The organism is Ensifer adhaerens, from assembly GCF_028993555.1.
Lineage (GTDB): Bacteria > Pseudomonadota > Alphaproteobacteria > Rhizobiales > Rhizobiaceae > Ensifer > Ensifer adhaerens_I.
Map to the genome: position 1 here is coordinate 111988 of NZ_CP118610.1, position 112183 is coordinate 224170.

The 112183-nt window shown below is 63.0% G+C and carries 104 protein-coding genes, 2 tRNA genes and 1 riboswitch (1 of these 107 cut by a window edge); of the genes, 61 read left to right on the plus strand and 45 right to left on the minus strand.

Annotated features, from left to right (window positions below; all coding sequences use genetic code 11):
* Nucleotides 1-17 precede the first annotated feature (17 nt).
* Nucleotides 18-440 (plus strand): DoxX family protein, encoded by a 423-nt coding sequence (locus PWG15_RS00525; RefSeq protein ID WP_275022558.1) that lies wholly within the window; start codon nt 18-20, stop codon nt 438-440.
* A 56-nt stretch (nt 441-496) separates the two neighbouring features.
* On the opposite strand, the gene PWG15_RS00530 is transcribed toward PWG15_RS00525, so the two are convergent.
* Nucleotides 497-925 (minus strand): RbsD/FucU family protein, encoded by a 429-nt coding sequence (locus PWG15_RS00530; protein WP_275022559.1) that lies wholly within the window; start codon nt 923-925, stop codon nt 497-499.
* Nucleotides 925-2157 carry an ROK family transcriptional regulator gene (locus PWG15_RS00535; RefSeq protein ID WP_275022560.1) on the minus strand — a complete coding sequence of 411 codons (1233 nt, stop codon included), beginning with the start codon at nt 2155-2157 and terminating at the stop codon, nt 925-927. The genes PWG15_RS00530 and PWG15_RS00535 overlap by 1 nt, the downstream gene beginning before the upstream one ends.
* A gap of 344 nt (nt 2158-2501) precedes the next feature.
* Here PWG15_RS00535 and PWG15_RS00540 point away from each other — a divergent pair, with 344 nt between their 5' ends.
* The 7 genes from PWG15_RS00540 (at nt 2502) to PWG15_RS00570 (ending at nt 9288) form a co-directional block, all read left to right on the plus strand.
* Nucleotides 2502-3527, plus strand: a complete 1026-nt coding sequence (locus PWG15_RS00540; protein ID WP_275022561.1) for a sugar ABC transporter substrate-binding protein — start codon at nt 2502-2504, stop codon at nt 3525-3527.
* Between the two features lie 198 nt (nt 3528-3725).
* Nucleotides 3726-4811, plus strand: coding sequence for an ABC transporter permease (locus PWG15_RS00545; protein ID WP_275022562.1), 1086 nt, complete (start codon nt 3726-3728; stop codon nt 4809-4811).
* On the plus strand, nt 4811-5593 hold the full coding sequence (locus PWG15_RS00550) for an ATP-binding cassette domain-containing protein (RefSeq protein WP_275022563.1): 783 nt from the start codon (nt 4811-4813) through the stop codon (nt 5591-5593). Before PWG15_RS00545 ends, PWG15_RS00550 begins: the two co-directional genes overlap by 1 nt.
* Nucleotides 5590-6210, plus strand: coding sequence for a nucleoside triphosphate hydrolase (locus tag PWG15_RS00555; protein ID WP_275022564.1), 621 nt, complete (start codon nt 5590-5592; stop codon nt 6208-6210). Before PWG15_RS00550 ends, PWG15_RS00555 begins: the two co-directional genes overlap by 4 nt.
* A gap of 203 nt (nt 6211-6413) precedes the next feature.
* Nucleotides 6414-7451, plus strand: a complete 1038-nt coding sequence (pyrC, locus tag PWG15_RS00560) for a dihydroorotase (protein WP_275022565.1) — start codon at nt 6414-6416, stop codon at nt 7449-7451.
* Between the two features lie 127 nt (nt 7452-7578).
* Nucleotides 7579-8271: an orotate phosphoribosyltransferase gene (locus tag PWG15_RS00565; RefSeq protein WP_275022566.1), complete on the plus strand. Its 693-nt coding sequence runs from the start codon at nt 7579-7581 to the stop codon at nt 8269-8271.
* A 90-nt stretch (nt 8272-8361) separates the two neighbouring features.
* A complete protein-coding gene (locus tag PWG15_RS00570; protein ID WP_275022567.1) occupies nt 8362-9288 on the plus strand; it encodes a carbohydrate kinase family protein in 927 nt (308 codons plus the stop codon).
* A gap of 7 nt (nt 9289-9295) precedes the next feature.
* Here PWG15_RS00570 and PWG15_RS00575 read toward each other — a convergent pair whose 3' ends face one another.
* Both PWG15_RS00575 and PWG15_RS00580 read right to left on the minus strand, forming a co-directional pair.
* Entirely contained in the window at nt 9296-9514 is a 219-nt protein-coding gene (locus tag PWG15_RS00575) for a helix-turn-helix domain-containing protein (RefSeq protein ID WP_275022568.1), read from the minus strand.
* A gap of 3 nt (nt 9515-9517) precedes the next feature.
* Entirely contained in the window at nt 9518-10072 is a 555-nt protein-coding gene (locus tag PWG15_RS00580; protein WP_275022569.1) for a DUF2975 domain-containing protein, read from the minus strand.
* An 82-nt stretch (nt 10073-10154) separates the two neighbouring features.
* On the opposite strand from PWG15_RS00580, the gene PWG15_RS00585 reads away from it, so the two are divergent.
* The gene (locus tag PWG15_RS00585) at nt 10155-10748 is read left to right on the plus strand and encodes a hypothetical protein (protein WP_275022570.1); all 594 of its coding nucleotides are present in this window, start codon (nt 10155-10157) and stop codon (nt 10746-10748) included.
* 79 nt (nt 10749-10827) lie between these two features.
* Here the strand turns inward: PWG15_RS00585 and pgi are convergent, their stop codons facing one another.
* Nucleotides 10828-12453, minus strand: coding sequence for a glucose-6-phosphate isomerase (gene pgi / locus PWG15_RS00590; protein ID WP_275022571.1), 1626 nt, complete (start codon nt 12451-12453; stop codon nt 10828-10830).
* A gap of 138 nt (nt 12454-12591) precedes the next feature.
* A complete protein-coding gene (locus PWG15_RS00595; protein ID WP_275022572.1) occupies nt 12592-14292 on the minus strand; it encodes a long-chain fatty acid--CoA ligase in 1701 nt (566 codons plus the stop codon).
* 339 nt (nt 14293-14631) lie between these two features.
* On the opposite strand from PWG15_RS00595, the gene PWG15_RS00600 reads away from it, so the two are divergent.
* From PWG15_RS00600 to PWG15_RS00635, 8 genes are all read left to right on the plus strand, one after another.
* On the plus strand, nt 14632-15855 hold the full coding sequence (locus PWG15_RS00600) for an MFS transporter (protein WP_275022573.1): 1224 nt from the start codon (nt 14632-14634) through the stop codon (nt 15853-15855).
* A gap of 187 nt (nt 15856-16042) precedes the next feature.
* On the plus strand, nt 16043-17203 hold the full coding sequence (locus tag PWG15_RS00605; RefSeq protein ID WP_275022574.1) for an AI-2E family transporter: 1161 nt from the start codon (nt 16043-16045) through the stop codon (nt 17201-17203).
* A 300-nt stretch (nt 17204-17503) separates the two neighbouring features.
* Nucleotides 17504-17623 carry a K(+)-transporting ATPase subunit F gene (gene kdpF / locus PWG15_RS00610; protein WP_275022575.1) on the plus strand — a complete coding sequence of 40 codons (120 nt, stop codon included), beginning with the start codon at nt 17504-17506 and terminating at the stop codon, nt 17621-17623.
* An 81-nt stretch (nt 17624-17704) separates the two neighbouring features.
* Nucleotides 17705-19414 (plus strand): potassium-transporting ATPase subunit KdpA, encoded by a 1710-nt coding sequence (gene kdpA, locus PWG15_RS00615; RefSeq protein ID WP_275022577.1) that lies wholly within the window; start codon nt 17705-17707, stop codon nt 19412-19414.
* Between the two features lie 14 nt (nt 19415-19428).
* On the plus strand, nt 19429-21543 hold the full coding sequence (gene kdpB, locus PWG15_RS00620; RefSeq protein ID WP_275022578.1) for a potassium-transporting ATPase subunit KdpB: 2115 nt from the start codon (nt 19429-19431) through the stop codon (nt 21541-21543).
* Between the two features lie 2 nt (nt 21544-21545).
* On the plus strand, nt 21546-22115 hold the full coding sequence (gene kdpC / locus PWG15_RS00625) for a potassium-transporting ATPase subunit KdpC (RefSeq protein ID WP_275022579.1): 570 nt from the start codon (nt 21546-21548) through the stop codon (nt 22113-22115).
* A gap of 22 nt (nt 22116-22137) precedes the next feature.
* The gene (locus PWG15_RS00630; protein WP_275022580.1) at nt 22138-24834 is read left to right on the plus strand and encodes a DUF4118 domain-containing protein; all 2697 of its coding nucleotides are present in this window, start codon (nt 22138-22140) and stop codon (nt 24832-24834) included.
* Nucleotides 24831-25523: a response regulator gene (locus PWG15_RS00635; protein ID WP_275022581.1), complete on the plus strand. Its 693-nt coding sequence runs from the start codon at nt 24831-24833 to the stop codon at nt 25521-25523. Before PWG15_RS00630 ends, PWG15_RS00635 begins: the two co-directional genes overlap by 4 nt.
* A gap of 20 nt (nt 25524-25543) precedes the next feature.
* Here the strand turns inward: PWG15_RS00635 and PWG15_RS00640 are convergent, their stop codons facing one another.
* Both PWG15_RS00640 and ampC read right to left on the minus strand, forming a co-directional pair.
* A complete protein-coding gene (locus PWG15_RS00640) occupies nt 25544-26818 on the minus strand; it encodes an alpha/beta hydrolase (protein WP_275022582.1) in 1275 nt (424 codons plus the stop codon).
* Nucleotides 26819-27012: 194 nt separating this feature from the next.
* Entirely contained in the window at nt 27013-28185 is a 1173-nt protein-coding gene (gene ampC, locus PWG15_RS00645) for a class C beta-lactamase (protein ID WP_425536724.1), read from the minus strand.
* A 525-nt stretch (nt 28186-28710) separates the two neighbouring features.
* Here ampC and PWG15_RS00650 point away from each other — a divergent pair.
* Together PWG15_RS00650 and PWG15_RS00655 are read left to right on the plus strand one after the other, a co-directional pair.
* Entirely contained in the window at nt 28711-28962 is a 252-nt protein-coding gene (locus PWG15_RS00650; protein ID WP_275022584.1) for a YMGG-like glycine zipper-containing protein, read from the plus strand.
* A 17-nt stretch (nt 28963-28979) separates the two neighbouring features.
* Nucleotides 28980-29333 carry an EF-hand domain-containing protein gene (locus PWG15_RS00655; protein WP_275022585.1) on the plus strand — a complete coding sequence of 118 codons (354 nt, stop codon included), beginning with the start codon at nt 28980-28982 and terminating at the stop codon, nt 29331-29333.
* A gap of 77 nt (nt 29334-29410) precedes the next feature.
* Here PWG15_RS00655 and PWG15_RS00660 read toward each other — a convergent pair whose 3' ends face one another.
* Together PWG15_RS00660 and PWG15_RS00665 are read right to left on the minus strand one after the other, a co-directional pair.
* Nucleotides 29411-30085, minus strand: coding sequence for a type 1 glutamine amidotransferase domain-containing protein (locus PWG15_RS00660; protein ID WP_275022586.1), 675 nt, complete (start codon nt 30083-30085; stop codon nt 29411-29413).
* A 56-nt stretch (nt 30086-30141) separates the two neighbouring features.
* Nucleotides 30142-31098 carry an enoyl-CoA hydratase/isomerase family protein gene (locus PWG15_RS00665; protein WP_275022587.1) on the minus strand — a complete coding sequence of 319 codons (957 nt, stop codon included), beginning with the start codon at nt 31096-31098 and terminating at the stop codon, nt 30142-30144.
* A gap of 140 nt (nt 31099-31238) precedes the next feature.
* Here PWG15_RS00665 and PWG15_RS00670 point away from each other — a divergent pair, with 140 nt between their 5' ends.
* Nucleotides 31239-31982: a VOC family protein gene (locus tag PWG15_RS00670; protein WP_275022588.1), complete on the plus strand. Its 744-nt coding sequence runs from the start codon at nt 31239-31241 to the stop codon at nt 31980-31982.
* A 104-nt stretch (nt 31983-32086) separates the two neighbouring features.
* Here the strand turns inward: PWG15_RS00670 and PWG15_RS00675 are convergent.
* Nucleotides 32087-32162 (minus strand) — tRNA-Thr (locus tag PWG15_RS00675).
* Between the two features lie 76 nt (nt 32163-32238).
* Nucleotides 32239-33249 carry an NAD(P)H-dependent flavin oxidoreductase gene (locus PWG15_RS00680; protein WP_275022589.1) on the minus strand — a complete coding sequence of 337 codons (1011 nt, stop codon included), beginning with the start codon at nt 33247-33249 and terminating at the stop codon, nt 32239-32241.
* Nucleotides 33250-33590: 341 nt separating this feature from the next.
* Here PWG15_RS00680 and PWG15_RS00685 point away from each other — a divergent pair, with 341 nt between their 5' ends.
* A complete protein-coding gene (locus tag PWG15_RS00685) occupies nt 33591-34793 on the plus strand; it encodes a biotin transporter BioY (protein ID WP_275022590.1) in 1203 nt (400 codons plus the stop codon).
* A gap of 108 nt (nt 34794-34901) precedes the next feature.
* Here the strand turns inward: PWG15_RS00685 and ppk2 are convergent, their stop codons facing one another.
* Entirely contained in the window at nt 34902-35798 is an 897-nt protein-coding gene (ppk2, locus tag PWG15_RS00690) for a polyphosphate kinase 2 (protein WP_275024477.1), read from the minus strand.
* Nucleotides 35799-36030: 232 nt separating this feature from the next.
* Between ppk2 and phoR the strand changes: the two genes are divergently transcribed.
* The 7 genes from phoR (at nt 36031) to phoB (ending at nt 43907) form a co-directional block, all read left to right on the plus strand.
* A complete protein-coding gene (phoR, locus tag PWG15_RS00695; RefSeq protein ID WP_275022591.1) occupies nt 36031-37299 on the plus strand; it encodes a phosphate regulon sensor histidine kinase PhoR in 1269 nt (422 codons plus the stop codon).
* A gap of 195 nt (nt 37300-37494) precedes the next feature.
* Complete coding sequence (locus PWG15_RS00700) at nt 37495-38529, plus strand: substrate-binding domain-containing protein (protein ID WP_275022592.1); 1035 nt, start codon at nt 37495-37497, stop codon at nt 38527-38529.
* A gap of 96 nt (nt 38530-38625) precedes the next feature.
* Nucleotides 38626-40110: a phosphate ABC transporter permease subunit PstC gene (gene pstC / locus PWG15_RS00705; protein ID WP_275022593.1), complete on the plus strand. Its 1485-nt coding sequence runs from the start codon at nt 38626-38628 to the stop codon at nt 40108-40110.
* Entirely contained in the window at nt 40107-41429 is a 1323-nt protein-coding gene (gene pstA, locus PWG15_RS00710; RefSeq protein WP_275022594.1) for a phosphate ABC transporter permease PstA, read from the plus strand. The genes pstC and pstA overlap by 4 nt, the downstream gene beginning before the upstream one ends.
* A 13-nt stretch (nt 41430-41442) precedes the next feature.
* Nucleotides 41443-42258: a phosphate ABC transporter ATP-binding protein PstB gene (gene pstB, locus PWG15_RS00715; protein WP_275022595.1), complete on the plus strand. Its 816-nt coding sequence runs from the start codon at nt 41443-41445 to the stop codon at nt 42256-42258.
* Nucleotides 42259-42308: 50 nt separating this feature from the next.
* The gene (gene phoU, locus PWG15_RS00720) at nt 42309-43022 is read left to right on the plus strand and encodes a phosphate signaling complex protein PhoU (RefSeq protein ID WP_275024478.1); all 714 of its coding nucleotides are present in this window, start codon (nt 42309-42311) and stop codon (nt 43020-43022) included.
* Nucleotides 43023-43223: 201 nt separating this feature from the next.
* On the plus strand, nt 43224-43907 hold the full coding sequence (gene phoB / locus PWG15_RS00725) for a phosphate regulon transcriptional regulator PhoB (RefSeq protein WP_057248102.1): 684 nt from the start codon (nt 43224-43226) through the stop codon (nt 43905-43907).
* A 173-nt stretch (nt 43908-44080) separates the two neighbouring features.
* Here the strand turns inward: phoB and PWG15_RS00730 are convergent, their stop codons facing one another.
* The gene (locus tag PWG15_RS00730) at nt 44081-44602 is read right to left on the minus strand and encodes a GcrA family cell cycle regulator (RefSeq protein ID WP_275022596.1); all 522 of its coding nucleotides are present in this window, start codon (nt 44600-44602) and stop codon (nt 44081-44083) included.
* A 421-nt stretch (nt 44603-45023) separates the two neighbouring features.
* Between PWG15_RS00730 and PWG15_RS00735 the strand changes: the two genes are divergently transcribed.
* The 3 genes from PWG15_RS00735 to PWG15_RS00745 all read left to right on the plus strand — a co-directional run bounded on the left by PWG15_RS00735 (nt 45024) and on the right by PWG15_RS00745 (nt 48513).
* Nucleotides 45024-46223 (plus strand): aspartate aminotransferase family protein, encoded by a 1200-nt coding sequence (locus PWG15_RS00735; protein WP_065372310.1) that lies wholly within the window; start codon nt 45024-45026, stop codon nt 46221-46223.
* A gap of 102 nt (nt 46224-46325) precedes the next feature.
* Entirely contained in the window at nt 46326-47243 is a 918-nt protein-coding gene (argF, locus tag PWG15_RS00740) for an ornithine carbamoyltransferase (RefSeq protein ID WP_275022597.1), read from the plus strand.
* Nucleotides 47244-47523: 280 nt separating this feature from the next.
* Nucleotides 47524-48513: an Hsp33 family molecular chaperone gene (locus tag PWG15_RS00745; protein ID WP_275022598.1), complete on the plus strand. Its 990-nt coding sequence runs from the start codon at nt 47524-47526 to the stop codon at nt 48511-48513.
* Nucleotides 48514-48685: 172 nt separating this feature from the next.
* Here the strand turns inward: PWG15_RS00745 and apaG are convergent, their stop codons facing one another.
* Nucleotides 48686-49078, minus strand: a complete 393-nt coding sequence (gene apaG / locus PWG15_RS00750) for a Co2+/Mg2+ efflux facilitator ApaG/CorD (RefSeq protein ID WP_275022599.1) — start codon at nt 49076-49078, stop codon at nt 48686-48688.
* On the opposite strand from apaG, the gene PWG15_RS00755 reads away from it, so the two are divergent.
* A complete protein-coding gene (locus PWG15_RS00755) occupies nt 49077-49319 on the plus strand; it encodes a hypothetical protein (RefSeq protein ID WP_275022600.1) in 243 nt (80 codons plus the stop codon). The two genes, apaG and PWG15_RS00755, sit on opposite strands and share 2 nt — an antisense overlap.
* A gap of 2 nt (nt 49320-49321) precedes the next feature.
* Here the strand turns inward: PWG15_RS00755 and PWG15_RS00760 are convergent, their stop codons facing one another.
* A complete protein-coding gene (locus tag PWG15_RS00760; RefSeq protein ID WP_275022601.1) occupies nt 49322-50506 on the minus strand; it encodes an O-succinylhomoserine sulfhydrylase in 1185 nt (394 codons plus the stop codon).
* A gap of 45 nt (nt 50507-50551) precedes the next feature.
* A riboswitch (SAM riboswitch) is annotated at nt 50552-50630 on the minus strand.
* Between the two features lie 74 nt (nt 50631-50704).
* Between PWG15_RS00760 and PWG15_RS00765 the strand changes: the two genes are divergently transcribed.
* From PWG15_RS00765 to PWG15_RS00775, 3 genes are all read left to right on the plus strand, one after another.
* On the plus strand, nt 50705-51802 hold the full coding sequence (locus PWG15_RS00765) for a 2'-deoxycytidine 5'-triphosphate deaminase (RefSeq protein ID WP_275022602.1): 1098 nt from the start codon (nt 50705-50707) through the stop codon (nt 51800-51802).
* Nucleotides 51803-51884: 82 nt separating this feature from the next.
* Nucleotides 51885-51959: transfer RNA gene (locus tag PWG15_RS00770), tRNA-Gly, on the plus strand.
* Nucleotides 51960-52098: 139 nt separating this feature from the next.
* Complete coding sequence (locus PWG15_RS00775) at nt 52099-52932, plus strand: transporter substrate-binding domain-containing protein (RefSeq protein WP_275022603.1); 834 nt, start codon at nt 52099-52101, stop codon at nt 52930-52932.
* A 61-nt stretch (nt 52933-52993) separates the two neighbouring features.
* Here PWG15_RS00775 and PWG15_RS00780 read toward each other — a convergent pair whose 3' ends face one another.
* The 3 genes from PWG15_RS00780 to PWG15_RS00790 form a co-directional block, all read right to left on the minus strand.
* Entirely contained in the window at nt 52994-53404 is a 411-nt protein-coding gene (locus tag PWG15_RS00780; protein ID WP_275022604.1) for a tellurite resistance TerB family protein, read from the minus strand.
* Between the two features lie 151 nt (nt 53405-53555).
* Nucleotides 53556-54401, minus strand: a complete 846-nt coding sequence (locus PWG15_RS00785) for a thermonuclease family protein (RefSeq protein WP_275022605.1) — start codon at nt 54399-54401, stop codon at nt 53556-53558.
* Between the two features lie 13 nt (nt 54402-54414).
* The gene (locus PWG15_RS00790; protein WP_275022606.1) at nt 54415-55068 is read right to left on the minus strand and encodes a S24 family peptidase; all 654 of its coding nucleotides are present in this window, start codon (nt 55066-55068) and stop codon (nt 54415-54417) included.
* A gap of 184 nt (nt 55069-55252) precedes the next feature.
* Between PWG15_RS00790 and PWG15_RS00795 the strand changes: the two genes are divergently transcribed.
* A complete protein-coding gene (locus PWG15_RS00795) occupies nt 55253-56341 on the plus strand; it encodes a calcium:cation antiporter (RefSeq protein WP_275022607.1) in 1089 nt (362 codons plus the stop codon).
* 18 nt (nt 56342-56359) lie between these two features.
* Here the strand turns inward: PWG15_RS00795 and PWG15_RS00800 are convergent, their stop codons facing one another.
* On the minus strand, nt 56360-56869 hold the full coding sequence (locus PWG15_RS00800) for a winged helix-turn-helix transcriptional regulator (protein ID WP_275022608.1): 510 nt from the start codon (nt 56867-56869) through the stop codon (nt 56360-56362).
* A 135-nt stretch (nt 56870-57004) separates the two neighbouring features.
* On the opposite strand from PWG15_RS00800, the gene PWG15_RS00805 reads away from it, so the two are divergent.
* Nucleotides 57005-57478 carry an SRPBCC family protein gene (locus tag PWG15_RS00805; RefSeq protein ID WP_275022609.1) on the plus strand — a complete coding sequence of 158 codons (474 nt, stop codon included), beginning with the start codon at nt 57005-57007 and terminating at the stop codon, nt 57476-57478.
* A 60-nt stretch (nt 57479-57538) separates the two neighbouring features.
* Here the strand turns inward: PWG15_RS00805 and PWG15_RS00810 are convergent, their stop codons facing one another.
* On the minus strand, nt 57539-58120 hold the full coding sequence (locus PWG15_RS00810) for a LysE family translocator (protein ID WP_275022610.1): 582 nt from the start codon (nt 58118-58120) through the stop codon (nt 57539-57541).
* A gap of 217 nt (nt 58121-58337) precedes the next feature.
* On the opposite strand from PWG15_RS00810, the gene PWG15_RS00815 reads away from it, so the two are divergent.
* Nucleotides 58338-59222, plus strand: coding sequence for a DMT family transporter (locus PWG15_RS00815; RefSeq protein ID WP_275022611.1), 885 nt, complete (start codon nt 58338-58340; stop codon nt 59220-59222).
* 34 nt (nt 59223-59256) lie between these two features.
* On the opposite strand, the gene PWG15_RS00820 is transcribed toward PWG15_RS00815, so the two are convergent.
* Together PWG15_RS00820 and PWG15_RS00825 are read right to left on the minus strand one after the other, a co-directional pair.
* Entirely contained in the window at nt 59257-60090 is an 834-nt protein-coding gene (locus PWG15_RS00820) for a methyltransferase domain-containing protein (protein ID WP_275022612.1), read from the minus strand.
* Nucleotides 60091-60240: 150 nt separating this feature from the next.
* Complete coding sequence (locus tag PWG15_RS00825; protein ID WP_275022613.1) at nt 60241-60873, minus strand: TetR/AcrR family transcriptional regulator; 633 nt, start codon at nt 60871-60873, stop codon at nt 60241-60243.
* 100 nt (nt 60874-60973) lie between these two features.
* On the opposite strand from PWG15_RS00825, the gene PWG15_RS00830 reads away from it, so the two are divergent.
* The gene (locus tag PWG15_RS00830; RefSeq protein ID WP_275022614.1) at nt 60974-61672 is read left to right on the plus strand and encodes a DAPG hydrolase family protein; all 699 of its coding nucleotides are present in this window, start codon (nt 60974-60976) and stop codon (nt 61670-61672) included.
* A 108-nt stretch (nt 61673-61780) separates the two neighbouring features.
* On the opposite strand, the gene PWG15_RS00835 is transcribed toward PWG15_RS00830, so the two are convergent.
* The 4 genes from PWG15_RS00835 to PWG15_RS00850 all read right to left on the minus strand — a co-directional run bounded on the left by PWG15_RS00835 (nt 61781) and on the right by PWG15_RS00850 (nt 67495).
* Nucleotides 61781-63997, minus strand: a complete 2217-nt coding sequence (locus tag PWG15_RS00835) for an FAD-dependent oxidoreductase (RefSeq protein WP_275022615.1) — start codon at nt 63995-63997, stop codon at nt 61781-61783.
* Between the two features lie 11 nt (nt 63998-64008).
* The gene (locus PWG15_RS00840) at nt 64009-64413 is read right to left on the minus strand and encodes a YbaY family lipoprotein (protein WP_275022616.1); all 405 of its coding nucleotides are present in this window, start codon (nt 64411-64413) and stop codon (nt 64009-64011) included.
* Between the two features lie 11 nt (nt 64414-64424).
* Nucleotides 64425-65633 carry an acetyl-CoA C-acetyltransferase gene (locus PWG15_RS00845; RefSeq protein WP_275022617.1) on the minus strand — a complete coding sequence of 403 codons (1209 nt, stop codon included), beginning with the start codon at nt 65631-65633 and terminating at the stop codon, nt 64425-64427.
* Nucleotides 65634-65698: 65 nt separating this feature from the next.
* A complete protein-coding gene (locus tag PWG15_RS00850; protein ID WP_275022618.1) occupies nt 65699-67495 on the minus strand; it encodes an acyl-CoA dehydrogenase C-terminal domain-containing protein in 1797 nt (598 codons plus the stop codon).
* A 529-nt stretch (nt 67496-68024) separates the two neighbouring features.
* Here PWG15_RS00850 and PWG15_RS00855 point away from each other — a divergent pair.
* From PWG15_RS00855 to PWG15_RS00870, 4 genes are all read left to right on the plus strand, one after another.
* Nucleotides 68025-71849: a peptidoglycan-binding protein gene (locus PWG15_RS00855; protein WP_275022619.1), complete on the plus strand. Its 3825-nt coding sequence runs from the start codon at nt 68025-68027 to the stop codon at nt 71847-71849.
* Between the two features lie 339 nt (nt 71850-72188).
* Entirely contained in the window at nt 72189-73115 is a 927-nt protein-coding gene (locus PWG15_RS00860) for a sulfite exporter TauE/SafE family protein (protein ID WP_275022620.1), read from the plus strand.
* Nucleotides 73115-73915 carry a TIGR02186 family protein gene (locus PWG15_RS00865; protein ID WP_275022621.1) on the plus strand — a complete coding sequence of 267 codons (801 nt, stop codon included), beginning with the start codon at nt 73115-73117 and terminating at the stop codon, nt 73913-73915. Before PWG15_RS00860 ends, PWG15_RS00865 begins: the two co-directional genes overlap by 1 nt.
* Nucleotides 73916-74115: 200 nt before the next feature.
* Nucleotides 74116-74352 (plus strand): Lrp/AsnC ligand binding domain-containing protein, encoded by a 237-nt coding sequence (locus tag PWG15_RS00870; protein WP_034797129.1) that lies wholly within the window; start codon nt 74116-74118, stop codon nt 74350-74352.
* A gap of 48 nt (nt 74353-74400) precedes the next feature.
* On the opposite strand, the gene pdeM is transcribed toward PWG15_RS00870, so the two are convergent.
* Together pdeM and PWG15_RS00880 are read right to left on the minus strand one after the other, a co-directional pair.
* A complete protein-coding gene (pdeM, locus tag PWG15_RS00875; protein WP_275022623.1) occupies nt 74401-75126 on the minus strand; it encodes a ligase-associated DNA damage response endonuclease PdeM in 726 nt (241 codons plus the stop codon).
* Nucleotides 75127-75234: 108 nt separating this feature from the next.
* Nucleotides 75235-77778: a ligase-associated DNA damage response DEXH box helicase gene (locus PWG15_RS00880; protein ID WP_275022624.1), complete on the minus strand. Its 2544-nt coding sequence runs from the start codon at nt 77776-77778 to the stop codon at nt 75235-75237.
* A gap of 108 nt (nt 77779-77886) precedes the next feature.
* Between PWG15_RS00880 and PWG15_RS00885 the strand changes: the two genes are divergently transcribed.
* Complete coding sequence (locus tag PWG15_RS00885; protein WP_275022625.1) at nt 77887-78390, plus strand: Rrf2 family transcriptional regulator; 504 nt, start codon at nt 77887-77889, stop codon at nt 78388-78390.
* Nucleotides 78362-78838, plus strand: a complete 477-nt coding sequence (locus PWG15_RS00890; RefSeq protein WP_275022626.1) for a carboxymuconolactone decarboxylase family protein — start codon at nt 78362-78364, stop codon at nt 78836-78838. Before PWG15_RS00885 ends, PWG15_RS00890 begins: the two co-directional genes overlap by 29 nt.
* A gap of 117 nt (nt 78839-78955) precedes the next feature.
* Here PWG15_RS00890 and PWG15_RS00895 read toward each other — a convergent pair whose 3' ends face one another.
* Together PWG15_RS00895 and PWG15_RS00900 are read right to left on the minus strand one after the other, a co-directional pair.
* Nucleotides 78956-79591, minus strand: a complete 636-nt coding sequence (locus tag PWG15_RS00895) for a YitT family protein (RefSeq protein WP_275022627.1) — start codon at nt 79589-79591, stop codon at nt 78956-78958.
* Between the two features lie 105 nt (nt 79592-79696).
* Complete coding sequence (locus tag PWG15_RS00900) at nt 79697-80635, minus strand: class I SAM-dependent methyltransferase (protein ID WP_275022628.1); 939 nt, start codon at nt 80633-80635, stop codon at nt 79697-79699.
* Nucleotides 80636-80797: 162 nt separating this feature from the next.
* Here PWG15_RS00900 and PWG15_RS00905 point away from each other — a divergent pair, with 162 nt between their 5' ends.
* The 3 genes from PWG15_RS00905 to PWG15_RS00915 all read left to right on the plus strand — a co-directional run bounded on the left by PWG15_RS00905 (nt 80798) and on the right by PWG15_RS00915 (nt 83130).
* The gene (locus PWG15_RS00905) at nt 80798-81064 is read left to right on the plus strand and encodes a DUF6460 domain-containing protein (RefSeq protein ID WP_275022629.1); all 267 of its coding nucleotides are present in this window, start codon (nt 80798-80800) and stop codon (nt 81062-81064) included.
* 2 nt (nt 81065-81066) lie between these two features.
* Nucleotides 81067-81570, plus strand: a complete 504-nt coding sequence (locus PWG15_RS00910; protein ID WP_275022630.1) for a CAP domain-containing protein — start codon at nt 81067-81069, stop codon at nt 81568-81570.
* 204 nt (nt 81571-81774) lie between these two features.
* Nucleotides 81775-83130 carry an MATE family efflux transporter gene (locus tag PWG15_RS00915; RefSeq protein WP_275022631.1) on the plus strand — a complete coding sequence of 452 codons (1356 nt, stop codon included), beginning with the start codon at nt 81775-81777 and terminating at the stop codon, nt 83128-83130.
* Here the strand turns inward: PWG15_RS00915 and PWG15_RS00920 are convergent.
* Both PWG15_RS00920 and PWG15_RS00925 read right to left on the minus strand, forming a co-directional pair.
* The gene (locus PWG15_RS00920; RefSeq protein ID WP_275022632.1) at nt 83106-84191 is read right to left on the minus strand and encodes a quinone-dependent dihydroorotate dehydrogenase; all 1086 of its coding nucleotides are present in this window, start codon (nt 84189-84191) and stop codon (nt 83106-83108) included. The two genes, PWG15_RS00915 and PWG15_RS00920, sit on opposite strands and share 25 nt — an antisense overlap.
* Nucleotides 84188-84535 (minus strand): DUF952 domain-containing protein, encoded by a 348-nt coding sequence (locus PWG15_RS00925; protein WP_173515525.1) that lies wholly within the window; start codon nt 84533-84535, stop codon nt 84188-84190. The genes PWG15_RS00920 and PWG15_RS00925 overlap by 4 nt, the downstream gene beginning before the upstream one ends.
* A 169-nt stretch (nt 84536-84704) precedes the next feature.
* On the opposite strand from PWG15_RS00925, the gene PWG15_RS00930 reads away from it, so the two are divergent.
* Together PWG15_RS00930 and PWG15_RS00935 are read left to right on the plus strand one after the other, a co-directional pair.
* Nucleotides 84705-85124 carry a hypothetical protein gene (locus tag PWG15_RS00930; protein WP_275022633.1) on the plus strand — a complete coding sequence of 140 codons (420 nt, stop codon included), beginning with the start codon at nt 84705-84707 and terminating at the stop codon, nt 85122-85124.
* An 81-nt stretch (nt 85125-85205) separates the two neighbouring features.
* Nucleotides 85206-85856, plus strand: a complete 651-nt coding sequence (locus PWG15_RS00935) for a response regulator transcription factor (protein WP_275022634.1) — start codon at nt 85206-85208, stop codon at nt 85854-85856.
* A gap of 66 nt (nt 85857-85922) precedes the next feature.
* On the opposite strand, the gene PWG15_RS00940 is transcribed toward PWG15_RS00935, so the two are convergent.
* Complete coding sequence (locus PWG15_RS00940) at nt 85923-89426, minus strand: PAS domain-containing hybrid sensor histidine kinase/response regulator (RefSeq protein ID WP_275022635.1); 3504 nt, start codon at nt 89424-89426, stop codon at nt 85923-85925.
* 261 nt (nt 89427-89687) lie between these two features.
* On the opposite strand from PWG15_RS00940, the gene mscL reads away from it, so the two are divergent.
* Together mscL and PWG15_RS00950 are read left to right on the plus strand one after the other, a co-directional pair.
* Nucleotides 89688-90116, plus strand: a complete 429-nt coding sequence (mscL, locus tag PWG15_RS00945) for a large conductance mechanosensitive channel protein MscL (protein WP_275022636.1) — start codon at nt 89688-89690, stop codon at nt 90114-90116.
* A 208-nt stretch (nt 90117-90324) separates the two neighbouring features.
* A complete protein-coding gene (locus PWG15_RS00950) occupies nt 90325-91491 on the plus strand; it encodes a pyridoxal phosphate-dependent aminotransferase (RefSeq protein ID WP_275022638.1) in 1167 nt (388 codons plus the stop codon).
* A 27-nt stretch (nt 91492-91518) separates the two neighbouring features.
* Here the strand turns inward: PWG15_RS00950 and PWG15_RS00955 are convergent, their stop codons facing one another.
* From PWG15_RS00955 to PWG15_RS00990, 8 genes are all read right to left on the minus strand, one after another.
* Nucleotides 91519-91827, minus strand: coding sequence for a chorismate mutase family protein (locus PWG15_RS00955; protein WP_275022639.1), 309 nt, complete (start codon nt 91825-91827; stop codon nt 91519-91521).
* Between the two features lie 466 nt (nt 91828-92293).
* Nucleotides 92294-93298 carry a cytochrome d ubiquinol oxidase subunit II gene (cydB, locus tag PWG15_RS00960; RefSeq protein ID WP_275022640.1) on the minus strand — a complete coding sequence of 335 codons (1005 nt, stop codon included), beginning with the start codon at nt 93296-93298 and terminating at the stop codon, nt 92294-92296.
* Nucleotides 93288-94715 carry a cytochrome ubiquinol oxidase subunit I gene (locus PWG15_RS00965; protein ID WP_275022641.1) on the minus strand — a complete coding sequence of 476 codons (1428 nt, stop codon included), beginning with the start codon at nt 94713-94715 and terminating at the stop codon, nt 93288-93290. Before PWG15_RS00965 ends, cydB begins: the two co-directional genes overlap by 11 nt.
* A 268-nt stretch (nt 94716-94983) precedes the next feature.
* Complete coding sequence (locus PWG15_RS00970; RefSeq protein ID WP_275022642.1) at nt 94984-96153, minus strand: M20 aminoacylase family protein; 1170 nt, start codon at nt 96151-96153, stop codon at nt 94984-94986.
* Between the two features lies 1 nt (nt 96154).
* Nucleotides 96155-96979, minus strand: a complete 825-nt coding sequence (locus tag PWG15_RS00975; RefSeq protein ID WP_275022643.1) for an ABC transporter permease — start codon at nt 96977-96979, stop codon at nt 96155-96157.
* Nucleotides 96976-97701, minus strand: coding sequence for an ABC transporter permease (locus tag PWG15_RS00980; protein WP_275022644.1), 726 nt, complete (start codon nt 97699-97701; stop codon nt 96976-96978). The genes PWG15_RS00975 and PWG15_RS00980 overlap by 4 nt, the downstream gene beginning before the upstream one ends.
* Nucleotides 97702-97798: 97 nt before the next feature.
* Nucleotides 97799-98581, minus strand: coding sequence for a transporter substrate-binding domain-containing protein (locus PWG15_RS00985; RefSeq protein ID WP_275022645.1), 783 nt, complete (start codon nt 98579-98581; stop codon nt 97799-97801).
* A gap of 36 nt (nt 98582-98617) precedes the next feature.
* A complete protein-coding gene (locus PWG15_RS00990; RefSeq protein ID WP_275022646.1) occupies nt 98618-99391 on the minus strand; it encodes an ABC transporter ATP-binding protein in 774 nt (257 codons plus the stop codon).
* A 272-nt stretch (nt 99392-99663) separates the two neighbouring features.
* Here PWG15_RS00990 and PWG15_RS00995 point away from each other — a divergent pair, with 272 nt between their 5' ends.
* From PWG15_RS00995 to PWG15_RS01030, 8 genes are all read left to right on the plus strand, one after another.
* On the plus strand, nt 99664-100287 hold the full coding sequence (locus PWG15_RS00995) for a TetR/AcrR family transcriptional regulator (RefSeq protein ID WP_057248148.1): 624 nt from the start codon (nt 99664-99666) through the stop codon (nt 100285-100287).
* Between the two features lie 17 nt (nt 100288-100304).
* A complete protein-coding gene (locus PWG15_RS01000; RefSeq protein WP_275022647.1) occupies nt 100305-101495 on the plus strand; it encodes a pyridoxal phosphate-dependent aminotransferase in 1191 nt (396 codons plus the stop codon).
* Nucleotides 101492-103099, plus strand: a complete 1608-nt coding sequence (locus PWG15_RS01005) for a 5-guanidino-2-oxopentanoate decarboxylase (protein ID WP_275022648.1) — start codon at nt 101492-101494, stop codon at nt 103097-103099. The genes PWG15_RS01000 and PWG15_RS01005 overlap by 4 nt, the downstream gene beginning before the upstream one ends.
* A 184-nt stretch (nt 103100-103283) precedes the next feature.
* Nucleotides 103284-103691 (plus strand): hypothetical protein, encoded by a 408-nt coding sequence (locus tag PWG15_RS01010; protein ID WP_275022649.1) that lies wholly within the window; start codon nt 103284-103286, stop codon nt 103689-103691.
* Between the two features lie 110 nt (nt 103692-103801).
* Nucleotides 103802-106342: a protein translocase subunit SecD gene (gene secD / locus PWG15_RS01015; protein ID WP_275022650.1), complete on the plus strand. Its 2541-nt coding sequence runs from the start codon at nt 103802-103804 to the stop codon at nt 106340-106342.
* A 543-nt stretch (nt 106343-106885) separates the two neighbouring features.
* A complete protein-coding gene (locus PWG15_RS01020; RefSeq protein WP_275022651.1) occupies nt 106886-107098 on the plus strand; it encodes a hypothetical protein in 213 nt (70 codons plus the stop codon).
* A 176-nt stretch (nt 107099-107274) separates the two neighbouring features.
* Nucleotides 107275-107730: an RrF2 family transcriptional regulator gene (locus PWG15_RS01025; RefSeq protein ID WP_113536486.1), complete on the plus strand. Its 456-nt coding sequence runs from the start codon at nt 107275-107277 to the stop codon at nt 107728-107730.
* 145 nt (nt 107731-107875) lie between these two features.
* Nucleotides 107876-108886 (plus strand): KpsF/GutQ family sugar-phosphate isomerase, encoded by a 1011-nt coding sequence (locus PWG15_RS01030; protein WP_275022652.1) that lies wholly within the window; start codon nt 107876-107878, stop codon nt 108884-108886.
* A gap of 58 nt (nt 108887-108944) precedes the next feature.
* Here PWG15_RS01030 and PWG15_RS01035 read toward each other — a convergent pair whose 3' ends face one another.
* Nucleotides 108945-109469, minus strand: coding sequence for an Lrp/AsnC family transcriptional regulator (locus PWG15_RS01035; protein WP_057248156.1), 525 nt, complete (start codon nt 109467-109469; stop codon nt 108945-108947).
* Nucleotides 109470-109517: 48 nt separating this feature from the next.
* On the opposite strand from PWG15_RS01035, the gene PWG15_RS01040 reads away from it, so the two are divergent.
* Complete coding sequence (locus tag PWG15_RS01040; RefSeq protein WP_275022653.1) at nt 109518-110690, plus strand: MFS transporter; 1173 nt, start codon at nt 109518-109520, stop codon at nt 110688-110690.
* Between the two features lie 19 nt (nt 110691-110709).
* Here PWG15_RS01040 and PWG15_RS01045 read toward each other — a convergent pair whose 3' ends face one another.
* Together PWG15_RS01045 and PWG15_RS01050 are read right to left on the minus strand one after the other, a co-directional pair.
* Nucleotides 110710-112020: a capsule polysaccharide biogenesis protein gene (locus PWG15_RS01045; protein ID WP_275022654.1), complete on the minus strand. Its 1311-nt coding sequence runs from the start codon at nt 112018-112020 to the stop codon at nt 110710-110712.
* Between the two features lie 28 nt (nt 112021-112048).
* Nucleotides 112049-112183, minus strand: the 3' end of a protein-coding gene (locus PWG15_RS01050; RefSeq protein ID WP_275022655.1) for an LTA synthase family protein. It continues 1458 nt past the right edge of the window; 135 of the gene's 1593 nt are visible here — the last part of the coding sequence; its start codon lies off the right edge, out of view — the gene reads right to left on this strand; it ends in the stop codon at nt 112049-112051.

Below are 112183 nucleotides of genomic sequence, written 5' to 3' on the forward strand. Positions count from 1 at the left end.
TCTCACAGGAGCCTCGCATGCCTCAGAATGTTGTCGTCCTTATCGGACGCGTCCTCCTTTCCATCATGTTCATCATGTCCGGTTTCAGCAAGCTCATGGATCCGTCGGGCACGGCCCAGATGATCACCGGCGCTGGTTGGCCGGCTCCGACCGCACTCGCCTACCTTGCCGGCCTCTTCGAACTCGTCGCCGGACTTGCCGTTCTCGTCGGCTTCCAGACGAAGATTGCTGCCTACCTGCTTGCGGCGTTCAGCCTCGTGACCGCCTTCGCCTTCCACAGCGGCGCGATCAACATCCCGACCTTCCCGCCGGAAGCCAATGGCCTGCTGACCGTCTTCAACGGCCTGATGATGATGAAGAACATCGCGATCGCCGGTGGTTTCCTCGTGCTCGCTGCTTTCGGTCCTGGCGCGCTGTCGGTTGACAAGCGCGGCGCCTGAGCCCGGTTTCGTACCAATCACAAAAGCCCGCCGTCTATCGGCGGGCTTTTTGCGTTTCAGGGATAGATCACACCCTTGCGCAGGATGACATTGCCGTAAAGCCGGGGCTCGCTGGTCTGGACCACGGTGTGGGCAGCTTTGACCCGCGGATAGAAATCCGCGCCGAGCAGGGGAACGACGCGACGGTCCGGCTCATGACGTCCGCAACAATCGATGATCTCGCGATGCACCGGGTCGAGTGCGTCCTTGTCCTGCTTGACTGTCGCGCGGAAGATTGCTTCGGACACGAAATCGTCGATCGGCAAAACGCTGAGGATGGCGTCGAGCACCGGGATCAACGCATGCCCGTCGAGCCGGATGAGCCGGCGCGCGTGTTCCTGGCCCGGATAGTTGCCGTCGACGAGCGCGATCTCGTCGCCATGCCCCATGGCTCTGAGCGCGTAGAGCAATTCTGGACTGAGGATCGGGTTTAGTCCTTTCAGCATCAGCTGAGCTCCTTGAACAGGACATTGGTATCGAGCAGGTAGCGGGAGAACAGCGGTAGGCTGGCGCCGCCGATGGCGCGGGCGTGGCTGCCGACCATGCCTTCCACCAGTTCCGGAATGGTCACCCCCTGGAGGTCGAGGTCGTAGAGCGCCTTGCGTGTCGCAGCGAGCAGCCGGGCCCGAACCCAGGGCGGAAAGCCGCCGTCGATGACGACGGCCGAGAAGTCGACGATCGAAACGGCCGACACGACGGCCTGCGCAAGGGCCGCGCCGCAGTCGTCGATCCAGATGTCGAGCGGCTCGCCGAAGTCGATCCAGTCGTCGGCCGAGTACCAGAGCGGCCGCGGGTCGATGCCACGGTCGCGCAAAAGGTTCTCGAGAACGAAGACCGAGGCGATCTTGAGCAGCTGGATGGTCTTGCCGTCCTTGCCCGAGACCGGCAGCGGGCCCACGGCGCCGGCGGTGCCAGTGCGTCCGGAGAAGAGTGCGGAATTCAGGACGACGCCGCCACCGATGAACGAGCCGATGTAGAAGTAGACGAAATCGGGGTAGCTGGCGCCGACGCCGAAGGCGAGCTCGGCGCCGCAGGCGCTGGTGCCGTCGTTCTGCAGGAAGACCGGATAGGCGGTGCGGGCCGATATCGCGGCTTGCAGATCGATATCGCGCCACTTGTTCATTTCTTCCCGCGGCGCGCCCACTTCCTCCGCCCAGTTCCAGAGTTCGAAGGGCGTGGCGATGCCGACACCGGCGATCCGCTTGCGCTGGTCCGGCGTCAGTTGCTGTTCATGCTTCGCCATGCCCGAAATGATGAAGTCGACGAGATCGCCAGGCAGCGGATAGGCATGCACATGGTGCAGGTGCAGCCGGATGGTGCCGACGAAATCCATGAGCACGAGATCGGCGCTGCGCCGGCCGATCTTCACGCCGAAGGAAAAGACCGCGTCCGGGTTGAGCCGCATCGGCGTCGATGGTTGTCCGACCTTGCCGCGAACAGGGTCGCCCTTGACCAGCAGGCCGTCGCTTTCGAGCGCCCGCATGATCACCGAAACGGTCTGCGCGGAAAGGCCGGAACGGCGGGCGATATCGGCTTTGGAGAGGCCGCCGTGGCGTCTGACCAGCGACATGACCAGGCGCTCGTTATAGGCGCGCACACGCGTCTGGTTGGCGCCACCGCTTGGATCGATGACTTCTGGTTGCGTCGGTCCCCGATCAGGACCGTCTGTCAATGACATGCCACCGTCTCCTCCCGTTGGCATTAGATTATTTTGAGCAGGATGCGGGCGGAAACCGCATCCACTGTTCCTCATCCCGCTCTGGCGTCCGCTTGGCGCAGGTCTGTTGTTTCCGCTTGTCGCGGCTCTGTCAATTTGACGGGCGCTGCAATCCTGGGGCGGAGCCTCGTCATCCCAAGAATGCCACATCGAAATAATAATTCAATTTGATTTATTTATTGACACCCCGGAAATTTAGTGTTTGTTTTTGTCTCGGAAGCGCCAATTGCAGCGGAGGAGAATGCTGCGAAAGGTGTGGCCTGGGCCGGTCCGCTGGCACGATTTTCAATCCTTGGGAGGATTTCATGAAGAAGACTGTTCTTTCTGCTGCTTTTGGCGCGCTGTCGCTTGGCGTTGTCTTCGCCGCGCCGGCGCAGGCTGCTGATGTTGGCGCCTGCCTCATTACCAAGACCGATACCAATCCCTTCTTCGTCAAGATGAAGGAGGGTGCCACCGCCAAGGCCCAGGAACTCGGCGTGACTCTGAAGGCCTATGCCGGCAAGATCGACGGCGACCATGACAGCCAGGTGGCCGCGGTCGAATCCTGCATTGCCGATGGCGCCAAGGGCATCCTGATCGCCGCTTCCGATACCAAGGCGATTGTCGACCAGGTGAAAAAGGCGCAGGAAGCCGGTCTGCTCGTGATCGCCCTTGATACACCGCTTGATCCGCCGACCGCCGCCGACGCGACCTTTGCTACCGACAACCTGCTCGCCGGCAAGCTGATCGGCCAGTGGGCCGCCGCCACCATGGGTGAGGGCGCCAAGACCGCCAAGATCGGTTTTCTCGATCTCCTTCCGTCGCAGCCGACCGTCGACGTCCTGCGTGACCAGGGCTTCATGATGGGCTTCGGCATTGACACGAAGGACCCGAACAAGATTGGCGACGAGGATGATCCGCGGATCGTCGGTCACGACGTCACCAACGGCAACGAGGAAGGCGGCCGCAAGGCCATGGAAAACCTTCTGCAGAAAGACCCTGAGATCAACGTGATCCACACCATCAACGAGCCGGCCGCCGTTGGCGCCTACCAGGCGCTGAAGGCCGTCGGCAAGGAAAACGACGTGCTGATCGTGTCGGTCGACGGCGGTTGCCCGGGTGTGAAGTCGGTCGCCGAAGGCGTGATCGGCGCGACCTCGCAGCAGTACCCGCTGATGATGGCCGCCCTCGGTATCGAGGCGATCAAGAAGTTCGCCGACACCGGTGAGAAGCCGAAGCCGACCGAAGGCAAGGACTTCTTCGACACCGGCGTTTCGCTCGTCACCGACAAGCCGGCCGCCGGCGTCGAATCGATCGACACCAAGGTCGGCACGGACAAGTGCTGGGGCTGATTGCCCGGCCTTGGCGGTCACGACGACAAAACAACGGAAGGGCGGCCCCGGCCGCCCTTCGCGTAAGCGCCGATGTCTTTGACAAGGCGAAGAAAACCGCGCAGCTTTTAATGAGTGCTATTGCCCGCGTCTTGGTGGGCGGGCTGTGCACGACACCATCGCAACCCCTTGGGAGTGGGGTTCACGGGAGGAAGGTCCATGGGCGAGCCCAACACAGCCGCACAGCCATCCCAGGAATTCGAAAAAGTCCTGGTCAACAGTTCAACGCAGGTCGCGTCGTTCGATACGCATGACAAGACGCCGATCCAGAAGATCCAGCATTTCCTGCATTCGACGCCGGCGGCTGTGCCGTTCATCGTGCTGGTTGCTGCGATCCTGATCTTCGGCATCGCCATCGGGGGCAAGTTCTTCTCGTCCTACACGCTGACCCTCATCCTCCAGCAGATCGCCATCGTCGGTATCCTCGGCGCCGCGCAGACGCTGGTGATCCTGACTGCCGGCATCGATCTTTCGATCGGCGTCATCATGGTGCTTTCGGCGGTCATCATGGGCAATTGCGCCGTCACCTACGGCCTTCCGGCACCGATCGCGATCTTCATCGGCTTCGTCGTCGGCGGCGCGTGCGGCCTCCTTAACGGTTTCCTGGTGTCCAGGGTCAAGCTTCCGCCGTTCATCGTCACGCTGGGCACCTGGTACGTGATCATGTCGACGAACTTCATCTATTCGGCGAACGAAACGATCCGCGAGGCCGACGTCACCGCCGTCACCCAGATGCTGCACGTGTTCGGCGTGAGCTTCAAAGTCGGCTCCGCCGTGCTCACCCTCGGCGTCATCACGATGGTCGCGCTGGTCTTCGGCCTCTGGTATGCGCTCAATCATACCGCCTGGGGACGCCACCTCTATGCCGTCGGCGATGATCCGGAAGCGGCCAAACTCTCCGGTATCCGCACCAGCCGCGTGCTCTTGAGCGCCTACACGCTGGCGGGCCTGATTGCCGCCCTTGCCGCCTGGGTCTCGATCGGCCGCAATGGCTCGATCTCGCCCTCGGCTGCGGTCACCGACTACAACCTCCAGGCCATCACCGCAGCGGTCATCGGCGGCATCTCGCTCTTCGGTGGACGCGGCTCGATCCTTGGAACGCTGATCGGCGCCATGATCGTCGGCGTCGTCTCCATGGGGCTCAACATGATGGGCGCCGATCCGCAATGGAAGGTCTTCCTCACCGGCGTGCTGATCATCACCGCCGTCGCAATCGACCAATGGATCAGAAAGGTAGCAGGCTGATGGCTCAGGAACCCATTCTCACCGCGCGCGGCCTGGTCAAGCGATATGGTCGTGTGACGGCCCTCGATCATGCTGACTTCGATCTCTACCCGGGCGAGATTCTTGCCGTCATCGGCGACAACGGTGCGGGCAAATCCTCGATGATCAAGGCGATTTCCGGCGCCGTCACGCCGGATGAGGGCGAGATCAGGCTCGAGGGCCAGCCGGTTCACTTCCGCTCGCCGATGGACGCACGCTCGGCCGGCATCGAGACCGTCTACCAGAATCTGGCGCTGTCGCCGGCCCTCTCGATCGCCGACAACATGTTCCTCGGCCGCGAGATCCGCAAGCCTGGCATCATGGGCAAGCTCTTCCGCACCCTCGATCGCGCGGCGATGGAACAGAAGGCGCGGGCAAAGCTCTCCGAGCTTGGCCTGATGACCATCCAGAACATCAACCAGGCGGTGGAAACGCTCTCGGGCGGCCAGCGCCAGGGCGTGGCGGTGGCGCGTGCCGCGGCCTTCGGCTCCAAGGTGGTGATCATGGATGAACCGACGGCGGCACTCGGCGTCAAGGAAAGCCGGCGGGTGCTGGAACTGATCCTCGACGTGCGCGCCCGTGGCCTGCCGATCGTGCTGATCTCGCACAACATGCCGCATGTATTCGAGGTGGCCGACCGCATCCACGTTCACCGGCTCGGCAAGCGGCTCTGCGTCATCAATCCGAAGGAGTACACGATGTCGGACGCCGTCGCCTTCATGACCGGGGCGAAGGAGCCGCCGCGCGAGGCGCTCGCGGCATGAACGTCGAGCCGATCGCCAAAGAAATCCTGAAACGGGCGGCGGATGCTGCCCGTTTCGTCGTCGCCATCGCCGGGCCGCCAGGTGCCGGCAAGTCGACGCTGGCGGACGCGCTCGCCGAGACCCTGGTCTCAGGCGGCGAAAAGGCGGCCGTCCTGCCGATGGACGGGTTTCACATGGACAATGCGGTCCTTGAACAAAAGGGCCTCCTTGCCCGCAAGGGCTCGCCGGAAACCTTCGACGTCCGGGCTTTCCTGTCGACGATCTCAGCGGTCCGCGCCAATGACGGCGAAGTGCTGGTTCCGGTCTTTGACCGCTCGCGCGAGATCGCGATCGCATCTGCTAGGATCGTCGCCCCCGAGACCCGCATCGTGCTGGTGGAGGGAAACTACCTGCTGCTCGACGAGGCGCCCTGGAACAGGCTCGAGGGTGCCTTCGATTTCTCGATCTTCATCAATCCCGGTGTCGAAGAGCTGGAGCGGCGGCTTTTGCAACGCTGGTACGATCATGGCTATGACGAGGAGGCGGCCAAGCGCAAAGCCTTTGGCAACGACATCCCGAATGCGCATAGGGTCGTCGACCACCAGCGGCCCGCCGATCGCGTGCTTGCGGATTTCTGAGCGATGGTCGGATTGCGCATTGTCTTCCCGGGCGCATTGGTGTTATCGAGACGCGGTTCCACCACATGAGTAACCGCCCGCCACCGCACCTGCCGGCTGCACAGCCGCGCGCGCGGATCGGGCGCGAGCACCGGGAGCGGGATCAGGAAAAGTGTACGCGGATTTCCGCCTGCATCCCGCCCTGACCTAGGAGAACGCTGACCATGCAAGACCTCGTTATCCGCCGGCCGGATGATTGGCACCTTCACCTGCGCGACGGCGATATGCTGAAAGGCGTTATCGCCGATACCAGCCGCCACTTCGCCCGCGCGATCATCATGCCCAACCTGGTGCCGCCGGTCGTCACCACCGCAGACGCCAGCGCCTATCGCGAGCGTATCCTTGCAGTGATCCCTGCGGGCGATAGCTTCGAGCCGCTGATGACGCTCTACCTCACCGCAGGCACGAACCCTGACGACGTCGAGGCGGGCCATAGAAGCGGCCTCGTCAAGGCGGTGAAGCTCTACCCGGCGGGCGCGACGACGAATTCACACAGTGGCGTGCGCAACATCGACGAGGCGATGCCGGTGCTGGAACGCATGGCGAAGATCGGCCTGCCGCTCTGCGTCCATGGCGAAGTCACGAGCGCGGACGTCGACATCTTCGACCGCGAGGCCGTGTTCATCGAGACCGTGCTCGACCCCTTGCGCAAGCGCCTGCCGGAACTGAAGGTGACGATGGAGCACGTCACCACCAAGGACGGTATCGATTACATCAAGGCGTCGAAGGCAAACCTTGCCGGCTCGATCACCACCCACCACCTGATCATCAACCGCAACGCCATCCTCGTTGGCGGGATCAAGCCGCACTACTACTGCCTGCCGGTTGCCAAGCGCGAAAACCACCGTCTGGCGCTGCGCGCTGCGGCCGTCTCCGGCGACAAGCGCTTCTTCCTCGGCACGGACTCCGCACCGCACGTCGACCCGCTGAAGGAATGCTCCTGTGGCTGCGCCGGCATCTACACCTCGATCAACACCATGAGCTGCCTGGCGTATGTGTTCGAAGAGGAAGGCGCGCTCGACAAGCTCGAAGCCTTCGCCTCGCTGAACGGCCCCGCCTGGTACGGCCTGCCGGTCAATGAGGAGACGATCACGCTCAGGAAGCAGGCGGACGCCGTTTCCTATCCCAAGAAGATCGAGACCGGCGCCGGTCTGGTCACCGTTTTCGATCCGATGTTCCCGCTCCACTGGGCCGTCGTCTGATCGCCACTGCATAATTCCCTGGGCCGGATGGATCCAAGGACAAAATTATGCAGCAGTTCAAAGTGTTACAGCGACCTTCGCGCGTCTGAACAGACGCGCGGCGCTGTAGAAATTGAAGGAGAGTTTGATGTTTTCCAACGCGTTCACCGACAAGGCTGTGATGGCCGAGCTGGTTGCCAAGATGCTCTGGGAGATCAAGGCGGTGCATTTCAGCGCCGACAAGCCCTACAAGCTGTCGTCCGGCATGGCGAGCCCCGTCTATATCGACTGCCGCAAGCTCATCTCTTACCCGCGCATCCGCTCGGCGGTGATGGACTTTGCCGCCGCTTCCATCCTGCGCGAGGCGGGCTTCGAGAAGTTCGACGTCGTCGCCGGTGGCGAGACGGCCGGCATTCCTTTCGCCGCGATGCTCGCCGAGCGTCTCGGCCTGCCGATGATCTACGTTCGCAAGGCGCCGAAGGGCCACGGCCGCAACGCCCAGATCGAAGGCCATATGCCGGAAGGCGCGCGCGTGCTTGTGATCGAGGATCTGACGACGGCCGGTGGGTCGATGTTCAAGTTCATCGACGCCATTCGCGCTGCGGGCGGCATCGTCGACCATGGCATCGCGCTCTTCTACTACGACATCTTCCCGGAAGCGGTCGGCGAGATGAAGGGCAAGGGCGTCGACCTGCACTGGATCGCCACCTGGCGCAACGTCCTTGCGGTCGCCCGCCAGCAGGCGCTCTTCGATGAAAAGACGCTCAGTGAAGTCGAGGCCTTCCTGAATGCGCCGCTTGCCTGGTCGGGTCGCAACGGCGGCGTGATCGCCCTGGCGTAATGTCCAAGGAGGCCCCGGTTCGGCCGGGGTCTCGCAACTTCCCAGATTCAGTTTTTAAATCGATTGAAATTTGACCGAGGAGGACGACCGATGATCGTATGTTGTGGTGAAGCGCTGATCGACATGTTGCCGCGGGACACGACCGCAGGCGAGAGCGCCTTTGCGCCCTATGCCGGTGGCGCGATCTTCAACACGGCGATCGCGCTCGGCCGCCTCGGCATCCAGACCGGCTTCTTCACCGGCCTGTCCGACGACATGTTCGGCGATATCCTGCGCGAGACGCTGAAGGCGGCGAATGTCGATTTCGGCCCCTGCGCGACGCTCTCGCTGCACACCACACTCGCCTTCGTCAAACTGGTCAACGGCCACGCCAGCTACGCCTTCTTCGACGAGAACACCGCCGGGCGGATGATCACGATCGAGCATCTGCCGGCGCTCGGCGATTTCTGCGAAGCGCTGCATTTCGGTGCGATCAGCCTGATCCCGGAGCCCTGCGGCTCGACCTATGAAGCCCTGATGACGCGCGAGCATGAAAAGCGGGTGATCTCCTTTGACCCGAACATCCGGCCGGGTTTCATCAAGGACAGGGACGCCCATCTCGCCCGGATGAACCGCATGGCGGCGATGTCCGATATCATCAAGTTCTCCGACGAGGACCTTGCCTGGTTCGGCATGGACGGCAGCCATGACGAGCTTGCCGCCGAATGGCTGAAGCGCGGACCGAAGCTGGTGCTGATCACCAAGGGCGCCGATGGTGCCGTCGGCTACACGGCGCGCCATAAGGTCGAGGTCGCCGGCGAGCGCGTCACTGTCGTCGACACGGTCGGCGCCGGCGACACCTTCGACGCCGGCGTGCTGGCGTCGCTGAAGCTCGCCGGTCTCCTGACCAAGGCGGATGTTGCCGATCTCGGTGAGACTGCCGTCCGCAACGCGCTCGCGCTCGGTGCCAAGGCGGCGGCCGTCACGGTTTCCAGGGCAGGGGCGAACCCGCCGTGGAAACACGAAGTCGGCCTTTGAGCCTCATCTAACCGTCTTCTGGATCCGGGCGATATTCGAGAATATCGCCCGGCTGGCATTCCAGCACGGCGCAGATTTTCTCCAGCGTGTCGAAGCGCACGCCTTTTACCTTTCCCGATTTCAGCAGCGAGATGTTCTGCTCAGTGATGCCTACCTGCTCGGCGAGATCGCGTGAGCGGACTTTCCGTTTCGCCAGCATGACGTCGAGGTTGACGATAATCGGCATCCCCTAGACGAAGCTCCTGTTCTCCGCGTCGACCCCCGACGCGATAACCATGACATGGCCGAGGCCGACGACGAGGCCCGCCATCAGCAGAACGACGATGGTGCCGCCATTGATGTCGACGACCACCGAGCGTCCGCTGGCGCCGGGATTGTCGTAGGTGACGGCAAGGATGCCGATGCCGTTGCTGATCGTCATGCACAGTGCGCCGGCAAACGCAGTCAGTCCCACACGTCGGAGCAACACGCCATTGCGGCCGGAGAGGATCTCGCCACGCTGGAAGCCATCGAAAAGCTGCCAGGCAAAGGCCAGACCGGCAAGAACGAGCGCGTTGTTGATGGCGGTCAGGAAAACGACCGTGGCGATGGCGCGGTAGGAGAGGGTGATCGTTTCCAGCCGGGGAAAGACGACGTCGCGAATGCTCTGCTCGAAGCCCTGCCGGTCAAAGAAAATCTGCCAATGCCCATAAACGACCGCCGAGCAGAACAACACTCCGCTCAACACGACCATGAGCTTCATGAAGCGGCTGAGCTTGCGCAGCCTCTCGGTGGTGTCGGTCATAAAAAATCCTTTATCGTTTGACTTGTATTTTTATCGTAAGACAATAAGTTTTTCTCGTCAATTGTGATTTTGGTGACGTGTCGTGCCTCTTCGATTTCTCAAAAACCCTTTTCTTTTCCTGCTGTTGAATGCGCTTGCCGCCTGTGCTGCCCTGAACGCAGGCTCGATCGACAAATTGTCGAAGCTCGATCCCTCGAAGACCGATCCGGCGGATCTGCGTGTGGCGCTCATGGTGCCGAAGGAGTTGGTCCTCAAGCGGGGCGACGCCACACTGGGACTTTCCTGGCGCGAAGGTGATGCGCCGGCGGAGAGCCAGAACTACGCGCTCGACATTGAAGCAGGTGGCGTGTCGGCCTCCGCCCTTGGAAGTCACGTCTCCTCGGGTGAGACGCTCTACGTTCTGGCTCTCGCCGAGACGGATGCGGCGCGTTTGCGCATGCTGCAGGCGAAAGTCGCACTGGCGAAAGGAGGGAAACCCAATAGCCGCGGCAGCCTGTCGGTCAATTTCTCGGGCGGCTGCTGGCGTGGCGATTTTCCGGCTGGGCGCAAGGTCACGGTCAATGCCTGGATGCAGATGGCGCCGGACACGGACTATTTCCCGGTGCTGTCAGATCTGGATCTGATGCAGGTGTTGAAGCCGGCGGGGGCGATGGCGCTGCCTGCTTGCCCCCTATGACAAGGCCGGAGGCGTGGTTACGCCTCCGGCCTGATCTTGTAGCGGCGCTGTTCTGGACGCAGCCGCTTGCAACGGCTTCCTAGCGCGCCGCCTTCCGCAGCGCCGCGACGAGGCCCGCCGTCGAAGAATCGTGGCCGGCAGCATTCTCCTTGCCTTCGACCACTGGCAACAGGCCGGTTGCCAGCTCCTTGCCGAGCTCGACGCCCCATTGGTCGAAGGAGTTGATGTTGAAGAGCGCGCCCTCGACGAACACGCGGTGCTCGTAGAGCGCAATCAGGCGGCCGAGCGCGAAGGGATCGAGCTGATCGTAGACGATCGTCAGCGACGGGCGGTTGCCGGTGAAGACGCGGTGCGGGGCGATTTTGTCCGCCTTGGCGTCTGCCATGCCCTTGGCGGTCAGCTGCGCCTTGGCCTCGGCGAGCGTGCGGCCCTTCATCAGCGCTTCGGACTGCGCCAGGCAGTTGGCGATCAAGAGTTCATGCTGGTGGCGCAGGTTCTTTTCGTGGCCGTTGGCCGCGATCATGAACTCGGCCGGAATGATATCCGTGCCCTGGTGGATCAGCTGGTAGAAGGCGTGCTGGCCGTTGGTGCCGGGCTCGCCCCAGACGACCGGGCCGGTCGAGTACTCGACGGGTGTGCTGTCGAGCGTCACCGCCTTGCCGTTCGATTCCATGTCGAGCTGCTGCAGATAGGCAGGGAAGCGCGACAGGCGCTGGTCATAGGGCAGGATCGCGCGCGACGGATAGCCGAGCACATTGCGATGGTAGAAGCCGAGGAGGCCGAGCAGAACGGGAATGTTCTGGCGGATCGGGGCCGTGCGGAAATGCTCGTCGATGGCGTGGCCACCATCGAGGAAGCGGCCGAAATTCTCCTTGCCGACGGCAATCATCAGCGGCAGGCCGATCGCCGACCAGATCGAGTAGCGGCCGCCAACCCAATCCCAGAAGCCGAAGACGCGCGCCGGATCGATGCCGAAGGCGGCGACCTTGTCGAGCGCGGTCGAGACGGCAGCGAAGTGGTGACCAACGGCAGCCTCGCCGAGCTTGCCGGCGATGAAGGCGCGGGCGGTCGCCGCATTGGTCATCGTCTCGATCGTCGTGAAGGTCTTCGAGGCGATGATGAAGAGCGAAGTTTCCGGATCGACGAGCTTCAGCGTGTCGGCGATATGGGCGCCGTCGATGTTGGAGACGAAATGAAGCCGCGGGCCGTCATGGAAGGGCGCAAGCGCCAGCGTCGCCATGACCGGGCCGAGATCGGAGCCGCCGATGCCGATATTGATGACATCGGTGATCTTCTTGCCGGTGGCACCCTTCAGCGCGCCCGAGCGGATGCCGTCGGCAAAGGCGCCCATGGCAGTAAGAACGCCGTTGACGTCGGGCATCACGTCCTTGCCGTCGACGAGCACGGGCTTGTTGCCGCGGTTGCGCAGCGCCGTATGCAGGACGGCGCGCTCTTCGGTGATGTTGATGATGTCGCCGCGGAACATGGCGTCCCGCTTCTCCTCGACCTTGGCGGCCTTGGCGAGTGCTTCGAGCCCATCAATCACCCTGTCGTTGACGGCGCATTTCGAATAGTCGAGCAGTAGGTCGCCGAGCGTGGTGCTGAAGCGCTTGAAGCGCTCGGCATCGCTGGCGAAGGCGGCGCGGATATCGGTTGCGTTGGTCTCAGAGGCGGTTGCTTTGAGTTGGTCGACAAGCGCTTTCATCGCAGGGCTCCTTGGTCGGACAGGGTGTCGGACAATCGCCTGCGTAGCTATTCGCTTTAGGCCGTTCAAATCAAGCCCGCAAAACCGCCGAAGTGGCGGTTTTCAGGATTTTTTAAATCGTTTGAATTTTGGAGTAGTTTACCCGCGCAGGTCCTTGCGCAGGATCTTGCCGACGTTGGTCTTCGGCAGTTCGGTGCGGAATTCGACATAGCGCGGGCGCTTGTAGTTGGTGAGGTTGGCGGCGCAGTGGCGTTTCACGTCGTCCTCCGTCAGCGCCGGATCCTTCTTGACCACGAAGAGTTTCACCGCCTCGCCGGAATGCTCATCCGGAACGCCGATCGCCGCGCATTCGAGAATGCCCGGATGGGTCATCGCCACTTCCTCGATCTCGTTCGGGAAGACGTTGAAGCCCGATACCAGGATCATGTCCTTCTTGCGGTCGACGATCTTGACCAGGCCGTCCGCGTTCATGAAGCCGATGTCGCCCGAGCGGAAGAAGCCGTCGGGCGAGATCGCCTTGGCGGTTTCATCCGGCCGCTGCCAGTAGCCCGACATCACCTGCGGGCCGCGAATGCAGATCTCGCCAACTTCGCCGATCGCCAGCGTGTTGCCCAGATCGTCGCGGATCTCGACGTCGGTGGAGGGGATCGGCATGCCGATCGTGCCAGTGAACTCGGTGGCGTCGAGGATGTTGGCCGTTGCCACCGGCGACGTCTCCGACAGGCCGTAGCCTTCGGCGATCGAGCACCCGGTCATCTGCTTCCAGCGTTCGGCAACCGGGCGCTGGATCGCCATGCCGCCGCCGAAGGTCAGCATCAGCGACGAGAAGTCGAGCTTCTGGAACTCGGCATTGTTCATCAATGCGTTGAACAACGTGTTGAGGCCGGGGAAGATGTTGGTCTTGTACTTGCCGAGTTCCTTGACGAAGCCCGGAATGTCGCGCGGATTGGGGATCAGGATGTTGTTGCCGCCGGTCGCAAGTCCCATCAGCGAATTCACCGTCAGTGCGAAGATGTGATAGAGCGGCAGCGCGCACATGAAGACGAGGTTGTCCGGGCGAGCGCGCGAGCGGAACGCCGTCTGGAACCAGATCTCCATCTGCGCCATGTTCGTCAAAAGGTTCGAATGGGTGAGCGTCGCGCCCTTCGAAACCCCCGTGGTGCCGCCGGTATACTGCAGGAAGGCGACGTCGCTCGGAACAACATTCGGCTTCGTCAATTTGGCTCGTCCGCCCTTGGCCAGCACGTTTCTGAACGAGAGGTGGCCAGGGATCGACCAGGCAGGAACCAGCTTCTTGACGCGACGGACCACCAGATTGACGATGGCCCCCTTGAGGCCCAGCATGTCGCCCATCGTGGCGACGACGACGTGCTTGACGGAGGTCTTGTCTGCCACCTGCTGCACCGTGTGCGCGAAATTCTCGAGAACGAAGATCGCCTTGGCGCCGGAGTCGACGAGCTGGTGCTGCAACTCGCGCGGCGTATAGAGCGGATTGACGTTTACGACGGTAAAGCCGGCTCTCAAGATGCCGTAGACGATGACGGGGTTCTGCAGGATGTTCGGCATCATCACGGCGACACGGTCGCCCTTGGAGAGCCCGATCGACTGCAGCCAGGCACCGATCCTGGCGGATTCGGCGTTGAGGTCGGCAAAGGTCAGCGTCTTGCCCATGCAGGTGAAGGCTGGGCGGGTCGAATAGCGGGCGACGGCGTGATCGAAAAATTCGCCGATCGATCTGTAGGGCAGGGGGCCGATTTCGGCTGCTATGCCGGGTGGATAGGATTTCAGCCAGATCTTGCCTGGGCTGGTACCCGTTTGTTGTGCGCTGACTTCCACCATGACCTCTCTCCCTCTGGTCGCCACAGGCTGGCCTGCTCGCGGCCTGAGAAAACCCCTCCCGATCTCCTCATGCCGATGAAGATGATGCTTTTGAGACACCTCTTCAAGCTGAGATTCGGGATTATATAACTTTGACGTAAACGTCAACTGAGCTTACGGTTAACAGGCGCGGACTGCGCCCTCGAAAAAGTATGACGAGAGCCGCAAAAGCTTTGCCTGCCAAGGTAAAACACTGTATTGCATTGCAGCATATCCCTGTTGGTCCGATCCAACATCCGCCGACATATTCCCCAGTTTATTCTCCGGTCCACTCGGTCCGGACGACGCAGGCCATTGCTCATGTGTGACGAAGCTTACTCCTCCGCCGTCGAGCCGCGCCGTGCCCGTGTGTCCGCTGCCGAAGTGGCGCTCGCCGTCGGCGGCTTTGGCATCGGCACCGGCGAGTTCGCGATCATGGGTCTTTTGCCGCAGGTCGCCGAGGATGTTGCCGTTTCGGTGCCGCGGGCAGGGGCCGTGATCAGCGCCTATGCGCTCGGCGTCGTCGTCGGCGCGCCCTTGATCGCTGTGCTTGCCGCCCGCTTCTCCCGCTTCCGCGTGCTTCTCGCGCTGATGCTGATTTTTGCCGTCGGCAATTTCGCGAGCGCGATCGCGCCGGATTTCTACACGCTGATCGCCGCGCGCTTCTTCGCCGGCCTGCCGCATGGTGCCTATTTTGGCGTCGCGGCCCTGGTGGCCGCCGGTCTCGCTGCGCCGAACCAGCGGGCCCGTGCCGTTGGCCGGGTGATGATGGGCTTGACCATCGCCACCCTCTTCGGCACGCCGCTCGTCGCGTGGTTCGGGCAGGCGCTCGGCTGGCGTTCCGCTTTCGCCATCGTCGGCGGCATCAGTTTTTTGACCGTGGCGCTGACCTTCGTCCATGTGCCGCGCGACAAGGGCAATCCGAAGGCGACGCCGCTTCGTGAGCTGGGCGCGCTTGGCAAGCTGCAGGTCTGGCTGATGCTCGGCATCTGCGCCATCGGCTGCGGCGGCATGTTCGCCGTCTTCAGCTACATTACCCCGGCGCTGACCGAGGTCGCGGGTGTATCGCTTGCCAACGTGCCGATCATGCTGTCGGTCTTCGGCGCCGGCATGATCCTCGGCAATATCGTCGGTGCCCGGCTTGCCGATTGGGCGTTGCTGCCGGCGATCGGCATCGCCATCGTCTTCAACATTTTCGCCTACGTGCTCTTCTACTTCACCATGGGCAATCCGTGGATCGCGATCGTCAACGTGCTCTTCATCGGCGGCGGTTTCGCCGTCGTGCCGGGCGTGCAGACGCGGCTGATGGATGTCGCCGGCGAGGCACAGACGCTGGCGGCGGCGCTCAGCCATTCCGCTTTCAATCTCGCCAACGCGCTTGGCGCCTGGCTCGGCGGTGCCTCGATTGCCGCCGGCTATGGCTGGACCTCCACCGGTCTCGTCGGCGCCGTTCTCGGCGTTGCCGGCTTCGGTATCTTCCTCGCATCCGTCTTTGTCGATCGCGCTCAACCCGCCCGCCTGGCTGCAAAACCTGCGGCGGAATGACCGGCTTTACCGAAAGAAGGCCGGGGGAACTTGCACCTTCCTAAATTTTTCTGTCATGTCCCGCCGTTAGCGTCGCTATGGCCCTGAAACTACCGTAAAGCAGGGGCAAAGGGGCGGCGCGCGGCGTCAGGTAGGCTGGCAAGACCGCGGGTTTGTTGTAAGCTCGTCGGAAGACGGAGGATCATTGGTGCAATTGGGCAATCGCGAACGAGAGAATTTCGCCGTGGAGCCACGGCTCCTCGGGCACACAGCCATTTCGCGCCATGCCCTTGTCGGCCCCATGACCGCTGCCCGCTGGATGCTGGTCTTCGTTCTCTTGGCCGGTGTCTATTTCTTCCATGGTTTCGTGGTCCCGGTTCTGGCCGCCGTTGTCATCGGTTTTGCCAGCTGGCCGATCTATCGCCGGCTGCTTGCCGCCGTGAACGGCAACCGTACCCTTGCCGCGACCATCGCCATCATCAGCGTCATCTCCTTCATCGTCGTGCCGATCTCGATTGCCGCCGTCTATGCGGTCGATGAAGTGCGCGACTGGGTCGTGTGGGCGGTCGAGACCAATGCCAACGGTGCCGTCGTGCCCGCCTGGCTGACCGGCATTCCAATTGCGGGCACGTGGCTCGGCGAACAATGGGTAAAGCATGTCGGCCATCCGGGTGCGCTTGGCGAACTCGTGCAACTCGTCAGCGGCTCCAACATCGGCAACATCTATCGCGGCGTTCTGGTCGTTGGGGCATCGACGTTCCACGCCTTCCTGACGCTGCTTTTCATGCTGATCACGCTGTTCTTCGTCTACCGTGACGGCCAGTCCTTCTCCGGCCAGCTCGACCGCCTTGGCGAACGCATCTTCCCCATGCGCTGGGAGCGGCTGTCGCGGGTCGTGCCGTTGACGATCAGCTCGACGGTGACCGGAATGGGCATTATCGCCATCGGCGAAGGCATCGTGCTTGGCGTCGCCTATTGGCTGGCCGGCGTTCCGTCGCCGGTCACCCTCGGTATCATCACCGGCCTGATGGCCCTTATTCCGGGCGGCGCGCCGCTCTGCTTCACGCTCGTCTCGGTCTATCTCGTTGCCAGCGGCTCGCCGGTCCATGGCATCGCGCTGTTTGCCTGGGGCACGACCGAACTCTTCATTGTCGACAAGACCCTGCGGCCGCGCCTCGTCGGCGGGCCGATCAAGCTCCCCTTCCTGCCCACCTTCTTCGGCCTCGTCGGCGGCGTGAAGACCATGGGCTTCCTCGGCCTCTTCGTCGGCCCGGTGCTGATGGCGCTGCTGGTTGCCATCTGGCGTGAGTGGATGCGCGAAGTCACCGCCCCCACCGAAACGACCGTCAACCACATCATCAAGGGCTGAGCCATAGGTTTGGCCGCGGCCGCCAAAGGGCGGCCGCATCGACCCTGCATCGTTTCTTGAAACAGAGAAGCGGCCAGATTTCTTGTTTAGTTTCAGATCGGGAGCACCTTCGCGAATTTCCCGCGAGGGCCTCAACGGGCGCCTTTATCTTTTCCTTATGCGCCCTCCCAACCATCGCAATCGATAATTGACCCGCTACGGGCTCAAGATCCGGACCTCAACAGTCCGGAGAATTTGCATGTCCGATGTTCTTTTCCTTGCCGCCGGCATCGGCGGCTTTGTCGTGTTTGCGCTGTATGCGTGCGCGCTGAGCCACCTCTAGGAGACGGCGCCATGTTCGAAGCCCTGATCGGTCTCGCCGTCGCCGTCGTCCTTGCGGCCTATCTCGTCGTCACCCTCGTTCGCCCTGAACGCTTCTGACGCTCTAGCCAACCAGAAGAGGTCACAGCGACTCTGGGCCGACGCGGCCCAAAGTCGTTGTGATCCAGCGGAGAAATCCTCATGTCTATCATCGGGTGGCTGCAGATCAGCCTCCTCTTCATCGCCGTCCTGATCGTCATCAAGCCGCTAGGGCTTTACATGGCGCGGGTCTTCTCCGGTGAACGCAACGTCTTTTCGCCCATCCTCGGTCCCGTCGAGAACGGCCTCTACCTCGCAGCCGGCGTCGATCCGAAGAAGGAGCAGGGCTGGCTCGCCTATACGATGTCGATGCTCGCCTTCAGCCTTGCTGGCTTTGCCTCGCTCTATGCGATCCTGAGGCTGCAGGCCTATCTGCCGATGAACCCGCAGGGTTTTGCCGGCATGCCGTCTGACCTCGCCTTCAACACGGCGGTCAGCTTCGTCACCAACACCAACTGGCAGAACTACGGCGGCGAAACGACGCTCAGCCATTTCAGCCAGATGGCCGGGCTGACGGTGCACAACTTCGTATCGGCTGCGACCGGCATTGCCATGGCGCTTGCCGTGACCCGGGCCTTCGCCCGCTCGAACGCGTCGACCGTCGGCAACTTCTGGGTCGATCTCACCCGTTCGACGCTCTATGTGCTCTTGCCGATCGCCGTCGTCATGGCGCTCGCCATGGTCTGGAGCGGTCTGCCGCAGACCTTCCATGCCGACCTCACAGCAACCACGCTCGAGGGCGCCAAGCAGACGATCTCGCTCGGTCCGGTCGCAAGCCAGGAGGCGATCAAGCAGCTCGGCACCAATGGTGGCGGCTTCTTCAACGTCAACGCCGCCCATCCGTTCGAAAACCCGACGGCGTTTTCCAACTACCTCAACATCTTCTCGATGCTGTCGATCTCGGCAGCCCTCGTCTACACCTTCGGCCAGATGGTCGGTAATCGTCGTCAGGGCTGGGCCTTCATCGCCGTCACCGCGATCCTTCTGATTGCGGGCGTCGCGGTCGTCTACTGGGCGGAAGCGCAGGGTAACCCGATCCTGACCGCACTCGGCCTCGATGCTGCCCAGGGCAACATGGAGGGCAAGGAAGTCCGCTTCGGTCAAGCGATGACGGCGCTCTATGCCGCGGTCACGACGGGTCTCTCGGACGGCGGCGTCAACGGCATGCACGGCTCGCTGACAGGCCTTGGCGGACTCGTGCCGATGTTCCTGATGCAGCTCGGCGAAGTTCTGCCCGGCGGCGTCGGCTCCGGTCTTTACGGCATGGTGGTCTTTGCGATCCTCGCCGTCTTCGTCGCCGGCCTCATGGTCGGACGCACGCCGGAATTGCTCGGCAAGAAGATCGAAAGCCGAGAGATGAAATACGCGATGTTTGCGGTCCTCATCCTGCCGGTGACGATCCTCGGCTTTGCCGCCGTCTCCGCCATGCTGCCCTTTGCGGTCGCCAGCGTTGGCACCGCCGGCCCGCACGGCCTGTCGGAAATCCTCTATGCCTTCACCTCGGCTGCCGGCAACAACGGTTCGGCCTTCGGTGGTCTCACCGGCAACACGCCCTGGTACAACACCACGCTGGGTCTCGCCATGCTGCTCGGCCGCTTCGCCTACGCCATTCCGGTCATGGCGATCGCCGGCTCGATTGCGGTCAAGACCCGCGTTCCGGCCTCCAAGGGCACGTTCCCGACCGATACGCCGCTCTTCGTCGGCCTGCTCGTCGGCATCATCCTCATTCTCGGCGGGCTGCAGTTCTTCCCGGCGCTCGCTCTTGGTCCCATCGTCGAGCATTTCTCGATGCTTGCCGGTCAGACCTTCTAAAGGAACTCGACACCATGTCTTCCAAACCAGTCGCTCCCAGTCTTCTGGACCCGGCCATCCTCCTGCCGGCGATCAAGGCGGCCTTCGTCAAGCTCGACCCGCGCCAGCTGGTCCGCAATCCGGTGATCTTCGTCACCGAGGTGGTTGCGGCCGTGGTCACGGTGTTCTTTGTCCGCGACATCGCTACCGACACCGGCAGCCCGCTCTTCTCCGGGCAGATCGCCGCCTGGCTGTGGTTCACGGTGCTCTTTGCCACCTTCGCCGAAGCGGTCGCCGAAGGCCGCGGCAAGGCGCAGGCCGACAGTCTGCGTCGCACCAAATCCGAACTGACGGCACGCAAGCTCGTATCGGCCGAGGGGCGCGAAACCCAGACGATCCCGGCGACCTCGCTGAAGGTCGGCGACGTCGTTCTGGTCGAAGCAGGCGAACTGATCCCCGGTGACGGCGACGTCGTCGAGGGTGTCGCTTCCGTCAACGAAAGCGCCATTACCGGTGAATCGGCTCCTGTCATTCGTGAATCCGGCGGCGACCGCTCGGCCGTCACCGGCGGCACGCAGGTGCTGTCCGACTGGATCAAGGTTCGCATCGGTGTTGCGCCCGGCAATACCTTCGTCGACCGGATGATCGCACTGATCGAGGGCGCGCAGCGCCAGAAGACCCCGAACGAGATTGCACTGTCGATCCTGCTCTCTGGGTTGACGCTGATCTTCCTCGTCGCCGTCGTCACGCTGTGGGGCCTGGCCGGCTATTCCGGCACGGAGCTCTCCGTCACCGTGCTTGCGGCACTGCTCGTGACGCTGATTCCGACGACCATCGGTGGCCTGCTCTCGGCAATCGGCATCGCCGGCATGGACCGCCTGGTCCGCTTCAACGTCATTGCCACCTCCGGCCGTGCCGTCGAGGCTGCCGGCGACGTCGATACGCTGCTGCTCGACAAGACAGGCACGATCACCTTCGGCAACCGCATGGCTGCCGACTTCATGCCGGTGCCCGGTGTCAGCGAGGCGGAACTTGCCGATGCCGCGCTGCTTGCGAGCCTTGCCGACGAGACGCCTGAGGGCCGCTCGATCGCAGCGCTCGCGACTGGTGAGTTCGGCCGCCAGGCACCCGACGTTTCGCTCCCGGAAGTGGGCAAGGGCGAGGTCGTGGCGCTTGCCGTCGGCGGCGCAAGCGCTGCCGGCACGACGCGGATCGATGCGGTCATCCCGTTCGCTGCAGAAACGCGCCTTTCGGGCGTCGACTTCGCTGGCCGCCGACTGCGCAAGGGTGCCGTCGACTCGATCCTGAAGTTTACCGGCATCCGCGACGAGAACGTGCCGAACGAGTTCCGTCGCGCCGTCGACCAGGTGGCGCGCACCGGCGGCACGCCGCTTGCCGTTGCCGACGGTCCGCGCCTGCTCGGCGTCATCCATCTGAAAGACGTGGTGAAGCCGGGCATCAAGGAACGTTTCGCGGCCCTTCGTGCCATGGGCATCCGCACCGTCATGGTCACCGGCGACAACCCGGTGACAGCCGCCGCGATCGCTTCCGAAGCCGGTGTCGATGACTTCCTTGCCGAGGCAACGCCCGAGGACAAGCTCGCCTATATCCGGCGGGAACAACAGGGCGGCCGCCTGATCGCCATGTGCGGCGACGGCACGAACGACGCGCCGGCGCTCGCCCAGGCCGATGTCGGCGTCGCCATGCAGACGGGCACTCAGGCCGCCCGCGAGGCCGCCAACATGGTGGACCTCGATTCCAGCCCGACGAAGCTGATCGAGATCGTCGAGATCGGCAAGCAGCTGTTGATGACCCGCGGCTCGCTGACGACCTTCTCCATCGCCAACGACGTGGCCAAGTACTTCGCCATCATCCCGGCGCTGTTCATCACCACCTATCCGGCGCTTTCAGCACTCAACGTCATGGGCCTTGCCTCGCCGCAATCGGCGATCCTGTCGGCGGTGATCTTCAACGCGCTGATCATCGTCGCCCTGATCCCGCTGGCGCTGAAGGGCGTCAAGTATCGGCCGGTCGGTGCTGCCGCTCTTCTGCGCCGCAACCTGCTCGTCTACGGCCTCGGCGGCATTCTCCTGCCCTTCGCAGGCATCAAGCTCGTCGACCTCGCCGTCAACGCACTCAATCTGGTGTAACCATGCTGAACCAACTTCGCCCCGCCATCGTGATGACATTGCTCCTCACCCTCATCACCGGGCTTGCCTATCCCTTCGCCATCACCGGCATTTCGCAGGTGCTGATGCCGGCACAGGCAAACGGCAGCCTCATCGAGAAAGACGGCACGCTGATCGGCTCCGAGCTGATCGGCCAGAACTTCACCGCCGACAAGTATTTCTGGCCACGCCCATCCGCGACCGGGCCGGAAGCCTACAATGCGGCTGCCTCGAGTGGCTCCAACCTTGGCACCACTTCGGTCAAGCTGAAGGATCGCGTCGCAGCCGACGTCGAGCGCCTGAAGGCCGCTGGCGTCGCGGGGGAAATTCCCGCGGATGCGGCAACGGCGTCCGGCTCCGGCCTCGACCCGCATGTCACGCCGGCCTTTGCCCAGGCACAGGTTGCTCGCGTGGCCAAGGCGCGGGGCTTGAGCGAAGCGGATGTCGCCGCCCTGGTCGACAGGGCGACGGAGGATCGCCTGTTCGGGGTCGTAGGCGAGCCGCGCGTCAATGTGCTAGAACTCAATCTGGCCCTTGATGCGCCCCGAACCTGATACCTCACGCCTGAGACAATGAATGCCCGACAGTGAACGCGACGCCAAAAGTCGCCCGGACCCAGACGCACTGCTGGCCCTTGCCGCGCAGGACCGCCGAGGAAAACTGACCGTTTTCCTCGGCGCGGCCCCCGGCGTCGGCAAGACCTATGCGATGCTGAGCCGCGCCCGTCGTCTGAAGGAAGACGGCGTCGATATCGTCATCGGGCTTGTTGAAACCCACGGTCGCGGCGAGACCGCCGCGCTGGTCGAGGGCCTGGAAATCCTGCCGCGCCGCGATGTGACCCATCGCGGCCGCGTGCTTTCCGAGTTCGACCTGGATGCGGCCCTTGCGCGGCGACCCAAGATCATCGTCGTCGACGAGCTCGCCCACAGCAACCCTGCTGAAAGCCGTCATCCGAAGCGCTATCAGGATATCGAGGAACTGATCGCCGCCGGTATCGATGTCTGGACCGCGCTCAACATTCAACATCTCGAAAGCCTGTCCGACGTCGTCGCGCAGATCGCCGGCGTGCCGGTGCGCGAGCGGGTGCCGGATACGGTACTGAAACGGGCCGACGACGTGCTGCTGGTCGATCTGCCGCCGGCCGAACTGATCGAGCGGCTGAGGGAGGGCAAGGTTTATCTGCCTGACAGCGCCCAGCGCGCTGTCGACCGGTTCTTCCGGTTGGGCAACCTGACGGCGTTGCGCGAGCTGGCGCTCAGGCGCACGGCCGACCGGGTCGACGACCAGATGGTCGACTACCTCAAGCAGAATGCGATCGAGGGCGTTTGGGCGAGCGGCGAGCGCCTCCTCGTCTGCATCGGTTCCGATCCGCTCTCCGAAAAGGTGGTGCGCACCGCAAGCCGGCTCGCCGAAGGCTTGAACGCGCCCTGGATCGTCGTCTTCATCGAACGCGCCGACCGCGAAAGCGGCGACGGCGAGGACGTGCGCCGGCTCGACGAGACCTTTCGTCTCGCCGAACAGTTGGGCGCCGAGACCCGCCGCATCGTCGGCAACGACTTCGTCGAGGAGATCCTGAAGCTGGCCCGTCGCGAACATGCGACGCAGATCGTCATCGGTGCACGCCGTCAGTCCTTTCCGATGCGGCTGTTCCGCCAGTCGCTTCCCGACGCCCTGGCCGAGCGGGTATCCGGCGTCGGCATTCATCTCGTCACGGACCGCGAACAGGTCGCGCCGAAGCGGCGGGCAAGAGCAAAGAGAGCGCTGCCGCCGGGCACCGGCCGCGCCGTCGGCATTGCGGCCGCTTCGGTGGCAGCCGCAACGGCGATCGGCCTGCTGATCGAGCGCTTCATCATCCTGCCCAACATTTCGTTGCTCTATCTGCTCGCTGTGCTGGTGTCGGCAACTTATGCCGGCCATGTCTCGGCAATCGCCGCGGCGCTGTTTGCGGTTCTGGCCTACAACTTCTTCTTCATCGCGCCGGTCGGCACCTTCACCATCGCCGAGCCGCACGAGGTTTTCGCGCTGGTTATCTTCCTGGTTGCCGCAGCCCTTGCCGGCAGCCTGGCGTCGCGGGTGCGCGAGCAGGCAAAGGCGGCGCGACAGCGCGCCGCGGCAACCCAGGCGCTCTACGACTTCTCCCGCAAGCTCTCGGGCACTGCCAAGGTTGACGACGTGCTCTGGGCGGCGGTGACGCAGATGCAGTCGACGCTGAAACGCAGTTCCGCGCTGCTCTTGCCAGAGGACGGCGATCTGCAGCTGAAGGCTGCCTGGCCACCGGACACGGAGCTCGACGTCACCGACGTGATGGCAGCGCGCTGGGCGATGGACAAGCAGGAGCCCGCCGGCAACGGCACGGGCACGCTGCCGAACAGCCCCTTCCATTTCCGGCCGCTGATGAGCCCGCATGGCGTCGTCGGCGTCTGCGGCTACGTCCAGGCGGATAAGCCGCTGGAAATCAACGAGGAACGGGCGCTTTCGGCGATCCTTGACCAGACGGCGATCGCGGTCGACCGGGCGCGCCTGTCGCGCGAAAGTCTCGACCAGGCTGCGAAACTCGAAGGCGAGCGCTTTCGTGCGGCCCTCCTGTCGTCGATCTCCCATGACCTCAGAACGCCGCTTGCGACCATCACCGGCGCCGTCACTAGCCTGCGCCAGCTTGGCGACCGCATGCCGCCGGAAAGCCGCGATGATCTCTTGAAATCGATCGAGGAGGAGGGCGGACGACTGACACGCTTCGTCGCCAACCTGCTCGACATGACCCGTATCGAAGCCGGCACCGTCAACGCCAAGCGCGATTGGGTCGATGTCGTCGATGCGGTGCGGGCCGCCGTCGATCGTGCCCGCAAGTACTTCCCCGAGCGCGAGATCGAAACCAGCATCGCGCCCGATCTGCCCTTGATGCGTGGCGACAGCGTGCTTCTCGGACAGGTGCTCTTCAACCTGCTCGACAACGCCAATAAATATGGCGGCGACGAGCCGATCAGCATCTATGCCCGCGCTGACGGCAACGAGATCGTGCTGTCGGTGACCGATCTCGGCAAGGGCATCCCGCCCAAGGACCTCGAGCAGGTCTTCGAAAAATTCTTCCGCCGCGGCAAGGCGGATGGCCGAACCCCGGGGACGGGGTTGGGCCTTTCGATCGCCAAGGGCTTCGTCGAAGCGATGGGCGGACAGATCAAGGCGGAAAGCCCAGCGCTTCGCCGCCGCGGCACGCGCATTTCCATGCGTTTTCCTGCCGCCAAGCCTGAAATCTCCGAAAAGGACCGTGCATGAGCGTGGAGCGTATCCTCGTTGTCGACGACGAACCCCAGATCCAGCGTTTTCTGAAACCGGCTCTCAGCGCTGCCGGCTACGACGTTCTGGAAGCCATGACCGGCACCGAGGCGCTGAAGGCGGCGGCGACGAGCGCCCCCGATGTCGTGATTCTCGATCTCGGTCTGCCGGATATGGACGGCAAGGAAGTCATCGCGAACCTGCGTGGCTGGTCGCAGGTGCCGATCATCATCCTTTCGGCACGCGACCGGGAAAGCGAAAAGATCGCTGCGCTTGATCTCGGTGCCGACGACTACATCGAAAAGCCCTTCGGTATCGGCGAACTGACCGCCCGCATCCGCGCAGCTCTTCGCCATCGGGTGCAAATGGAAGGCGGCCACACCCAACTCTCTGCCGATGGCGTGTCGATCGATACGATCAAACGCGTGGTGACGAAGGACAGTGAGCCTGTGCGGCTGACGCCGAAGGAATATGACCTGCTGGTCATGCTGGCACACCATGCCGGCCGTGTGGTCACTCACAAGACGCTGCTCACCTCGGTCTGGGGCGTCGCCCACGGCGAGGACCTGCACTATCTCAGGGTCTTCATCGGACAGTTGCGCGGCAAGATCGAGCGCGATCCCGCTGACCCGAAAATCATCCGCACGGAGCCGGGTGTCGGCTACCGCTTCGTCGGCGACGACGGTTGATGGCCGACCGCCGCCGATTGTTACTGGATCTTGACTGGTGTCGGCGTGTCGGTCGCCAGCGTTTCTCCGACGACGACCTTCTTCTTCTTCGGCTGCGGATTTTCGAGGATCGATACGGGCGCGGCGACGGTGACTGCCGCCACATTGCCGACGTTTCTCGCCGTGCCGGCGACAACAGCCGCGATGCCGGTTCCGACCGAGATATCGGAGTCGGTGAGCGTCTGGCCGGTGGCAAGCCGCGTGCCGATGAGCTGGACGATCTGCGGGCTCTCCGCAAACTTCCCGTGGTGCAGGCCGTCCTCGGTCTCGACCTTGGTCAGGTCGATGGCGGTGATGCCGGCCTTTTCCAGCTGTGTGCGGTAGGGCTCAGCCGAAGGATCGATTGCGCCGAGGCGGGAGACGTCGCCGGAAATGAAGCTGGAAAGCGCCAGCGCGCGATCATCCTGCGAAACGAAGATCGTGAACTTCGGCCGTTTCTTGCCCATTTCCACGAACTGCTTGGCAAAGACGTCGAGATCGATATCCGGTGAGGCGAGAATGACGTTCTCGATCTTCGACGGCACGTTGCCGTCGCGAATGCCCATCTGGCGGAGCGACTCCATCGTAAGCCAAGTGCCCATCGAATGAGCGAGGATGGTGATGCTCTTGACCTTCGGCGCGTCGGAGAGCTTCTTCAGGATGTCTTCAAGTGCGGTGCGCGAATAGTTCGTGCTTTCCTTGTCGTAGTTGTAATCGAAGACATTGGCGCGGGATGGCCAGGTGAAGAGAACCGGGGTCGCCTGAACCTCAGAGTCGTGGACAATCTGCGCGAGGCGATAGACGGAATCCTCGTAGCGGTTGTTGAACCCGTGCACGAAGACGAAGGCATTGCCGCCGACGTCGTGCTGCTGGAACCAGGACTTGGCCTCATCGAGTGTCTGGAGCTGGCGGACGCGTGTGACGGCGAACTCCTTGGACGGATCCGGCGGCAGTTTGCGCGGCCATTGCACGGTGCCCGATTTGCGGGCCGTGTCCGGCGGGATAGAGACGGCAACGTCGGTGAGGAAAGTACCGGCGTCGCGTTCGCCGGAAAACAGTGTCGCCGGATCTCCGGAAGGCTCACGCGTGGTGGCGACGAGCATGTCCACGGTCGATGTGCCGGGGGTCGGAGAGGTCACGGCGACGGGCGCCATCACGCCCTTGGCATGACCGCCACAACCAGCAAGCGATGCCAAGGTCGCCAGGACGAAGATCGTCCGCCCTCTTCTTGCACATCCGCGCAGCAGCGAACCTTGAAACCCCACCCGCTCGAACATCGGCATCCCCATATACGCCTGAACCTGGCTGCATCTGATCGCGCTTTCGCGAAACGAAGATGACAACACTCGGCGCTAATATGCAAGCGGGTGGGGATTGAAGTTTCGCCGCTGGGTTGTTGGTGGGCGCAGATTTCCCCATGTTGCGGCTGCCGCAACATGGGGGAGGGTGCCTCCGGCGGATAATTCGCCGCCTATTCCGCCACCGCCTCCAGCGTCTTCAAGATTGCATGCACCGCCTTGATGCGCTCCGGATTCGGGAAGTTCCGATTTGCCAGCATGACGACACCGATCTTCTTTTCCGGCACGAAAGCCACATAGCCGCCAAAGCCGTTGGTGGATCCGGTCTTGTTGAAAAGCGTCGCGCCATCAGGTCGCTTCGGAGGGTTCAGCGCCTTAGCCGGATTGGCTTCCATGGCCATGGTCCGGGAGTTGCCGTCGAGCAGCCGCTCCAGCGAAACCGGGTAGGGATACTGCTCCCAGCCGAGGCCCTGGATCATCTTGCCGGTATCGAAGTAGCCGATATGCGTTCCCTCTATTGCCTTGCGAACGGGGCCGTCGAACTGTTCCGGCCGGATGTTGGCTTCGACAAAGCGGATCATGTCCGCCGCCGCCGACTTCACGCCGTAGGCCTCGGCATCGAACATGCCCGGGCTGACCCGGATCGGCTTGTCGGCCTTGCCGTAGCCCCAGGCGTAGCTGTCCATCGCGCTCGCGGGCACAGCGACATAGCTGTGCTTGAGCTCGAGCTTCGCAAACAACTCGGTCTCGAGGGCCTTGGCGAAGCTGCTGCCCATCGCCAGGCCCGCGACGTGGCCGAAGAGGCCGATGCTTGGGTTGGAGTAGCGACGCTTCTTGCCTGGTTCGGCGTCCGGCTTCCAGTTGCTGAAGTAAGCCAGCATGTCGGCGTCGCTCTTCACCTCGTCCGGGAACTGCAAGGGCAGGCCGCCGGCGGTATAGGTGGCGAGATTGAGAAGGGTCGCCCGGTCGATCGCGCTGCCGCTGAGATCTGGCATGTACTTGCCGGGATGGTCGTCGAAGGACAGCTTGCCGAGCACCTGCGCATAGGATGCGAGCGTGCCGGCAAAGGTCTTGCTGATCGAGCCCAGCTCGAACAGTGTATTTTCGGTGACGGCCGCCTTCGTTTCCCTGGAGGCGACGCCGTAGTTGACGAAGTAGTGGCGGCCGTCAACGGTGACCGCGATCGCCATGCCCGGCACCTTGTATTCGCGCATGATTGGTCCGATTGCCTTGTCCACTGCGGCGGCAATTCGGGCCTGCTCGCCGTTCGCGGCAAAGACGGTCGCGGTGAGCGAAAAGAGGATTGTAGTAGCAAGCCCTAATTTGATTGTCGTCATTCTATCCATTCGGTGTTTTCTTTCTTGCGGGGCGGGGATGCCCATGGCTTGACCCAGATCGGGCCAGCTGCCCGAAACAGCGGCGGATAATTGGATCGCTCCGCTGCATAGGCCCTTCGTCCGGGCGGTGCATACGCGGAGTGAAAGCAAAAGCCTGCGCCGGGGCAAGCCAGACCTAGCCCGCTCGCTGCCCGGTCACAAACGACGATATCTCGCGGGAGACCCAAAAAAATCTAGGGTGAGGGCTTTCCGCGCTGTCAGCGCTCGTCCCTGATTACGGCTGGGGGTTATTGTGACCGGAAAGCTAATACTACGCGGAATATTGTCATCTCCGGCGGCAAAGGTTAGTATTCGCCCCGCAAGTTTGGGGGGCTTGGTCTCCGGACTATGTTTTATTCGTGAGCTTCTTCTGAATAAACAGAAGAGCCTCCCTTATCCTGGGAGCATACTCGGAAGTTTATTTACATCCGACGCCACTCAATGGCGCCTCCGCCCGATCTCTATTCCAAACAGACGGCCATATTGGAGGATAAAATGAGCAAGCAGACTGTAACTATCATTCTTGCCGGCGCCCTAGCCTTGTCCGGGTGCCAATCCGCCTACATGTCGAAGAGCAGCCCGACGGGCAACGAATTCGGCTGCATTGCCGGAACGGTGGGCGGCGCAATCGTCGGCGGCCTGATCGGCTCGACGATCGGCTCTGGCACTGGCCAACTCTGGGCGGTTGGCGGTGGTGCTACACTTGGCGCTGCAGCCGGGAACGCCCTGACGTGCCGCTACTATTGATCGCGGAAGGTTGAGGGATGAAGAAAATCGTTCTTTTGAGCCTGGCCGCGCTCTGCCAGGTTGCCCCGGCAGGCGCGCAACAACCGGCGGCCACCATGAACCAGGGGCAGATGAGTGCGCTCGACAGCAACAAGGACGGCGCGGTCGAACGTTCCGAATACGAGAGCTTCATGACGGCCGCCTTTGCCAACCTGGACAAGAACAAGGACGGAAGTCTCAGTCCCGACGAGACGAAGCAGGCGCTGAACGCTCAGCAGTTTGCAGCCACCGACGCCAACAGCGACGGCAAGGTCACCCAGAAGGAGTTTCTGGACAGGGTGATGGCCGACTTCAAGACGGCGGATCGCAGTGGCGACGGCGCCTTGAAGTGACGGCCGAAACGGCAGGTTGGTCTGGGGTTGAGTGGCGAATGTGGCGGCCGGCTGAAATGCCGGCCGCCAGTTCGTATTCACCGTAGAAGCTTCAGCAATTCCTTGGCCCCGGAGGTCGAGGACGCCGGATTCTGTCCGGTGACGAGGCGGCCATCGACGACCGTGAAATCTGCCCAATCGGCCGCTTTCTCGAAGCGACCGCCGAGACGCTTCAATTCGTCTTCGACGAGGAAGGGGACGACATCCGTCAGTTGCACCGCTGCCTCCTCCGAGTTGGTGAACCCGGTTACGCGCTTTCCCTTGACGATAGGCTCACCCTGATAGGTTACCTTTCTTAGCACTCCCGGCCCATGGCAGACCGCAGCGACCGGCTTGCCGGCATTGTAGAAGCTTTCGATCAGCGCGATCGAGTTCACGTCGTTGACGAGGTCCCACATCGGTCCGTGACCGCCCGGGTAGAACACCGCGTCGAAATCATCGGCCTTGACGTCGGCAAGCCGATGGGTGCTCGCGAGCACCCGTTGCGCGGCGGGATCGTCCTTGAAGCGGGCCATCGCTTCTGTCTGGTTACCCGGATCGTCGCTTTTCGGGTCGATCGGCGGTTGGCCACCCTTGGGCGAGGCCAGGGTAATGTCGACGCCTGCATCCCGGAAAACGTAATAGGGCGCAGCGAATTCCTCGAGCCAGAACCCGGTCGGTTTTCCGGTATTGCCAAGCTGGTCATGCGAGGTCAGAACCATCAGTATCTTCATCTTTCGCTCCCTTTGACACGGCGGCTCCCATGAACCGCCGATTGGCATGGCACCGGCTACTCGCGGTACTTCGCGGTGTACTGGCCGAGTTTCCTTTCGACATCGCCGGGCTGCTGCAGTCCCTGCTCGACCAGTGCCTTGACGCGGGATTGCGCAGCTGGGCGCTGGACCGACGTGATGAACGCATCCCATCCGGGTTGCATCTCCGCCTGCGGTGGCAGGCTGGCTCTGTCGATCAGTTTCTTGGTCTCGACAATGGCATATTGGTCGAACGAGGCGATACGTTTCGCCAGGCCATCGACAAAGGCATCCAGTTCCGCGTCCGGTAGTGCTCTGTTCACGTAGCCGTAGCGTTCGGCCAGTTCTCCGTTGAAATCATCCGCGCCGATCAGGATCTCGATCGCTCGGCCGCGACCGACGAGGCGAGGCAGGTAGCCCATCGGCCCGCCGCCCGGGACGAAGCCGGCACCGACTTCGAACTGCGATAGTACCGCTTTCTCGCGGCTGGCGAAACGCATGTCGGCCGCAAGCGCCAGTTCGCTGCCGATGCCGCTTGCCCGTCCGCGAATGGAAACGATCGTCACGGCCTTCAGGCGGCTGAGGCGTGTCATGAAATCGGGCACGGGATGCATGCCCGTCGGCCCCGGCGGCATGCCGGTCGAATCCTCAAGCGGCTTCAGAAGATCGTAGTGCGCCATGAAATAGCCCGGGACCGAGCTGTCGAAGACGACGACCTTGACGTTCGGATCGGCCTCGACCTGGTCGAGGATCTTGACGAGCTGGCGGACCTCGGTCGGACCGACGATGTTGAGCGGTGGGTTGTTGAAGGTCACGGTCCAATAGGCCGCGCTGTTGTGTGTCAGCCGAATCTTCTCCGATTGGGCGGCCTCGCCGGGCTGAGACTGTGCGGTCTTGTTGCTGGACGGGTCCGCGGACTGGGCGGGTGACTGGATGGTCGAAAAGAATGCTGCCGATGCCGCAAGTAGAACGGCAAGTTTTCTGATGCCTTTCATCGTCCTGTCTCCACTGTGTGAGTGCCTTGGATCGCCGGGCGCTCGGTTTCGATGGAGTTATCTTCACGTATTCCGACTATCGGGTGAATATGCGAAGATCGGCAATCACTGTGCCGAAAATCGGTTGAATGCGATATCGCTTGACCTCAACTCATGTTGAGGTCGTAACAAATTGTCCGATAAGGCCAGTCACCACGTCGGGATCGGATTTCATGCGCATAACTCAACTGACACTCCCTGCCTCGGACGTCTCGAAGAGCGCAGCCTTCTTTCGCGATGTGCTGGAACTGCCGACGGCCGCGGGTTCCGTTCAAGTGGGATGGAGCGAGATTCGGCTGGTCTCTGCCATTGGAGATGCGCCGCACGGCGTGCACATGGCTTTCAATGTGCCCTATGATCGGTTTGACGCCGCAATAGAATGGCTGAAGGAGCGCACGCCTCTCCAGCACGAACCGGATAGTGGACAGTGCTTCGTTCTTGAGGGGCATTGGCAATCAAAGTCCGTCTACTTCGATGGTCCAGACAACTCGGTGCTGGAATTGATCGGCCGCCGCAGGCTGACCGGCCCGTCTGGAAAGCGGCCGTTCAGCGGGGCTGATTTATGCTGCCTCAGCGAGGTCGGACTTCCGGCCGAAGACGTCGGGAGCGTCGTTGCCGAGGCCGCCCGGACGTTCGGGGTCGCAACGCTCGGGCCGGCCTCCCCAGGGTTCGCTGCAATCGGTAGCGATCAAGGGTTGCTTATCGCTGTCGCGCCTAACCGGCCATGGTTCCCGGAAAAGCGCCAATTACCGAGTGCTCGCGGTTTGGAAATCACGGTGGCCGGGGTAAAGACGCCTGCAGCCATGTCGGACCTGGTCAATGGCTGGACGGTCCGCACGGCATAGTATGGTCCTGGTGGGACAGCACGACGCGACCTCACGAACGAGGTTGCGGCGGGGGCTCAGAATCTCGCCAAACCATCAGCGCAATATCGATGTCCGGAGAAGAATGGTGCCGCTTACGTGACTCGAACACGTGACCCCATCATTACGAATGATGTGCTCTACCGACTGAGCTAAAGCGGCCCGGAGGTGGTCCCGCGGAAGACCGCGGAACGAATGTGAGGCGCTGATAAACGCAAAGCGCCAAGATTTCAAGCCATCAGTTTCGAGAACTTGAAAATTCCTTGTTGGTGGCGGCGGCGGGCATGGCCTTCAGACCGAGGCGGGTGCGTGCCGCATCGTATTCGCGCTCGAGCCGATCGACGAGTCGGGCGACGGAGGTTACTTCCTTGACCGCGCCGATGCCCTGGCCGCAGCCCCAGATGTCTTTCCACGCCTTGGCGCCGTCGGCTGCGGCGCCGAAGTCCATCTTCGACGGATCTGCTTCCGGCAGGTTATCCGGATCCATGCCTGCCGCCGAGATCGACGGTTTCAGGTAGTTGCCGTGAATGCCGGTGAAGTAGTTGGAATAGACAATGTCGGCGGCGTTGCTGTCGACGATCATCTTCTTGTAGGCGTCGGTGGCGCGCGCCTCTTCCGTCGCGATGAACGGCGAGCCGATATAGGCCATGTCGGCACCCATCGCCTGGGCCGCCAGGATGGCGCCGCCGGTGGCGATCGCGCCGGAAAGAAGCAGAGGCCCATCGAACCAGGAGCGGATTTCCTGGACGAGCGCAAACGGCGAAAGCGTGCCGGCATGGCCGCCGGCGCCGGCAGCTACGGCGATCAGGCCATCGGCGCCCTTGCGGATCGCCGAGTTGGCGTGGCGGTTATTGATGACGTCATGCAGCACGATGCCGCCATAGGAATGGATTGCGGCGTTGACCTCGGGCACGGCACCGAGCGAGGAAATCACCACCGGGACCTTGTACTTGATGCAGAGCATCAGGTCCTGTTCGAGGCGCGCGTTGGACTTGTGCACGATCTGGTTGACGGCGAAGGGCGCGGCGCGCCGGCCCGGGTTCTTGGCGTCGTGGTCGGCAAGCGTCTCGGTGATCTCGGCAAGCCATTCGTCCAGCTGCGATTGCGGGCGCGCGTTCAATGCCGGAAAGGCGCCGATCACACCGGCCTTGCACTGTGCGATCGTCAGCTGCGGATTGGAGATGATGAACAGGGGCGCGCCGACGACCGGCAGTCTCGTCGTTCCGGAAAGAATTGGCGGAAGCGGCATCGGTTTCTCCATCCCTCGATTTGTGCTTCAAATTTTGACGTTTGCGTAAACGTCAAAACAGATAGCAGCAAGTTTGTCGCTTGCAAAGAGGTGGTTTCCGCGCCGGCGACGCGGGCTTATCTTGCATACCGCCCTCGAAGTTGTCGCGTTTTCCCCGGGCTTGGCCGGTCGACCGGGCCGCCGGACTTGCGGATTCCGAAAGCAGCGGTTACGCAATTGTTAACAAAACCAACGGCGTGCCTCCAGATTTAACCGTTGGGCCCTTGGAGAAAGATCGAGGGGTATCGATCAGGTAGAGCACGCCGGCAGGCCCAAAGCCCTGCCTACACAGAGGACTTGATGTGAGCGGACTTGAGACTGCGATCAGAAATGCGCTTGAGCGCTCCGACCGCGCCAGCGCGGAAACCCGTGCGCGCATCTACCAGTCGGCCCGCCAGGCGCTGGAAGCCGGGCTGCAGAAACAGGGAATTGAGGACGTCAACGTCATCGCCCAGCAGCGCCATCGGCTGGAGGCGGTAATCCATGCGATCGAAACGGAGGAGCGTGCCGCTCTTCGGGCGCGGCAGCCGGCTCCGCCCGTCGCCACACCTCCGGGCGTCAGCGTTGACGACAATGTCCGCGCACGTGGACCGGAGCAGGCGCGTGTCGAGCCGCAATCCCGGCCTCAAGGCCAACCGCAATCGCCCTTGGCGGACCGTCGCGAGCCGGGCTTTGCCGCCGATGCGTCCCGTTCCGCGGCGAGTGATGGGGGGCTGGGCGGCCTTCGTGCCGATCGTGACGGCCCGGTCGTCTCGACGCGTGCGGCCGCGGATACTGCGGCAAAGAGTGCGGAGGCCACCGCCGCCGCGCCCGAGGTTCGCGGAGATACCGATCGAAAGCGTCGCCGCAAACGCGGCCGCTTCCTGTCCTTCACCATGGTCGTCGTCACGCTTGCTGCAGCCGCAGGTGCCGCCGCCTGGTGGGTGCAGACCAATGACCTCCTGAAATCCGCGGCTGAACGCGACACCAACGTCGCCAACCCGCCGGCATCGGTAGCATCGGAGGACTTCGACGGGGCTGCCGGCCTGCAAACGCTCGGCGCCCAGCAGGGCTTCACCGGCGACTGGGTGGAAGTCTTTGCGCCTGCAAACATTGCCGCCGTCGAGGCGGGCTCACGCGCCAAGGCTGAGCCGATCGACGACGACGGCGGCAAGCGCATCCAGCTGACGTCCTCGGTTGCCGAAACGGAAGGCGACATCACCATCGAGATTCCGGCAGCGGTGCTGGCGCAGCTATCCGGTAAAACCTCGACCATGGCGCTGACGGTGCAAGCCCAACCGGGCAAGACCACCGAATTTGCGGTCGAGTGCAATTTCTCTTCGCTCGGCGAGTGTGGCCGTCATCGCTTCACAGTGCATGACGAACGGCTCGACATGCTGTTCAAAGTCACCTTCGATCGCAGCCTGGCGCCGTCCTCTGCCGGCCGGATCGTGATCAACAGCGATATCAGCGGTGAGGGCAAGGGCCTCAACCTCTACGCTATCCGCATCCTTCCGGGCCAATAACTCCCGCCCGAGGCGCCCTGCCCTCAAACCGCTGGCCCAATCGGGGCGACCGCATTGGCCGCCCCCCCCCTGGCAGGACCGTTGCGTTCGCCCGCCGTCGTCTTGGCGCTATTTCAGAAAGCCCGGGCCGGATCCGACGATCTTGTCGTCGATTTCACCGATCGCGGCCTTGTCCTTGCGGTCGTAGTCGAGCGTGGAGAGGATGTGGCGGATGAGATTGAGGCGCGCGCGGCGCTTGTCGTTACCGCGCACCACGGTCCAGGGTGCATGGTCCGTGTGTGTTGCCTTCAGCATTTCGTCGCGCTTTGCGGTGTAGTCGTCCCACTTGTTGAGGGCGGCGATGTCCATCGGCGATAGCTTCCAGATCTTCAGCGGATCGTGGCAGCGATCGTGGAAGCGCTTGAGCTGCATCTCTCTGCCGATGTTGATCCAGAATTTGAAGAACTGGATTCCCTCGTGCACGATCATCTTCTCGAAGCGTGGCGCCTGCTTGAGGAACTGTTTGTGCTCTTCGGGCGTGCAGAAGCCCATGACCGGCTCGACGCCGGCGCGGTTGTACCAGGAGCGGTCGAAGAGCACGAATTCCCCAGCCGTCGGCATGGTCGCGACATAGCGCTGAAAATACCATTGCCCGCGTTCGGTCTCCGTCGGCTTCGTCAGTGCCACGATGCGCGCCCAGCGTGGGTTCAGATTGCCCATGGTCGCCTGGATCGCGCCGCCTTTGCCGGCAGCGTCGCGACCTTCGAACAGCGCGATGATGCGTTTTCCGGTTTTCTGCTGCCAGAGCTGGACCTTGACGAGCTCGATCTGAAGTTTCTCCAGCGTCTCTAAATATTCGTCGTCGTCGAGCTTCTTCTTGTAGGGATAATCATCGGACGAAAACGCCTCGTCGTCGATCCACTTCGGCAACTCGGGATTGTCGATGTCGAAGATGCGGCTCTTGCCGCCGATCTGCAGTTCCACTGCGCGGCTTTCAGCCTTTTCCGTCGCCTCCGCTAACGCCATGTACTCGCCCTTTCGGCTTGGCGCACGGGCCCGAAAACCGGCTTCGATCATCGGCAGGATCATGCGCGTTTTCAAACTTCTGCAGCTTCAAGCAGCGCCGAAAAGTCGCGGTGCTCAAGCCTCGATTTCCTTGGAGGAGGCCACAATTGCATTGCGGATTCAAGCCGGTCGTGAAAATCATGTCATGAAGGATCGCTATTCCTCGATCATTTTGGTTCGGGAGGAAGACAAAGTGATTCATGAGGATGTCGAGGTGGACGGTTCGAAAGCGTTCTGGCGGAACCTGGTGCCGCGACTGAAAGCAGAGCGCTGGCTTCTGGGCCTCACCCTGCTTTTGGCGATCCTTGCGACATTTGCCGGCATCCACTTCCTGATCGTGCTTCTCTTCTGGATCGTGCTGGTCGCGGCCCTGCTCAACCGCAGCGCGCCGGCCTCGGTGATCTTGAGCCCGGCCAAGGCGGTGGCGGTCGACGGCCCGACCAGCGATCCGCTGGTGCCGGCGCTGAACGCGCTCGACATGCCCGTGTTGGTCGTGGCTGCCGACGAGACGGTGGTCTTCCAGAACATCGCCGCGGAGAAGGCCTTCGGCACCATTCCGCCGAACACTTACCTGGCGGCCCGGGTGCGTGCGCCCGGTGTTCTCGACATGATCCGCGAGACGATGGCGACCGGCAAAGCCAACCAGATCGAGCATACCGAGCGCCTGCCTTCGGATGCCGTCTATGTCGTGCGCGTGGCACCTGCCGAAATCGGCGGCGAGGGGCGGGCGCCCCGCATCTTCCTGATCACCTTTCGCGACATCTCGCAGGCGCGCCGTATCGACCGCATGCGTTCGGACTTCGTTGCCAATGCCAGCCATGAGCTGCGCACGCCGCTGGCATCGCTGCGCGGTTTCATCGAGACCCTCCAGGGCCCCGCGCGCAACGACTTGAAGGCGCAGGAAAAGTTCTTCGGCATCATGCATGAGCAGGTGACGCGCATGAGCCGCCTCGTCGACGACCTGCTGTCGCTTTCGCGCCTGGAACTGCGCTCGCATATCGCGCCGGACGATCCCGTCGACCTTGCGCCCCTGCTCGGCCATGTCCGCGACAGCCTTCTGCCGCTGGCGAGGGACCTCGACGTCACGGTCTCTCTCGTGGTGCCGGACAAGCCCGTCATCGTGCAGGGCGATCGCGACGAACTCATCGAGGTTTTCGAGAACCTGATCGAGAATGCCTGCAAGTATGGCCAGGAGGGTAAGAAGGTCGACATAACCCTCAACGGCGGCGAAGACGGCGCACAGGCCGAAGTGATCGTGAGGGACTATGGGCCGGGCATCCCCGCCGAGCATGTCCCGCGCATTACCGAGCGTTTTTATCGGGTCAATGTCGAGGCGAGCCGCTCGAAGAAGGGCACCGGACTGGGCCTTGCCATCGTCAAGCACATCCTCACCCGACACCGTGCCCGGCTGCTGATCCATTCTGAGATTGGCAAAGGCACGACCTTTACGGTCCGGTTCTGACATATTGGCGCTGGAAAAGCCGGGACTGTTCATTTTCCCTTAGTATTTTCAATGACATGAGCTGTCATAAATGTTTCGTCAAACTGACATAAAAGGTGTGGCCATCGGCAGCTAACTAGGGGCAGCCGATAAGACGGCGAAGAGCGCTGCAACGCTTGGCGCACACCAACACAAGCCCATTCTGGGAGAACTTTTATGAAAGCTCTTAAACTCACTGTCGCGGCGCTGGTAGCGTCTGCCGCATTTGCCGGCGCAGCCGCCGCCCGTGACCAGGTTCAGGTCGCTGGCTCGTCGACCGTTCTTCCCTACGCAAAGATCGTCGCCGAGACGTTCGGCGAGACCTTCCCCGACTTCAAGACCCCGGTCGTCGAATCTGGCGGCTCCTCGGCTGGCCTGAAGGAATTCTGCAAGGGCGTCGGCCCGGACACCATCGACGTCGCCAACTCCTCGCGCAAGATCAAGGACAGCGAAGTTGAGGCCTGCAAGGCCGCTGGCGTGACCGAAATCCAGGAAGTCAAGATCGGCTATGATGGCATCGTCTTCGCGACCGACGCCGGCAACGCCGACCTCGCGCTGAAGCCGGTCGATCTCTACAAGGCGCTCGCCGCCGAAGTCGTCGTCGATGGCAAGATCGTTGCCAACCCCTACAAGAAGTGGTCGGAAGTCAACTCCGCGCTTCCGGACGTTGACATCGCCGCCTTCATCCCGGGCGAAAAGCACGGCACCCGCGAAGTCTTCGAAGAGAAGATTCTCGCTGCAGGCTGCAAGGAAGCTGGCGCCGTTGACGTCATCAAGGCTGCCGTTGCCGATGAAAAGCAGCAGCACAGCAAGTGCGTCGCAGTTCGTAAGGACGGCCTGGCTGTCGACATCGACGGCGACTACACCGAAACGCTCGCCCGTATCGCTGCCAACAAGAATGGCATCGGCGTGTTCGGCCTGTCCTTCTATGAAAACAATGCCGACAAGCTGAAGGTCGCGACCGTCAACGGTATCGTACCGTCGACCGAAACGATCGCTTCCGGCGAGTATCCGGTTTCCCGTCCGCTGTTCTTCTACGTGAAGAAGGCGCACCTCGGCGTCATCCCGGGTCTCAAGGAATATGTTGAGTTCTTCATCAACGACCAGATGATCGGCCCGGACAGCCCGCTCGCCGAGTACGGCCTGGTTGCTGCTCCGGACGCCGAGCGCGAAGAAATTCGCAAGGCCTTCGAAGCCGGCAACATGCTCTAATAACGACAAGCCCCGGTGCGATGTCCATCGCGCCGGGGCATGCTTTAATTCGATTTGCCGGCGGCTCATGACGGGCGATGCCGGGGAGACGTGCCGATGAGTACTTCGCTCCTTCTTTTGCTAATTGTTGTTATTGGTTTCATTGCCTATTTTGCTGGTCGCGCACGTTCGCTGGCTCAGGCTGGCGGCAAGCTCTCCAACCTTCATTCGCTGCCGGGTTATCATGGTAGCTACGTGGCCATCTGGGCAATGCTGCCCGCGGCGCTCGTTCTCGGCACCTGGCTGATTGCAGCGCCCGTCTATATCGACGGAAGCACGCGCGCAGCCCTGCCGAATGCGGTTCAGAGCCAAGGGGCCGCTGCCGTTCAGCTCGCGCTCGGCCAGGTCAAGTCCGTTGCCGGTGGCCTGCTGCGCCTGAGCGGCGAGGAGGTCGCGGCACTCGAAAGCGGTACCGCCAATCTTCGCTCGACGCTCGCAGCCAAAGGTGTGGCCCTTGCCGGCGAAGGTGAGCCCTACATGGTCACCGTCGCCCAGCATTTCAACGCGATGACCGCGACCAACCGCTGGCTGATGAGCGCGGCCGTACTGTTGATCGCGATCGCCGGCGGCATCTACGCCATCCGCAACGTCGCCACCCGCTTCCGTGCACGCAATCAGGTCGAGCGGGTCATTCTCGGCTCGCTGATCGTCGCGTCTTCCATCGCCATCCTGACGACGGTCGGTATTGTTGCCTCGATGCTGTCGGAGGCCGGTCGCTTCTTCACCATGGTCTCGCCGTTCGAGTTCTTCTTCGGCACGGTCTGGGATCCGCGTTTCGCTGCCGCCGGCAGCGGTGGCGCCTCGGGCCAGTTTGGCCTGATCCCGCTTCTCGCCGGCACGCTCTACATCGCCTTCGTCGCGATGCTCTTCGCCGTGCCGATCGGCCTCTTCGCAGCGATCTACATGGCGGAATATGCAAGCCCGCGCCTGCGTTCGACCGCAAAGCCCCTGCTCGAAGTACTCGCCGGCATCCCGACCATCGTCTACGGTTTCTTCGCGCTGGTAACCGTTGGTCCGTTTCTGCGCGATATCTCGGCGCAACTGAACGGTCTTGCCACCGGCAATTACCAGAACTTCATCCAGGCGCAGAGCGTGGTCACCGCCGGCATCGTCATGGGCATCATGCTGATCCCGTTCGTGTCGTCGCTCTCCGACGACATCATCACCCAGGTGCCGCGCGCACTGCGTGACGGCTCGCTGGGCCTCGGTGCCACCCGCTCCGAAACGGTGAAGAAGGTTATCCTTCCGGCAGCCCTTCCGGGCATTGTCGGCGCGCTGCTTCTGACCGCATCGCGCGCCGTCGGTGAAACGATGATCGTCGTGCTGGCGGCCGGTGTCGCGGCCCGCATGCAGATCAATCCTTTCGAGCCGATGACGACAGTGACCGTGAAGATCGTCAACCAGTTGACGGGCGACCTCGAGTTCACCTCGCCGCAGACGCTGGTGGCCTTCGCGCTGGGCATCACGCTCTTTGTCATCACGCTCGGCCTCAACATTTACGCGCTCTACATCGTGCGCAAATACCGGGAACAGTACGAATGACCGACATCGCTTCCCCGACCGTCCGGATCTCCGCCCGTCCCGCATCCGCAAAGCGTGATATCGGCATCAAGCGCCGCTACGCCGCCGAGCGCCGGTTTCGCGCCTATGGCATTGCCGCAATCAGCACCGGCCTGTTCTTCCTGGCGCTCTTGCTGTGGACCGTCGTTTCCAACGGCTACACCGCGTTCCAGCAGACGACGATCACGTTGCCGATCGAGTTTACCGAAAAGGTCATCGACCCCAATGGCGAACGCACGACCGACAGCAAGGTACTGATGACCGCCAACTATCCGCTCTTGGTGCGCGATGCGCTCGTCAAGCAGCTCGGCATCGATGCGACCAAGCGGCCGCTGGTCAAGCAGGCGACCGACATGGTCTCTGCGAGCTCCCGCACGCTGCTGCGCGACATGGTCGTCAAGGATCCGTCCATCATCGGCAAGACTATTCCGGTCACGCTTTTGGCCGAAGCCAACATCGACTCCGCCAACAAGGGACAGATCGACCTCAAGGTCGAAGAGAGCAAGCGCAAGGTCAAGGACCAGCAGGTCACCTGGATGAACGAGCTTGCAGAGGCTGGCGTGCTCAAGAAGAGCTTCAACACCGGCATCTTCACCTTCGGCGCCTCCAGCCGTCCTGAAGCGGCGGGTGTCGGCGTTGCCGCCCTCGGCTCGTTCTACATGATGCTGATCGTGCTCGTCCTGTCGCTGCCAATCGGCGTTGCAGCCTCGATCTATCTTGAGGAGTTCGCTCCGAAGAACCGGCTCACCGACCTGATAGAAGTCAACATCAACAACCTCGCGGCCGTTCCGTCGATCGTCTATGGTCTCTTGGGTCTCGCCGTCTTCATCAACTTCGCCGGCATGCCGCGTTCGGCGGCCGTCGTCGGTGGTTTCGTGCTGACGCTGATGACCTTGCCGACGATCATCATCGCCACCCGTGCGGCCCTGAAGGCGGTTCCGCCGTCCATCCGCTCGGCGGCACTCGGTCTCGGCGCATCGAAGATGCAGACCATCTTCCACCACGTTCTGCCGCTGGCCATGCCGGGCATTCTGACCGGGACGATCATCGGCCTTGCCCATGCGCTTGGCGAAACCGCGCCGCTCCTCTTGATCGGCATGGTCGCCTTCGTCGTCGACTACCCCGGTTCGCCGATGGAGCCGTCGACGGCGCTGCCGGTGCAGATCTACATGTGGGCCAACGAGGCGGAACGCGCCTTCGTCGAGCGCACCTCCGGCGCGATCATCATTCTTCTCATCTTCCTCGTCGTCATGAACCTTGGCGCCATTCTGTTGCGACGTCGCTTTGAGCGCCGTTGGTAGTGAGGTAATTACTATGAACATCATGTCAGAAGCAGCAGCCGAGAAGGCCTTGGATCAGAAAATGAACACCGTGCCCTACAAGATGATCGGCAAGGATGTGTCGGTCTACTACGGCGAGAAGCGGGCGCTTTTCGACGTCAACCTCAACATCCGCGAAAACACGGTAACGGCGCTGATCGGCCCGTCCGGCTGTGGCAAGTCGACATTCCTGCGCACGCTCAACCGCATGAACGACACCATCGAGAACTGCCGCGTCACCGGCAAGATCACGCTCGATGAGGACGACATCTACGACCCGACGATCGACGTCGTGGAACTGCGCGCCCGCGTCGGCATGGTGTTCCAGAAGCCGAACCCGTTCCCGAAGTCGATCTACGACAACGTCTCCTATGGCCCGCGCATTCACGGCCTCGCCCGCACCAAGGCGGATTTCGACGAGATCGTCGAAACCAGCCTGCAGAAGGCTGGTTTGTGGAACGAGGTGAAGGATCGCCTGCATGAGCCGGGCACCGGCCTTTCCGGTGGTCAGCAGCAGCGCCTGTGCATTGCGCGCGCCGTTGCCGTCAGCCCGGAAGTCATTCTCATGGACGAGCCCTGTTCGGCACTCGACCCGATTGCGACCGCCAAGGTCGAGGAGCTCATCCACGAACTGCGCACGAACTTCACGATCGTCATCGTGACCCACTCGATGCAGCAGGCCGCCCGCGTTTCGCAGCGCACCGCCATGTTCCACCTCGGCAATCTCGTCGAGGAGAACGACACCGACAAGATGTTCACCAATCCGGATGACCAGCGCACCCAGGATTACATCATGGGCCGCTTCGGCTGAGGCCAATTACGGCTGCAACAGTAACTGGAAAGCGCCCGCAAGGATCGACGATCATGTCCATGCATATCATGTCCGCCTATGACGAAGAACTGAAGTACCTGACGCGCCGCATCTCGGAGATGGGCGGTCTCGCCGAGCAGATGGTTGCCGAATCCGTCCGCGCCCTGGTCAATTCCGACCTGGCGCTGGCCCAGAAGGTGATCTCGGACGACACCATTCTCGACGATGCCGAGCGCCAGATCGGCGAGAAGGCGATCGTCACGATCGCCAAACGCCAGCCGGTCGCCGCTGACCTGCGCGAGATCATGGGGTCGATCCGTATCGCCTCCGATCTGGAACGCGTCGGCGACCTCGGCAAGAACACTGCCAAGCGCGTGATTGCGGTTGCCGGTTCCGGCATTCCACGCAAGCTCGCCCGTGGTCTCGAACACCTGGCCGAGCTCGCTCTGGTGCAGCTCAAGGAAGTGCTCGACGTCTATGCCTCGCGTTCGCCTGAAAAGGCCAACAGCATCCGCGAGCGCGACGAGGAGATCGATGCGATCTACACCTCGCTGTTCCGCGAGCTGCTCACCTACATGATGGAAGATCCGCGCAACATCACGCCCTGCACGCATCTTCTGTTCTGCGCCAAGAACATCGAGCGTATCGGCGACCACGCGACCAATATCGCCGAGACGATCTATTACATGGCGACGGGTGCTCAGCCGGAAGGCGAGCGTCCGAAGGATGACAACACGTCGACGTTGGGCTCGGTCACCGACTGAGCGCCCTACGCGGCACCCGAATGCATGCCTTATGAATGCCATCTGGTCGCGGCTCCGGTCGCGGCCCCGAATTCCTGTATCTGAAGCATGCTGCCTTCACACCGCCTTTGAAAATGGCGGGCGTGCTCCAGATTTAGAGTGTCTGAGTGCCGGCCGGTCCGCTGGACCCGCACGGCGCTCGCGGTAAGGAGACGTTACCTGATGTTGCCAAAAATCGCCGTGGTCGAAGACGAAGAGGCGCTGAGCGTCCTGCTGCGTTACAATCTGGAAGCTGAAGGCTTCGACGTCGATACGATCCTCAGGGGAGACGAGGCGGAGATCCGGCTTCAGGAACGCCTGCCCGATCTTCTGATCCTCGACTGGATGCTGCCCGGCGTCTCCGGCATCGAGCTATGCCGTCGGCTGCGCCAGCGCCCGGAGACGGAGCGGCTGCCGATCATCATGCTGACGGCGCGCGGCGAGGAAAGCGAGCGCGTCCGTGGCCTCGCAACCGGGGCCGACGACTATGTGGTCAAGCCCTTCTCCACGCCGGAGTTGATGGCCCGCGTCAAGGCGATGCTCCGCCGGGCGAAACCCGAAGTGCTCTCGACGCTGCTGCGCTGCGGCGACATCGAGCTCGACCGGGAAACCCATCGCGTCCATCGCCGCAGCCGTGAAGTTCGCCTGGGGCCGACGGAGTTCCGCCTGCTGGAGTTCCTGATGTCCTCTCCGGGCCGGGTCTTCTCGCGCTCGCAGCTGCTGGACGGCGTCTGGGGCCACGACATCTATGTCGACGAGCGGACCGTCGACGTGCATGTTGGCCGCCTGCGCAAGGCGTTGAACTTCTCGACCATGCCGGATGTCATCCGGACAGTGCGCGGCGCCGGCTACTCGCTCGAGAGCTGAGAGGGGCGAACGGAAGCCAATAAAAAAGGGGCCGGTCGGCCCCTTTTCGTTTTGGTCCTATGCGGATCCTTAAAGCGCATCGCGATCTTTCAGATTCGCGCCTTGCGCTTTAAGTTCTTGATATTTCGCATGTCGTTGTCGCAAAACCGCTGCGCACTTTTGCGCGACAGGCTTTAGCGCATCCGGCGACGCTCGGCCGATGGCTGGTAGGCAAGCCGGGCATGGAAGCTGCAATAGGGCGAAGATTCCGGCGAGTCGTTGCCGCAGAAGTGGAATTCTTCCTTCAGTGGATCGCCGATCGGCCACTTGCAGGTGCGTTCGGTGAGCTGGGTCAGCTCGAGGCGGCGCGACATCGGCACGACAACGTCGGTGCTGACGCTGAAGTCCTGCTCGGCAACGAGATCGACTTCGATCTCTTCCTTGAGAACGGTGGCGCCGGACGGACGGGCAACGGTGCGGGTCGAAACGCGCGAGGCGTAGTTCGGAGCGCGCGGTGCCGAGGTCGGCCGCTTCGGGCGGGCCGCCGCAGTGGTGCTGCCGCCGGCCTTGGCGCGTCCGGGAAGGCTCAGGCGATGGACCTTGCCGATGACAGCGTTGCGGCTGACACCGCCGAGCTGTGCCGCGATCTGGCTAGCGCTCAGGCCCTCGGACCAAAGCTTCTTCAGTTTCTCCACCCGCTCGTCAGTCCAGTTCATTTCTGCACTCTCCGTTCTCAGCGTTGGGGATGGCAGAATCCCTCACCGCACCCCGGCTGAACCCCGAGGCTGCAAACGCGATAACTCTTTTGGTGACTAGGTCCGCCGCATGCGTCTAGTAATTGAATGTTAACGTACTGACCGCCGGACTCTGTGGCAAGAGTCCGGGGATTCGCGCCGAATCGAATTCGTAGTTTTCCCCAACTTGCTCGATCGGCGTTGCATTTTTGCAAGCCCTTCCAGCCGATTTTTTCGTCGCAGGGAAACGGGTCTTGCCATCGCGCTGCAAGGCTTGGTTTTGTTGACATTGCACTGCGAAATAGGAATAGTGCCTGCGCCGCCGAAAGGCGGCATTTTTGATTTTTATCGGGCCGCATGAAGCAGCGGGATCGATGTCGATTGGAGTGAAGGAGAGCCTCGCATGACTGCAACCACGCCGCTTTACGATACCTACATGCGCGCGCCGTTGCGTTTCGAGCGAGGAGAGGGTGTCTGGCTGATCGCCGAAGACGGCTCGCGCTACCTCGACTTCGCCGCCGGCGTTGCCGTGAACTCGCTCGGTCACGCGCATCCGCACCTCGTCGAGGCGCTGAAGGCGCAGGCCGAAAAGGTCTGGCATCTTTCCAACCTCTACGAAGTTCCTGGCCAGGAAAGCCTCGGACGTCGCCTGGCGGCCGTCACCTTCGCCGATCGGGTCTTCTTCACCAATTCCGGCGCGGAAGCGCTGGAATGCGCGATCAAGACGGCACGGCGCTACCACTTCGCCAAGGGACAGCCCGAGAAGTTTCATATCATCACCTTCGAGGGTGCCTTCCACGGCCGCACCATCGCGACGATCGCCGCCGGTGGGCAACAGAAGTATATCGAAGGTTTCGGGCCGAAGGCCCCGGGTTTCTATCAGGTCCCGTTCGGCGATATCGCAGCCGTCAAGAATGCGATCACCGAGGAGACCGCCGCGATCCTGATCGAGCCGATCCAGGGCGAGGGCGGCATCCGTCCGGCGACGAAGGAATTCATGCAGGAACTGCGTGCGCTCTGCGACGAATTCGGCCTGCTTCTGATCCTCGACGAGGTTCAGACCGGCGTCGGCCGCACGGGCAAGCTTTTCGCCCATGAGTGGACGGGGATCCGCCCGGATATCATGGCCGTCGCCAAGGGCATCGGCGGCGGTTTCCCGCTCGGCGCTTGCCTGGCGACGGAAGAGGCGGCCGCCGGCATGGTGGCGGGCACGCATGGTTCGACCTATGGCGGCAATCCGCTGGCGATGGCCGTCGGCAACGCCGTGCTCGACGTCATCCTCGCTGACGGCTTCCTTGCCCATGTGCGCGACGTCGCACTCGTCTTCCGTCAGGGGCTTGCCTCACTGAAGGACCGCTACCCGGATGTCATCGAGGACATCCGCGGCGATGGCCTGATGCTGGGCATCAAGGTGAAAGGCCCCTCAGCCGATCTCCTGAAGGAGATCCGTGCCGAGAAGCTCCTCGCCGTGCCGGCCGGCGACAATGTACTGCGCCTGCTGCCGCCGCTGACGGTGACGGCAGAGGAGGCCCGCGAAGGCCTCGCACGCATCGAGCGAGCCGCCGAAGCAGTGCGGAAGGCTGGCGGTAACGCCGCAGCGTAACGGATGAGAGCTTAAACCTATCCAGGTGTTAGAATGACCTTTGGGCGTCCCGCAGGATGCGGGCGCGCCAAGGATCGATATTTCAGACAGGAACCGAGTACGATGGCAGGCACCAGACATTTTCTCGATCTTTCGGCCATGACGGCCGCCGATCTCCGGACGATCATCGATGATGCCCGCGTCCGAAAGGCGGCGACCAAGGCCGGAACCGCCGAGAAGCCGCTCGCCGGCAAGATGCTGGCAATGATCTTCGAAAAGCCGTCCACCCGCACCCGCGTGTCCTTCGATGTCGGCATGCGCCAGCTCGGCGGCGAAACCCTGTTCCTGTCGGGCACGGAAATGCAACTCGGCCGCGCCGAGACGATCGGCGATACGGCCAAGGTCCTGTCGCGCTATGTCGACGCGATCATGATCCGCACGACGGACCATCGCCGCCTGCTGGAATTGGCAGAACACGCGACGGTCCCCGTCATCAACGGGCTGACCGACGACACCCATCCGTGCCAGATCATGGCCGACATCATGACCTTCGAGGAGCATCGCGGACCGGTGAAGGGCAAGACGATCGCCTGGACCGGCGACGGCAACAACGTGCTGCACTCGCTGATCGAAGGCTCCGCCCGTTTCGGCTATCGCATGAACATGGCCGTACCGCTGGGTTCCGAGCCGCAGGACAAGATCCTGAATTGGGCCCGCAACAACGGCGGGGAGATCCTGCTGTGCCATGACGCCGAGCAGGCCGTCGCCAATGCCAATTGCATCGTCACGGACACCTGGGTGTCGATGAACCAGGAGCACCGCGCCCGCGGCCACAACGTCTTCCAGCCCTATCAGGTCAACGAAGCCTTGATGAAGCATGCAGCCTCCGACGCGCTGTTCATGCATTGCCTGCCGGCACACCGTGGCGAGGAGGTGACCGACGAGGTGATCGACGGTCCGCAGTCGGTGGTCTTCGATGAGGCTGAAAACCGTCTGCATGCGCAGAAGTCGATCATCGCCTGGTGCATGGGTCTCGTCTAGGCCGCTTGTGCGCGCCGCGGCGAGCGCGATGGCGCAGCTTCGGCGAGCTGAAGGCCGGCTATTGACATTGCTGCCGCGCGACACGATCTAGGCGGCAGCGGGGCGCTCCTGACAACAGTGAAGCGCCGACTGCCATGGGTGGTGCGCGGCGCGATGGCCGACGGCACATACCCGGTGGACAATCCGTTCATCGCGGGATCAATTGAGACAGCGGGCACGTTGCGCCGGGGGACAGGAATGTCCCTGGTGCAACGCAGTTGGCTGAAGCAAGGAGCAAGACATGACTGACATGACGCCAGGGCTTGGTGAATTCGACTTCGCCGGTGACGATCACGTCGTGCCTTTCCAGGTGGAAGGCCTCGATGTACGCGGCCGCGCCGTGCAACTCGGCCCGATGCTCGACGCAATTCTGGAGCGCCACAACTATCCGCTTCCGGTCGCGCGGCTCGTTGCCGAAACCGTCGTGCTGACGGTCCTTCTCGGCACCTCGCTGAAATTCGAAGGCAAGCTGATCGTTCAGACAAAGGGAGACGGTCCCGTCGATCTTGTCGTCGCCGACTTCTCGACGCCGGATCGCGTGCGCGCCTATGCCCGTTACGATGCGGATGCGCTTGCGGTCGCCGAAAAGGATGGCCGCACCCTTTCACACGAGCTGCTCGGCAAGGGCGTTCTCGCCTTCACCATCGACCAGGGCGTTCATACCCAGCGCTACCAGGGCATCGTCGCGCTCGATGGCGCGACGCTCGAAGAAATCGCCGGCGTCTATTTCCGCCAGTCGGAACAGATCCCGACCAAGGTCAGGCTCGGCGTTGCTGAGCTGCTCGACCGCGATGAGAATGGCAAGCCGCGCCACCGCTGGCGCGCCGGCGGCATGGTCGCCCAGTTCCTGCCGGAAGCGCCCGAGCGCATGCGCCAGCCCGATCTTTCCGGCGGCGACGGCGATGACGGCGCGAGCGCCTTCGAGGATGACGATCTCTGGGCGGAAGCCAAGGTGATGGTCGAGACGATCGACACCGACGAGCTGACGGACCCGATGGTCGGAACCGAACGCTTGCTCTATCGGCTGTTCCACGAGCGCGGCGTTCGCGTCTATGAGCCGCAGGCGGTCTTTGATCGTTGCAGTTGCTCGCGCGAGAAGCTGCGCTCGGTGCTCGCCAATCTGGAAGCGGATGATCTCGAAAGCACCATCGATGATGGCGAGGTCAAGGTCACCTGCGAGTTCTGCTCGACGACCTATCGCTTCGAGGCCAGCGAAGTGCGCCCGCAGTAAATAACGGGCGGCGCTTTGGCCGATGCTGGTCGGGTTCATCCAGTATCGCGATCAGGCACCCTGTCACAAAGTGACGAAGCGGGAAGCGGCACATCTGCGCGCTTCCCGTTTTCGTTTTTAAGGAGTGGGTTCTACGAAGGGAGGACCTGTTTCACGGAGGTCAGCGCGTGCCCTAGTTCAGGGTGCGCACCAGCCCGGGGGAATCGAGCGAGAAGGCCGGAATGGCGACGTTGAAGGTTTCTCCGCCTTCGGCTTCCATGCTGTAGTGGCCGAACATCACGCCCGACGGCGTATCCAGCGGGCAGCCGGACGAATACTCATAGGTATCGCCGGGGTTGAGCAACGGCTGTTCGCCGATCACACCAGGACCGCTGACCTCATCGACCTGCCCGTTCTCGTCGGTGATGTGCCAGTAGCGGGTCATCAACCGCACTGCTGCTTCCGAGTGGTTCGAGATGACAATGCGATAGCCCCAGACATAGCGACCGTCATCGGGATCCGACTGCTCTTCGAGATAGTACGGCTCCACCGTAACTTCTATGTCGCGGGTCAAAGCGCGATACATGGGCAACACCTTGCTTCAGGTCTTTCAGGGTATTCTACAGCAAGATGGTTTCGTCAAGAATAACGGCAAGATTGTGCGCGCCCATTCTGGGGCAAGGGCTTGCGGCAACGTGATGCGACCTTCGACCGGCTCCGATCCCGTTGGTTTCCTTGCTGGTTTTCACGGCGCCGACGGAGCAGCGCCGCGATCGCTGGAAGCGATCGGTGGCCGCCCTCTGCAGCGGCGGCCACGTTTTCGATAGCGTCAGGCTTTGACGGCCTTCAGTGCGCGGGCGAAATCTTCCACCACGTCCTCGCTGTCCTCGATGCCGGCCGAGAAGCGCACGGTACCGGCGGAAATGCCGAGTTCTTCGCGGGCCTCGTCGGTCAGGTTCTTGTGCGTCGTCGTTGCCGGATGGGTGATCAGGCTCTTGCTGTCGCCAAGGTTGTTCGAGATCCGGACGATCTCCAGCGCGTTTTGCAGCGCGAAGGCTGCGTCCTTGCCGCCCTTCAGTTCGAAGGCGACGAGGGTGGAGCCGCCGGTCATCTGCTTGGCGATGATGTCGGCCTGCGGGTGATCCTTGCGGCCGGGATAGATGACCTTGGCCACCTGCGGCTGCTCAGCGAGGAAATCGGCGACGCGGCGGGCTGTTTCCGTCTGCTGCTTGACGCGCAGCGGCAGGGTCTCGATGCCCTTCAGGAGCGTCCAGGCATTGAACGGCGACATGGCCGGGCCCGTATGGCGGAAGTAGTCGTGCAGGTTCTCGTTGATCCATTCCTTGTCGGAAAGCACCACTCCGCCGAGGCAGCGGCCCTGGCCGTCGATGTGCTTGGTGGCGGAGTAGACGACGATATGGGCGCCGAGTTCCAGCGGCTTCTGGAAGAGCGGAGTTGCGAAGACGTTGTCGACGACGACCTTGGCGCCGATCTGATTGGCGAGCTTGGCGACGCCGGCAATGTCGATGACTTCGAGGGTCGGGTTGGTCGGGCTTTCCAGGAAGAAGACCTTGGTATTCTTCTGGATCGCCTTTTCCCAGTTTGCGAGATCGCGACCGTCGACGAGCGTGCATTCGATGCCGTATTTCGGCGCCAATGTCTCGACCACCCAGCGGCACGAGCCGAAGAGGGCGCGGGCGGCAACGATGTGGTCGCCGGCCTTGAGCTGGCAGAGGATTGCCGCGGAAACGGCAGCCATGCCCGAAGCCGTGGCGCGCGCGTCTTCGGCGCCTTCCAGCATGCACATGCGCTTCTCGAACATGTCATTGGTCGGGCTGCCGTAGCGGGCGTAGATGAAGCCTTCGGTCTCGCCCTTGAACCGGGCTTCGGCCGCTTCGGACGTTTCGTAGACGAAGCCCTGGGTGAGGAAGATCGCTTCGGAGGTTTCGCCGTGCTGGGAGCGAGTGGTTCCGCCGTGGACCAGTTGTGTTGCGGGGCGCCAGTTTTTGCTCATGTGACGATCACTTTCAAAAACAAAAAAACCGGCCGCGAAAACGAGCCGGTTTGACACCCGGCCTTTTTAGCTACTTGTTTAACGTGGCTGCAAGCCGACCGGCCAAATCACCACGGGATAAAGCTTCAATACTGCTAGGGTGCGCTTGCGTCAATTCCCGGAGTTTGGTTTTGTCTCGCAACTGAAAAGAGGACTGCGATGGGCCGCGACACTGGGATTTTGGCCGACCGCGCGATTGCCGCGCTGTTCGAAACGGGGCGCCTGAAGAGCGAGAGACCGCTGGATGACGACCAGATCCAGCCGGCAAGCCTCGACCTGCGCCTTGGCGCCAAGGCCTTTCGCGTCCGTGCGAGCTTCATGCCTGGCCCGTCCCATCTCGTTGCGGACAAACTGGACCGGCTGAAGCTGCACGTGGTCGATCTCACCGATGGTGCCGTGCTTGAAACCGGCTGCGTCTACATCGTGCCGCTGATGGAGAGCCTGGCGCTGCCTGCGGGCATGTCTGCCTCGGCCAATCCGAAGAGCTCGACCGGGCGCCTCGACATCTTCACCCGTGTCATCACCGACCGCGCCCAGGAATTCGACAAGATCCCGGCCGGCTATAGCGGTCCGCTCTATCTCGAAATCAGCCCGCGTACCTTCCCGATCGTCGTGCGCCGCGGCTCGCGCCTATCGCAGATCCGTTTCCGCATGGGGCAATCGATCCTGTCGGAGCAGGAGTTGGTGGCCCTGCACGAGAGCGATACGCTGGTGGCGAGTGAGCGACCGAATGTCAGCGGTGGCGGCATCGCGCTGTCGATCGATCTGAAGGGCACCGGTCCGGAGGGCCTGATCGGCTATCGCGGCAAGCACCACACCGCCGTCATCGACGTCGACAAGAAGGCGCAGCATGCGATCTTCGACTTCTGGGAGCCGCTCTACAGCCGTGGACGCGACGAGCTGATCCTCGATCCGGACGAGTTCTACATCCTCGTTTCGCGCGAGGCAGTGCACGTTCCGCCGCTTTATGCCGCCGAGATGACGCCGTTTGATCCGCTGGTCGGCGAATTCCGCGTGCACTATGCCGGCTTCTTCGATCCGGGCTTCGGCCATGCGTCTGCCGGCGGCAGCGGCAGCCGTGCGGTGCTTGAAGTGCGCAGCCACGAGGTGCCGTTCATCCTCGAGCATGGGCAGATCGTCGGCCGCCTGATCTATGAACACATGCTGGAACGTCCAGACGGTCTCTACGGCCTCGGCGTCGGCTCCAACTATCAGGCTCAGGGCCTGAAGCTTTCGAAGCATTTCCGCGCCGAGTAGGGGATTTTGCCCAGGCTCCTCGTGCGATACCGCGCAAGGGTCCTTGACAGATCGTCCCGGTTCGGGAAATTTCGGGGGCATCGCGGGTGTAGTTCAGTGGTAGAACGCCAGCTTCCCAAGCTTGATGTCGTCGGTTCGATCCCGATCACCCGCTCCAATTCTTCCTGAAGCTTCTTGTCTCCTTCGCGCGAGACCTATGGCCAGTTGCCTCGCGGACGGTTACTTTATTGCTCGATGAATCATCCCGCGGTTCTAAGGGCCGCCCCTGAGACAAGAAGCGTGCCGGCCCGCTGCCCATGAGATTTCTTCCCCTGTTCGCCCTTTGCGCGTCCCTGATCGCAACGTCGCTTGCGGCGCAGCCCAGGGATCTGCCCATACTGTTCGACGCGCGCGAACGCATCGCCAAGCCTGATCTCACGGGCCTGGCGCGCCTGCGCTTCCTGACGACGGTGGACTTTCCACCGTTCAACTTCATCGACCAGTCAGGCAAGCTTTCCGGTTTTCACGTTGATCTCGTGCGCGAGATCTGCCGCGAACTCGACATCGAAGCCAAATGCCAGATCCAGGCCGTGACCTATGCGGAACTGTTGCCGGCGTTGGAGCAGGGGCAGGGCGAAGCGGTTGCCGCCGGCATTGCCGTCGGTCCGGAACTGCGCCAGCGCTTCGGCTTCTCGCGCGCCTTCATGCGGCTGCCAGCCCGTTTCGCCGTCAATTCAAAGGCGGCCGGTGCCGTGACGGGTCCGAAGGACCTTAGCAAAAAATCGGTCGGCGTCGTGGCGGGTACGACGCACGAGGCCATGTTCAAGGCCTTCTTCCCGAAGATCGAGGCCAAGGTCTTCCCGGATCGCGATGCCATGCTTTTGGCACTGCAGAAGGGCGAAGTGCCGGCGGTCTTTTCCGATGGCTTGCAACTTTCCTTCTGGATCTCTGGCACGACTGCGGGCGGCTGCTGCTCGCTCGTCGATGGCGCCTATTTCTCGCAACGCTTTCTCGGTGAAGGCCTGACGATCATGAATCGCAAGTCCGAACCGGCGCTGACCCAGGCGATCAACCACGCGCTGCTGGCGCTTTCGCGCAGCGGCCGGCTTGAGGAAATCTACCTGCGCTACTTCCCGAACGGCATCTACTGAGCCCGAACGGCATCTACTGAGCGCCAGGCAAGCCTGGCGTGACCAGCTGAGAAAGAGGCGGTTATCGGCGGAAGCGGGCCAACGCCCCGCGCTCGATTGCGGCGCAGGTGAGCTTGTCGAGACCCAGACGATCGCGCAGCAATTGTAAGAACCGGATCTCTTCGTTGCGAATGCGCTGGTCCGCGGCGGCGATCTCGACCGCTAGGGCATAGGCCGTCTCATGGAACTTTTCCGGAAGCGCCTCGCGCACGATTTCCAGCGCGATGTCGAGCCCCTCGGGCGCTGCGAGCTGAGCGGAGCATTCGTGGCCGATATGGACGAGCTGGTCCTCGTCGAACCCGTCGAAGACCGGCAGAAACTGCACCAGTCGGCCGATGCGGGTGAATTCGTCGTCGCTCATCTCGCGGTCGACCGCCGACATCATCACCATGACATAGACGAGGGCTTCGTGGTGGCTGAGGCTTGGCAGCATGGGTCTTTCCGGCGGTAGCGCAATTCCGGGCACGGCGTGAAGCGGTTTTTCATCCGGAATTGCAGAGTTTCAAGGAGCTGGATCATCTCACTGTCGCAACGCTACAGGGAGAGGATCTGGATGGTTGAGAGCTGGGAGTTGCCGCGGCTGTTTACAAGTCCGGCTGCGGCTCGTCCATCCCGGTACCGAGGGTTGGGTCGTCAAACGTCATCGGCGTGTGACTGAGGTCGCGCGGGTCCTCGCCATAGAAGCCAAGCTTGGCCTGACGCGCGGCGTCGGCCCGCTTCCCGAGCGCCGAGCCGGGTAGCGGCGTCGCCCAGCCATTGTCGACGAGCCAGGCTGCGAGGTCCTGTCCGCCGAGCGAGCAGGATGCCGTGGCCGATGGGCCGGCGCTTCCTTCGGGCATGTCGCAACTGACCGCGCGTGCGCGCAGGAAGTTTCTGAAGGCCGTCCGTGCGACGATGCCACAGGGCCAGCTCTTTCCCCCGGTTTCGCAGGTTCTCTCCGCCTGTTCGGGCTCGATGCCATCGATCTGCAGTGTGAGCTTGTCGAACTGGATCACACCGGCGGCGATCGCCACGGGGCGATAGAGGATGGTCGGTCCGGCGGTCGCCTTCGCTTGTTTCTCCGGCGCTGACAGCGGTGCGCGCGGCTCCACCCGTTCGAGCGGTGCGCTGGTTACGATTTCCGGCTGGCCGAACTGTTGCGGCTCGATGGCGCGTGCTGTTTTTTCCGTCGTGGGCGTCTGCGCTTGATCGCCGGTCGCAGCCGCACCGTTGCCTGCTGTCGGCGTTCCCAAGTCGAGCGGCACGTTATCGCCCGTTTCGGCTTCATCCGGTGCCGGTGCGATTTCCGTCAGGTCGGGCGTTTCGAGAACGAGATCCGGCGTGGCGGCACTCTCGCGGTCGCGGATGGCGGCTGCGCCAGCGTAGAGGATGCCGGTGAAAAGTGCGATCGCGGCGATACCGCCGGCAAGGGTGTATAAATGCTGCCGCATCAGGAAGAACGTCCTATTGGCTGGCCCAGATGATCCGGGCGATCCATTCGATCTGGCTGATCTCGAAGCTCCGGTTCGGGTGCTCCGGGTTGAGTGAGAGGAGTTCGATCGTGCGCGGCGTCTGGCGCGTCAGCACCTTCGCCATGACCTCGCCTTCGCGTGTCTTGACCACCACACGGTCGCCGCGCCGAACCTGCGCACCCGGATCGACAATCAGGGTATCGCCGTCGCGGTAGAGCGGCAGCATGCTGTCGCCCTGGACTTCGAGCGCGTAGATGCCGGTCCGGCGTTCGGCCGCTGTCGGAAAATCGATGACGTCCCAGCCCTGACCGGCCGGAAAACCGCCATCGTCGAAGAAGCCGCCTGCGCCCGCCTGGGCAAACCCGATCAGCGGGATCGTCGCGCTTGCAGCTGCCGGGGCTGCCGCCTCAGCGGCCTCCGGGTTCAACAGGCTGGTGAACTGGTCCATCGTGGCTCCGGTCGCCTCGAGCACCTTCGCGATCGATTCCGTCGAGGGCCAGCGTTCCCGCCCGTCGGCAGAGTGGCGCTTCGACTTGTTGAAGGAGGTGGGGTCGAGCCCGGCGCGGCGGGCGAGACCCGAAGGCGAGAGCTGATTGCGCTCGGCCAATGCATCGATGGCGTGCCAGATCGTGCCGTGAGACAACATGCGAAAGGTCCGGGCCGAACGTGGCGGCCGCTTGCTGGGTTTTGTTCGACGCCACAGTACCGAAACGCGGCGTACCGGTAAAGAATCCGAAGGAAAATAGTCCTTTCTCCGTGATTTGCTTTGGCAGCGGTCGGCCCTATAGTTCGCTCGACGGACAGGACTGGCTTTCACCGGAGGGAACGGCTTGTTGGCGCGCATGAGATCGGAGCGTCTGCTGTTCGTTGCCGTGGCTGCCGCGATCGCCGGGATCGCGCTGGAGCATCAGCTCCTTGGGATGGGACGTCTGGCCGCGCTTCTCGGGGCCGCCGGTCTCGTGGTGGCGATCGTACTTGCGTCGCTGCGCGTATCGCACCATGCCGAGGTGCTGGCATCCAAGGTCGGCGATCCCTATGGAACGATGATCCTGACGCTCTCGGCGGTCCTGGTCGAGGTCGTGGTGCTGGCGATCATGATGGCCAGCGAGACCTCGCCGACGCTGGTGCGCGACACGATCTATGCGGCCGTCATGCTCGACATCAACGGCATCTTGGGCCTGGCTGCGCTGCTCGGTGGCCTGAAACACGGCGAGCAGCCCTATAACGACGATTCCGCCCGCACCTACAGCGTGATGATCCTGACAGCGATGGGGATTTCGATGATCGTGCCGGAATTCGTGCCGGCGGCGAAATGGCATCTCTATTCGGCTTTCACCATCGGCGCGATGATCACGCTCTATGCCCTGTTCCTGCGCATGCAGGTTGGGGTGCATAGTTATTTCTTCAGCTACAGCTATCCGAAGGCGAAGGGTGAGGGCAGCGCAGTGCAGCGCGGGCCGGATCAGCCGGTGCTGCCGTCGATCGTGATCCTGATCCTCGGCATCGTCCTGATCGGCGTGTTGGCGGAAGTGATGTCGTCGCTCCTGACCTCGGGCCTGAAGGGTAGCGGTGCGCCGCCAGCTGTCACGGCGATCGTGGTTGCCGCAATCTCCGCCTCGCCGGAGATCATGACCGCCATGCGGGCGGCACTCGCCAACCGCATGCAGGCGGTGGTCAATATCGCGCTCGGCGCCTCGCTCTCGACGGTCATCCTGACCGTGCCTGTCATGGAGGCGATCGCGCTCTACACCGGCCAGCCCTTCCTGATGGCGATGTCGCCGGTGCAGTCGGTCATGGTGGCGGTCACGTTGATCGTTGCCGCGATCAATCTCAATGACGGACAGACCAATGCCATCGAGGGCATGACGCATTTCGTGCTGTTTGCCACTTTCGTCATGCTGTCTGCGATCGGGCTCTGATGTGCACCTTGCGTGGTGTCAGGCGATCGCCTTGTCACGCGCCTTCCTGGCGACCACCTCTTCGTAGGCGGCCTGCAGCATGGCGCGCACCCGCGGAGGTCCCTCGATCGGTGTGCCGAGATGCGCGTGGCGCAACTCCTCCATGAATCGATCCCAGAGTTCCGGGCCGCCGTCTTCCATCAGTTCGGCGCGAATGCTGAGTTCCTCGCTGACCGGCAGGTAGCGCCGCCCCCAGGCGCCAAGCTGGGCCATGATCGGCACCAGCGCGATCGTCATCTCTGTCAGGCTGTAGATCGCCTTCTGCTTGTGGGTGGGGTCGTCGGCCTTGGTCAGCATGCCTTGCTCGACCAGCATCTTCAACCGGTCCGCCAGAATGTTCGACGAGATACCCTCTTGTGAGCGCAGCAATTCCCGGAAGTGCCGCTTACCGCCGAAGATCATGTCGCGAATGATCAGCAGGCTCCATTTGTCGCCGAACACTTCGAGCGAAAGATTGATCGGGCAACCCGAGCGAATGTCGTCCTTCATTGGCACCTCTTTAAAACCGCTTGCATTATCGCATCAGTGAGGCTATCGTGCAACTGCTTTCAAAATTATAGCAGTTTTTAAAAGAAACCAGTTAGGCAAGGGCCAACGGTTTTCGAACATCGGAGGAGAGAGAACATGACCGACAGATCCGTGGAACATGCGAGCTTCACCATCGAGCGCAGCTTCAAGGCGACGCCGGAACAGGTGTTCCGGGCTTTCTCCGAGCCGGCCGCCAAGGAACGCTGGTTCGTCAGTGCTGACGGGCCGGTGGCCGAATTCAACCATGACTTCCGCGTCGGCGGTCGCGAGAGCGGTCGCTTCAGCCAGGACGGCAAAACGATCTATCGTGACGACACCACCTATCTCGACATCGTCGAGAACCGCCGGATCATTTTCGCTTATACGATGGCTGAGAACGACAGACGGATTTCCGCGTCCGTCGCGACCGTCGACATTCAGCCGGAGGGCAACGGTACGCGCCTCGTCTTCACCGAACAGGTTGCCTTCCTCGACGGGCTCGACAAGCTCGAATACCGGCGCGGGGGTTGGGAACAACTGATCGGCACGGCGCTGGCAAAGGAATTGGGCGAGGCGGCTGCTGCTGCGTGACGCAGCAATCGGTCTCGCAAGCGACTTGAAACCCTCGAGGCCTTCCGGTCCTCAGGGGTCTTAATGCATGGCCGCGATCGCGCTGCCGGCAATTCCCATGGAAAAGAGCGTAAGGCAGACGGCGGCGATCCGGCGCGGCAGGTGCGACGTCGACAACCCCTTCGACATCTGCACCAGCATGGCGCCGGCGCCGATCCACGTTGATCCGGCGGCGACGACCAGCAGCGAGAAGCCCGCGATCCAGGGCCAGACGGCGGCCAGTCCAGTCTGCGGCAAGAGCACCAGGGCGACCATCAGCGCCTTCGGATTGAGCAGCGTCGTGACGAAGACCTGACGGATGGAGATGACGACACCTTCGCTGCGCTCGGCATCGGTGGTCCAGAGCGCATAGGCGAGGTAGAGAACCCAGCAGGCGGCGACGAGCCTCAGCGCAAGGCCGAGCTGCGGATGGGCGGCAAGGAACGGCGCGAGCAGTGCTACGGCCGGGATGATGACGGCGAGGTAGCCACCGAGTTCACCGGTGAGCAGCGGCAGCGACCGGCGAAAGCCCGCAGAGGCGCCGGACAGCCAGAGCAGCGTGTTCGTGGGCCCCGGCGTTGCGAGGAGGATGAGTGCGGCAAGGGCGAAGGCGAGCGGCTGCATGTCGTTGGACCCGAGTTTCGTGGCCGTTATCGCTCCCTTCTAGCAGTCTCGCAAGCACCGGTCTTGATCTCCATCAAGCCGGTGACCGATCGTACCGGAAGCCACCCGCAAGAAATCGCCACAGGCGACCACGGGAATGCCTCTTCCGCGTGTGTCGCGGCCGCGCTATCAGACGGAACGCTGCCGCTTCTCTCCCGCCGGCGCGATCGAGGCTTCCATGAACAAGACCGTACTGTCAGGCATCGTCATGACGACGTTCTCCTATTTCCTGTTCTCGTTGCAGGATGCGTCGGTCAAATGGCTCGTCGTCGGCTATTCGGTCTGGCAGATCCTCTTTACCCGCAGCATCACCATTCTCGTGCTCTGCCTTGTCATCGGCCGCGGCAAGCTGGTGCGCAGCGCCGTCGCGTCCCCGGTGGTCAAGCCGCTCTTCGTGCGCAACCTGCTGCTGCTCGCCGCCTGGCTTTGCTATTTCAACGCGGCGCGCGATCTCGGCCTCGCGGAAATGACGACGCTCTACTATGCCGCCCCGATCATCGTGACGCTGCTTGCTGTGCCGATCCTGAAGGAGGATGTGCCGCCGATCCGCTGGTTCGCCGTTTTCATCGGCTTCGTCGGCGTGCTCATCGCCTGCGATCCGCTTGGCACCGGCATGAAGCTGTCGCTGCCGGTGTTCCTGGCGCTCACGGCCGCGGTCTTCTGGGCGATCGGCACCGTCATGCTGCGCAAGACCGCGCTCCAGGAAACGACCTTGGTGCAGATGACCATCTCCAACGTCTTCTTCATCGCCATGACCGGCCTTGCGGTCGGCTTCTTCTGGACGCCGCCGGCACTCTTCGACGTCGCGCTGATGGCTGGCACTGGGGTTATTGCGGGTATTGCCCAGTACGCGCTGTTTGAGGGCATGCGCCGCGCGCCGATCTCGGTGATCGCGCCCTTCGAATATACCTCGCTCGTCTGGGCATTCGGCCTCGGCTTCCTGATCTGGGGCGATGTGCCGGCGACGAACGTCTTTGCCGGCGCTGCGCTGATCTTCGCGGCCGGTCTGCTGATCATTGTCGGCGAACGCCTGGCACATCGTCGCGCAGGCGCTGCGGCCTAGCAGGGCCGATTGCAGGTTCGGGCCGAAGGCCGTTTCAGGCTCTCACGACAAGCGCTTCCGGCACCCGACCGGTCAGCCGGAAGAAAAGGTGCGAGGTGACGAGCACGGACGGGTCGGCGAGGTGCCGATCCAGCGCCATCAGGTCGGCATCGAGGTCGTCGCGGTTGATGAAGCCTTCACCGATCAGGTCGTCCCGCACATTGTTGATGAAGTCTCTGAGGATCGGCCGCCGGTCATGCCCCGGCGGATAGACATGCTCGACGGCATCGACCGAAATCGCCTCGACACCCGCTTGCCGGAACAGCCGGTGCACCCGGCGGCCGATATGGAGGTCTATGCCTTTCGCCGCCGAATAGGCGATATAGGCGGAAAGCAGCCGGTCCCAGGCGGCAAGCGGCGGATCGCAGATATGCGCCAGGAAATCCGCCTCGAAGCTGGCGATCCAGCCGCCGGGTTTTACCAGCGACACCATTTCGAGCACGATCAGCTCCGGCCGCGGCACGTTGACGAGCACCAGCCGCATATGGGCGCCGTCGAAGGACCGGCGCGGCAGGTCGGTCGCATAGGCATCGCCCTCGCGTACCTCCACCTGGGGGAGCGCATGGCTTTCGACGAAGCGCCGGGCAAGTTCGACGAAATGTGGGTCGCGCTCGATACCGAGCACCGAGCCTGTCGGCCCGACACGCTTGCCAAGGAGATGCAGCACGCCCCCGGGGCCGCAACCAAGATCGATGACGCGCTCACCCGGCCGGATGCCGACCCTTTCGAGATGCTGGTCGGAATCAGGCGCGAGATTGGCAATCTGTCGCTTCAGGCGTTCTTCCTCGGGCCCGGCGCGCCCAAGCAGATAGAGATCAGGCTCGCTCATCGCGTGTCCCCCTCTCCGATCCCGGCGAGGATGCGCCCGCGCCGGGAGGTCGTCAACCGGAAGGACGCCCCTTCCCGGAGATGTCGAATGTCCATGTCACGTCGCCCGGTGGTCTCCGCGTAGCTACGTAAGCCTTCGCATTGCGGAGCGTCATAGCCGTAGCAGCCCGATGGCCGCCCGGATGCGCGGCGCAAGATCCGTTTCGGGGAGGGGAGGTGTCAGCTCGATGGCGATCTGCCTCAGCGGCTCTGCGATCACCATCGAGAGAATGAGGTCGCTTGCCGTAGCAGGATCATCGATGCTGACAAGGCCGCGCGCCTTGTGGCGGGCGAGCCAGTCGGCCAGCAATTCGCGCGAGCGCTCGATGCCGTTGCGATCGTAGATCGGCAGGACCTGCTCCCGCGCCGGGATGCCGCCGACGATCAGCCGGAACAGTCCGACCGCTTCGGCAGAAAGCACGCGTGCCGCGATCGTCGAGAGGATCGAGGCGAGAACGTCGCCGACATCGTCTCGGCTTTCAGCCTCGCTGGCGAAGGCCGGCAGGAAGCTGTCCGTCCAGTTGCGGACAATCAGCCCAAACAGCGCGTCCCGATCGTTGGCGAAACGATACACCGTCTTCTTCGCCACGCCCGCTTCCCTGGCAACAGCCTCCATCGTCATCGCCGCATAGCCGCGCGACAGCATAAGCCGCGTCGCGGCGTCGATGACGGCGCTCGCCTGCTCGGTCTCCGGTCGCGCCGGACGGCCGCGCTGCTTCTGGGTCTCGGATACGGGGGTAGGCAAGGAGGCTCCTCCATTTGACAAACGCCACTGCGAAGCATAAACGAGATTTAGGAAACGCTCAATGTTTCCTAAATCATCAATCTTGGAAAAGGATACAATAATGTCTGCCAGCACCGACCAGGCACGCGCCGATATCCGATACATCGACGACCTGCTCGACCCGCGGCCGATGCGGATCGAGACCGGCATCGTCCGACTCGACACCGGCGCGCTCGTCGTGGCCGTCCGAACCGAACTTCCCGGTTGCAAGGGACGTATGCTCGATTGGTGGTTCAAGCATTTCGAGACGACCGAGCATCTTTCCTGGTGGCACCCGCTCGACCATGTGGCGCACAACGGCTGGGACGAGGGCCGGGTGAAGGGCGAGCGCTATGTCGGCGCGACGATCCGCGCTGTCGAAAGCCTCGGCGACATTCCGCCGGTGCCGGCGGTCATCAGGTTTCATGATCCAGGCGCGATTTTCGGCAAAGGCAGCTTCGAACGGGCTTTGCTGGCTGGCGACGCTACCGCCGCCGTCTATGCCCGCATCGGTTTCGGCGACGGTGCGCGTCTCGACGAGAATGGCGATCCTCGCGACGGCCAGATGGTGCACGTGGTGCGCGACACCAGCCAGGGTGCGGTGCTGCGCAGTCGTTTCATCCTCGGACTGGATGATGAAGCAGATCATTCGGTGCCCGACGCCGTGGGCCTCGGGCTCCTGCAACATTGCTACACGGAATTCGCTTATCTTGCGAAGATCCTGCCGTCGCTCTATTGGGGCGATCCGGCCAATCGGGATGACGTACCGGTCCTGTGGTAGAAAACCATGGGCTGGTAGCAAGAAGCGGCCTCGGCGTCCTCCAATGCGGCGATGGCCAAATGAAAACAGGCCCGAAGGGGCCTGTTTCAGAGATCGATCGATGGCGTCTTACGCCGCCTGCTTCTTTTCGCCATAGGGATCGAAGCGGCCGTAGAAGGTTTCGCCGCGCTCGGCCATTTCCTTCAGCAGCGCCGTCGGCTTGAAGTGGTCGCCATAGTCCTTGGCGAGCTTCTCGCACATCTTGACGAAGGCCTTTACGCCCATGCCGTCGATGTAGGAGAGCGTGCCGCCGGTATAGGGCGCGAAACCGAAGCCGAGGATCGAGCCGACGTCGGCTTCGCGCGGATCGGTGACGATGCCTTCTTCCATGGTGCGGGCGGCTTCGAGCGCGATCGTTGCGAGGAACCGCTGCTTCAGCACCTCGACGTCGATCGTGTCGGCATTCTTCTGCGGGTAGAGCGTCTTAAGCTCCGGCCACAGATACTTCTTCGCCGGCTTTGCCGGGTACTCGTAGAAGCCCTTGCCGTTCTTGCGGCCGCGACGGTCGAGGTCGTCGACCAGCTTGTTGATCAGCGCCAGGTGCTTGGGATCGACGGCCTTTTCGCCGAGGTCGGCGACGGTGGCCTTCAGGATCTTCTGGCTGAGGTCGATCGCCACTTCGTCGTTGAGCGACAGCGGACCGACCGGCATGCCGGCCATCTTGGCGGCATTCTCGATCATTGCCGGCGGCACGCCTTCGATCAGCATGTCATAGGCTTCGTGGATATAGCGGAAGACGCAGCGGTTGACGTAGAAGCCGCGCGTGTCGTTGACGACGATCGGCGTCTTCTTGATCGCGGCGACATAGTCGAGTGCTGTGGCGAGCGCCTTGTCGCCGCTTTCCTTGCCGAGGATCACTTCGGTCAGCATCATCTTCTCGACCGGCGAGAAGAAGTGGATGCCGATTAACTGGCCGGGGCGCTTGGAGTTCTTGGCAAGGCCGGTGATCGGCAGCGTCGAGGTGTTGGAGGCAAAGATCGTGTCTTCGCCGATGACCGCTTCCACCTTCTCGATGACGTCCTTCTTGACCTGGCGATCTTCGAAGACGGCTTCGACCACGAGGCCCGCGCTCTTCAGGTCGTTGTAGTCGGCCGACGGCGTGATGCGGGCGAGCAGCGCTTCGCCTTCTTCCTTGGTCAGGCGGCCCTTACCGACCGAATCCTTGACGAGGCCTTCCGAATGGGCCTTGCCCTTTTCGGCCGCTTCCATGTCGCGGTCGATCAGCGTCACGGCAATGCCGGCAGCAGCCGTCACATAGGCGATCGAGGCGCCCATGAAGCCGGCGCCGACGACGCCGACATGTTTGAATTCGGACTTCGGCACGCCCGCCGGGCGGCGGGCGCCCTTGCCGAGTTCCTGCATCGAGACGAACAGCGAGCGGATCATCGAGAAGGCTTCGGTGGTCTGAAGGATCTCGGTGAAGTAGCGCTGCTCGATCTTGAGCGCGGTGTCGAACGGCACCTGCAGGCCTTCATAGACGCACTTCAGGATGGCGACGGCACCCGGATAGTTGCCGTAGGTCTCGCGGCGCAGGATGCCGGAAGCGGCCGGCCAGAGCTGGGCCGAGGCCGGCGTCCAGATGCCGCCGCCCGGAACCTTGTAACCCTTTTCGTCCCAGGGCTGGACCGGCTTCAGGCCGTTCTTGATCATCGCCTTGGCGGCGTCGACGAGCTTGTCGGCGTCGACCACTTCATGCACGAGGCCGAGCGCCTTTGCGCGGGCCGACGTCAGCGACGAACCGGTGGTCATCATCTGCAGCGCGTCCTGCGCATTGGTGAGACGTGGCACGCGCTGGGTGCCGCCGGCGCCCGGGAAGATGCCGACCTTGACTTCCGGCAGCGCGATCTTCACCGACTTGGAATTGGAGGCGACGCGGCCATGGCAGGCGAGCGAAAGCTCGAAGGCGCCGCCCATGCAGGTGCCGTTGATCGCCGAAACCCAGGGCTTGCCCGACGTCTCGAGCTTGCGGAAGAGCCCGGTCATGCGACCGACCAGGTCGAACAGCTTCTGGGCGGCGTTAGCCGGATCCTTCTTCTTTTCTTCCTGCTGGAAGGTGAACATCGACTTGATCATCGACAGATCGGCGCCGCCGGAGAAGGTCGACTTGCCGGAGGTGAAGACGACGCCCTTGACCGCTGCGTCTGATGTCGTCTGGTCGACGATGGCGTTCAGCTCTTCCATCACCTCCTGGGTGAAGACGTTCATCGACTTCTCGGGCATGTCCCAGGTGACGAGCGCAATGCCGTCGGCGTCTGTCTCGATCTTGAAATTGGTGTAATTCGTCATGGTTCTCCCCCTCAGTAGAGAATGGGTTCGATGCGCAGCGAGACGTTCGATCCGCCGCTGTAACGTTGTTTGCTGGTGTTGGTTGCAATCAGCCTGCCGTCGCGCTCGACGCGGATGGTGAAGCCCGCATCGACGGCCTTGTCGAACTCGGGCTTCGGCACCTGCAGCACGAAGGGCACGCGGGCGGCCTTGCCATCGCTGACAACGGAGGTTTCCGCGATCAGCTTCGCGGCGACATCCATCACGCCCTGCTCCTCGAGCCGGATCTTGACGGTGCCGGCCGGAACGGGGCCGCTGGCGACATTGGTGATCGCGCCGGTGAGCGTGAAGCTGTCGCCGCCTTCTTCCTCGTCGGAGACGCAGCCGGCGGCTGCAAGCAGCCCCAGGCCCATCAATGCGAGAAGAGAGCGGCGCATCACGTCCATCGTCAGACCCTTTCGATGATCGTTGCCGTACCCATGCCGGCGCCGATGCAAAGGGTGACGAGCGCGGTGTTGAGGTCGCGGCGTTCCAGTTCGTCGAGCACGGTGCCGAGGATCATCGCGCCGGTCGCGCCGAGCGGATGGCCCATGGCGATCGCACCGCCGTTGACGTTGATCTTGTCGTGCGGGATGTCGAAGGCCTGCATGTAGCGCAGCACGACGGCGGCAAACGCTTCGTTGAGCTCGAAGAGATCGATGTCCGACAGCTTCATGTCGGCGCGCTTCAACAGCTTTTCGGTGACGTCGACCGGGCCGGTCAGCATCAGCGCCGGATCGGAGCCGATGTTGGCGAAGGCGCGGATGCGGGCGCGCGGCTTCAGGCCCATGCTCTCGCCGCCGGCTTTGGAGCCGAGCAGCACGGCGGCGGCGCCGTCGACGATCCCCGACGAATTGCCGGCATGGTGCACGTAGTTGATCTTCTCGATTTCCGGATGCGCCTGGATACCGACGGCTTCAAAGCCACCCATTTCGCCCGGCATCTGGAACGACGGGTTGAGCGAGGCGAGTGCCTGCATGTCGGTGCCGGGACGCATGTGCTCGTCACGGTCGAGGATCGTCAGGCCATTCTGGTCCTTGAACGGCACGACGGAGTTCTTGAAGTAGCCCTTTTCCCAGGCGTGTGCGGCACGCTTCTGGCTTTCCACCGCATAGGCGTCGACGTCGTCGCGGGTAAAGCCGTATTTGGTGGCAATCAGGTCGGCCGAAACGCCCTGCGGCATGAAGAAGGCCGGCAGATTGACCGAGGGGTCCATGAACCAGGAGCCGCCGGACATGCCGAGGCCGACGCGCGACATCGATTCGACGCCGCCGGCAATGACGATATCGTCCGCCCCTTGAGCGATCTTGGCCGCGCCGAAGTTGATGGCGTCGAGGCCGGAGGCACAGAAGCGCGAGATCTGCATGCCCGGAGCGCGGGTCGAGTAACCGGCCTCAAAAGCAGCAGCCTTCGGGATCACCGCACCGGCATCCATGACCGGATCGACGCAGCCCATGATGATGTCGTCAACCGTTGCGGTGTCGAGGTCGTTGCGGTCACGCACCGCTTCCAGCATCTTGGCGGCGAGGCGCACGGACGGCACTTCGTGCAGCGATCCGTCCTTCTTGCCACGGCCGCGCGGCGTGCGCACGTGGTCGTAAACGAAGACTTTCGTCATGTCTCATCTCCCTATCGGCAGCACCGTGAGGTGCTGCCCGTCAAAACAGTGTGAAATCGAACGCCTCAGAAGGCGGCCGCGTCGAGCGCCATCAGCGTGTCGGCGCCGGTTTCGATGCGGGCCTTGCGCAGGGCCGTTTCCGGCAGGATCCTTTCCATGAAGAAGGTCGCGGTGATCAGCTTGTTCTTCAGATAGTCTGCGCGCGCCGTTTCGCCAGAGGCAAGTTTTTCCTCAGCGGTCTTGGCAATTTTTGCCCACATGTAGCCAAGGACAACGAGGCCGAAGAGGTGCATGTAGTCGGTCGAGCCGGCACCGGCATTGTCGGGCTTGGCCATCGCGTTCTGCATGAACCACATGGTGGCGGCCTGCAGGTCGTTGAGCCCCTTCTTCAGCGCCTTGGTATAGGCGGAGAGCTTCTCGTTGCTGCGGTTTTCCTCGCAGAAGTCGCCGATCTCCTTGAACAGCGCCATGACGGCGCGACCGCCGTTCAAGCCCAGCTTGCGGCCGACGAGGTCGAGCGCCTGGATGCCGTTTGCACCTTCGTAGATCATCGCGATGCGGGCATCGCGGACATACTGGCTCATACCGTGTTCTTCGATGTAGCCGTGGCCGCCGAACATCTGCTGCGCCATGACGGCGTGGTCAAAGCCCTTGTCGGTGAGCACGCCCTTCAGGATCGGCGTCATCAGCCCGAGGATGTCGTCGGCCGTCTGGCGGTCGGCGGCATTGTCGGAGCGGTGGGCGATGTCGGATTTCAGCGCGGTCCAGAGCGTGAAGGCGCGGCCGGCCTCGGTGAACGCCTTGATCGTCATCAGCGTGCGGCGCACGTCCGGATGCACGATGATCGGATCGGCCTTCTTGTCCGGAGCCTTCGGGCCGGAGAGCGAGCGGCCCTGGATGCGGTCGCGTGCATAGTTGGCCGCGTTCTGGTAGGCAATTTCGGCAATCGACAGGCCCTGGAGGCCAACGCCGAGGCGGGCTTCGTTCATCATCACGAACATGGCGTTGAGGCCCTTGTTCTCCGTGCCGATGAGATAGCCCTCGGCCTCGTCGTAGTTCATGACACAGGTCGAGTTGCCGTGAATGCCCATCTTGTGTTCGATCGCGCCGCAGGAAACGCCGTTGCGCTCACCCGGCTCGCCATCGGCGTTGAGCTTGAACTTCGGCACGATGAACAGCGAAATGCCCTTCACGCCCTCCGGCGCGCCCTCGATGCGGGCGAGCACCAGGTGGATGATGTTGTCGGACATGTCGTGTTCGCCGGCGGAGATGAAGATCTTCTGGCCGGAGATCTTGTAAGCGCCGTTGCCATCGGGGACCGCCTTGGTACGCAGCAGGCCGAGGTCGGTGCCGCAATGCGGCTCGGTCAGGTTCATCGTGCCGGTCCAGGTGCCGGCAACCATCTTCGGCAGATAGGCCTTTTTCTGTTCGTCTGTACCGTGGACCAGGATCGCGGCGATCGCGCCCTGGGTGAGGCCGGGATACATGGTCAGCGCCATGTTGGCAGACGACATGTATTCGCCAACGGCGGTGTGGAGCGTATAGGGCAGGCCCTGGCCGCCGAATTCTTCCGGGACCGCAAGGCCGAGCCAGCCGCCTTCGCGGTAGAGGTCGAAGGCTTCCTTGAAGCCCTTGGGCACGCTGACCGAGCCGTCGTCGCGGCGCTTGCAGCCTTCCTGGTCGCCGGAAAGATTGACCGGGAACAGAGCCTCTTCGGCAAGCTTGGCCGCCTCGCCGACGATCGCCTCGATCATGTCCGGCGTCGCATCGGCAAAACCGGGCAGGTTGTTGTAGCGCTCGATGCCGAGCACGTCGTTCAGGATGAAGAGGGTGTCGTCGACCGGGGCCTTGTAGATGGGCATTCTTTCCTCGCCTATTGGTGCTTCGGGCCGCCGTCTGTCGTCTTCGACGCCCGGTTGCAGGATGCCGGATGCGCCGCCCTCCTCCAGAGCGCCGTGCGTTCGGGTGAACACACAAAGGACGCCCTAGCATTTTGATTCTAGAGCATCTTTCCGCCTCCCGTGAATCCACGTGAGAGCGGGATGCTCCAGGGGGTCTCGCATCGTTGGCCGGATGCTACAAAATTTTGACGTTTGCGTAAACGTCAAAAATCACGGGATGCGAAGTTTCGTCGCGGCACCCGAGGGGACGAAAGGGTGTCGAAACCCGCATTCACGGCACAATGCTGCCAAATCGTTAAAAATCCTGGCCAGATTAACCGCTTGTTTACCACGTTTCGTGAAAGGTGCGTGTTGAGATGGTCAAAGCTGCAACCTGTCCTGGCGTCGCACCGTTGTAGTTTTGCCCGCGTCGGAAGCGCCACAGGGGTGAAGAAAGCTGTTTTCTTCCGTGACGTCTTTCGAGATGGCTGACGACAGGGGCAAGAACACAATGAACGGATCGCGATCAAATCCTCAGCGTGCAGGCAGTCAGTCCTTTAGCGAGCGGCCATCGCTCGACGCCTTGAACCGCACCATTGAGGGGCTCGAAGCACGCATCGAGGGCCTCATGAATGGAGCTGCACGCGAAGTGGCGCCTCGGCCGCCCGAGCGCCTTCCGGTCCGCGAACCAGCCAGAGAGCCCGCAACGCCCCGTGACGCCGTCGCCGAAATCATGCAGCGCCAGCGCAGCCTCAGCGCTACGCGCGAACGGCCGTCGCTTCGCGACCGGCTGCCGCAGCGCGAGCCGGAACGCTACACTCCTGAGCGCCCCATCTCCGATCGTTTCGCCGACGAGCCGCGCCAGCAGCCGCTTCACACTCAGCCGCAGCGTCCGTCCTCGGCCGTCAACGATATCGCCGAGGCGCTGGTCGGTCTGCGCCAGGACCTCAAGCGCGACATCACCGATGGCCTCACGCGCGAGATGAATTCGCTCAGGTCCGAAATTCGCGGCATCAAGGCCCAGGCGCAGGATCACAGCTTCGCCGAAGACGTGCGCGGCGACATGCAGCGCCTTTCCGACAGCATCCAGCAGCTCGGCCGCCAGGCGTCACCCGCACAGGCGGACGCGCTGCGTGGCGACTTCGACGAACTGCGTGCGATGATCGACGGCCTGGCGCGTGAAGACAGCATGCGCCGCATGGAAAACCGCTGGAATGGCGTCGAGGATCGCCTGATCGCGTTTGATCAGAACCGTGACGACGAACTGGTTGCGCTCGCCTATCGGCTCGACGAGATCAAGTCGCAGATCGGCTCGCTGAAGAGCAGCTCGGCCGTGGATGCGCTTGAGGACAAGCTGATCGCCGTCGCCGAGGCCATCGAAATGCTTGGCCGCCAGATCCAGCCTGATGACCGCCGCCTCGTTTCGCAGTTTGCAGACCTCGACAGCCGGCTCGATGAGATCAGCCGCGCCATCGCTGCCAACAGCCGCGCGGCAACCGGTCTCGACGGTGGCTTCGTCAATCGGCTGGAAAGCCGGCTTGGCGATCTCTCCCGCCAGATCGACAGCCTCTCGCGCCCGAATGATTCCGGCCTCGGCGCTCGCCTGGAAGCCTTGACCGCCCGGGTCGAGGACCTCGCTGGCGAAAAGGCGGCCGCCCGTCTCGAAGAGCGTCTCGACCAGCTTTCGCTGCTGATGGAGCGCAGCAACAGGACCGCGCAATCGGATCTCAACGATTATCTGTCGGACATTTCGCGCAAGATCGAGGCTCTGGACCAGGGCAGCGTCAACGACGCATTGGCCGAACGGCTCGACTATCTGGCACACCGGATCGACGAACTTGACGCCCATGGCGTTCAACCGGCCTCCGATCCGCGCTTCGACCGGCTGGAAGATCGCCTGGTCGGCATCGCGCAGCGTCTGGAAGAAACCCACGCTGCACCGTTCGATGATCGTGCCGCCCTGCAGAACCTCGAAGCGCAGATCGCCAATCTGTCGACGCTGGTCAGCCAGCCGCGCGCGGACGTTGTCGCGAGCGCCGTGCCCGTCGATTTCGAGAACCGCATGAGCGCGCTCGAGGATTACCTCTCGACCAGCGACGAATACATCGTCGAGGCTGCCCGCCAGGCGGCCGAAGCGGTGATGGAAGCCTATGCCAAGAACGGCTCTCCGCGGGGTTCCGGCGGAGATCTGGCCGCGATCTCGGCGCTTGCCGAAGATCTCCGGACGCTCGAAGACCTCAGCCGCTCCAGCGAGGAGCGCACCGCGCGCACCTTCGAGGCGTTGCACGAAACCCTCGTGCACATCGCCGACAAGCTGGAGCGCATCGAAAATCGCGAGCCGGCATTGTCGGTGCGCACCGAAACGCCGGTGGTGCGTGAACCGGTGGAAATGCCCAGAGCAAACCAGCCGGAATTCAACGATCCCTTCGCCGGCAACGATCTCGATGACCGTTACGAGGATCTGCAGCGCAACGTCCGCTCCCTGCAGGCCGAAGACCAGGCGGTGGTAGCCCAGACGGCCGAGCCGGCAACGGCCTTTGCCGATGATCAGCAGGTCTCGACCGTTGAAGTCGAAGACATGCGTGAACCGGCCGCTGCGGCCCGCACCGGCCTTCTTGCAGGCCTGACCCGGCGCTTCTCCGGCAAGCGGTCCGAGCCGGTGTCGGATCAGGCCCGACAGCTCGTCGAGCCGACCCCGTCGATTGATCCGTCCGAAATGCTTGCGCCCGAGGAAGCCAACCAGCTGCTCGAGCCGGGTTCCGGCGTTCCCGACGTCAAGAAGATCCTGGAACGCGTGCGCGCCGGGCAGATGAACAAGGCGGGCATTCAGCCGGCCGATGGCGACAAGTCGGATTTCATCGCTGCCGCCCGCCGTGCTGCCCAGCTCGCCGTCGAAGAGGCCGACACCCTGAACAAGGTCGGTCAGGGCGGAAAGACCTCCGGCATCGGTGGCGCATTTGCCCGTCACCGCCGGCCGATCCTGATGGCCGTCGGCGCTGTTCTACTGGCGATCATGTCCTATCCGCTGGTCAGCAACATGCTGAAGAAGCAGGAGACCGCACCGGTGGAGCCGGCCGCGATCATCGAGCAGCAGGCGGTGCCGGAATCGCGCGAAAACAAGATCGTCGACGACCTTCTGCCGCAGACCGCGGCCGTGGCCGTGGCCCCGGCTGAAACGCCGGTCACCGCAACCGAGACTGCTGTCGCAGCACCACTCGATTCCGTCGAAGCCCCGGCGAAGGTATCCGAAGCTTCGATCTCGGTACCGGCGACGGCCGTGCCGACGACCACCATTGCGACGCCGGCCGAAGAGAAGGCACCGATGCTTGCACCGGTCGCCGAAACGAAAGCCGGTTCGACGGCCTCAGAGTTCCAGCCGACGCCCGCTGGCAATGCGCCGGCCACCGGTGCGGCTCTCGTCAGTTCTCCGGCAGGCGGTGCGGCAACGACCACTCTTGCACCGGTGTCCGCGCCGAGCGAAATCGCGCTGCCGGAAGGTTTCGGCCCGGCGGCGCTGATCACAGCCGCCAAGGGCGGTGACCCGCTTGCGTTCTACGAAATCGGCGCCCGCTTTAGCGAAGGCCGTAGCGTCCCTGAAAACATGGCGGAAGCCGCCAAGTGGTATCAGCGCGCCGCCGACGCCGGTGTGATTCCGGCGCAGTATCGCCTCGCGAGCATGTACGAAAAAGGCATGGGCGTAACGCGCGACGCCTCCAAGGCGAAGGCGCTCTATCTTGCCGCCGCCGGCCAGGGCAACGCCAACGCCATGCACAACCTCGCCGTCATGCTGGCGAGTGGCCGTGATGGTTCGCCTGACTTTGCCGAGGCAACGAAGTGGTTCGCCAAGGCTGCCGAACTCGGCGTTCGCGATAGCCAGTTCAACCTCGCCGTCCTCTACGCGCGTGGCAACGGCGTGCCGCAGGACCTGACCGAATCCTTCAAGTGGTTCTCCGCCGCCGCCCGCGAAGGCGACATGGATGCCGCCGCCAAGCGCGACGAAGTTGCCAAGGCGATGAAGCCTGAGCAGCTCGAAAGCGCCAAGGCGAAGGCGGATGCCTGGAAGGTGCAGCCGGTCGACGCCAAGGCGAATACGGTTGACGTTCCGGATGCATGGGTCGGTCCGGCCAACAAGACCGCCAGCGTCGACATGACCAAGGCGGTTCGCAATATCCAGGCGATCCTCAATAACAACGGCTTCGATGCCGGCAAACCGGACGGCCAGATGGGCAAGAAGACCGTGGCTGCGATCAAGGCCTTCCAGAAGTCGGTCGGCCAGGAGCCGACGGGCGAGATCACCGAACAGCTGGTCAAGGAATTGCTGAAGCGCAATTCGTGACCTTTGGGCCTACGCCGTAATAAAGCCGCAGAGCCGGGCGACACGGGTTGCGGGTGGCGAAGCCGTCTGCCATGTGGCTGAAAAGGTTGAAATGTCAGGCCTGCTGCATAATTCCTTAATCGGAATCAGGCTAAGGAAGAACTGATGCAGCAATCAAGGTCCGGCAGTGGCCTTGGCACGTCCTGGCGGAAGCGCAACGCTGCAGGAGTGCATGACGGAAGCCGCCTCGCCCTCGGGAGAGGTGCCGGCCTTTCGAATAATCCCTCATTCGTGGTGAGTTGCTTGCCACACTAACCGGTTTGCCCGCATTGCGGGCCGTTGGCATATCGAGGACCCGGCGTGACGATCTATCTGCCCATCGCAGAGTTGTCGGTGAACATACTCATCATTCTCGGTATGGGCGCGGCAGTCGGCTTTCTTTCCGGGATGTTCGGCGTCGGCGGCGGCTTTTTGATCACGCCGCTCCTGATCTTCTACAATATTCCACCTGTCGTGGCGGTGGCGACCGGCGCCAACCAGGTGGTTGCCTCGTCGATTTCGGGCGCGATCACCCATTTCCGACGCGGCACCATCGATATCAAGCTCGGCACGGTGCTCCTGTGCGGCGGTCTTGCGGGTGCGACCGTCGGCGTCTGGCTGTTTTCGCTGCTGCGCCGCCTCGGCCAGCTCGATCTGGTGATCTCGCTGCTTTACGTCGTGCTGCTCGGCACCGTTGGTGGTCTGATGCTCTGGGAGAGCATCACCGCCATGCGCAAGGCCGCCAAGAACCAGCAGACGACCTTGCGCCGCCCCGGCCAGCACAATTGGGTGCACGGGCTGCCGTTGAAGATGCGTTTCAAGAAGTCGAAGATTTATCTGAGCGTCATTCCCGTCGTCGGCCTCGGCTTCTGCATCGGCATTCTGACGTCGGTCATGGGTGTCGGCGGCGGCTTCATCATGGTGCCGGCGATGATCTATCTGCTGCGTATCCCGACCAACGTCGTCGTCGGCACGTCGCTGTTCCAGATCATCTTCGTCTCGGCCTACACCGTCATCGTCCAGGCATCGACCAACTATACCGTCGACATCGTGCTCGCCTTCGTCCTGATGATCGCCGGCGTCATCGGCGCGCAATATGGCGTGCGCGTCGGCCAGAAGCTGCGCGGCGAACAATTGCGCGCGCTGTTGGCACTGCTCGTGCTTGCCGTCGGAATTCGTCTGGCAGTCGAACTCGTCATCCCGCCGAAGGACGTCTATTCGGTCGTATCAGCGGGGTTCGGTTTCTGATGCTCCGCTTCGCTCGCACAGCCCTCGCTCTTTTCGCCCTTGCCCTGGCGGCGCCGGCCGATGCCGCGCTTCAGGATGAAAATGCCGACTTCACCGAAAAGCTGGAGATCGGCATCTCCACCGACGAGATCGCCATCACCTCGGATTTTCGCGGCGCGGATCTGACGATCTTCGGCGCCGTCGATGGCTTCGACCAGGGCCTGTTGGCCCAGGGCAGGTACAATATCATCGTGTCCCTTGAAGGTCCGAAGGACAATGCGACGGTGCGCAAGAAGGAGCGCGTCTTCGGCATCTGGGTAAACACCAGCTCCATGACCTTCGAGCTGGTGCCGGAATCCTACTCGCTGTCCAGCACCCGCGATATCGAAACGATCGCGCCACCCGGTGAGATGGGCAACATGGGCATCGGCGTCGACCATATGCGGCTGGTGCCGCTCGGCTTCGTCGGCGACGGCAGCAATCTCGGCGAGTTCCGCAGCGCCTTCCGCCGTATCCGCGAGACGAGCGGCGTCTACGAGCGCGATCCGGGCGGCGTGCAGTTTATCAGTGCCAGCCTGTTCAAGGCCTCGGTGCGCCTGCCGGCCAACGTGCCGAACGGCGTTCATGTGGTGCGCGCCTATCTCTTCCGCGATGGGGTCTTCGTCGCCGCCAAGGCGCTGCCGCTGCGTGTCGTCAAGACGGGCCTGGAACAGTTCATTACCCAGGCGGCGCATCAGCAGCCGCTCTTCTATGGTCTCGTCGCCGTGCTGCTCGCAGTCATCACCGGCTGGGGTGCTAGCGTGATCTTCCGCAAGGAATAGTTGGGCCAGGCGCTTACCCTGCGTTTTCTTTTGCCCGGCGTGCGTTTAAAGAAAGGGCAGCAGGATGCTTCAGGGATAAAATACCCGGGCATCTCGAACATGTTGATCTGAACACGCCGCGCCGAACGCGCGCTGAAGTTCGAGAAGGCGATGCTTGGGCTCGTAGCGGCAAGCGACGCGACACAGACAGAGGAAGCTCGATGAAACCGATTTTTGTCCAGTTGCAGTGTGCTCCCGGCAAGACCTACGAGGTCGCTGACGAGATCTACCGCAAGGAAATCGTTTCGGAAATGTACTCGACCAGCGGCGACTACGACCTGATCATCAAGGTCTACATCGAGGAAGGTCAGGATATCGGCAAGTTCATCAACGACAACATTGCCACCGTGCCGGGCATCTCGCGCTCGTTGACGACGCTGACCTTCAACGCGTTCTGATCAAGGGTTCGGCGACGTGCGGAAGGAACCGCACGTTCTCCCCCGGCATCACGCGATCAGATTGGCGAACCGGACCGAATAGATCCGGTCGCGTCCGAGCATGTGGGCAACCAGCTTGTTGCGGTCGAAGAGGCCGGTCATCGCCCGGTGCCGAAGGTCCAGCCCGCCAGTCGTGACCCCGAATGCCGGCATCAGCATGCGCGCGCCATCCGTCGCAAAGCAGGCGCGGCGCACGGCCCTTTCCCGTCTCACCACTGTCGCTGCCGGGTGCAGATGGCCGGCGATCTCGCCGACGGCGTCGCCGCGCTTCGGCTCGTGCCGGAAGATGAGCCCCGCATGGCCGAGTTCGTCCATCGACGCGCCCGGAAGTCCGAAAGCGCCATCCGGGTCATGATTACCGTTGATCCAGACCCATTCGCGCCCGAGCGCCATCGCCGCGATCATGTGCCGGAAGGCGTCCGGCATCACGGCCGAACCGACGCGGTCGTGGAAATTGTCGCCGAGGCTGATGACGAGTTTCGGGTCGTGGCGCGCGATCGCGGCTTCGAGCACGCGCAATGTCGCAAGCGTATCATAGGGCGGCAAAAGCATGCCGCGCCGGGCGAAGGCGGAACCTTTTTCCAGGTGAAGATCGGAAACGACGAGTGTGCCCGTCTCCGGCAGGTAGAGACCGCCGAGCGGATCGCATATGCCTTCCACGCCGTTCACGACGATGCGCGCCGAGATCGGCGTGGCGTCAGTCACCGGCGAAAGGGCATGGGCAAGCCTGTTCATGCATCGTCTCTTCATATGCCGCCGGCAAAGACCGGCCTTCCAGATTTCGTACAACGAGACAGGAAGGGCGTTTGGCCCTCCGGTCCGCAGTGATCACTCGTCAGCCCCCTAGACCGGCTCGCCACCCATCGCCTCGTGGATCAGGTCGTCAGCGGCCTCCGAAAGCAGGAAGTCCTGCGCTTCGCCCTGGATCATTTCCTTGCCGATCTCAAGCATCACGGGCACGGCCAGCGGCGAGATCCGGTCAAGCCGTCGATGGGTGATGTGGCCCTTGATTCGCTTCAGCATATCCCCGAGGCGAGCGATGTCCAAAAGCCCCGTTGCCGCATCATTGCGGGTCGCCTCGAGCAGGAGATGATCCGGCTCGTGCGCGTGCAATACGTCGTAAATGAGGTCGGCGGAGACCGTCACCTGTCGGCCGGTCTTTTCCTTGCCGGGATGTCTTTGGTCGATCAGGCCGGCAATCACGGCGCAATTGCGGAAGGTGCGTTTCAAGAGGAAGGATTCGTTGAGCCACGCTTCGAGGTCATCGCCGAGCATGTCTTCGTCGAAGAGATCGGCGAGTGCGCCGCGCCTGAGCTCGAAGGTGGCGCCGAGATCGTCCAGCGCCCAGACGGCGAGAGAATAGTCGGTGGCGACGAAGCCGAGCGGCTTCAGCCCGGCGCGGTCGAGGCGGCGGGTGAGCAGCATTCCGAGCGTCTGGTGCGCCAGTCGTCCTTCGAAGGCATAGGCGACCATGTAGTGGCGGCTGCCGCGCGGGAAGGTCTCGATCAGGAGCTCGTCTTCGCGCGGCAGCATCGAGACGTCCTTCTGCAGCGCCAGCCAGTCGCGCACCTGTTCCGGAAGCACTGCCCGGCGTGCCGGGTCGGCGAGCATCTTGCGGACCTGCTGCGCCAGGTAGGTCGAGAGCGGAAATTTGCCGCCGGCATAGCTCGGCACCTTGGGGTCGAACGTGAACGCCTGGCTGACGAGGCACTCGCTCTCGCGGATGCCCTCGAAGCGCAGCACCTTGCCGGAAAACATGAAGGTGTCGCCCTGGGAAAGCATTTCGAGGAAGTACTCCTCGACCTTGCCGAGCGCCATGCCGCCGCGGCCGAGCGAGCCGCGCTGGTTGCGCTTGACCATGCGCACGTTGAGCATCGGCGACTCGACGATGGTGCCGACGTTCAGGCGGTATTGCTGCGCCACCAGCGGATTGGAGACGCGGTAGAGCCCGTCCTTGGTCTTGCGGATGCGGGCGTAGCGCTCATAGGTCTTCAGTGCATAGCCGCCGGTCGCGACGAAATCGATGACCCGCTCGAAGGTCTCCCAGGCGAGCGCCGTGTAGGGCGAGGCACTGGTGATCTCGTCGTAAAGCGACAGCGGGTCGAAAGGTGCGGCGCAGGCCATGCCGAGCACATGCTGGGCCAGCACGTCGAGCGCGCCTTTGCCGACGGGCGGCGTGTCCTGGGCGCCGACATAGTTGGCGTCGAGCGCGGCCTGGCATTCCATCACCTCGAAGCGGTTGGCCGGCACCAGGATCGCCTTTGACGGTTCGTCCATTCGGTGGTTGGCACGGCCGATGCGTTGAGCAAGGCGGCTTGCGCCCTTGGGTGCGCCAACATGCACGACGAGATCAACATCGCCCCAGTCGATGCCGAGATCGAGCGTCGAGGTCGCGACGACGGCACGCAGCCGGTTCTCGGCCATCGCCGCCTCGACCTTGCGGCGCTGGGCGACGTCGAGCGAACCATGATGCAGCGCGATCGGCAGATTGTCGTCGTTGTTCGTCCAGAGTTCCTGGAAAAGCAGCTCTGCCTGGCTGCGGGTGTTGACGAAGAGCAGGGTGGTGCCGTGTTCCTTGATCGCCTGATAGACGTCGGGGATCGCATAGCGTGCCGAGTGTCCGGCCCACGGCACATGCTCCTCCGTTTTGAGAATGGAGATCTGCGGCTTGGCGCCGCCCTGGACCTGGACGAGACCCGCGTGCCGGTCCGCACCCGGCTCTTGCGGCGCGAGCCAGCGCTGCAGGTCCATCGGGTCGGCGACGGTTGCGGACAGGCCGATCGTCTGCAGGCCGGGTGCAAGGCGGCGAAGCCGCGCCAGCCCGAGGGAGAGCAGATGGCCGCGCTTGGACGTGACGAGCGAATGCAACTCATCGAAGATCACGTAGCGCAAATCTTTAAAGAACCGCGTCGCCTCGCCATTGGCGAGCAGCAGGGCCAACTGTTCTGGTGTCGTCAGCAAGATGTCCGGCGGATTGAGTTTCTGCCGTTGCCGTTTGGCGGTGGGCGTGTCCCCGGTGCGGTTTTCGACACGCACCGGCAGCCCCATTTCGCCGACCGGCTTCAACAGGTTGCGCTCGATGTCGACGGCAAGCGCCTTCAGGGGCGAGATGTAGAGCGTGTGGATGCCGACGAAGGCGGAGCCCGGCGGGATCTTGCCGCGGCGGGTGAGATCGACGAGCGAGGGCAGGAAGCCGGCGAGCGTCTTGCCCGCGCCCGTCGGCGCGATCAGCAGCGTGCTTTCCCCCGCCTCGGCGCGTGAGAGCAGCTCGAGCTGGTGCGCACGCGGCTGCCAGCCTTTTTCGCTGAACCAGCGCAGAAAGGGGGCGGGCAACGTCAGGGCATCGCCCTGCGGCTCTCTGGAATCGATCCTGTTCACGGAGAACAAAGGTAGATCAAATCCGCCAAAAGAGAAGCCCGCCTGCAAGGCGCGATACGCCCGATTGACTCCCTCCTATATCGTAGATAAAAAATATCCATGATTTAGGAGGTTTCCATGAAACTCGGTGATGGGGTCGAGCAGGCCATTCACAGCGTGACGATGCTGAGCTGTCTTCAGCCGGGCAGCACACTGTCGGCGGCTGCCCTTGCCGAGTTCCACGGCGTCTCCACCAGCTATCTGCTGAAGCACCTGCAGGCGATGTCCGGAGCAGGACTGTTGGAAGCGGTGCCGGGGCCGAAGGGCGGCTATCGCCTCGCCCGCACGCCTGAGAAAATCACCCTGCTCGACATCGTGCTCGCGGTCGAGGGGCCGGAACCGGCGTTCCGTTGCAACGAGATCCGCCTGCGCGGTCCCAACCCCTATGCCTGCAAGCCGACGGCACCCTGCACGATCAATGCCGCCATGCTGAAGGCCGAGCAGGCCTATCGTGCCGAACTCAGGCGCGTGACCATCGCCAGCATCATGGAAGACCTGAACGCCAAGGATGACGGCAGCATTGCCGCGAGAACCAATGCGTTCCTTGTGATCAATGAACGCCGGTCAGCGGCCGGCGGTTGAGGTCGCCGCGACCGCCCCGGATGCCTACAAGGCCGTTGCCGCGCTGGACAAGTACATCGTCAAGGACTCTGGCCTGGAGCCTCGCCTCATTCACCTGATCAAGCTGCGCGCCTCGCAGATCAACGGCTGCGCCTACTGTGTCGACATGCATGTGAAGGAGGCGCGCCATAGCGGCCTCAGCGAGCAGTGGATTCACCTGATTGTCACCTGGCGTGAATCGCCGATCTACGACGCGCGTGAGCGCGCCGTGCTTGCCTGGACGGAATCTCTGACAAATATCGCCCAGACGCGGGCGCCGGACGAAGACTTCGAGCCGTTGAAGGAGCACTTCACCGAGGCCGAGATTACCAAGCTCACGATCGCGATCGGGGTGATCAACACCTGGAACCGGATTGCTGTCGGCTTCCGATCGCAGCACCCGATCGACGCGCCGGCAAAGGCAGCCTGAGATCGCCGGAGTAAACGGACAGATAGCCCCGAGGTCCGCTTCGGGGCTATCTGGTGTTAGAGCATCCTGCCTTCAGGTCGGACACCTGGGGCTGAGCGATGCTCTAGAATTGAAGTGCTAGAGCGCGATGTAGCGGTCGGCGCGGTGGTTGATGGCAACGAACAGGTTGAGCACGACCGCGCCAAGCACCGACCAGGCGACGACCGTGGGCGAAGTCACGCCAAAGGCGACGACGAGCACGACCATGTCGATTGCCAGCTGCACGAGGCCGGCGCGAATGCCGAAGCGCTCCTGCAGATAGATGCCGAGAATGCCGACGCCGCCGAGGCTGGCGCGGTGGCGATAGAGCGCGAGCAGGCCATAGCCGAGAAGCAGGCCACCAAGCAGCGCCGCCCAGGCCGGCTGGATCGTGCCGATCTGAAAGAAGCGCGACTGGATGTCGGTGAGGAAAGAGGTGATGCCGATCGCAATGAAGGTCTTGACCGTAAAGGCCGGACCGAGCCGCTTCAGCGACAGATAGAAGAACGGCAGGTTGAGCAGGAAGAAGGCAAGGCCGAAATTGATGCCGAATGCATAGTGCAAAAGGAAGGCGACGCCCGCCGTGCTGCCGGTGAGCAGGCCGGCGCTTGCCAGAAAATAGAGGCCAAGTGCTGCAATCAGGCTGCCGGTGAAGATGCCCTGCAGGTCCTCGACGGCCGTGTGCCGGGTCGGGCTGGTGTTCCAGAGACCGAAAACGCTGCTGATCTGGGCCATGGCAAATCCTCGATTGCGATGGCAAAGCAATGCTGCAACGCACAAAAACAATCAAGAAAAATATGTCAGTTATGCTGACCTATTTTTGCGACTCTGCCTTGCGTTTTACGCAGGCTTGCGCGCCAGGAACAGGATGCCGAAAACGGGTTCGCCGGCATCCATGCGGATAGCTGTGCGCTCGATGGTCAGCAGTTCCAGCCCATGTGCGCTGCAAAGGCCGCGGACATAGGCTTCGCTATGGGCGTAGCGCAGCGACGGCCGCAACAGAAACTCCTGGCCTTCTCCCGCATCCTCGACGGAAAAGGCGAAGTAGCCGTCGGGGGCAAGCAATTGGAGGGTAATGTCGAAGACGCTGTCGAGATTGCCGAGATACATTAAAACGTCGGCGGCGCTGACGAGATCGGCCCGGGCAGGGGCGAAGTTGCCGAAGATGCCGGAAGCTTCCGGCGAAAGAGAGAGATCGGCGCGCGCCAGCCGATCGTAGGTGGATTTCGCCTCGGCCTTGGCGAGCATGTTGATGGAAATGTCGAAACCTTCGAGAAACTGCGCCTGATCCCGGATGCGTTCGCCGAAGAGGCCGGTACCGCAGCCGAGATCCGTCACATGCTCGAAGATCAGGCCCCCGGTGTGGTTTCGGATCAGTGCGGCGAGCTTCTGCGGCACGGTATAGCCGAGCTTTTCCACCAGCGCCTGGTCGAAGCGGTCGGCATAGTCGTCGAAGAGGCGCTCGACATAGAGGCTCGGCGGCTGTTCGGGAACCTCGACCGCACCGAGCAGCGCCAATTTGAGGCCTGCGCCAAAGATATCCTCGGGCGTCAGCGCCAAGGTTTTTCTGAGCGCTTCGATCGCTGCCTCTTTCCGGCCAGATTTTTCCTCATAGTCCGCGAGCCGAAACCAGCCGGCAGCCCAGTCCGGCGCCCGTTCCAGCGCTTGCTCCATGAGTTCGGCAGCGCTTCCGGGCTCACCGCCCTCGGCAAGCATCTTTGCGTAGTCGGCGCGGCGGTCGGCGATCAGGTCGCCGGAGGAGAGCTGGTTGAGCGTCATCAATGTGAGATGTTGGTTGCGATCAGCGCTTCTGACGCCGGATGCGGCAAAATACAAGCGGAATCTGGCGTGATCCGAGGCTTTGGCGGCGTGCACCCTGTCCTGCGACTTGCGACCGTGCCGATCGCGGCTTATGTGAAGACAAACAGGAGAAGTTCGCGGATGTCGGACGGAATGAACAGATTTTTGGGCGACTCACCGCTGCGTGTGCTGGTCAAGCTCATCGTGGTGTCGATCCTCGTCGGCTTCGTGATGAGGATGTTCGGCTGGTATCCGACCGATATCTATTTCGCCGTCCGCAACTTCCTGCTCGACCTCTGGTACACGGGCTTTTCGGCGCTCGGCCGGGTTGGCGACTACCTGCTGCTCGGTGCCGTGATCGTCGTTCCGGCTTTCGTCATCCTGCGCGTGCTGAGCTTCCGGCGTTGACGATGCAGGGCCGTTTTCTTCTGATCGAACGCCGCGGCCTGCTGCGGGCCACCGCCATCCTCTCGCTCGGCGCGCTGGCCGGCTGCACGACGTCAAAGGTGCTGATGCCTGAAAGTGGCACCGGCAGCGACCAGACCGAGGCGAGCCTCGGTTACGTCAACAAGCTGCGCAAGGGCAAGGGGCTTTCGCCGCTCGTGGCGGATCACGCCGCCTCGGCCGCCGCGATGAGCCAGGCGGCCCGCATGGCCAAGGTCGGCAAGATGCAACACCTGATCGGCTGGAACGACAGTTTCTACGATCGGATGAAGGGCCAGGGCGTAACCTTGCCGGCAGCCGAAAACATCGCCATGGGCCAGGACGACGCCGAGCGCGCCTATGACGCCTGGTACAAGTCGCCGAAGCACCTCGAAAACATGCTCGGCAACTATCGCGGCCTCGGCGTTGCAGTCGCCCAGAACGACGCCTCCGGCAACCGGCCCTTCTGGGCCATGGTGCTGTCGGGCTGACTGCGACTTGGCGGCCGACCGCCATCGACTGTGCCCCTCATCCCCCCTGCCGGGACCTTCTCCCCGCAGGCGGAGGGGAAAGGGGGTGCGTGGCGCCCGCGCGTACCTGCCGCAACCGCGTTCGATGGCGCACGGCGCGCTTGCATCCCCCTATGCACTTTCCCTAAAACGGTCATCGCTCACCCAAACCACCCGGATCGTTCGATGACCGCTTCTCCCGCTTCGCCAAGCGATTCCGCCGGCGCCTTTCACGTCACCCATCGGCTGGTGCTCGCGATCGCGCTGCCGATGACGCTCGGCTTCCTGACGACGCCATTGCTGGGGCTCGTCGACACCGCCGTCGTCGGCCGGATGGGCGAGGCGAAGCTTCTAGCCGGGCTCGCGATCGGCGCCATCATATTCGACCTGATCTTTACCACCTTCAATTTCCTGCGCGCCGCCACAACCGGCCTCGTTGCTCAGGCCTATGGCCGCGGCGACCGGCATGAGCAGCAGGCGGTGTTCTGGCGATCGCTGATCATCGCGCTTGTCTGCGGCGCGGTCAGCATTCTCCTCTCGCCACTCCTGCTTTCAGGCGGCCTTTGGCTGATGGGGCCCGAACCGGAGGTGGCGGCGGTGACATCCACCTATTTTCTCTGTCGCATCATTTCGGCGCCGGCGGCGCTCGCGAACTACGCCATCCTCGGCTTCGTGCTTGGCCGCGGCGAGGGCACGATCGGGCTGATGCTGCAGACGCTGATCAACGGCATCAACATCGTGCTGTCGATCCTGCTCGGTCTCGTGCTCGGCTGGGGCGTGATGGGTGTGGCGCTTGCAACCGTCACCGGCGAGATCATCGGTGCACTGGCCGGCTTTGCTATCGTCTATGGCCGCTTCGACCGCAGGGATGCGCCGAGCTGGGCTGAGATCTTCGATCGCGAACGGTTGAAGCCGCTCTTCGGCCTCAACCGCGACATCATGATCCGCTCCTTCGTGCTGCTCGCCGCCTTCACGCTGATGACGCGCATCGGCACGGCCTTCGGGCCGGTGACGCTTGCGGCAAACGCAGTGCTGATGACGATCTTCCTGGTCGCCGGCTACTATCTCGACGGTCTTGCCAATGCGGCCGAGCAATTGATCGGCCGCTCGATCGGCGCCCGCTATCGCCCCGCCTTCGATCGTGCGCTACGGCTGACGGCCGCCTGGTCGCTGGGGCTCGCTCTGGTCACCACCATCGTCCTCCTGCTCTTCGGCGATCAACTCATCAATCTGTTGACGACAGCCACCGACGTTCGCGCGGCCGCTTATGCGTATCTGCCCTGGGCGGCGGTGACGGCGACCACGGGCGCGCTCGCCTTCCTGATGGACGGCGTCTTCATCGGCGCCACCTGGTCGCGCGAGATGCGCAACATGATGATCGCGGCTTTTGTCGGCTACGCGGCTGCCCTCGCGATGCTCGTGCCTGCCTTCGGCAACCACGGGCTCTGGGCCGGCCTCAACCTCTTCCTCGTGATGCGCGGCCTGTTCCTGCTTTCGAGAATTCCCTCGAAGGCGCGTCAGACGTTTCGGCTGGCCCAGTAGTCGAGGCGGCTATCTCGGATATCGCGGATCGAGCCGAGCCGCTCGCGGTCGCAGAGATCGGAAAGGCCGCGCACGATGCGGCCGGGCAGCGCAGGGCCCTCATAGACCATGCAGGAATAGAGCTGGACCAGATCGGCGCCCGCGCGGATCTTTTCGGCCGCGGTCTCGGCCGAGCTGACACCACCGACACCGATGATCGGCAGGTTTGGTCCGACGCGCTTGCGCATGCGGGCAAGCACCGCCGTCGACTTTTCAAAGAGCGGCTTGCCGGAGAGGCCGCCCGCTTCCTTCGCCTGGTTCTGATCCTTCAGACCGTCTCGCGACAGCGTCGTGTTGGAAACGATCAGGCCATCGAGGTTGTGGGCGAGCACTTCGGCCGCGATGTCGTCCATGCCCTCTTCCGTCAGGTCGGGTGCGATCTTCAGGAACACCGGAACGTACCGGTTGCTGCGGCGGGCTTCCTCGTCGCGCGCGGCAAGCACGGCCGACAGCAAGGCCGCGAGGCTCTCGCGCGCCTGCAGGTCGCGCAGGCCAGGCGTGTTCGGCGAGGAGATGTTGGCGGTGAAGTAGCGCGCGACCGAATAGAAGGCGTGGATGCCGTTCACATAGTCGGCAACGCGGTCGGCGCTATCCTTGTTGGCGCCGATATTGACGCCGATCAGCGCGGTGCGCGAGCAGGCCTTGAGCCGCGCCAGTGCTGCGCCATGGCCTTCATTGTTGAAGCCGAGCCGGTTGATGACGGCCTCGTCCTCGACCAGGCGGAAGATGCGCGGCTTGTCATTGCCGGACTGCGGCTTCGGCGTAACGGTGCCGATCTCGGTAAAGCCGAAACCGATCTTCAGGAGCGCTTCCGGAACTTCGGCATTCTTGTCGTATCCGGCCGCCATGCCGATCGGGTTCGGGAACTCGATGCCGGTGATCGTCTGGGAAAGCCGCTTGTCGGCTTTGGAGGGACAGCTCGGCACGAGCCCGGTCTTCAGCGCCTTGATCGACAGGCCATGCGCGGCCTCGGGATCGAACAGGAAGAGGCCGCGACGGGCGAGATTGGTAAGCGGGTTCATGCGTCAAGTTCCGGGAAGATATGCAAGCCATCGGCGCCGAGCGGCAGGGGCTTTTCCCAGACCACGGCAGAGAGGAAGAGGGGGGCGTAGAGATGCGGGAAGAGGGCGCCACCGCGCGAGGGCTCATAGACCAGTTCCTCGCCGAGCGCGTCGCCGTCGACGGCAACCAAGAGCAGGCCTTCCTGCCCCTCGAAATGCCGCGCCGCCGTCTCGACAGCCTGTTCGGCGGTGGAGAAGTGGATGAAGCCGTCGGCGAGGTCGACGGGTGCGCCGTCGAAGCGTCCGCTGCGCTTGGCTTCCTGCCACAGCGAGGCCGGAACGATCTTGTAGATGATGGAACCCATTGTGCCCGTCTGTCCCCGTAATCTTCTGTCGTGGCCTTGCCGCAAATATCGGCGATTGTCCATCGCAGAAGGGCGTCGATTCGCGCATAATCCTTGGTGAAGATCGATTTCGCTCTTCCCGTTCATGTGCCGAACGTCATCCGGCAAGGACCGCAACGGAGAGGACGTCATGAGAAAAGCGACTGTTGCACTTCTGATCGGAGCCGGCCTGGCATCCGCCGGCATCGCCTCGGCCCAGGACCCGGCGCCTGGCCGCTACAGCATGCAGAAATCCGAGACCGGCATTGCCCGGCTCGACACCCAGACGGGCGAAGTGTCGCTCTGCCAGGAAAAGGACGGCCAACTCGTGTGCCGCATGGCCGCCGACGAGCGTGCGGCCTTCGAGCTGGAAATCGACCTGCTGACGAAACGGGTCGAAGCCCTGGAAAAGGCAGTCAAATCCGGTGAAAGCGTCGCAAAACCGGACCTTCCGGCAGACGAAGAGATTGACCGGGCAATGGGCATCATGGAAAGAATGATGCGCAAGTTCATGGATATCGTGAAGGATCTCGAAGGCAGCGACCCCGCGACGGAGCCGCAGAAGACCTGAGATGCCGGATCGGCCATGCGGAATGCGGATCGACGCGTGGAGGCGCGCAGGTCGCAGACCGGGCTCTTGGGAGGGAGCGACATGACGCCGGACATGACCATCATCATCGCGGACGATCATCCGCTGTTTCGTGGCGCGATGCGCCAGGCCTTGAGCGGCATGGACGGCGCGCCCGCCATCGTCGAGGCTGCTGATTTTGCCGCCGCGCGCAAGGCCGCAGCCGACTATCCGGATGCCGATCTCCTGCTGCTGGACCTGACGATGCCCGGCGTCAGCGGCCTCTCCGGTCTCATTGCCCTTCGCGCCGAGTTTCCAAGCCTTCCGGTCATGGTGGTCTCCGCACACGACGATCCGGCGACAATCCACCGCGCGCTCGACCTCGGGGCCTCCGGCTTCCTGTCGAAGTCGGCCGGTATCGAGGAGATCCGTGATGGCATCGAGAGGGTGATGGCCGGGGAGGTCTTCGTACCGGCCGGTTACGACCAGGCACAGGAATACGAACCCGAAGTCGCCGATCTGCTCCAGCGGCTGCAGACGCTGACGCCGCAACAGTCACGCGTCCTCAGCATGCTGGGCGAGGGCCTGCTCAACAAGCAGATCGCCTATGAGCTCGGTGTCTCCGAGGCGACCATCAAGGCGCATGTCTCGGCGATCCTGTTGAAGCTCAATGTCGATAGCCGCACCCAGGCGGTCATCCAGCTTTCGAAGATCGGCACCGTCGCCGCCGCCTGAGGCGGTTGATCGAGCGCTACGGCGATCCTTCTCGATCGGGTGTGCCGCGAAAAGCGCCGAAGGCGCTCATTCCGCAGCCGCTCGCGCCGCCGTCGAAAGTTGTGTCAGCCACGCCCGCATCGCTGCCGGCCTTACCGGCTTGTTCTGGATCGAAATGCCGTCGCGCTCGGCCGCCGCGCGTACTTCCGGCGTACGGTCGGCCGTCACCAGCAGGGCGGGGATCGCCTCGCCCGTGGAAAGCCGGATCTTCGCAATCGCATCGATGCCCGTGCCGTCGTCGAGATGATAGTCGGCGATGATCGCGTGCGGTTTATCCGCCGGTTGTCCCGTCAGCTCGGCGCAGGCGGCAACCGATTCCGCCGTGCTGACGACACAGCCCCAGCCCGACAGCAGCACCTTCATGCCCTCGATAATGCGTGGTTCGTTGTCGATGCACAGCACACGCAAGCCGTTGAGCGCCTCGCTCGCCTTATTGGCAACGACTGGGCGAACTGCGACCCGTTCGCCGGCGCTTACGTCCAGTGGCAGCGTCACCTTGAAACCCGTGCCTTTGCCGGGCGTCGATTGCAGGCTGACCGGATGGTTGAGCACGCGCGAGATGCGATCGACGATCGATAGGCCGAGGCCGAGCCCGGAAGCGGTGCGGGCGCCCTCGTCGAGCCGGGCGAATTCCTTGAAGACCGTCCGGAACTTCGACGAAGGGATGCCGATGCCGGAATCGAGCACCTCGATCGTCGCCATCGCGCCATGCCTGCGCACGCCGACCAGCACCTTGCCGGTGAGCGTGTACTTGATCGCGTTGGAAACGAGGTTCTGCACCACGCGGCGTAAAAGGTTCGGATCGCTGCGCACGGTAAGCGAGGTCGGCATGACCACCAGTTCGAGATCCTTGGCGCGCGCGATCGGCGCGAAATCGGTCTCGATGCGGCGAAGCAGATCGTTGAGCGGGACGGATTGCAGCCGCGGCTTCATGGCGCCGGTGTCGAGGCGCGAAATATCGAGCACGGCGCCGAGAATGGCCTCGACCGATTCCAGCGAGGAATCGATGTTCTCGACCAGCGTGCTGTTATCGGAATCGCCAAGCCGTTCGACCAGCGAGGACGAGTAGAGACGGGCGGCATTGAGTGGCTGCAGGATATCGTGGCCGGCGGCGGCAAAGAACCTTGTCTTGCCGATATTGGCCTCTTCCGCAGCCGCCCGGGCTTCGGCGAGTTCGCGGTTCACGCGGGTCAGTTCACCGGTGCGTTCCTCGACACGCAGTTCCAGCGTCTCGTTTGCCTGCTTCAGCGCCATGTCGGCGGCAACGCGCTGGGTGATGTCGGTATAGGTGGTGACGATGCCCTTGTCGGGCATGGCATTGGTGCGCACCTCGATGATGCGCTCGCCATTGCCAAGTTCGAGCAGGAAGGGCTTGTCGAGCGTCAGGAAGTTGGCGATCAACCCCTTTTCCTGGTCCTTGCGGATGTCGCCGCGCTTGGTGAGGATCGAAACGATATCGGCAAGCGGAAAGCCCACCTGGCCGGCGGCTTCAGGCAGATCGAGGAGCTGGCGGAAGCGCCGGTTCCAGATGATCAGATTGTTGGCGTTGTCGAAGACGGCGATGCCCTGGTCCATCTGCGAGAGCGCGGTCTGCAGCATATCCTGATTGTACTGCAGCGCTTCGCTCGCCTGATCGAGCAGCCAGGCCGTGTCCGAGGAGGTATCATCGCCGCGCTGCAGGACGAGCGAAAGCACCAACCGGGCCGAAGAGGACCCGATGGCACTGCCGAGCAACTGCTCGGAAAAATGCACGACTGCCATGTCCGCTGGCGCATTGTCGTCCAACCAGCGGCCGGACTGGCGCTCATAGGTGTGGAAGGAGCGCTGCATGCGCTCGGTGCCCATGTAGCGGCCGATCGTCGCCTTGAGATCGCGCACGGTGACCTTGGTCTTGCGGCCGCGGAAAGTGCCTTCGGTGCGCGACCGCCGGGTGATGAAGATGCCGGCCTGAAAACGCTCGATCGGCTTGGGCGTCCGCGTCAGCGAGCCCAGCACATAGGCGCTGCAGTTGACGAGCAGGCTCAGCGCCGTGGCATTCACCAGCGGGTCGGCGCCGGGGCCTGAGAAGAGGTCGGTAAAGGGCAGCAGGAAGCTCAGCACCGTTGCCGCGACCTGGGAATTATCCGGCCCGCCGAGGCTCGGCAGGAACAGAAGATAGGCCCAGACGAAGAAGCCGGAGACCATGCCGGTGATCGCGCCGCGCGCATTCGCCTGGCGCCAGATGAGGCCGCCGAGCATGGCCGGCGCCATCTGGGAGATGGCGACGAACGACAGAAGTCCGAGCGAGGCAAGTCCGGCGCTGATATCGGCGGAGCGGTAGTAGCCGTAGCCGAGCAGGAGCACGACGAAGATCGCCGAGCGGCGGATATTGAGCAGCGTGCCCGCCAGGTTTTCCTGCAGCCCACCGCGCTGACTGAGATTGCGGCGCAGGAACACCGGCATGACGATGTCGTTGGAGATCATGATCGACAGCGCTACGGAGGCGACGATCACCATGGCCGTTGCTGCCGAAAAGCCGCCGATGAAGGTAATCAGCGTCAGGAGCGGCAGGCCGTTGGCGAGCGGCAAGGTCAAGAGGTAGAGATCCGCGTCGCCGGAGCCCGAGAAGGTGAGGAGGCCGGCGATCGCGATCGGCAGCACGAAGAGATTGATGCCGATCAGATAGAGCGGAAAGAGAATGCCGGCGGTGCGCAGTTCCCCTTCGGTGCGGTTTTCGACGACGGTAACATGGAACTGCCTGGGCAGCATGATGATCGCGAAGGCGGAGGTGACAATCAGCAGGATCCACCGGGCCGTCGGGGTCTCATAGGAAAGTGCGGATTGCACCGCTGGGCTCTCGGTGGCCAGTGTCCAGAGATGCGCCGGGCCGTTGAAAATGACGAAGACGATGTAGAAGCCGGCGGTGACGAGCGCGATCAGCTTGACCAGCGATTCCATCGCGATCGCCAGGATCAGCCCGTCCTGATGTTCGGTTGCGTCCGTATGGCGCGTGCCGAAGACGATGGCGAAGCAGGCGAGGAACAGGGTGACGAGTAGGGGCAGGTCGATGAAGCTCTGCCCCGCGCCGATGCCGTAGTCGCTGGTGTTGATCATCGCCGCGACGGAGCTCGAAATCGCCTTCAATTGCAGCGCGATATAGGGGATCGCGCCGACCAGCGAGATCAGCGCGACGATGGCCGCCACCGCCGGGTTCTTGCCGTAGCGGGCGGCGATGAAGTCGGCGACGGAGGTCAGCTTCTCGGTCTTGGCAAGGCGGATGATCTTGCGGATCAGCGGCATGCCCAGCGTGAACATCAGGATCGGCCCGATGTAGATGCCGGTGAACTCAAGCCCGCGCTCGGCCGCAAGCCCGATGCCGCCGAAATAGGTCCAGGACGTGCAATAGATCGCAAGGCTGAGCGCATAGACGAGCGGTCTGCCTTTCAGCGCAGCGCTTTTCCTCCTGGCCCGCCGGTCGCCGTAGCTCGCGACTGCAAACAGCAGCAGCAGATAGGCGAAGGCCGAGGCAAAGATGACCGAACCCGAAAGCATGCCTCACTCCTCCGGCGCAAAGCATAGGACAAGTCCGTCAGGTTGAGAATTGCCCCGCGCATGAGTCTTAAGTCCAAGGTGCTGCAAGAGAAAATAGCCGTGGAATGCGGAAGGACATTCGATCCTGCAATTGGCGGGCGTGATTTGACCAAAGGCAAAGAAAGGTTTTCTCGCTGCCCGCTTTGGTTTAGTTTCCGTAAACGGTTGCAGCGCGGGACAGCGCCGGCGGTCGTTTTCAACGGGGATGATACGGAGAGACGTATGCTGAATGAGTTCAAGGAGTTTATTGCCCGCGGGAACGTGATGGATCTCGCGGTCGGTGTCATCATCGGCGCCGCCTTCAACAAGATCGTGACGTCGGTTGTCGAAGACCTCGTGATGCCCATTGTCGGCGCGCTTACCGGCGGTGGTTTCGATTTCTCCAATTACTTCCTGCCGCTCTCGGCCAACGTGACGGCGACGTCGCTCGCCGCTGCCCGTCAGCAGGGTGCCGTCTTTGCCTATGGCAACTTCATCACCGTGTTCATCAACTTCCTGATCCTTGCATGGATCATCTTCCTGATGATCAAGGCCGTGAACCGCATGCGCACCTCGCTCGAAAAGCAGAAGGAAGCAGCACCGGCCGCTCCGCCGGCGGAAGACATTCAGCTCCTCTCGGAAATTCGCGACCTGTTGAAACAGCGCGCCTGAGCCTTTTCTCGCGGCCTCGGCCAACCGGGGCCGCGAAACATCACAGAAATCGATAAACCGGTCAGATAAAGTCGCGTGATCGCGGAAGCGAAAGCGGCTAGAAGCGATGGACAGTCTGGAGCGGACCATTTCTGCTCTAATCCATTGGAATCTTTCACGATGATCTCGGGCGATCCGGCCGGGACCGTCGTGCGTCCGGAGCCCGTCGATGACCATCCTCAGCACCATCAGCCCCCGCGCACTTGCAGCGCCCGAAAGCGGTATCGTCGAGGTGGTGAACTATGCCCGCGGGCGCGACGGCCTGATCCCGCTCTGGGTCGGCGAAGGTGATCTGCCGACGCCCGCCTTCATCAGCGACGCGGCGCGCGAGGCACTGACCGCCGGCGAGACCTTCTACACCTGGCAGCGCGGCATCCCGCGGCTGCGCGAGGCGTTGTCGCGCTACTATCAACGGCGCTTCCAGAAAACCCTTTCGCCCGAAAACTTCTACGTCGTCGGCTCCGGCATGCAGGCGATCAAGCTCTCGATCGAGGCGATCGCCTCGCCGGGTGACGAAATGGTGTTGCTGACGCCGGCCTGGCCGAACTTTGCCGCCGCCGCCGATCTCTCCGGCGTCCGTCCGGTTTCGGTCGAGCTGCGCTTCGAACACGGCAAATGGCAGCTCGATCTCGATCGGCTGGAAGCGGCAATCGGACCGAAGACCAAGGCGCTGTTCATCAACACGCCGTCGAACCCGACGGGCTGGACCGCAGCCAAGGAAGAGCTGGCAGCGATCCGGGCGCTGGCGCACAAGCACGGCCTCTGGATCATCGCCGACGAGATCTACGCCCTCTATTACTATGCCGGCGCCCGCGCGCCGTCCTTCCTGGACGTCATGGAAGAGGGCGACCGTATCCTCTTCGTCAATTCCTTCTCGAAGAACTGGTCGATGACCGGCTGGCGGGTGGGCTGGATCGTTGCTCCGCCGGAGATGGGGCAGGTGCTTGAGAACCTGGTGCAGTATTCGACGTCAGGCGTCGCGCAGTTCATGCAGCGTAGTGCCGTCGTGGCGCTCGATGAGGGCGATGGCTTCCTCGACGCGAATGTCGCCAAGGCGACCAGCAACCGTGACGTCTTCTGCGACGCGCTGATCGCTACCAACCGGGTCGAAACGCTGAAGCCGGATGGGGCGCTCTACGCGTTCCTGAAAATCGACGGCGTCACCGATTCGCGCGCGGCGGCGGTCGATATCGTCGACAAGACGGGCGTCGGCTTGGCACCGGGCACCGCCTTCGGTGACGGTGGTTCGCTGTTCATGCGCGCCTGTTTCCTGCGTGATCCGGCCCAGGTGAAGGAAGCCGCCGATCGTCTGCAGCGATACATCCTCGGGCGCTGACGCCGGGATCGGATGGTCGGAAGGCGACTACTCGTCGTCCGTCTCGCCCAGGATCTTCTGCTCGTGGGCAATGGCGTGGCCAATCAGCCGCGCCCAGATATCCTCGTAGAAGTCGGGGTCGAGATTGAAGTTCACAGCGTTTTTGCGGGCATTCTCACGCACTTCCATCACCCGCGCCGGAATATCGGCCTTCAACTTCAGCGGCCGTTTTATCTCGGCCGCCCGGTCGATGTAGCCCCAGCGCTCGGCAAACAGCGTCATCAGTGCCTGGTCGAGCCGATCGATTTCGGCACGCACATCGGCCATGGTGGAGCATTGCGCGGGGGTCTTTTGCATCTGTCTCGTCCGATTGCCCGGAGCGCGGCCGTTGCGGTCGGGCAATCCGGGGTGAGCGAGCGTCCCTCTGCTTCGACATGCAAGCGGAGCGCTCTTGCGGCGCACTGCTAACAAACGGCGAGCTGTCTGAGAAGGGGCAACAGGGTCGCAGCAGCGACCGGTGTCGGTGGTCACCTCAGCAGGCGATCGCTTTGCAGGGGAGGAGGGTGCGGTCCTGTCTCCGTCTGCGGCGATCGCCTGCTGACGTGTTGAGAGACATTAGCTGGCCAAGCTTGAGCGAGGCTTTTTAGGGCGGAATGAGGAAAAGCACATGCGCTTTCGGCCCGCGTTCCGCGCCGGCCTGTCAGCATCGATCATGTACCGATCATGAGCTTTATGGCGAGCCCGACGAGGGTGACCGCCGCCACCCCCGCACACCAGAGGCCGACGAACCAGAGAAGCTTCCGGCCGGTTCCGCTCTCACTCATCAATGGTAGCCCTCCTCGGGGTCGACCTTGCCGCGAAAGACCCAGTACGAATAGGCCGTGTAGGCAAGGATGATCGGAACGAGCACGAGCGCGCCAGCGAGCAGGAAGGACAGGCTCTCCTCAGGCGCTGCCGCGTCCCAGATCGTCAGCGACGGCGGCACCATATAGGGATAGAAGCTGATGCCGATGCCGGCATAGCCGAGGACGAAGAGACCGAGTGCGGCAAGAAACGGCCGGCTGTCGTGCCGGCTGCGAATGCCTGTGATCAGCGCATAGAGGCAGCCGAGAACGAGTGCCGGCACGATGACGCTGAAGATCGCCGTCGGAAAGCCGAACCAGCGGTCCAGATATTGCGGTTCCAGGAACGGCGTCCACAGGCTGACGATACCCATGGCGGCGATGGTGCCGAAGGAGCACTTGAGCGCGAGGTCGCGGGCACGGTCGGCAAGGTCACCATGGGTCTTCATGACCAGCCAGGTAGAGCCGAGCAGGGCATAGCCGACGACGACGGCAATGCCGGTCATGATCGAGAACGGCGTCAGCCAGTCCCACCAGCCGCCGACGTAGGCGCGATTCTCGACGGGAATGCCCTGGACGAGCGCGCCGAGTGTTATCCCTTGCGCGAAGGCGGCAAGCATGGAGCCGCCCGAGAAAGCCCAGTTCCAGAGATATTCGGCACGGCGTGTACGCCAGCGATATTCGAACGCGACGCCGCGGAAGATGAGACCGATGACCATGGCGATGATGGGGGCATAAAGCGCCGGCAGGATGGTCGCGTAGGCCAGCGGAAATACCGCCATCAGGCCGCCGCCGCCGAGCACCAGCCAGGTTTCGTTGCCGTCCCACACCGGGGCGACGGAATTCATCATCACGTCGCGGTCGTGCTTCTCCGGAAAGAACGGGAAGAGGATGCCGACGCCGAGGTCGAAGCCGTCGAGAATGACATAGGCGAGCACCGCAAAGGCGATGATACCCGCCCAGATGAACGGCAGATCAAACTCCATGATGACCTCCATGGGTGCTGGCATGCGTGCTGAGAGTGGCGGGGCCGGGCATGATGCCGGAGCTGCGCAACGGTCCCTCGTCAAGATCCGGCATCGGATCACGCGGCAGCCGTGCCATCAGCCTCAGAATGTAGAAGGTGCCGGCGCCGAAGACGAAGAAATAGACGATGATGAAGGCGATCAGCGAGGCGGCAACGGCAGGGGCCGCGATTGGCGCCACCGAGTTTGCGGTCAGCAGGTGGCCGTAGACGGTGTAGGGCTGGCGGCCGACTTCGGTCGTGACCCAGCCGGCAAGCACGGCGACGAAACCGGCCGGGCCCATGGCAACTGCGGCGCGATGCAGCCAGACATTGCTGTCGAGCGTACCGCGATAGCGACACCAGAGCGACCAGAGGCCGATGCCGAGCATGGCAAAGCCGAGGCCGACCATCACCCGGAACGACCAGAAGACGATGCCGACGGGCGGATGCAGCTCCTCCGGGATCGTATCGAGGCCGGCGAGCGGCGCATTGAGATCGTGCTTCAGGATCAGGCTCGAAAGCTTCGGCACCTCGATGGCGTAGTCGACACGCTTTTCCACCGAATTCGGGATGCCGAAGAGGATCAGTGGTGCGCCGTCCGGATGGCTCTGGTAGTGGCCTTCCATCGCCATCACCTTGGCGGGCTGGTGCTCCAGCGTGTTGAGGCCATGCATGTCGCCGGCAAAGATCTGGATCGGGGCGACGATCGCCGCCATCCACATCGCCATCGAGAACATTTTTCGCGCGCGCCGCGGCGCCGTCTTGCGGATCAGGTGCCATGCACCGCAGGCGCCGACGACGAAGGCGGTCGTGAGGTAGGCGGCAAGCACCATATGGGTGAGGCGATAGGGGAAGGAGGGATTGAAGACGATTGCCCACCAGTCGACGGGAATGAACTGTCCCGCCTCGTTCATGGCAAAGCCGGCGGGCGTCTGCATCCAGGAGTTTGCCGAAAGAATCCAGGTGGCCGAGATCAGCGTGCCGATGGCGACCATGAGCGTCGCCAGGAAATGCAGTTTCGGCCCGACGCGGTTGAGCCCGAAGAGCATGACGCCGAGGAAGCCCGCTTCGAGGAAGAAGGCGGTCAGCACCTCGTAGCCCATCAGCGGCCCGATGATCGGCCCGGCCTTGTCGGAAAAGACGCTCCAGTTGGTGCCGAACTGATAGGACATGACGATGCCGGAGACGACACCCATGCCGAAGGCGACCGCAAAGATCGTTTTCCAGAAATTGAAGAGCTCGAGATAGACCTCGTCTTTTTTTAGGAGCCACAGCCCTTCGAGCACCGCGAGGTAGCTGGCGAGACCGATGGAGAAGGCGGGGAAGATGATGTGGAACGAGACGGTGAAGGCAAACTGGAAGCGAGCGAGCAGGGTCGCATCGAAACTCTCAAACACGGGCGCAATCCTTTCAGACATACGGACGCGACGCGTCGCTGACGCGGGCCGTATCGCTCTGGCTGCTGCATCATTCGTCCGGTGATCGACTGTCGATCAGGGGACCTTTCTTGGCCGACGCCCGGGGCAAACGCGATGTCTGCGCCGGCGTTTCAGCATGCGCTTGAATCTGCGCCAAATTTGCCAAACGTCAATGACAGCGCGCCCGCCACGTTGTCACACTGCGGCAATGTTGCGCTGCGGCATATTGGCGAAGGATGAATGCGTCTCAGCGGGGCGTAAGATAGGCTTCGGCAAGCTCCGTCCAGAAGGCGGCACCGATTGGAAGCAGGTCGTCGTTGAAATTGTAGCCGGGATGATGCAGCGGCTTGTCGTCGTCGCTGACCTTGGAGCCGAGGAAGAAATAGGTGCCTGGCCGTTCCTTGAGCATATAGGCGAAGTCCTCGCTGCCCATGAAGGGGCGAGCGAGATCGACCACCTTGTCGGCGCCGGCGAACCGGACCGCAAGATCGCGCACGAAATCGGTCTCGGCCTTGTGGTTGATCGTCGCGTCGTAGCTGCGCTGGTAGTCGACGGTTGCCCGCATGCCGAAGCTCGTGGCCTGCGCCTCGGCGATCATGCGGATGCGCCGTTCCAGTTCGTCGCGGACATCTGGTTCGAAGGAGCGGATGCCGACGACGATCTCGGCGCGCTCTGGAATGATGTTGCTCGCCGAGCCCGCATGGAAGGCGCCGACGGTAACGACAGTCGGGTCCATCGGGTGGATGTTGCGTGAGACGATCGATTGTAGCGCCATGACGATCGAGGCACCGCACACGATCGGGTCGGCCGTTTCCTGCGGTTCCGCGCCATGCCCGCCGCGCCCGTGCACGGTGATGCGCGCCTCGTCGACGGCAGCCATGATCGGGCCTTCGCGGAGGGCAAACTGGCCGAAGGGCAGGCCCGGTTCGTTGTGAAGGGCAAAGACAGCGTCGCAGGGAAATCTGTCGAACAGGCCCTCGTCCATCATGATCTTGGCGCCGCCGAAATTCTCTTCGGCCGGCTGGAAGATCAGATGGATCGTGCCGTCGAAATTGCGCCGTTCGGCAAGCGCCCGCGCCGCACCGAGCAGCATCGTCGTATGCCCGTCGTGGCCGCATGCGTGCATCAGTCCTGCGGTCGTACTGGCATAGTCGAGGCCGGTTTCTTCCAGGATCGGTAGCGCATCGATATCGGCGCGAATACCGATCGAACGCGTGCCGGTGCCGCTCCTGAGCGTGCCGACGACGCCGGTCTTGGCGAGGCCCGTTGTCACCTCGTAGCCGAGGCTTTCCAGGTGCCTGGCGATGAAGGCCGAGGTGCGTGCCTCCTCCAGCCCAAGTTCGGGATGGGCATGCAGGTCGTGGCGGATGGCGACGAGTTCCGGCATGGCGTTGGTGATCGAGGAGGAGAGCTTCATGTCAGGCACCGCGGGTTGGGATGCGATTTTCGAACGTGCGGAAGGCCACCACCAGGATGCCGGTGAGGCACATGTAGATGAGCGCCAGCAGCAGCAGTGGCTCGTAGGTAAGGAAGGTTTCCTGCCGGACCTTGGAGATCACGGCATAGACATCGACGACCGTGACGGTCGCAACCAGCGGCGTCGATTTGAGCTGCAGCACGGTTTCGCCGTTGAGCGTCGGCAGCGCCCGGTGGATGGCGCGCGGCAGCCAGATGCGGCGAAACATCGTCCAGCGGCCCATGCCATAGGCTTTCGCCGCCTCCAGTTCGCCCGGCGGCACGCCGGCAAAGGCGCCACGCATGACTTCGCCCTCGTAAGCCGCGAACGAGATCGTCAGTGCCGCCACGCCATAGGGCCAGGCCTCGCGCAGATAGGGCCAGAGGAAGGACTGGCGGATCGCCGGAAATTGCGGAAACAGCGAACCGAGTCCGTAATAAAGCAGCCAGAGCTGCAGGAGCAGCGGCGTGCCGCGGATAACGGTGCAGAAGACCTTGGACGGCAGTTTCAGGAACCAGGGGCCCGTCACCTGGACAAGGCCGATCGGCACCGCCAGCAGGAAGCCGAGGATCGCGGTGCTGAACAGCATCATCAGGCTGACGAGAATGCCCCAGCCGAGGCGCGGCAGATAACGCGGCAACCAGTCCCAGCGCATGAACACGGCAATAGCGACGACGAAGGCCGCAAAGACCAGCATCATGACGATGCGATGCGGCAGGAAGAAGCTCCTCGCCGTCGGCAGGTCCTCGGGCGTAAACGCGACGGCGTGAGTGGTTTCGTCGGTCATCGCTGCACCGCGAAGCCACGTCGGGCATGGCGTTCGAGCATGCCGATGAAGATATTGGAGACGAGCGTCAGCGCCAGATAGAGCGCGCCGGCGGCAAGGAAGAACAGCAGATAGGCCTTGGTCGTGCCTGCCGCCTGGCGGGTGACCAGCGTCAGTTCGCTAAAGCCGACGACGGCGAGAAGGGCCGTATCCTTGGTGGCGATCAGCCACAGATTGGAAAGGCCGGGAATGGCATAGGGCAGCATCGCCGGCAGCGTGATACGCCGCAAAACCTTGGTCGGTGACATCCCGTAGGCGCGCGCCGCCTCGATCTGCCCGGCGGGCACAGCCTTGATCGCGCCGCGCAACACCTCAGTCGAATAGGCCCCCTGAACGACGCCGATCACGAAGATGCCGGCCATCAGGCCGCTGATATCCACCGGGCCGATCGAAAACAGCGCAAGCACCTGATTAAGCAGGTCTGTGCCCGCATAATAGAGCAAGAGGATGAGCACCAGCTCCGGCACGGCGCGCACGACCGTCGTGTAGCATTCCAGCAGGTCACGCAGCACGGGACCGCCATAAAGCTTGCCGAAGGCGCCGCCGATGCCGAGTGCCAGGCCGAGGCTGAAGCCGCCGACGGCAATCTGGATGGAGTTGAAGAAGCCTTGCAGCAGCACGCCGCCCCAACCGGGCTCCGTGAGCGAGAGCAGGCCCCAATTGATGAGGGAATCCGCAGCCATACGTCGTGCTCCGATGGCGCCGGCCGGCGGTCGCTAACCGTTGTGTGCCCTTCAGACGCGCAACGGTTAAGCAGGTCGATCGCCGGCCGATCGCGCCTTACTTGCCGTAGACGTCGAAGTCGAAGTACTTCTTCGAGAACGTGTCGTAGGTGCCGTTGTCGCGGATCGCCTTGATCGCGGTGTTGATCTTGTCCTTGAGATCGGTTTCGCCCTTGCGCAGGCCAACGCCGACGCCCGGGCCGATCACGGCGACGTCTTCGGCGACTTCGCCCTTGTAGTCGCAGCATTCCTTGCCCTGGTCGGTCGCCAGGAACGCCTTGAGCGCGATCGCATCCGCCTGGACCGCGTCGAGACGGCCGGCGGCGAGGTCGTTGTTGGCCTCGTCCTGCGTCTGGTATTCCTTGACCTCGACGCCTGCCGGCGCGAAGTGCTTGGCCGCGTAAGCCTGGTGGACCGTCGAGACCTGGACGCCGAGCGTCTTGCCGTTCAGGCCCTCAGGCGTCGGCTTGATGTCGACGCCCTTGGTGCCGATGATGCCGGTCGGGGTGTTGTAATATTTGTCCGAGAAATCAATGGTCTTCAGGCGCTCGTCGGTGATCGACATCGAGCTGATGATCATGTCGATCTTCTTCGACGTCAGCGCCGGAATGATACCGTCCCAGGCGACCGGCGTCAGCACGCATTCGAGCTTTGCCTCGGCGCACATCGCGTTCATGAACTCGACTTCCCAGCCTTCCCACTTGCCGCTGGCGTCAGGCGCCGTAAACGGCGCATAGGGCTCGGCGGCGACGCCGACCTTCAGCGCTTCCGCGGAAGCTGCGACACCGCCGCTGACGGCGATTGCCGCCGCAACGGCCAGGACTTTCAATGCCTTCTTCATGCTGTTCCCCTTTTTGGTTGTTTAGCATTCCGGAATTCAGTGAATGGAACTGATGAACTTCTTGAGCCTTTCCGATTTCGGTGCGCCGAAAATGGCCTCTGGCGGACCCTGTTCCTCGATCACGCCGTTGTGGAGGAAGACGATGTGGTTGGCGACGTCGCGGGCAAACTTCATCTCGTGCGTGACGAGGATCATCGTGCGCTTTTCCCGCGCGAGATCGCCGATGACCGAGAGCACTTCGCCGACAAGCTCTGGGTCGAGCGCCGAGGTCGGCTCGTCGAAGAGCATGACCAGCGGCTGGATGGCGAGCGCCCGGGCGATTGCCGCGCGCTGCTGCTGGCCGCCGGACAGAAAGGCCGGATAGGCGTCACGCTTCTCGTAAAGGCCGACGCGCTTGAGCAGAGTTTCGGCCGTCGCAATCGCTTCGGCCTTCGGTTTGCCGAGCACATGGACGGGGGCCTCGATGACGTTTTCGAGGATGGTCATGTGCTGCCAGAGATTGAAGCTCTGAAAGACCATACCGAGCTGGCTGCGGATGCGCTGGACCTGCTTGCGGTCCTCGGGCATCAGTCCGCCGTGGCCGTCGGATTTCATCTTGATCTTCTCGCCATGCACGCTGACGCTGCCGGCGGACGGGAGTTCCAAGAGGTTGATACAGCGCAGGAAGGTGGATTTGCCGGAGCCGCTGCCGCCGATAATGGCGATCACGTCGCCTTGTTTCGCCGTGAGCGAAACACCCTTCAGCACTTCCAATGGCCCGAAACGCTTGTGCAGGTCAGTGACCGCGATTGCCTGGGCCGCATCCGTCATCGGCACGCCGCTCCAGCGGCTCTGCGCGCTTTTTCTGTCAGCATGAGAACAGTTCCCCTGTCGTTTTCCGCGCGGCATCTTTGGCCTGTCACGGTTTTGTTGATTGGCATGGTTGCACTTGTGCCGCTATTATTCAAGCGTATAATAATACGCATCGTCGATTTTTTGACGCCCGCCCTAAGCCATGATTTCCCGAAGGAGCCGCCCATGCCCCCGTTCCGGCCGAAGCTATCGTCGACCGCGCCAGGGCACCTGTTCCAGCGGGCTGCAGTATGAACAGGCGCAGCTTTCACCGTGCTCCGGAGGGTGAACGCCGCCAGGAGTTGATCGAAGCGACGCTCGATTGCATCTCGGAATTTGGGCTGAAGGGCGCGACGGTGCGGCAGATCGCGATCCGCGCCGGTGTGACCGCAGGGCTCGTGCGCCACTATTTCGAATCGAAGGATCAGATGGTTGCCGAGGCCTATCGCGCCGTCATCGCATCCCTGACGGACAAGGCGAGCCAGGTGGAGGGCGATCCGGAAACCCGCCTCAGGGATTTCATCGCGATCAACCTCACCGAACCGGTGGCCGATAGCCGCAGCATTTCGCTGTGGGCCGCCTTCATCAGCCAGGTTCGTGTCGATCCGGTGCTCGCCGAGATCCATCGTGAAGGCTACCTCGCCTTCCGCAATACACTGCAGGAACTGCTGGCCGACTTTCTGGCGGCGAAGGGCAAACCGGCGGACGCAGAAACATGCCGGGCGTTCGCCATCGCTATCAACGGGCTGGTCGACGGCCTTTGGGTGGAGGGGTGCCTGGCCGGCGACCTCTTTCGCGAAGGTGAACTGGTCGCCATCGCCATGTCATCGGCCGAGGCCCTGCTCGGCACCTCGATCGGAACTGCAAAACAATGACAACGGGAGAAAACACCATGCGCTACGCGTCCATCACCGAACGTCTTGCCGATCTCGGCTCCGGAAAATGGTCGCTGCATGTTCGTGCCCGTCAATTGAAGGCAAGTGGCGCCGACATCATCGAACTGACGATTGGTGAGCCGGACCTTCCGCCGGATCGCGCCCTACTCGATGAATGCCAGCGCGCGATGAATGCCGGGCGCTACCGCTATTCCAACGGTCGCGGGGAGCCTGCGGTCGTGGCTGCTCTTGCGGAAAAATATCGGCGGCGCCGTGCCGACGTCACCGCAGCGAATGTCCTGTGCTTCCCCGGCACCCAGACGGCGCTCTTCGCCGTGATGCTGGCCCTGGTTGAAGCCGGCGACGCGGTGCTCGTCGGCGACCCGCTCTATGCGACCTATGAGGGCGTGATCCGCTCCACGGGTGCTCATCCGGCACTGGTGCCGCTGAGGCCGGAATTCGGCTTTCACATGCAGGCGGAAGATCTCGAAAAAGCGATCACGCCGGAGAGCCGGGTGCTGCTGCTCAACACGCCGCACAATCCGACCGGGGCCGTGCTGACGGCGGCCGAGATCGCCACGATCGGCGAGGTCGCGCGCCGTCACGACCTCTGGATCGTCTGCGACGAGGTCTACGAGGAACTTGTCTTCGACGCCGTCTTCGCCTCGCCCTTCGACAATCCGGATCTCGCCGAACGCACCGTCGTCGTCTCGTCGATTTCCAAGTCCCATGCGGCACCCGGCTTCCGCAGCGGCTGGGCGGTCGGCCCGGTCGAGTTTGCCAACCGGCTGCTGCCGGTTTCGGAAACGATGCTCTTCGGCACCCAGCCTTTCATCGCCGACATGACCGCCTATGCACTAACTCATGACATCGATACCGCGCAGCGGATGCGCCAGTCCTACAAGTCCCGTGCCGCACAGATCGTCACCGGTCTTGCCTCGGCTCCCGGCATAGAGGTGTTCGCGCCGGAAGCGGGCATGTTCATCGTGATCGACGTTTCGGGAACCGGCCTTGACGGTGACGCGTTTGCCTGGGCGCTGCTGGAAGAGGAGGGGGTTGCCGTCATGCCTGGATCATCCTTTGGCGACCAGGCGCAGAACTATCTGCGCGTCAGCCTGACCGTGCCTGATCGGGACATCGACGAGGCCTGCCGTCGCATCGCCGCGCTCGCCGAGCGGTCCAGCCTGCGTAAGGAGCGCCGAGCATGACCATCGAAAAAACGGTTGGAGAAGTCCTGGTCGATCTGCTCGAGGCCAATGGCGTCGAGGTGGTTTTCGGCATTCCCGGCGTGCACACGGTCGAGCTCTATCGCGGGCTGGCGGCATCGAAGATCCGCCATGTGACCCCGCGCCATGAACAGGGCGCGGGCTTCATGGCAGACGGTTACGCCCGCGTCAGCGGCAAGCCCGGCGTTGCCCTCGTCATCACCGGCCCGGGGCTCACCAATACGATCACGGCGATGGCGCAGGCCCGGCAGGATTCGATCCCGATGCTGGTGATATCCGGTGTCAACCGCCGCGATTCGCTCGGCCATGGTCGCGGGCTTCTGCATGAGTTGCCCGATCAGCACGGCATGATGAAGACGCTGGCGCTCTATTCGCACACGCTGCTCAATCCGGAAGACCTGCCTTTCGTCGTCGATCGCGCCTTCTCGGTGCTCGTCTCCGGCCGGCCGGGGCCGGTGCATATCGAAATCCCGACCGATGTCATGTCTGCGAAAATTACGCCGCAGGCTGTGCGGCCCGCGACCGCGACACGCCCACGCTCCGACAGCGAGACATTGCAGCGCGCAGCCATCCTCTGCGCCGACGCTTCGCGGCCGGTCATCATTTGCGGCGGCGGCGCGTTGACGGCGGAAGCCGAGGTGAGGGAGCTTGCCGAAAAGATCGGCGCGCCCGTCGTCACCACCGTCAATGCCCGCGGCATGCTCGCCGGCAACCCCTTGCGCGTTCCCGCGAGCCCGAGCCTGAAGGCGGTACGATCACTCCTCAAGGAAGCGGATCTCGTGCTGGCGCTTGGCACCGAAATGGGCCAGACGGACTACGACATGTATGCCGATGGCGGTTTCCCGGCCTTGCGCAATCTCATCCGCACCGACATTGACTCAGCGCAGCTCGCGCGCGGGCCGCATGCAGCCCTTTCCATTCTTTCCGGTGCCAAGGCAGCCACCGCAGGCATCCTCGCCTTTCTGCCCGGCCACACTGCGAAGGACGGAGTCGGACGCGCCGAAACCGCGCGGAGGGCAGCACTGAAGGAACTGACGCCGAAGATGCGGACCGAAATCGGCATCATCGAGACCATCTACGGAACGCTGCCGGACTGCACTGTTGTCGGCGACTCGACCCAGGCCGTCTATGCCGGCAACCTCTATTGCGATGCGCCGCGCCAGCGCAGCTGGTTCAATTCCGCGACCGGCTACGGTTCGCTTGGCTACGCCCCGCCGGCAGCCGTGGGCGCTGCCGTCGCCGATCCGTCGCGTCCGGTCGTGTGCCTTGTCGGCGACGGCGGCTTCCAGTTCTCACTGGCCGAAATCGGATCCGCGGTGGACGCGCAGGCGAAGGTGACCTTCCTCGTCTGGAACAATGACGGCTATCAGGAGATCGAGTCCTATATGGTCGACGCCGGTGTTACCCCTGAAGGGGTCAAGCCATCGGCGCCGGACTTCCTGCTGGCGGCCAAGGCCTATGGGGTCGAAGGACAGCGGCTCGCTTCGGTCGCCGATCTGCCGAAGGCGCTTGCCGCAGCCGCAGAGCGCAAAGGGCCGTCGCTTATTGAGATCCACGAAAGGCGAACGACGGGTCTCTCGGCCTGACTAGCCTTCGTTGCGCAACGGGCCGGATTTGACTTTTCCAGCCCGCAATGGTGTTAAGAGCGCCCATGCTCGATTCCGGCCACGTTTTCTCGTTAAGGTTCGGCATTGGGGCTGAGTTTCGTCTCGCTGGCGCTGGAGCGCCGCGCGCCTTGTAGGCGCGCCAAGGAAAGGGACCGCGTCCTCGATGGACCGCTTGGGTGGTGGCAGCAAGAACATGCAGGCCGGCCGGCTTCTCGCCGTGCTGTGGCTGTTCTGTGCCTCCTTCGCAATGCAGGTCATCTCGGTCGGGCAGAACATTCCCTCCCGCTCGTCCACTGGCGCCCAGGCCGGTAATGCCACCGATACCGGCTCGACCGATCGGCCTGCGGCCCGGCAGGCGTCGCGGGCGACTCCGCCTTCAGACCTCCGGTTCACAGCCGAGCGCAAGGACGCGAAGTCCGCGACCGACGATGGTTTCCCGGCGCTGCTGCCGGTATCTGTGCAGCTTGTTTTCCCCGCGACGCCGGCCGACCGGTTCCTGCGCCGTGTAGCGTTCGCCATCGGTGGAGCGCCGGGCCATGGCCCCCACATTCGCGCGCCACCCCGCGTCTGATCCATCAATCAGATTTTGGCTGGCTGCCGTCTCGGCGGTGGCTCTGCCTTTGATGAAACAAGTCCTGACGACGCGCCCCGTGCCCGTGCAGGCTCTTCTGGAACCACAACATGCGTACATCGAAATGGGCGATTCTCGTCTATGTCGCCGTGATCATCTTCGGATGCGTCGCCGCGCTCCCCAACGTGCTGACGCCAGCGCAACGTGAACAATTCGCCGCCTGGCTGCCGGTCAAGCCGGTGACGCTCGGCCTCGACCTCAAGGGCGGTTCGCACCTCGTCCTCGAAGTCGACGCCGCCGGCCTGCGCAAGGCTCGCCTCGAAACCCTGCTCGACGACACACGCAGGGCGCTGCGCGCCGAGCGCGTTCCGGCTTCGTCGGCCCGCATCGCCGGCGATACGGTGACGGTCAAGATCGAAGACGCGGCCGACCGCGAAAAGGTCCTGCCGAAGCTTAAAGAGCTGGCAGCGCCCGTCGGCACGCTCGGCTTTGGCGGTTCGGCTTCCGACATCGAGGTCACTGAAGATGGTGATACCATCACGGTCGCGATGACTGAGGCCGGCCTTGCCGACCGCACCACGAAGGCTGTCGAGCAGAGCCTGGAAATCATTCGTCAGCGCGTCGACACCGTCGGTGTTGCCGAGCCGCTGATCCAGCGTGTCGGTTCCGACCGCATCCTCGTCCAGCTTCCGGGTCTCGAGGATCCGACAGCACTGCGCCAGCTTCTCGGCTCCACGGCCCAGATGAGCTTTCACATGGTCGACCAGACCGTGGATCCCAATCAGCCGGCGCCGCGTGGTGTCGACATCCTGCCGGGTGCGCATGACAACAACAAATATGCGGTCGAAAGCCGCGTTGCGATTTCGGGCGAGCGGCTGGCCGATGCCAAGGCCGGCTTCGATCAGCGCACCAACGAGCCGATCGTTTCCTTCACCTTCGATTCTCTGGGTGCCCGCCAGTTCGCGGAAATCACCCAGGCCGCTGTCGGCCGGCCCTTCGCCATCGTGCTTGACGGCAAGGTTCTGACGGCACCGGTCATCCGCGAGCCGATCATCGGCGGCAACGGCCAGATCAGCGGCAATTTCACCGCACAGGAAGCGACCGTTCTGTCGGCGCTCTTGCGCTCAGGCGCTCTGCCGGCACCGCTCACCGTTATCGAAGAGCGCTCCGTCGGCCCGAACCTCGGCTCGGATTCCATCCGCATGGGCATCTATACCGGTCTTGCCGGTTTCGCCCTCGTCGTCACCCTCATGGTCGTGCTCTACGGCGCATGGGGCATGATCGCCAATGTCGGTCTGGTGCTGCACACGATCCTGACGATCGCGCTGCTCGCCATGCTCGGCTCGACGCTGACCTTGCCCGGCATCGCCGGTATCATTCTCGGTATCGGCATGGCGGTGGACGCCAACATCCTGATCAACGCGCGTATTCGCGAAGAGACGGAAGGCGGCGCCGGCGCAATGAAGGCGCTCGATATCGGCTTCAACAAGGCCTATGCAACCATCATCGACAGCAACGTCACGACGCTTTCGGGCACCGTGCTGCTGTTCGCCTTCGGCTCCGGCCCGGTGAAGGGCTTCGCCGTCACCATGATGCTCGGCATCATCATCTCGATGTTCACGTCGATCACTGTCGTACGCCTGATGATGCGCGAGGTCGTCGTTCGCCGGAAGATGAAGAAGCTCGAGATCCCGTCGCTCTTCGGCAGGGTTCCGAAGCTTCCTTCCTTCTCCTTCATGAAGGGCCGCTTCGTCGCCATCGGCATGTCTGCCTTCCTGTCGATAAGCTCCGTGGTCCTGTTCTTCACGCCGGGCCTGAACTACGGCATCGACTTCGTCGGCGGTATCCAGGTCGAAACCACCTCGAAGAACACGCTCGATCTTCCGACGCTGCGCCACAACCTCGAAGCACTCAACATCGGCGAAGTGGCGCTGCAGGAATTCGGCCAGGACAAGTCGGTCCTGATCCGTGTTCAGCGCCAGCCGGGCGGTGAGCAGGAGCAGACGGTGGCTCTGAACCGCATCAAGGATGCTGTCGTCCAGACGATCCCGGATGCGAGCTTCGAGCGCACTGAAGTCGTCGGTCCGACCGTCAGCACCGAGCTTGCCCGTTCCGGCTTCCTCGCCGTCGGTCTCGCGATGCTGGCGATCCTGCTCTACATCTGGTTCCGCTTCGAGTGGCACTTCGCTGTCGGCGCGATCGCGGTTCTCTTGCTCGACATCACCAAGACGATCGGCTTCTTCGCGCTGACCGGTATCGACTTCAATCTGACGGCCATCGCGGCGCTGCTGACGATGATCGGTTACTCGGTCAACGACAAAGTCGTGGTCTATGACCGCATGCGCGAGAACCTCAGGAAGTACAAGTCGATGCCGTTCTCGGACCTGATCGACATGAGCATCAACCAGGTGATCGCACGATGCATCTTCACCTCGATGGCAACGGCATTCTCGCTGGTGCCGATGGCGATCTGGGGTGGCGACGCGGTCAAGAGCTTCGCCTGGCCGATGATCTTCGGTGTGATCGTTGCAACGACGTCGTCGATCTATATCGGCGGGCCGATCCTGCTCTTCCTGAACCGCTGGTGGAAAGACCGCGAAGCGTCGCGTTCGGGCACCACCACGCCCCAGGCGGGCACGCCGGCGGCGTGACAGCCTCCTTGGTTCGAGCGGGATGCATCGTTCTCCCGCTCACAGGATATAAAACGTGAAGGGGCGGCCCGGCGGGCCGCCCCTTTTTTGTCCGAATGTGCTGTCTTTATCCCACCCGTGCCTTGCAGACTGATTCTTCGCTACCTAGATAGCAAGGGTCTCCGGTTCCGGGGCGGGAGAACGGATTTTGCGCCGCTTCCCCCTAAAATTTGAAGGGTGAGAATTATTTTTCGCTACTTCATCTTTTTAGTTGACGGAATTGGTAGATTATTCTAGTTTGCCAATACGTGACGCGGGGAGTCCGCCTCACGGTTGTTCATCAAACGCACCGGCATGCTGATGCCGGGCCAGCCAAAGGAGAGTGACATGTTCGGAAACGTCTCGACCGCCGCCTTCTTCGGCACGCGTCTCCTTTGTCGTGCAACAGAGAAAAAACGTCTCATTCGCAATCTCTGCCGAATGTGACCTTCGAACCCCTCGAACTTTATCTTTTGCCGAAATTGAAAGTCTCCGCGCCTCCGGCGTGGAAGGAGCGTTATTTGTATGAGCAAGCAAGTTATCGAATTTGGCGGCGAAGCCGTCGGCGTGGTCGTCCCGGATGAAGATCGGTTCAAGTTCCTGGCGGTGAAGTATCACGTCTGGGATCTGGACGCGAAGCGCTTCGGCTCTGCCGAGGAAGCGCGTGCGGCGATCCGCCAGCTTCTGGCCCACCAAGCCGTCCATGCAAGACGGCAAGGGCAGAGCGCTGCTGCCTGACGCGGATGAGTAGTTCCCGAAATCGTCGTTGCTTCCGCTGCAAGCGCGGCCGCGACTTCCGGCCAATTCCCCACTATAATTATATGTTGGCAGTACGTTTCTTGTGCTATGCCAACATATATTTGCATTTGCGCGGATGATTCCCGTTTCGGGAACCGCAGGGAAAGCGTGCCGGAATGCTGACGAAGAAGGGAAAATACGGACTGAAGGCGTTGGTCGATCTTGCTCGGCTGGAGCCGGGGGAGACCGCCTTCATCACCGAAATCGCGCAGCGCAACAATATCCCGAAGAAGTTCCTGGACACGATCCTGCTCGAACTGCGCAACGCCGGCATGCTGCGCTCGAAGAAGGGCCCGGGCGGCGGTTACTCGCTGTCGCGGCCCGCTGCCGAAATTCGCATCGGTCATGTGATCCGCACGCTGGACGGGCCGCTTGCGCCGATCCGCTGCGCAAGCCGCACGGCCTATGAGGTCTGCGAGGACTGCAACGATCCCGAGACCTGTCAGGTGCGGGTGTCGATGACCACGGTGCGTGACGCCGTCGCCGCGATCCTCGACTCGATGACGCTTGAGGAATTCGCGGCCGACAAGTCGATGCCGCTCGAAACGCTGGAAGAAAAGCGGGCCGGCTGACGAAAACACCGCCGATCGCGCCAGTTTTCCCCCGAAGTCTGCTTCCAAGGCTTGGTTTGCCAAGAAAAAGCGCTTATCTGCCGTCAATGGTCTGGCGGGCAGCGTTGCAGCCTGCCGTCTAAGTCTTCGTAAGATCGGGGTCATCATGGGTTTGAGACAAGCATCTGCGCATGAGCGCACCGCGGTTGCGGCATTGGAGTCGATCGGCCGGACGCTGACGACCGCGATGATCGGCATCAAGGCGCTGGCAGAGCACCTTGGCTCCGACGAAGCCTTCGCCCGCAACATTGTCGACGCCGTCGAGCTGATCGGCGAAAGCCAGGGGCGTGTGGTGGTTTCCGGTGTCGGCAAGAGCGGCCATATCGGCCGCAAGATCGCCGCGACGCTCGCCTCGACCGGCACCTCGGCCTATTTCGTGCATCCGACCGAAGCGAGCCACGGCGACCTTGGCATGGTCACTTCCCAGGACGTGCTGATCCTGCTCTCCTGGTCGGGAGAGACGGCCGAGCTCGCCAACATGCTCACCTACGCCAAGCGCTTCAACGTGCCGATCGTCTCGATCTGTGCCAACCGCGACAGCGTGCTGGCGCGGAACTCGGAGTTGCCTATCGTGCTGCCCAAGGTGCAGGAGGCCTGCCCGCACGGCCTCGCGCCGACGACATCGGCCATGCTGCAGCTCGCCGTCGGCGACGCGCTGGCGATCGCGCTTCTGGAACGGCGCGGCTTTTCGGCCGAGGACTTCAAGACATTCCACCCCGGTGGCAAGCTCGGTGCGCAACTGCGGCTGGTCCGCGAACTGGCGCACGAGGGCGCCCAGATGCCGCTGCTCCAGGTGGGACGGCCGATGAGCGAGGCCCTCATCGAAATGTCGTCGAAGGGTTTCGGCGTCGTCGGCATCGTCGATGACACCAGCAAGTTGGTCGGTGTGATCACCGATGGCGACCTGCGCCGCCACATGTCGGGCGATCTGCTCCTGCAGCCCGTCGAGGCGGTGATGTCGCGTAATCCGCGGGTGATCCGTGGCGACGTTCTTGCGAGCGGCGCCATGGAGTTCATGCAGCAGCACAAGGTGACGGTGTTGTTCGTCGTCGACGATGGCGGGGCGCCCGTCAGCATCCTGCACATTCACGACCTGTTGCGCGCCGGCGTCGTCTGAGCGCGCTCAGCGGCAGGGGACGTCACTTACTATTGCCGCGTGCCTCTCCGAAGTTGCCTCAACCCTTGACCACGGCAGGCCAGTCGCCCGTCGTGCCCGGTTGCACTGGCCGTTCCAGATAGGTTGAAAGCACCACGTAGCTCCGCGTCGCCTTGACGCCGGGCGTGTCGTAAAGCCGCGCCAGCAGTCCCTCGAGTGCGTGCGTGCTTTCAGTGCGAACCTTGAGCAGCATGCAGGTATCGCCCGCAACCGAATGGATCTCCTCCACCTCAGGGCATTCCTCGATCGCAAGCAGCGCCTGCGTCTTGCCCCAGCCGGTCGTGTCGACATGGACAAAGGCGAGCAACGTCTTGCCGACCGCCTCGGGATCGATCAGCGCCGCCACGCGGCGGATCGCGCCCGACCGCCTGAGCCGCTTCACACGCTCATGCGCCGCCGGCGGCGAAAGCCCGACCCGCTCGCCAAGTTCGACGTAGCTCGTCGTCGCATCCTCCACCAGAACGCCTAATAGTTTTCGGTCCATCGCATCGAGATCGCGCTCCGGCGGGCGCTTCCGCCGAACGTCATCTGTATTTTGATCCATTCCGATGTTTCCTCTTGCTGCTGAACTTCATTCTGCAAACATGCGGTAATGACGAACATCAATCAATCCATTTCCAGCGGTTCAAACGACAGGGCGCATATCCCGCCCTTTGCCTATGTGCTCACCATCTGCATCGGCGTCATCGGCTCCAACTCGCTGGCGCTCGGGCCGATCGCGCCGGAGGTGGCGCGAAGCCTTGGCGCCGCCGTTCCCGCCGTCATGACGGCCTCCGCCGTCTTTGGCCTGGGGACTGCCGTCAGTGCCGTTTTCCTTGGCCGCTTCATCGATCGTCATGGTCCGCGTCGGATGTTGGCGACCGCTCTCCTGCTTCTGGTCGCAGGGCTTGCCAGCAGCGCGCTTGCGCCATCGCTTGCGTTCCTGGTGGCCGCTCAGCTGGTCGTCGGTCTCGCTGCAGGCATTGCACTTCCCTCGATCTATACGCTGGCCTCTGTCATCGCGCCGGTCGGGCGCGAGAGCGAAACGATCGGCCTGGTGCTGACCGGCTGGACCCTCAGCATGGTTGCGGGCGTGCCGCTATCGGCAGCGATCGCCGATTTTGCCGGTTGGCGCACGGTCTATGTCATTGTCGCCGCCGCCACGTTGATCGCCTGCGCCGCGGTCAAGTTTGCACCGGTGCAGGAAGGCGCCACCGGTAAGGCGACATCGCCGCTGGAGGCATTGAGCGTTCCCGGCGTAGCACCGCTCTTGATCGCCTGCGCCGCCTTCATGGCCGCCTTCTACGGCGTCTATGCCTATATCGGCGAGCACCTGCATGCCGCACTCGGCCTGCCTGTCACCGCCAATGGTCTCATCGCCGTCTCCTATGGATTCGGTTTCGGCGCCGCTGCTTTTCTTGACCGCCTGATCGATCGCTTCGGCGCGGGCCGGTTGCTGCCGTTGATCTTCCTGGCGGTCGCCGGCGTCTATGTTGCCATGGCGGTGGCGAGCGGCTCTTACGCCGCCATGCTGGCCGTCGTCTTCCTTTGGGGGCTTGCCAACCATTTCGGGCTGAATGTGCTGATCATGCGGCTCACGGGCCTCGATCCGGCCAAGCGCGGCGCGATCATGGGGCTGAACAGCGGCGTCACCTATATCGCGCTCTTTGTCGGTACGATTGGGTTCGGCGCAGCCTATGCCCGGGAAGCCTTCTTCGTACTGCCTTTGGCGGCAGCGGGCCTCATGCTCGTGGCGGCCTTTGCCGTGGCAATGGCGCGGCGCTAGGCCGACAGCCAAGAGGCCGTCACGCGGAGGAGGCGACCCTTGGTCGTTTTTCCGGCTTGCGGCGTGGCGGCGGGTCCACGAAAGCGCCGGGCTGGTTGAGGCTGTTCTCATTCAGCCGCTTGGCGATCGCCTCAGCGCCGGCATCGCTTCCGGTCCGCGAATAGAGATTTCCACGCACCTGGATCGAGGCGGCGAGCAGGCGGAACATTGCGTTCGCCAGGTCCGGTTCCGGTGCCTTCGGTGCGCGCCAGAAACCGTCGAGCGGCTGCTGGTCTGTCAGCCCGTCGATATCGAATACGGCCGTGCCGAGCACCTTGACCGGCCGCCCCTGCTTTAGGGCATGCAGACCTGCGGTCGAATTGACCGTGACCATGCCGGCACTTGCCTCTCCAAGAGTATCGAGGTTGCCGCCATCGAGATAGTAGACGCGCCCGCCCAGCCCCAGCGCTTCCGCTCGTTCTTCGATGATCCTGCGCCAGGGGATCAGATCGTTGTCAAGCGGATGCACCTTGAAGACCAGCCGCGCATCGCGCGCTGCAAAGGCGGCGAAGGAAGCCAGCACTTCGGCAATCGCATCCTTTTGGCTGTGGAAGGGTGAGTGCGCCCTGAGCTGGAAATCGGTTTCGAGCTGCAGCGGATAGACGAAAAAGGGTGTGCCTTGCGAAAGCAGTTTGGCAACGGTTGTTTCGGCTTCCACGTTGCGCCGCTTTTCGCTGAGGAGCCGGCGAATCCAGCCAGCATATTCTGCGAGCGGATGGAAGATCGCGTGGCGCCGATAATGCGGGAAGAGGAACCAGAAAAAGACGTTCGGCAGATTGTAGATGAGGTCATAGCTCGCATCGGCGAGAAATGTCTGGCTGTAGTGCTTGCGCCAGTCCGGCTCCGGGACGCCCGCTGCCCCCGCAAGGATCTGCGCGGGGTCGGACGGGAAATGCGAGTTCGAGGACATGCCGTTGCGCTCGAGCGTCAGCCAGTCCGGCCGAAGATACCCCATCTCGACGATGGCGACTGCAACACCCTTGCGCCGCGCGACCGTGGTGGCTGCCTGGTGGTAGGCGCGTTCCTCGCCGAGCAGCAGCATGTCGGTGACGCCGTGGCGCGCGATGAACGCCTCCAGATAGGCCGGCCAATCCGCCGCGGTGCCGCGATAGTTGAAGGCACCCTTGCGCCCCCAGATGATCTGGTCGCCGACGTTCAGATTGATCCTCAGGCAGGTGTGGCCAATGGCTTCAAGCCGGTCGGCGATCTTGCGGAAGATCGGCGACGAAGGACCTTGCAGGAACAGGAACACCCGTCGCCTTGGCCGATCGACCGCTCCGGTCGATGTCATCGAAGCGTTTTCCATCCGTCCACCGCTGCTAGCGCAGCGTATCCTTTCTAAGGTTGGCGTGGTTGAGCAGGGCCTCGATCAGGTTCCAGGCTTCGACATTGCTCGGTTCCACCGGCTTATGAGAGGATGATTTGGCCTTGGCAAGCGGTACGATCAGGTAGTC

Excerpts from the sequence above, each read along its gene's own strand:
- PWG15_RS00525 (WP_275022558.1), top strand. The coding sequence starts at position 18 with ATGCCTCAGAATGTTGTCGTCCTTATCGGACGCGTCCTCCTTTCCATC.
- PWG15_RS00530 (WP_275022559.1), bottom strand. The coding sequence starts at position 925 with ATGCTGAAAGGACTAAACCCGATCCTCAGTCCAGAATTGCTCTACGCG.
- PWG15_RS00535 (WP_275022560.1), bottom strand. The coding sequence starts at position 2,157 with ATGTCATTGACAGACGGTCCTGATCGGGGACCGACGCAACCAGAAGTC.
- PWG15_RS00540 (WP_275022561.1), top strand. The coding sequence starts at position 2,502 with ATGAAGAAGACTGTTCTTTCTGCTGCTTTTGGCGCGCTGTCGCTTGGC.
- PWG15_RS00545 (WP_275022562.1), top strand. The coding sequence starts at position 3,726 with ATGGGCGAGCCCAACACAGCCGCACAGCCATCCCAGGAATTCGAAAAA.
- PWG15_RS00550 (WP_275022563.1), top strand. The coding sequence starts at position 4,811 with ATGGCTCAGGAACCCATTCTCACCGCGCGCGGCCTGGTCAAGCGATAT.
- PWG15_RS00555 (WP_275022564.1), top strand. The coding sequence starts at position 5,590 with ATGAACGTCGAGCCGATCGCCAAAGAAATCCTGAAACGGGCGGCGGAT.
- pyrC (WP_275022565.1), top strand. The coding sequence starts at position 6,414 with ATGCAAGACCTCGTTATCCGCCGGCCGGATGATTGGCACCTTCACCTG.
- PWG15_RS00565 (WP_275022566.1), top strand. The coding sequence starts at position 7,579 with ATGTTTTCCAACGCGTTCACCGACAAGGCTGTGATGGCCGAGCTGGTT.
- PWG15_RS00570 (WP_275022567.1), top strand. The coding sequence starts at position 8,362 with ATGATCGTATGTTGTGGTGAAGCGCTGATCGACATGTTGCCGCGGGAC.
- PWG15_RS00575 (WP_275022568.1), bottom strand. The coding sequence starts at position 9,514 with ATGCCGATTATCGTCAACCTCGACGTCATGCTGGCGAAACGGAAAGTC.
- PWG15_RS00580 (WP_275022569.1), bottom strand. The coding sequence starts at position 10,072 with ATGACCGACACCACCGAGAGGCTGCGCAAGCTCAGCCGCTTCATGAAG.
- pgi (WP_275022571.1), bottom strand. The coding sequence starts at position 12,453 with ATGAAAGCGCTTGTCGACCAACTCAAAGCAACCGCCTCTGAGACCAAC.
- PWG15_RS00595 (WP_275022572.1), bottom strand. The coding sequence starts at position 14,292 with ATGGTGGAAGTCAGCGCACAACAAACGGGTACCAGCCCAGGCAAGATC.
- PWG15_RS00600 (WP_275022573.1), top strand. The coding sequence starts at position 14,632 with ATGTGTGACGAAGCTTACTCCTCCGCCGTCGAGCCGCGCCGTGCCCGT.
- kdpA (WP_275022577.1), top strand. The coding sequence starts at position 17,705 with ATGTCTATCATCGGGTGGCTGCAGATCAGCCTCCTCTTCATCGCCGTC.
- kdpB (WP_275022578.1), top strand. The coding sequence starts at position 19,429 with ATGTCTTCCAAACCAGTCGCTCCCAGTCTTCTGGACCCGGCCATCCTC.
- kdpC (WP_275022579.1), top strand. The coding sequence starts at position 21,546 with ATGCTGAACCAACTTCGCCCCGCCATCGTGATGACATTGCTCCTCACC.
- PWG15_RS00630 (WP_275022580.1), top strand. The coding sequence starts at position 22,138 with ATGCCCGACAGTGAACGCGACGCCAAAAGTCGCCCGGACCCAGACGCA.
- PWG15_RS00635 (WP_275022581.1), top strand. The coding sequence starts at position 24,831 with ATGAGCGTGGAGCGTATCCTCGTTGTCGACGACGAACCCCAGATCCAG.
- PWG15_RS00640 (WP_275022582.1), bottom strand. The coding sequence starts at position 26,818 with ATGTTCGAGCGGGTGGGGTTTCAAGGTTCGCTGCTGCGCGGATGTGCA.
- ampC (WP_425536724.1), bottom strand. The coding sequence starts at position 28,185 with ATGGATAGAATGACGACAATCAAATTAGGGCTTGCTACTACAATCCTC.
- PWG15_RS00650 (WP_275022584.1), top strand. The coding sequence starts at position 28,711 with ATGAGCAAGCAGACTGTAACTATCATTCTTGCCGGCGCCCTAGCCTTG.
- PWG15_RS00655 (WP_275022585.1), top strand. The coding sequence starts at position 28,980 with ATGAAGAAAATCGTTCTTTTGAGCCTGGCCGCGCTCTGCCAGGTTGCC.
- PWG15_RS00660 (WP_275022586.1), bottom strand. The coding sequence starts at position 30,085 with ATGAAGATACTGATGGTTCTGACCTCGCATGACCAGCTTGGCAATACC.
- PWG15_RS00665 (WP_275022587.1), bottom strand. The coding sequence starts at position 31,098 with ATGAAAGGCATCAGAAAACTTGCCGTTCTACTTGCGGCATCGGCAGCA.
- PWG15_RS00680 (WP_275022589.1), bottom strand. The coding sequence starts at position 33,249 with ATGCCGCTTCCGCCAATTCTTTCCGGAACGACGAGACTGCCGGTCGTC.
- ppk2 (WP_275024477.1), bottom strand. The coding sequence starts at position 35,798 with ATGGCGTTAGCGGAGGCGACGGAAAAGGCTGAAAGCCGCGCAGTGGAA.
- PWG15_RS00700 (WP_275022592.1), top strand. The coding sequence starts at position 37,495 with ATGAAAGCTCTTAAACTCACTGTCGCGGCGCTGGTAGCGTCTGCCGCA.
- pstC (WP_275022593.1), top strand. The coding sequence starts at position 38,626 with ATGAGTACTTCGCTCCTTCTTTTGCTAATTGTTGTTATTGGTTTCATT.
- pstA (WP_275022594.1), top strand. The coding sequence starts at position 40,107 with ATGACCGACATCGCTTCCCCGACCGTCCGGATCTCCGCCCGTCCCGCA.
- pstB (WP_275022595.1), top strand. The coding sequence starts at position 41,443 with ATGAACATCATGTCAGAAGCAGCAGCCGAGAAGGCCTTGGATCAGAAA.
- phoB (WP_057248102.1), top strand. The coding sequence starts at position 43,224 with ATGTTGCCAAAAATCGCCGTGGTCGAAGACGAAGAGGCGCTGAGCGTC.
- PWG15_RS00730 (WP_275022596.1), bottom strand. The coding sequence starts at position 44,602 with ATGAACTGGACTGACGAGCGGGTGGAGAAACTGAAGAAGCTTTGGTCC.
- PWG15_RS00735 (WP_065372310.1), top strand. The coding sequence starts at position 45,024 with ATGACTGCAACCACGCCGCTTTACGATACCTACATGCGCGCGCCGTTG.
- argF (WP_275022597.1), top strand. The coding sequence starts at position 46,326 with ATGGCAGGCACCAGACATTTTCTCGATCTTTCGGCCATGACGGCCGCC.
- PWG15_RS00745 (WP_275022598.1), top strand. The coding sequence starts at position 47,524 with ATGACTGACATGACGCCAGGGCTTGGTGAATTCGACTTCGCCGGTGAC.
- PWG15_RS00755 (WP_275022600.1), top strand. The coding sequence starts at position 49,077 with ATGGGCAACACCTTGCTTCAGGTCTTTCAGGGTATTCTACAGCAAGAT.
- apaG (WP_275022599.1), bottom strand. The coding sequence starts at position 49,078 with ATGTATCGCGCTTTGACCCGCGACATAGAAGTTACGGTGGAGCCGTAC.
- PWG15_RS00760 (WP_275022601.1), bottom strand. The coding sequence starts at position 50,506 with ATGAGCAAAAACTGGCGCCCCGCAACACAACTGGTCCACGGCGGAACC.
- PWG15_RS00765 (WP_275022602.1), top strand. The coding sequence starts at position 50,705 with ATGGGCCGCGACACTGGGATTTTGGCCGACCGCGCGATTGCCGCGCTG.
- PWG15_RS00775 (WP_275022603.1), top strand. The coding sequence starts at position 52,099 with ATGAGATTTCTTCCCCTGTTCGCCCTTTGCGCGTCCCTGATCGCAACG.
- PWG15_RS00780 (WP_275022604.1), bottom strand. The coding sequence starts at position 53,404 with ATGCTGCCAAGCCTCAGCCACCACGAAGCCCTCGTCTATGTCATGGTG.
- PWG15_RS00785 (WP_275022605.1), bottom strand. The coding sequence starts at position 54,401 with ATGCGGCAGCATTTATACACCCTTGCCGGCGGTATCGCCGCGATCGCA.
- PWG15_RS00790 (WP_275022606.1), bottom strand. The coding sequence starts at position 55,068 with ATGTTGTCTCACGGCACGATCTGGCACGCCATCGATGCATTGGCCGAG.
- PWG15_RS00800 (WP_275022608.1), bottom strand. The coding sequence starts at position 56,869 with ATGAAGGACGACATTCGCTCGGGTTGCCCGATCAATCTTTCGCTCGAA.
- PWG15_RS00805 (WP_275022609.1), top strand. The coding sequence starts at position 57,005 with ATGACCGACAGATCCGTGGAACATGCGAGCTTCACCATCGAGCGCAGC.
- PWG15_RS00810 (WP_275022610.1), bottom strand. The coding sequence starts at position 58,120 with ATGCAGCCGCTCGCCTTCGCCCTTGCCGCACTCATCCTCCTCGCAACG.
- PWG15_RS00815 (WP_275022611.1), top strand. The coding sequence starts at position 58,338 with ATGAACAAGACCGTACTGTCAGGCATCGTCATGACGACGTTCTCCTAT.
- PWG15_RS00820 (WP_275022612.1), bottom strand. The coding sequence starts at position 60,090 with ATGAGCGAGCCTGATCTCTATCTGCTTGGGCGCGCCGGGCCCGAGGAA.
- PWG15_RS00830 (WP_275022614.1), top strand. The coding sequence starts at position 60,974 with ATGTCTGCCAGCACCGACCAGGCACGCGCCGATATCCGATACATCGAC.
- PWG15_RS00835 (WP_275022615.1), bottom strand. The coding sequence starts at position 63,997 with ATGACGAATTACACCAATTTCAAGATCGAGACAGACGCCGACGGCATT.
- PWG15_RS00840 (WP_275022616.1), bottom strand. The coding sequence starts at position 64,413 with ATGCGCCGCTCTCTTCTCGCATTGATGGGCCTGGGGCTGCTTGCAGCC.
- PWG15_RS00845 (WP_275022617.1), bottom strand. The coding sequence starts at position 65,633 with ATGACGAAAGTCTTCGTTTACGACCACGTGCGCACGCCGCGCGGCCGT.
- PWG15_RS00850 (WP_275022618.1), bottom strand. The coding sequence starts at position 67,495 with ATGCCCATCTACAAGGCCCCGGTCGACGACACCCTCTTCATCCTGAAC.
- PWG15_RS00855 (WP_275022619.1), top strand. The coding sequence starts at position 68,025 with ATGAACGGATCGCGATCAAATCCTCAGCGTGCAGGCAGTCAGTCCTTT.
- PWG15_RS00865 (WP_275022621.1), top strand. The coding sequence starts at position 73,115 with ATGCTCCGCTTCGCTCGCACAGCCCTCGCTCTTTTCGCCCTTGCCCTG.
- PWG15_RS00870 (WP_034797129.1), top strand. The coding sequence starts at position 74,116 with ATGAAACCGATTTTTGTCCAGTTGCAGTGTGCTCCCGGCAAGACCTAC.
- pdeM (WP_275022623.1), bottom strand. The coding sequence starts at position 75,126 with ATGAACAGGCTTGCCCATGCCCTTTCGCCGGTGACTGACGCCACGCCG.
- PWG15_RS00885 (WP_275022625.1), top strand. The coding sequence starts at position 77,887 with ATGAAACTCGGTGATGGGGTCGAGCAGGCCATTCACAGCGTGACGATG.
- PWG15_RS00890 (WP_275022626.1), top strand. The coding sequence starts at position 78,362 with ATGAACGCCGGTCAGCGGCCGGCGGTTGAGGTCGCCGCGACCGCCCCG.
- PWG15_RS00895 (WP_275022627.1), bottom strand. The coding sequence starts at position 79,591 with ATGGCCCAGATCAGCAGCGTTTTCGGTCTCTGGAACACCAGCCCGACC.
- PWG15_RS00900 (WP_275022628.1), bottom strand. The coding sequence starts at position 80,635 with ATGACGCTCAACCAGCTCTCCTCCGGCGACCTGATCGCCGACCGCCGC.
- PWG15_RS00905 (WP_275022629.1), top strand. The coding sequence starts at position 80,798 with ATGTCGGACGGAATGAACAGATTTTTGGGCGACTCACCGCTGCGTGTG.
- PWG15_RS00910 (WP_275022630.1), top strand. The coding sequence starts at position 81,067 with ATGCAGGGCCGTTTTCTTCTGATCGAACGCCGCGGCCTGCTGCGGGCC.
- PWG15_RS00915 (WP_275022631.1), top strand. The coding sequence starts at position 81,775 with ATGACCGCTTCTCCCGCTTCGCCAAGCGATTCCGCCGGCGCCTTTCAC.
- PWG15_RS00920 (WP_275022632.1), bottom strand. The coding sequence starts at position 84,191 with ATGAACCCGCTTACCAATCTCGCCCGTCGCGGCCTCTTCCTGTTCGAT.
- PWG15_RS00925 (WP_173515525.1), bottom strand. The coding sequence starts at position 84,535 with ATGGGTTCCATCATCTACAAGATCGTTCCGGCCTCGCTGTGGCAGGAA.
- PWG15_RS00930 (WP_275022633.1), top strand. The coding sequence starts at position 84,705 with ATGAGAAAAGCGACTGTTGCACTTCTGATCGGAGCCGGCCTGGCATCC.
- PWG15_RS00935 (WP_275022634.1), top strand. The coding sequence starts at position 85,206 with ATGACGCCGGACATGACCATCATCATCGCGGACGATCATCCGCTGTTT.
- PWG15_RS00940 (WP_275022635.1), bottom strand. The coding sequence starts at position 89,426 with ATGCTTTCGGGTTCGGTCATCTTTGCCTCGGCCTTCGCCTATCTGCTG.
- mscL (WP_275022636.1), top strand. The coding sequence starts at position 89,688 with ATGCTGAATGAGTTCAAGGAGTTTATTGCCCGCGGGAACGTGATGGAT.
- PWG15_RS00950 (WP_275022638.1), top strand. The coding sequence starts at position 90,325 with ATGACCATCCTCAGCACCATCAGCCCCCGCGCACTTGCAGCGCCCGAA.
- PWG15_RS00955 (WP_275022639.1), bottom strand. The coding sequence starts at position 91,827 with ATGCAAAAGACCCCCGCGCAATGCTCCACCATGGCCGATGTGCGTGCC.
- cydB (WP_275022640.1), bottom strand. The coding sequence starts at position 93,298 with ATGGAGTTTGATCTGCCGTTCATCTGGGCGGGTATCATCGCCTTTGCG.
- PWG15_RS00970 (WP_275022642.1), bottom strand. The coding sequence starts at position 96,153 with ATGAAGCTCTCCTCCTCGATCACCAACGCCATGCCGGAACTCGTCGCC.
- PWG15_RS00975 (WP_275022643.1), bottom strand. The coding sequence starts at position 96,979 with ATGACCGACGAAACCACTCACGCCGTCGCGTTTACGCCCGAGGACCTG.
- PWG15_RS00980 (WP_275022644.1), bottom strand. The coding sequence starts at position 97,701 with ATGGCTGCGGATTCCCTCATCAATTGGGGCCTGCTCTCGCTCACGGAG.
- PWG15_RS00985 (WP_275022645.1), bottom strand. The coding sequence starts at position 98,581 with ATGAAGAAGGCATTGAAAGTCCTGGCCGTTGCGGCGGCAATCGCCGTC.
- PWG15_RS00990 (WP_275022646.1), bottom strand. The coding sequence starts at position 99,391 with ATGACGGATGCGGCCCAGGCAATCGCGGTCACTGACCTGCACAAGCGT.
- PWG15_RS00995 (WP_057248148.1), top strand. The coding sequence starts at position 99,664 with ATGAACAGGCGCAGCTTTCACCGTGCTCCGGAGGGTGAACGCCGCCAG.
- PWG15_RS01000 (WP_275022647.1), top strand. The coding sequence starts at position 100,305 with ATGCGCTACGCGTCCATCACCGAACGTCTTGCCGATCTCGGCTCCGGA.
- PWG15_RS01005 (WP_275022648.1), top strand. The coding sequence starts at position 101,492 with ATGACCATCGAAAAAACGGTTGGAGAAGTCCTGGTCGATCTGCTCGAG.
- PWG15_RS01010 (WP_275022649.1), top strand. The coding sequence starts at position 103,284 with ATGGACCGCTTGGGTGGTGGCAGCAAGAACATGCAGGCCGGCCGGCTT.
- secD (WP_275022650.1), top strand. The coding sequence starts at position 103,802 with ATGCGTACATCGAAATGGGCGATTCTCGTCTATGTCGCCGTGATCATC.
- PWG15_RS01020 (WP_275022651.1), top strand. The coding sequence starts at position 106,886 with ATGAGCAAGCAAGTTATCGAATTTGGCGGCGAAGCCGTCGGCGTGGTC.
- PWG15_RS01025 (WP_113536486.1), top strand. The coding sequence starts at position 107,275 with ATGCTGACGAAGAAGGGAAAATACGGACTGAAGGCGTTGGTCGATCTT.
- PWG15_RS01030 (WP_275022652.1), top strand. The coding sequence starts at position 107,876 with ATGGGTTTGAGACAAGCATCTGCGCATGAGCGCACCGCGGTTGCGGCA.
- PWG15_RS01035 (WP_057248156.1), bottom strand. The coding sequence starts at position 109,469 with ATGGATCAAAATACAGATGACGTTCGGCGGAAGCGCCCGCCGGAGCGC.
- PWG15_RS01040 (WP_275022653.1), top strand. The coding sequence starts at position 109,518 with ATGACGAACATCAATCAATCCATTTCCAGCGGTTCAAACGACAGGGCG.
- PWG15_RS01045 (WP_275022654.1), bottom strand. The coding sequence starts at position 112,020 with ATGACATCGACCGGAGCGGTCGATCGGCCAAGGCGACGGGTGTTCCTG.